Source organism: Photobacterium jeanii, assembly GCF_001650345.1.
In the GTDB taxonomy this organism is placed as follows: domain Bacteria; phylum Pseudomonadota; class Gammaproteobacteria; order Enterobacterales; family Vibrionaceae; genus Photobacterium; species Photobacterium jeanii.
This window is the reverse complement of the sequence record NZ_LVHF01000015.1, coordinates 1-115,343: the sequence shown is the minus strand read 5'-3', so window position 1 is coordinate 115,343 and position 115,343 is coordinate 1. Positions and strand designations below refer to the sequence as shown.

Here is a 115,343-nt window from a genome sequence, read left to right as displayed (position 1 = left end):
CCTCACCACCACCAAAATGTTGCTGTAAATTTAATTGAAATAACGTCTTTGCCACGCGACCCTCAGCTCTATTTAGTTATTGATATCCATCGCATCATACGGAAAGCAAAGCTAAAGCCCAACCTTGGTACCCAAAAGTATGAAATAAAACCATATCAATGCCCTCACTTCATTACGCACCCTTAACTCAACCCGATAGTTCAAACAGCCCCAACATTCTGATATCCCTTGCTATAGTTAATTTTATCGTAGGGAAACTAAGTCGTATTAACTCGCCATGGTTAATTGATTTATTGCGTTTATTAATCCTTGTCATTAGATGACCGCTTGGAGCGTAGGAATGGAAGCTAATAAAACATATAACGTTATCTTGTGTGGTGCCGGTTTTATCTCAAACATCCATGCCAGCACACTGAAACAGCTAAAAAATATCAATATTGTAGCCATTGTAGACCCGAACCAAGACGCAGCACGCAACCTCGCCAAACAATTTAATATCCCTCATACATTTACAGGCATTCAGGAAGCACTGAATACCATTGAATTCGATGCCGCCCACATTCTCGCTCCCCCTAACCATCATTACTCCCTCACTCATGCGCTGCTCAGCCATGGCAAGCATGTCTTGGTTGAAAAACCACTGGCTGAAACAGCCGCTGAGTGTGACGAGCTGGTCCTGCTAGCCAAACAAAAAGGGGCGACACTCGCGGTCAACCAAAACTTTATTTTCCACCCGGCTCTCCTCAAAGCCAAAGCGCTATTGGCCGAAGGGAAAATTGGCCCGGTTAAATCAGTAAAGCTCGATTACGAGATGCCGTTGAGGCAACTCGATGCTGGCCAATATGGCCACTGGATGTTCAGCAAGCCCGTCAACATCCTACTTGAGCAAGCTGTCCATCCAATCTCGCAATTATTTTCATTGTTTGGCTTGCCCCGTGGCGATACCCAATGCCGAGCGAGCCAACCAACGGCGCTTACGGCACAACGCCCTTTTATAAAGCGGTTAGATATCATGGGAGAATTGAACATTCCCTACCACTTTTCATTTGCCATGGGCCAAGATTTTCCTGTCTGGCAGATGAAAGTCATTGGGGAGGATGGCGTATTAAACATTGATTTCATCAACAACCAGCTATCTTGCCAAACCCGAAGTCGTTTCCTACCAGCCCTTGATATCGCCGTCAGTGCTACACGTCAGGCAAGCTCCATTTGCTATCAAGGCCTGAAACAACTGTTCCAGTACTCAACCGCCATTGCGGGCTTAACGTCATCGAAAGACCCCTTTTCGTCTTCCATGAAAGCGAGCATGGTTCACTTCTACCAAGCTCTGGATCAACAAGTGACACCTGTCCACAGTGGCGACTTCGGCCACAAGATCATTTCGTTCTGCCATACCTTAGCCCAGCAGGGGTTCCCAGAACTTCTCCACCCGCTTCCAGCAGAGACCCCAACAGACGCACTTTTTGAGGATGAGGGTAAATTTGACGTTTTAGTTATTGGCGGTACCGGTTTTATCGGTCGTCAGGTCATTAAGCAACTGCAAGCCGAAAATTACAGTATTGGGGTCATGGCAAGAAACATTAATGCGCTACCATCCCTATTTCACCAACCCGGCATTACTTTACTCAAAGGCAATGTTCGGGACAGCAAGGCGGTCAATCGCGCCATCAGTAAGGCGACTTATGTGATCAACCTTGCCCACGGTGGCGGAAGTGGCTCATGGCAAGAGATCTATGATGCGATGGTCGGCTCAGCAGAGACCGTTGCCAATGCATGCCTCCAACATAAAGTTGAACGTCTTGTCCATGTCGGCTCAATTGCTTCGCTTTACCTCGGTGATACGGATACCATCACCAGCGAGACCCCACCGGATCCGCAACCTGAGCTCAGAGCAGACTACTCAAGAGCCAAGGCCCTTGCGGATGAATTGCTGCTAACCAAATACCCACAATTGGACTTTGTGCTGCTTCGCCCTGGCGTGGTCATTGGCGAAGGCGGATTAATCAATCACACCGGGGTTGGCTTCTTCAACAATTGCCAGCATTTTATTGGTTGGAATAGGGGGAATAACGCCTTGCCATTTGTGCTTGTTGAGGATGTTGCCAACGCAACCGTCGCGGCGCTTACGGCCAAGAATGCCAAGGGTAAAGCATTGAATCTCGTCGGCGATGTACGACTGAACGCTAAAGAATATGTTTCACTATTACGCAACCAGCTAGAACGGCCTTACCAGTTCACCTCGCAGCCCACCGAGTGGCTATATGCCCAAGAGCTAGGTAAATGGGCAGTCAAGCGTATCGCAGGGCGAAAAACGCCCATGCCAGCATTGCGTGACCTCCGCTCTAGGGCGATGACAGCTTCCTTTGACAACACGACCGAAAAAACACTCCTCAACTGGCAGCCAACAGCAGACAAACAGGATTTCATACAACGCGCCATCGCAGTACATAAACCAGAGACCACCGCCCAAAAAGAGCCGACGTCATGACCAGACACCTCTTACATGTGTTCTCGACTTTTGCAATTGGTGGTCCCCAGGTTCGGCTGGCCCAAATCATCAATGCCAGCCTCGGGGATTACCGCCATACCATTATCGCCCTTGACGGCAATTGCGAGGCCAAAAGCAAATTAGCTAACGGTGTGAATATCGAATTTGTCGATGTCGGTGATATGAAAGCCCTCGGGCTGGCAAAGCGCTTCAATGCCATCAAGGAGCGCCTACAAACCATCAAGCCGGACACCCTGATGACTTACAACTGGGGCGCGATTGAATGGACGCTGGTCAACCGCCTGACAGGCGCCTGCAAGGGGGTGCATTGGGAAGACGGCTTTGGCCCCGAAGAAAAAGAGGCCACCCTCCCTAGGCGCAATATCTTCCGCCGCTTCGCGCTCTCGGGCAGCACCCAAGTCGTGGTACCGTCTTATAACCTGATGGCGATTGCCAAGCGGGACTGGCGGCTCCCCGCAAGCAGGCTGAGCTACTTTCCCAACGGTATCCATATTCCCGCTACGCTCCCTGAGCGAGTTCCGAAATCCAAAGGCAAGGCACCAACCTTGGTAACCCTGGCAACATTACGCGCCGAAAAGAATATCCATCGGCTAATAGATAGCTTCATCGCCACGGCTCCCGAGGGAAAATTGTTGATTGGCGGTAGCGGACCTCTGCTGGACGAACTCAAGCGCTATGCCGAGCAAAATGAGGCTAGCGAACGCGTGGAATTTAGCGGCTATATCAGCGATGTGTGGCAATTTCTCGCTCAAGGCGACGTTTTTTGCCTGACTTCGGATACCGAGCAGATGCCAATATCGATACTGGAAGCCATGGGGGCTGGCATGCCAGTTGTCGCCACCGATGTTGGGGATATCAATACCATGGTTGCAGCGGAAAACCTCGGCTATATCGTCTCGCCAGAGGCATTCAATGACGCACTTGCGGATATGATCGCCAACCCAGAGCAATGGCAAAAAATTGGTGCAGCCAACCAGCGCAAGGCGGCTGAAAAATTCAGCTTCGCCGCCATGCTCGACAACTTCACCCGATTGACATAATTCCCCGTGCTATTTTTAATAGAGCGATCAGGGAATTAATGAAGCACAAATAATATTGGTTATTCCTTGACTCTCTGATTTAAATTATCTGCAGTTCATGATAATCTGCGCGCCCTTCTAACACTGAGTGAAACAGCAATGAGCAAAGGTACGTTATACATTGTGTCGGCACCAAGCGGTGCGGGTAAATCAAGTCTGATTAACGCCCTATTGGAAACCAACCCAACTTATGACATGAAAGTATCGGTTTCTCACACCACACGCGGCATGCGTCCTGGTGAAGAGCACGGTGTTCATTACAACTTTGTTAGTGTTGAAGAATTTACTGAGCTTGCTGATCAAGGTGCGTTCCTTGAGCACGCTGAAGTATTTGGTAACTACTACGGTACGTCTCGTCCGTGGATTGAAGAACAGCTAAACAAGGGTATCGACGTATTCCTTGATATCGACTGGCAAGGTGCGCGCCAAATTCGCAAGCAAATGCCAGAAGCGAAAAGCTTGTTCATCCTGCCACCATCAAAAGAAGAACTTGAGCGCCGTCTCAACGCACGTGGTCAAGACAGCGAAGCTGTTATTGCCCGTCGTATGGAAGAAGCTCGCTCTGAAATTTCACATTACGACGAATACGACTACGTGATCGTTAACGATGACTTTGATGTTGCTCTGATCGATTTCAAAGCGATTATCCGCGCAGAACGATTGAAGCAAGACAAGCAAGCTGCTAAATATAACAGCATGCTGAATGCCCTACTGGCAGAACAGTAAGTAATTTTGTACAATTTTCCATCTTTTTTTATATAACCACTGGAGTCCTCCATGGCACGCGTAACCGTTCAAGACGCTGTTGATAAAATTGGCAACCGTTTCGATCTGATCCAAATTGCTTCACGCCGCGCTCGTCAAATGCAAACTGGCGGCAAGGATCCACTGGTTCCAGAAGAAAACGACAAGTACACAGTGATCGCACTTCGTGAGATCGAAGAAGGTCTGATCACGAAAGACATTCTAGATGCTCGCGAGCGTCAAGAACTTCAAGAGCAAGAAGCAGCAGAGCTAGCAGCAGTTAGCGCTATTGCAGGCGACCACCGTTAATTCAGGGAACCGGGCGATTGTATCTTTTTGATAGCCTGAAAGAAGTCGCAACCGAATACCTGCCTGAGCCTCAAATTGAGGCTCTTAGGCAGGCTTACCTCGTTGCGCGCGATGCTCACGAAGGGCAGACTCGCTCAAGTGGCGAACCGTATATCATCCACCCGATTGCCGTAGCCCGCATCCTTGCGGAAATGCGCCTCGACTACGAGACGCTAATGGCAGCCCTCCTCCACGATGTAATCGAAGACACCGAAGTCACCAAGGAAGACTTGGAAACTCGCTTCAGTGCCACCGTTGCTGAGTTGGTAGATGGGGTATCGAAGCTGGATAAACTGAAGTTCCGCGACCGCAAAGAAGCGCAAGCCGAGAACTTCCGTAAAATGATCATGGCAATGGCTCATGACATTCGCGTTATTCTGATCAAACTGGCAGACCGTACGCACAACATGCGCACCCTAGGTGCTCTGCGTCCGGATAAACGCCGTCGTATTGCCCGCGAAACGCTAGAGATTTTCTCTCCCCTTGCCCACCGTTTAGGTATCCATAACATCAAAACCGAGCTAGAAGAGCTGGGCTTTGAAGCGTTATATCCGAACCGTTACAAAGTATTGAAGCAAGTGGTTGCAGCGGCGCGCGGTAATCGAAAAGAAATGATTAATAAGATTCACGCGGAAATCGAGGGTCGCCTCGAAGATGCGGGAATTGAAGGCCAAGTGGTTGGCCGCGAGAAGAATTTGTACTCCATCTACAACAAGATGAAGAGCAAAGAGCAGCGTTTCCACTCGATCATGGACATCTACGCTTTCCGCGTCTTAGTCAAAGATCTGGATACCTGTTATCGCGTGCTAGGTCAGGTACACAACCTGTATAAACCACGTCCAAGCCGCATGAAAGACTACATCGCCATTCCAAAAGCCAATGGCTACCAGTCACTCCACACCTCTCTTGTTGGCCCTCACGGGGTGCCGGTTGAAGTACAAATTCGTACCGAAGACATGGACCAAATGGCAGACAAAGGGGTCGCGGCGCACTGGACTTATAAAAATGGCGAAAGCTCTGGCACTACAGCGCAAGTAAAAGCTCAGCGTTGGATGCAAAGCCTGTTGGAATTGCAGCAAAGTGCTGGTAGCTCGTTTGAATTTATCGAGAACGTAAAATCCGATCTGTTCCCAGACGAAATTTACGTCTTCACCCCGAAAGGTCGTATCGTCGAGTTGCCTGTTGGCGCCACTGCGGTCGATTTTGCCTACGCGGTACACACCGATGTAGGTAATGCATGTGTTGGTGCCCGCGTTGATCGTCAACCGTATCCGCTAAGCAAACCGCTTAAGAACGGTCAGACTATCGACATCATCAGCGCACCGGGCGCACGTCCGAATGCGGCATGGCTGAACTATGTGGTGACCTCTCGCGCTCGTACCAAGATCCGTCAGGTACTGAAAACCATGCGCCGTGAAGAGTCGATCATTTTAGGTCGCCGTCTTCTTAACCATGCGCTGGGTGAGCTCAACATCGATCAAATTAATCCAGATAACTTACAGCAAGTGCTGGAAGATCTGCGTTTAAGCTCGATGGATGAACTGCTAACCGATATTGGTTTGGGTGAGCTGATGAGCGTGGTTATTGCTCGTCGTCTGCTGGGTAACCCAGAAGAGCTCAACCAACACGAAGAAGAAACCAAACGTCGCCTACCCATTCAAGGGGCCGATGGGATCTTACTGACCTACGCCAACTGCTGTCACCCTATCCATGGCGACCCGATTGTCGCTCATGTGAGTCCGGGCAAAGGCTTGGTGATCCACCGTGAAGAATGTTCAAACATCCGTGGCTACCAGAAGGAGCCGGATAAGTACATGGCGGTGGAATGGAGTGAAGAGTTCGATCAAGAGTTTGTCACTAACCTCAAAGTGGATATGCAAAACCACCAAGGGGCACTTGCTGATCTCACCAACACCATCGCGGCGACTGGCTCGAATATTCAAGGGCTAGCGACCGAAGAAAAAGACGGTCGTTTGTACACCATCACAGTTCGTCTGACCACCAAAGGTCGGATCCACTTGGCAAATATCATGCGTCGTATCCGCGTGATGCCAAACGTGGTGCGTGTATCACGTCAGAAAAACTGACGACAAACACCGCAATCTACTGATTTATAAACGCCCGCTATGGGCGTTTTTATTTATGGACGAGAAAATACCTTATGACGCCTGATCGTTACCAACGCATTCAGTCTGTACTGGCAAGCCGTCAAGTCGACCTCACCGTGTGCATGGAAGAAGTACACAAGCCTAACAATGTTTCCGCGATTGTGCGTACCGCAGATGCGGTTGGCATCCACAAGGTGCACGCGGTATGGCCGGATAAAAAAATGCGTATGCTGGGTAATACCTCAGCTGGCGCGCGCAATTGGGTCGAGCTTGAAACCCACGATACCATGGTCGATGCTGTGAAATGCCTCAAAGAGCAAGGCATGCAGGTATTGGCGACCAACCTCTCTGATACCGCGATTGATTTTCGTGACGTGGATTACACCAAACCGACTGCCATCATCTTAGGCGGCGAAAAAAATGGGATCACCCAAGAAGCACTATCGCTTGCCGATCAAGACATCATCATTCCTATGGTAGGTATGGTACAGTCGTTAAACGTCTCGGTTGCTAGCGCCTTGATCCTGTACGAAGCGCAGCGTCAGCGCCAAAATGCGGGCATGTACGACAGCGAGCAAACCCAACTGCCAGACGATGTTGTGCACCGTATTTTGTTCGAACGTGGTCACCCTGTTTTAGCCAAGGTGGCTAAGCGTAAAGGGCTACCTTACCCACCGCTAGATGAAAACGGTCAAGTCGTGGCAGACGAAGCATGGTGGGCAACCATGCAGGCCATTGAGCCAAAGAAAAAGAACTAATCACAGATAAGGATTTGCGATGAGCGGACAACTCCTCGATACCATTGCCCTCACTGAGCTTTCTGGTGTCGGCGCAAAAATGGCAGAAAAACTCAGCAAAATTGGGCTCAACACGGTTCAAGATCTGTTGTTCCATCTGCCACTCCGCTATGAAGATCGCACCCGAATCTGGCCGATTGCCAGCGCCATGCCGGGGCAACACCTTACCATTCAAGGCGAGGTGCTCAATTGCAGCATTACCTTTGGTAAACGCCGAATGCTGAGCGTGAAGATCAGCGACGGCAACGGTGCGGCAACGCTACGCTTTTTCAACTTCAATGCCGCAATGAAAAATAGCTTGGCGGAAGGCAAACAAGTCAAAGCCTACGGCGAAATCAAACGCGGTAAGTTCGGGGTCGAAATCATTCACCCCGACTACAAAGTCTTTTCCGAGCCGACCGAGCTGAGTGTCGAAGAAACCTTAACGCCGGTATACCCAACTACCGAAGGGTTACGCCAGTTAACGCTGCGTGGTCTCACCGATCAAGCTCTCAAGCTGCTCGACAAAGCGGCGGTCAGCGAACTGTTGCCCGATGGCTTATACGATCGTCAGATGACGCTCACGCAAGCGCTGCGAGTGATGCACCGCCCAACACCCGATGTCTCGCTCGACCAATTAGAAGAAGGCAAACACCCTGCTCAACATCGATTGATCCTAGAAGAGCTACTGGCGCAAAACCTATCAATGCTCGCCGTGCGCAGCAAAAGCCAACGTCACGATGCATGGCCACTCAGTGCTAAAGACACCCTCAAACAGCAATTTCTCGCCAGCTTACCGTTTAGCCCAACCGGTGCGCAGCAACGGGTCGTTGCCGATATCGAGCAAGACATGACCCAAGCGCACCCTATGATGCGCCTTGTGCAAGGGGATGTCGGCTCGGGGAAAACCTTGGTTGCCGCTCTTGCAGCGTTACGTGCCATCGAGCACGGCTACCAAGTGGCACTGATGGCACCAACCGAACTCTTGGCTGAGCAGCATGCCCAGAACTTTGCTAACTGGCTCAACCCGCTCGGTATTCAAGTGGGCTGGTTAGCAGGTAAGCTCAAAGGCAAAGCACGCGAGGCTGAACTGGCGCGCATTGAGAGTGGTGAGGCACAAATGGTGGTCGGCACCCACGCCTTATTCCAAGACCAAGTGGTGTTCAATAACCTCACCTTGGTGATCATTGATGAGCAACACCGCTTTGGTGTTCATCAGCGTCTTGAGCTTCGTGAGAAAGGGGCGAATCAAGGACGCTACCCGCACCAGTTAATCATGACAGCAACGCCTATCCCGCGTACCTTAGCCATGACGGCCTATGCGGATTTAGAAACCTCAGTCATTGATGAATTGCCACCAGGACGAACCCCAATCAAAACCGTGGCGGTGTCGGATAGTCGTCGCCAAGAGATCATCGAACGCATCCGCTCCGCCTGCCAAAACGAGGGGCGCCAAGCCTATTGGGTGTGTACTTTGATTGATGAATCGGAAGTGCTAGAAGCGCAAGCCGCCTCAGATACCGCCGATGAACTTACCGCCTTGTTGCCCGAGCTCAAAATTGGCTTGGTACACGGTCGAATGAAAGCGGCGGAAAAACAAGAGGTGATGGCAAAGTTCAAAGACGGCGAGTTGGATCTCTTGGTCGCCACTACCGTGATTGAAGTTGGGGTCGATGTGCCTAATGCCAGCCTGATGGTGATCGAAAACCCTGAGCGCCTCGGCTTAGCCCAGCTCCACCAGCTTCGCGGTCGTGTTGGTCGTGGTCAGGTTGCCAGTCACTGTGTGCTCTTGTACCACGCCCCGCTATCACAAACCGCACAAAAGCGTTTAGGGGTACTGCGCGAAAGCAGCGATGGCTTTGTCATAGCCCAGCGCGATTTGGAAATTCGAGGACCAGGGGAACTGCTTGGCACCAAGCAAACCGGTATTGCCGATTTTAAAGTGGCAGATCTAGTGCGCGACCAATACTTAATCCCACAAGTGCAAAAACTGGCGCGATACATTCACGATAAATATCCAACCAATGCGGCAGCAATTATCGAACGCTGGTTAGGGCAACGCGAAAACTACTCTAACGCCTAGTATTATCAGCATTATCCGCAGTTTCTCTGCCAGCCAAGCAAGTGTAATCCGATGCTTGGATGGCACTTTCCTTCGTTAATAACATCACCTTACTTCAAGCAGTTAAAAGTCTGCTTATGATCTGCGCCTACCGCTAACTTTGCATTGATTGCAACCAAGTTGTGATCCCGACAGCGCAGTAAAAATCCTACCTACAGCCAATAACCTCTTTTTTCTTTCGCTAGCACCATAAAAATGTGCCAGCGATATTTTTTCATCACAAAACCACGCAAACGATTGCTATTTTTCTAAAGGTAATTAGAATAGCGACCAAATTTCATCCACCTCCCTCTCACCCGTGTTGGTTGAAGCTGATTAACAGCAATCACAGAGGTATTCAGCTAACACATATCCAGTGCCCATTCAGCGCACAGGATCGGGGTATACAGAGAGACACCAAGGAAAAAACGGCATGACCCGTCAACACAGCGAAACCGCGGCACCGCGAAAATCTGATCTGATCTATCGATTAGAAGACCGCCCACCGCTACCACAAACCCTGTTTGCCGCCCTACAGCATCTGCTTGCCATGTTCGTCGCAGTTGTTACCCCTTCGCTGATCATCTGCCAAGCGTTAGATTTACCTGCCAGTGATACCAATACCATTGTCAGTATGTCGCTACTGGCATCCGGTGTGGCCTCTTTCATTCAAATCAAAACCATTGGTCCTATTGGCTCAGGGTTACTGTCAATTCAAGGCACCAGCTTCAACTTCTTAGGTCCAATTATCGGTGCGGGCTTGGCACTCAAAGCTGGCGGCGCTGATGTGCCAACCATGATGGCGGCCATTTTCGGCACCATCTTGTTCGCTTCGTTTACCGAAGTGTTTATCTCGCGCATTTTGCAACACGCTCAACGCGTGATCACCCCACTAGTGTCTGGCATTGTCGTGACCCTGATCGGTCTGACGCTGATCCAAATCGGCTTAACCTCGATGGGTGGCGGCTACGCAGCATTAGAAAGCGGTACTTTTGGTAGTCTAGATAACCTAATGCTAGCGGGGACCGTACTGGGTCTTATCGTGCTGCTTAACCGAGTGAAAAATCCTTACCTTCGCGTGTCATCGATTGTGATTGCGATGGCGGCTGGCACCTTGCTGGCATGGCTATCTGGCATGATTGATACTTCGCGCAGCGCTGAAACCGCACTGATTGCGATCCCGATGCCAATGCAATACGGCTTAGGGTTTGATTGGGGCTTGTTGATCCCATTGGTGATTGTGTTCGCCATCACCTCGCTTGAAGCCATTGGCGACATTACTGCGACCTCTGAAACCTCAGAGCAACCTGTTGCCGGTCCGGTATACATGAAGCGCATCAAAGGCGGCGTACTGGCAGACGGCCTTAACTCTGCGGTGGCTGCGGTACTGAACAGCTTCCCGAATTCCACCTTTAGCCAAAACAACGGCATCATCCAATTAACCGGTGTCGCAAGCCGTTACATCGGCTACTTTGTAGCTGGGATGCTAGTACTACTAGGCTTGTTCCCGGGCGTGGCTAATCTGGTGCAGTTAATTCCTGAGCCGGTACTGGGCGGTGCCACCATTGTAATGTTCGGTACTATCGCAGCTTCAGGTGTTCGCATCATCTCACGCTGCCATCTCGACCGCCGTGCCATTTTGATCATGGCGCTATCGTTCTCAATGGGCTTGGGTATCGCGCAAAAACCTGAAATCCTACAATTCATGCCTGAGATTGTGAAAAGCATTCTGTCATCGGGTATGGCGGCGGGTGGCTTAACAGCAATTATCTTGAACTTGGTGCTACCGGAAGAAAAACCAGAAGCAGCACCACAGCAAGCAGCGCAAACCGCAACCAACAGCTAAAACGCACTCTCAAACGGCGAATAGCAAAAGGGTTAGCCATTGGCTAACCCTTTTCTTTTTCTTTAAGAGGCTTTCTCTCTAAGATAACTGGCAAAAACTAAAGTTTCTTACCGTTACGCGTTACGTATAACGGCAAGTTCACTTGTACCCGTAAGCCACCTTCGCTGCGGTTGGACACGCAGATCTCACCGTCATGCTGGTCGATAATTCGCTTCACAATCGCCAGTCCCAATCCGGTACCTTCGGTTTCACGCCCACGCGCAGTATCACCTCGAGTTAGTGGCTGGAACATCCGCGAGACCTGATCCGGCTCGATTCCCGGGCCATCGTCTTCAACGCATAGCCAAGCTGATTTTCGATCGGCGGTTGCACCGCTTGAGATTTTGACCCAACCATTACCATAACGGATCGCGTTACCGACCAAGTTTGCCACGGCACGCTTCATCGCCACGTTATTGGCCATCACCACCCCAGGGACTTCACCTAGCGCCAGTTCGAGCTGTTGATGCGTCTCCGCTTTTGCTACTTCATCCAAAATCGCATTCAGCTCTAGTCGGTCTTCTTCCTGCTTCTTGGTCGATTTGAGGTAATCCATGAACTGGCTGATGATCTCGTTACACTCTTCGGTATCTTTGATCATGCTATCAGCCAAGTAACTGTCTTCTGGCGACATCATTTCGGTAGCCAAACGGATCCGCGTTAAAGGCGTTCGCAAGTCATGGCTGACCCCAGCCAGCAACAGTGCCCGGTCTTCTTCCAACTGCTGGATCCCCTCCGACATCTGATTGAAGGCTTTGGTCACCGCTCGAATTTCCGAAGCACCACTTTCCTGCAATGGCGGTGGCGTATCACCGCGTGCCACCGACAGTGCTGCCTGTTCCAGCGCGACCAGCGGACGGTTTTGGATCCGAATAAACAACCACCCACCAGCAATCACCATGAAAGCGATGATCAGGCTATAACGAAACAGAGGCGAGAAATCATCTTCTTGCAGCTCCGATAACGGTACCCGCATCAAAAAGCCCGGCATCGCATCACATTTCAGCCACAACACGTAACTGTCAGAGCCCAACACCAAGCGCACTTCGGTTGCTGCTGCGAGCTCACGGGTCATTTCTTCACTTAAGTACTCCACCTCTGCCGCTTGACGATACTCGTTGGCTTCCACACTGTCTTCCAAGTGTAAGGTTACTCCAAGCTGCTCCAGCAGTTGGCGTCTAAGTGGGGTATCTAAATGAAAAGTATGACCATCGGCTAACTGCACGTCTTCTTTGAGCATCAAGCGCACTTCGTACGCCAGAATACGATTGAACTGCTTTAAGCTCGGCAATAACGCGTAGTTAAAGACCGCGAGGTAAGAAAAAATTTGGCTGGCTATCAATAAGCCAGCCAACAGAATTAACGTACGAGTAAACGTACTGCGCGGAGAAAAGCGCATCACTTACGCCTCGTTACCGTCAGGTACGAACACATAACCCAAACCCCATACGGTCTGGATGTAACGCGGACGACTCGGATCTTCCTCGACCATGCGACGCAAGCGAGAAATTTGAACGTCAATCGAGCGCTCCATCGCGGAGTATTCACGACCACGAGCCATGTTCATCAGCTTATCTCGTGACATCGGCTCTCGCGCATTGGTCACCAAGGCTTTCAGTACGGCAAACTCACCAGAGGTCAGCGGCATTGATTCTTCGCCACGGAACATTTCACGGGTACCTAAGTTTAAGCGGAATTCACCAAACTCAATCACCTTGCTATCAACACTTGGGGCACCCGGCGCTTCAATCGTCTGGCGACGCAACACTGCGCGAATACGGGCTAGCAGTTCACGTGGGTTAAATGGTTTCGGTAGGTAATCGTCAGCACCGACTTCCAACCCAACGATACGGTCAACTTCATCGCCTTTAGCAGTCAGCATCAAAATAGGCAGCATGTTATTGGCGTTACGGAGACGACGACAGATCGATAAACCATCTTCACCCGGTAACATCAAATCCAATACCATCAGGTGGAAAGTCTCACGCGACAACAAGCGATCCATTTGCTCGCCGTTGGCAACACTGCGTACCTGAAAACCTTGCTCAGACAAGTAACGTTCCAGTAAAGCACGCAGACGCATGTCATCATCAACAACCAGAATCTTAAAATTTTCCTGCATATTTTTACCTTATCTGCATAGAAGCTGTTATCGAGCGATATTACTACATCACGTTAGCTATATTACTCGACTCCCTCTGACCTCAGCTGAAAATCGCCGTCAAATTGTGAGCTAAATTGTTACTGGGTATGTCGACCCGTGCTTCCAATTGACCTCGCAAAGATTGCGTTCCACTATAACGACATTCTCGCGACACATTTTCGCATCCATCGCCTCATGGTCAGGAAAGAACATGAAAACCAATTTAATCACTCGCGAAGGCTTCGACAAGCTTAAAAATGAACTGGATTTCTTGTGGTATCAAGAACGTCCAGAAGTCACCAAGAAAGTCACTTGGGCGGCGAGCCTTGGTGACCGCAGTGAAAACGCTGACTACCAGTACAACAAAAAACGGCTGCGTGAGATCGACCGTCGGGTACGCTTTCTGCGCAAACGACTGGAAGTGCTTCAAGTGGTTGACTACTCACCGCAGCAAGACGGCAAAGTTTTCTTTGGCGCATTCGTTGAAATCGAAAACGAAGCAGGCGACAGCAAGGCTTTTCGAATTGTCGGCCCCGATGAAATTTACGGGCGTAACGACTACATTTCGATAGATTCACCCATGGCGCGTGCCATGCTAAAGAAAGAAGTCGATGAAGAGTTTGAAGTTAATACACCACAAGGTCGCAAGCTTTGGTTTGTAAATAGCATCCGCTACCAATAAGCCATACAACTCTGCCATTACACCAACGCATCATCGAGACAGGCTGACAGAGTCTTAACTTGTCAGCCTTCAAATCCTCCGTAGAATGGAGGCGATTACGATTAACACCAAGAGATACAACGGATGAACAACGCTATCAACCAGATGATTGCCAACGAACTCAGCGTTCGTGTTGAGCAAGTCACTGCCGCAGTCACTCTGTTAGATGACGGTAACACGGTTCCTTTTATTGCCCGTTACCGTAAGGAAGTTACCAGCGGATTGGACGATACCCAATTGCGTAACCTTGAATCACGCTTAGGTTACTTGCGTGAGCTTGATGACCGCCGCCAAGTGATTTTGAAAGCCATCAATGAGCAAGGCAAGCTCACCGCTGAACTGGAAGCGAATATCCTTGGCGCTGATAGCAAAACCCGCCTTGAAGATTTGTACCTACCGTACAAACAGAAACGCCGCACCAAAGGCCAAATCGCGATTGAAGCGGGTCTTGAGCCGCTTGCCGATAACCTTTGGCAACAACCAGAGCTTGAGCCAGAAGCCGCCGCAAGCCAATATATTGATGCCGATAAAGGGATCGCGGATAGCAAAGCAGCACTGGATGGTGCTCGTGCCATTCTGATGGAGCGTTTCGCTGAAGATGCCGCACTGCTCGATAAAATCCGTCGTCACCTACAAACAAACGCGGAACTGTCATCGCGCGTTATCGACGGCAAAGAGCAAGAAGGTGCCAAATTCAAAGATTACTTCGAGCACGATGAGCTACTAAAAAATGTCCCTTCACACCGTGCCCTAGCCATGTTCCGCGGTCGTAACGAAGGCATCTTGCAACTGTCACTCAATGCTGACCCTAGCCAAGAAGAAGGCGTACGCGGCTCTTACTGCGAAGTCATTATTGCCGACCACTATGGCGTGACGCTAGGTACTCAACCTGCCGACACTTGGCGTAAACAAGTGATCAGTTGGGCATGGCGCATCAAAATCCTGATGCACATGGAAACCGAGCTGATGAGCACCCTGCGCGATAAAGCCGAAGATGGCGCGATGCAGGTATTTGCTGACAACTTAAAAGATCTGCTAATGGCTGCACCTGCTGGCCCGCGTACTACGCTCGCGCTAGACCCAGGTTTGCGTACCGGCTGTAAAGTCGCGGTGATTGACCCTACGGGTAAGCTGCTAGATATCGCGACCATTTACCCTCACCAACCACAACGCCAAGTCGCACAATCGGAAGCGACGGTATTAGGCTTGATCACCAAACACCAAGTGAATCTGATCGCGATTGGTAACGGTACTGCTTCACGTGAAACAGATGCCTTTGTCGCCAAGTTGCTTAAAGACAACAACCTTAAAGTTCAGAGCGTCATGGTGAGCGAAGCTGGTGCATCGGTGTACTCAGCATCTGAACTGGCAGCGAACGAATTCCCTGATCTGGACGTCTCTATCCGCGGCGCAGTATCCATTGGTCGCCGTCTGCAAGACCCGCTGGCTGAGCTGGTGAAAATCGACCCGAAAGCCATTGGTGTCGGTCAGTATCAACACGATGTTAGCCAAAGCATGCTCGCGAAACGCCTAGATGCGGTAGTAGAAGACTGTGTAAATGCCGTTGGTGTGGATGTAAATACCGCTTCCGCCGCCCTACTGACTCGCGTGGCAGGTTTGAGCAAAACCATCGCGCAAAACGTGGTGGATTACCGCGATGAAAATGGTCGCTTTGAAAGCCGCACAACCTTGAAGAAAGTGGCGCGCTTAGGGCCAAAAGCGTTTGAGCAGTGTGCCGGTTTCCTACGCATCATGGACGGCAAGAACCCACTCGATAGTTCAGCGGTTCACCCTGAGTCGTACGCTGTGGTCAAAGCCATTGCAGCTAACAACAGCAAACCGCTTGATGCCATTATTGGTAACAGCGAGTTCTTGCGTGGCCTAAAAGCGGCGGACTACACCGACGAGACCTTTGGTCTCCCAACCGTTACCGATATTATCAGCGAGCTTGATAAACCGGGTCGTGATCCACGCCCTGAGTTTAAGACTGCGACCTTTGCCGAAGGCGTTCACGAAGTGAAAGATTTGGTGCCGGGTATGGTACTGGAAGGGGTGATCACCAATGTAACCAACTTTGGTGCCTTCGTTGATGTCGGTGTTCACCAAGACGGTCTTGTTCATATCTCAGCGCTGTCTGACAAGTTTGTTTCTGATCCACGCGAAGTAGTCAAAGCAGGCGACATCGTGAAAGTGAAAGTGATGGAAGTCGATTTGCAGCGCAAGCGTATTGGTATGAGCATGCGTTTAAGCGATGAACCTGGGCAAGAAAAGCCAGCGCGTAAACCGCAGCGTCAATCTCAAGATCAATCACGCCATCAGGGCAATCGCCAGCACAGTAATCACCAACAAAATAATCGCTCTGGTGGTAACAATGCCAATGGTGCAATCGGTGGTGCAATGGGCGGCGCATTTGCTGCTGCATTTGCCAAAGCGAAGAAATAACCTTACATAACCTAGGGTTAAGACAACAAAGCCTTTCTCATTGAGAAAGGCTTTTTTATTGTTCGGTCACTGGCATCACGCTTGATAACTCAAGCTTCAAAAACTGATTGCCTCAGAGCACAACCAGATAGTCAGTTGGCGGATTGGGAATCGTCGATTGCGCATAGTGATGCGCCACCACCCCTTTGGTGCGTTCGGTGGTACTGATCTTTTCTAACTCATCGAGCAAATCACGCGGCAACTTAATGTGCATCGAGTAACCCAGCTCTTGCGAGTCTTTTAGGTAGGTATCGGCCGACAGGGCTTTTACCAGCTTTTCAAGATCGTCTTGGTAACCGTACTGCTGCTCAAGGTTCTCAGACAACTCGCTGTAATCTGGGTGCTCACTTGGATCCCATGATGGCTTCTTGAGTTGTTTTTCTTCGCTGGTGAGGGGCTTTTCGCGCGGGGTGGCAGCACTTTCTGTGGTCGGCACAATCTTTTCGCGAACGCGATTATCCCGCGCGACCTGTTCGGTCGGCGGGTTAACGGATGGCGCTATGGTTGGTGCACCTGCACTGGTCGGTGACACAATCACGCTGATAACACTCCTTGCGCATCAGCCCAGACTGTATCGCCTTAAGCCAATGCTAGTAATACCGCACCAATGGTTCCCACTGCTGACAAAACTTGACCGGCGGTATAATACTCGTCGGACTGCTTCTCAACATCCTTAGGGTGATCCATACCCAGCGCACCGTAAGTGAGTGATTCAAGCTTGCTTGGTTCTTTCGACTCACCTTCCGGCACTTTTCCTTCCGCAGCATTTTGCTTAGCATCCGCTGCGAGTTTCTGTTTCGCTTCTTCTGAGATTGACACCGTTGTCTCGGCGACCGCTCCTTTTGGATCGCCAGCGACTGCATGATTCCTTCCTTCAGCTTGAGCTGAGACCGCAGCCTGAGATTTTAACGTTGCCGGAGAATAGGTTGGGCTATTCCCCACAGTTCCTACTGTCATTATGGCCTCTCAATAATGTAGAGCAACTCCACGAATAGATTTATCGGCGGTAATTAACAGAAGTTTAATTTTTTGTTAAGTGCCACCTCGGCATATCAATCATCGGGCTGGTCGAGAAATTCACGCAATGCTTGCGTAAACTCTGCCGGGTGCGAAATAAAGGGCGCGTGCGATGCCGCGGCAAACACTTGCCGTTGCGATTGCGGTGCCAATGTATCGAGCTCCTGAGCAATTTTCACTGGTACTAACCCATCCAAACGACCATACATCCGCAACCAAGGCTGCTGAATTTTCGCCACCAGAGGACGTAAATCGACGTCGGCCAATTGCTTCAACCCTGCACTTAAGGCCTCAGGGTGAGGCGATGGACGCGAAAGTACCGCTTGCTTCAGCAACTTGATGTCTTGTCTCGCCGTTGGGCTCCCCATGGCTTGTAACGCCATGAAACGCTCGACGGTCAAACGAAAATCATCTTGTAGCTGCTGCTGAAAATCCGCTAACACTTGAGGCTTAATGCCTCGCCACGATGTGGTACTGTCAGCCGCAAACTTGGGAGAACTGGCGACTGTCACCAAGCGTGTTACTCGCTCCGGTGCCAATAATGCCGCTTGAGTAGCAACCAAACCACCCAAGGACCATCCTAACCAAGTTGCAGATGCTGGCGAATATTCAAGCAACAGATGTGCCATTTCTTCAACAGAAACGCCATCAATGGATGAACTGTGACCATAACCGGGTAAATCTACACAATGAACTCGGTAATGTGGCGTTAGCAACGGCAGGAGTTGCTGCCATACTGCCCCATTCATTCCCCAACCATGAATGAGAACCAGATCCGAACCTTGACCTTCAGTATGCCAATGTAGCTTGCTTGTCATTTACACTTCCTTTTACCTAACGCCACTAAGAGTGAACCTTGGATGTTATCCCGTTTCACGATGAGGTCAATATTCGGTTGGACCAACCAGCGCTGTCAGTTATGTCAGCTCCCGCTCGCCTCACACGAAACGGGTTGGTGCCAGCACTGCCTTAACCAACTCCCCCAACCACCCTATTGCCATCGCTGTGGTGCCACCACCCTCAACCCAACGAATGGTTGTGGCCAATGCTTAACAACCCCGCCACCGTGGCAGCGCTTATACCGCCTTGGTGAGTACCGACCACCATTGCAACAGTGGATACAAAACTGCAAATTCAGCGGTCAGTTTTGGCTTGCCCACCAGCTAGGTAAGCAACTCGCGCAGCACATCCCAGAGCCCGCCCCTGTATTGCTACCGGTACCGCTTCACCCTCGACGTCGTTTATGGCGCAGCTTCAATCAAAGTACCGCACTAGCTTGGGCCATCGCCGAGCACACAGGTAGCCAAGTCATGCCCCTCGGTTTTCGCCAAATCAAGCCCACTCAAAGACAAAAACAGCTCACTCGTCGTGAACGACAACGTAATTTGCAGCACGCTTTTGCCTTAACTGAAAAAAATTTGCCGGACCATGTGGCGATTGTTGATGACGTGGTGACGACAGGTAGCACCGCCGCAACTTTAACTAAGCTTTTGAAAAGCCATGGTGTACAGCAAATAGACATTTATTGTGTCTGCTATACCCCGATGGTGAAGTGATCACAAAAAGCAGCCAAAACTGTGCTCAAATCATGGTAGTGACGATTTGGGGGTGATAGAAAGGTCGACTAAGAGTAGAATAGAATTAAAGCTTACTAAATAAGTCAGGTATTACGTCGTGTCTATGATTACAATTTCTGAAAACGCTCAGCAGCACTTTGGCAAACTACTTGCCCAACAGCCTGAGGGAACTAATATCCGTGTGTTCGTGGTAAACCCGGGCACCCAGAACGCAGAGTGCGGCGTATCTTACTGCCCACCAGAAGCAGTAGAAGCAACCGACACTAAAATCGAATTCGACCTGTTCGCCGCTTACGTTGACGAACTAAGCCTGCCATTCCTAGAAGACGCAGAAATCGACTTTGTAACCGATAAAATGGGCTCTCAGCTAACACTTAAAGCACCGAATGCGAAAGTGCGTAAAGTGTCTGACGATGCACCACTGATGGAGCGCGTTGATTACGTGATCCAAACTCAAGTGAACCCACAACTTGCAGGTCACGGTGGTCACGTATCACTGAGCGAAATCACTGAAGATGGCATTGCGATTCTACAATTTGGTGGCGGTTGTAACGGTTGTTCTATGGTCGATGTAACGCTAAAAGAAGGCATCGAGAAAGAACTGCTAGCGCAATTTGAAGGCGAGCTAACGGGTGTACGTGACGTGACTGAACACGCACGTGGTGAGCACTCTTACTACTAAGTCGTAGAGGCTGCCAAGCCGCGATAGATAGCAAAAAAGCCGCATCATGATGCGGCTTTTTTATGGTCTTGTGGGGCGGTTTTAGCAAGTGAGGTAGAACGTTCTTCCGCTCGCTTTAGTGGCTTTAACCAACCCAAGTGATGGTCACTTTACGACGTCCCCAGTTCTTTGCGGCTTGTATATCCTTGCCCATGTAGATATCAATCTTGCGGCTCCAGCGCTTGTTCATTTTATCCAACACCACATATTCACCTGGTAGACCAGAGATCTTCACCTTAGTACCGTGCTTGATTCCCATATTGAGCAAGTCACGCGATACCGCAATCACCTTCATGCCCGGCTTTAAACGGTCACCCCATGCAGCAATGCTTGGGTTGGCGTTGGTTTGTGCTCGCACCGAGTTATATGCCGTTGCCGTCACCGTTAAGGTTTTGGTTTGTTTACTGGCTAACGCGTGCGGCGCTGTCAACAGGCTGGCTAACGCCAGTAATACCACAAAAAACGTGTTCTTCATTACATTCACCCAGATGATAATTGTGCATATTTTAAACACAACAAAATCCAGATGAGTAGCATTTATTGATGAAAAAAGCGCCAGTTCCAGTTGAATAATTCTAACTAATTGTTGCTACTGGCGGTTTCCAGAAAAATATTTTTTTGCCACTGGTAGGCGAAAATAATCGCTAGCCCCACTCCTCGCATCGCCATAAATCCGAGCATTGCACCCCATAAAGCATGGTTACCATAGCCACTCAGTAGCCACCAAATAATGAAATAACAACAGGTTGCTACAAACATGCTATTGCGCATTTCTCTGCCTCGGATGGCACCAATGAAAATACCATCCAACAAAAAGCACCACATCGCCACTAACGGCACCGCCGCCAACCAAGGTAAGTAATGCGCCGCTTCTTGCTGCACGGCGGGAATATCAGAGATCAGTGCCACGATTTGGCCGCCAAAAACCGTGAATGCCAAAGTGAGTAGCAAGGAGATGATCAAACTCCAGAACGTGGTGCCGACCAAATAGCGACCAAGCTCATCACGATTACGAGCACCAATCGCTTTGCCAACTAAGGCTTCCATCGCATAGGCAAAACCATCCATCGCGTACGACACCAGCATCAGAAAGCTCATCAGTACCGCATTAGCCGCGACCGTATTATCGCCCAAGGTCGCACCGTAGAACGTCATAAAAGTAAAAGTTAGCTGCAAACACAAACTGCGAAGAAAGATATCGCGATTGAGTTTCAGCAACCGCCCTAGCCCCTGACGGACACTGCTTAAACGCTCACGCACCGCAGGCAATGCTTGGACTATCCATTGGCGAGAGACAAACCATAACCCTAGTGCCATCCCACTGTAATCCGCTACCACAGAAGCAGCTGCCGCCCCCTGAACTTTCCAACCTAAGCCCAGTACGAATAGAACATCCAAAGCGATATTGACTACATTAGTGACGATCAGTAACCACATTGGGGCTTTGGCGTTTTGGCTGCCCAGCAACCAGCCCATGATCACAAAGTTCGCCAATGCGGCTGGCGCGCCCCAAATCCGGATCGCGAAGTATTGTTCAGCGTACAGCTTGACCTGCTCACTAGCGGTACTGAAATGAAAAATCATGGTCGCCACAGGCTTGTGAAGCACAATCAAGATCAGGGCTAACAGCCACGCCAAGGTTAACCCTTGGAGGAAGGTACTGGCTTGGGCGTTTTTGTCATTCGCGCCATAAGCTTGGGCGCTAAGCCCTGTGGTCGCCATCCGTAAGAAACCGAGCAGCCAGAAAGTCACATTGATCATGGTGCCCCCCACGGCAACCCCGCCCAGATACCAAGCATGGTCGAGGTGACCGATCACCGCTGCATCCACCAGCCCCAACAAGGGAACCGTAATATTGGAGAGCACCATCGGCAGTGCCAAAGCAAAAACTTGAAGATGGAGGGATTTATCCCTAAGAGCAGCAAGCACAGGTGACCTCGTTAATGACAAACAGCTAATTATCGGCTGCACAGTCTAACCAGATCACCTGTGAGACAAAAGGTGTGAGTGATGAAAAGATAACCGCGCTATTAAGGGCTTTACGCCTGTTTAATGCCACCATGCTAGCAGCCAGTGATCAGCCAGTAACACCACAAACAGACCCAGCAGATGCCAAATCGAATACTTAAAGGTCGCCCAAGCATGACCGTCACTATCGGCAAACTTGAGCTTCCACGCATAACCGATAAAACCTGCGTTTAATATGCTACTACCCACCAAATACAAGGCGCCACTCATGCCCGTCAGCCAAGGTAGCAAACCCACCGCAAACAACATCAAGGTATAGAGCAACACCATGGTTTTGGTAAACCCGATACCATGTGTAACAGGCAGCATTGGAATGCCAGCTCTAGCGTAATCGTCTTTCCGATGGATCGCTAAGGCCCAAAAATGTGGCGGCGTCCAAGTGAATACCAACATCACCAGCAGCAGCGCATGCGGGTCTAACTGCCCAGTCACCGCTGTCCAACCCAGTAACGGCGGCGCCGCCCCCGCCAAGCCACCGATCACGATATTTTGCGGCGTCGCATGTTTCAGCCACACGGTATACACCACCGCATAGCCAACTAAACTCGCCAATGTCAGCCACGCAGTCAATGCATTTAACTGCCACAGCAAGCCAAAGCCCAACACCATTAAGGTGGTAGCGAACACCACCGCTTTATGGGTCGCGACCCGCCCTTTTGCCAATGGGCGATTGTAAGTCCGCGCCATCTTGGCATCAAAGCGGCGATCGAGCACATGGTTAAAAGCCGCTGCGGCTGCTGATTGCAAACCAATCCCCGCCAGACCCAGCACTACCGCCTGAACGGGAGGGATCCCCGGCACCGCCAAACACATTCCCACTAATGCTGTGAGCAATAACATGGCGACCACTTTAGGCTTGGTCATCGTCAGGTAGTCTTGCCACATTGCAGGCTTAAGGGCGGGTTTTAAGCTTGCTCCCTGTCCAGCCTTTGCCGCACTGGAAGTCGTTGCCATTAGATTAGATTTCGCCATGCTGCTGCTCCTTTGCCTGCCAAGCCTCTTCCTTTGAATCCATCTGCGCTAATGAAAGCATTTGTTGCTGATAATCACTGACCAAGCGGTAACTGGTCGCCACCAAAGACAAGAGTAATAGCGCCCCGACGAGGTTGTGCGCGACTGCAATCCCTAACGGTAGATGTGCCACCACATTGGTTAACCCCAACAAGATTTGCAGCATCAATACCCCTGTAATCAACCAGCCATAGCCTTGATAAGCCCGACGAGACAACAACTGCCATATCAACACCGCCAAGACGGCGACCACCACCACAGCACCCAGTCGATGGGTGACATGAATGGTGACCCGCTGACTGTAATCGAGAACGCCGTATTGATAGCTATCATGCACCGCTTGAATAGGCGCAAACGCTGACACATCGTAATTCGCCAACCAATCGACTTCGCACACAGGTAACTGAGTACACACTACCGCCGCATAGTTCGCTGCTGTCCAACCGCCAAGCATGATTTGTCCAATCACAACCACCAAAGCGACAACAACAAGCCCCAGTAGCCCTTTTGATAACGGTGGCGCTACCGATGATGAAGAACGAGACAGTGATGCAGATGAAGCGGATGACAGCGGCTTGGCATTATCATCAAAAATAGCTTCCGCGCTCTCGGCTGACAGACTAGGTTTCATTTTCATGAAAGCATGGATTTGCTTGGCTTGACGGTGCACACGTAAGGAAAGCAATAACAGCAAAGAGGCAGTAGTAAAGCCACCCAGCAAATGTCCCATCACCACGACAGGCATCAAGTTCATGGTCACCGTCCACATCCCTAACGCCGCTTGAAAACACACCACCGCAAGCAACAGCAGCGGCAGTTTTTTCGGCCGTGAGACTTGCTGCCACGAGCCAATGTTAATCGCTAAAACCAACAACCCAAGCGTGCCCGCAATATAGCGATGGATCATTTCGTTCCACGCTTTGTCGATCTCTACTGGCGAGTCTGGAAAAAGTTGCTCAGCTCTGGCGAAATCGGCTTGGCTATTGGGTACGGTTAAAGTGCCATAGCACCCCGGCCAATCAGGGCATCCTAAACCCGCTTCGGTCAAACGGGTAAAAGCACCCAAAGCAATCACCACCAAAGTGAGTACCAAGGTGCCGTAGATCAGGTAACGGTATTGGGTATTGGTCATAGGCTCTCCTTAGCCGATTTTCGACACCTTCAACAAGCGCTTCAAATCGCGCAATACATCTTTGCCCTGCGCCAAAATGGCATTTTTCTCACTGGCTAACGGATACGCCATCAACACATTGCCAAGCGGATCGGCGATATAAATAGCTTTAGCGCCGTATTCAAAGGTATTGATTTGCATGACGACATGCGGAGGAATAGAAAGCAGAGATAATCCTTCAAGGTGGGATTGGATTTCGCTCGATAAGCTCGCCTGCGCCGATTCAGCCACTAGCACCAAGCTAGCAAGGCGTGAGGTTTGGGCGCCGACCGCTTTAGGCACTTGGCGCAAATTAAACAGCGCTCCTTGGCATGCTTGGTCGCAGTGCTCTGGCAACAAATACACCAGTTGCCACTTCCCTTCGCCTAGCCCCTGATTGTCACCTTGTGCCGTCAACCAACTCGGAGTCAGAGGTGATTCTAGTAACTTACCTCGATTGGTGATCCCACCTTGATACCAGTTCAGATCGAGCACCAATTTCGCGAGCACCACAGGCAAAATAAACACCGCCACTAACGCCAATAATGCCGTCCGTTTACTTCCTTGTTTCATCGTCATGCGCGTGTCCTTTTCAACCACCACAAGGCCAGACCTGAAATCGCAACCGCCATCAAAAACCATTGCACTGCGTAGGCATAATGTTTGTGCGGTCCCATCACGACAGGAGTCCAATTCTGCTGTAACGCCATCGGGTTTTCAGGGTCAATTTGCAATACCCAAGGCTGAAGCGGTAAATCCATTTGCACCGCAAGCTGCTCGATATCAACCACTTGCACTCGTTGCGGCCATTGCCCATTGTGATTTGAGGCCGCTAGGGTCGGCATTTTCGATGGTGGTGCGATGATCCCCTCCACCCGTAACTCGCCATGGTGTTCAGGCAAAATCGGCAACTGATCGCGATATTGTGGCGCTGCCAACCATCCCAAATTCACCAGTACCCACTGATTATCGACTTTAAACGGGTACAACAAGTGATACCCCACCTGACCGTGATAAATTTGGTTATCGAGCAGAACGGCATAGCCATGATCAAATTTGCCGTACAAGGTCAATCCGTACCACCGTGGGTCCGGCGGTAAACTTGCCAAGCTGTAATACATCTGCTCACTACGGTGTTTAAGCGCGGTATTCAAAGCTTCTTTTTCGTGCGCGCGGCTCAATTGCCACAACCCCAACTTGACCAAGGTCAGCATTACCGCCACAGTAAAAAGAATAAATCCGATCCTTCGCATACAACCTCAGCATTCAATTTCAGCATTGCTTGCTGCCGTTACAGGAGCCGACTTATGCTCATTAAAGCCCTCGTTGTCTGCCTGCTGGTATTCATTATTTACAACCTGTTTCGTGCCGTGCCCTTGATGCTCAAACCTCGCCAAGAGGTGCCACTATCGCGCTATCTCGGACGCCGTTTGTTATTGTCAGTACTTGCCTTGGTGTTGCTACTGTTAGGCTTGGCTACTGGCTGGATTGAACCCAATCCGCGTCCGTTTTAGCACTACCGCGACCTCACCCTCGCGTGAGGTTATAAAATGTAGACGAAGATAAATAAGCCCAACCAAACCACATCGACAAAGTGCCAATACCAGGCGCCCGCTTGAAAGGCGAAGTGTTTGTCAGCACTGAAATGGCCTTTCAACACTCGGCACCAAATCACAAACAAAATGATGGTCCCCAAGCTGACGTGCAAACCATGAAAGCCCGTCAGCATAAAGAAGGTATTGCCGTACACCCCTGACTCTAACGTTAGCCCCATATCGCGATAAGCGTGGATATATTCAACCCCTTGGAGATAGACGAACAGACACCCCAACAACACGGTGAGCAATAAGAACAAGGTTAAACGCGGGCGGTTATCTTGCTCTAAAGCGGTGTGGGCGATATGGATGGTGATCGATGAGGTGAGCAGAATAATGGTGTTGTATAACGGTAACCCCAACGCCCCCATTGCGGTTGTTTGGGTACCATCCGGCGTCAACGTTAACGGCCACTGGGCAATGAATTCCGGCCACAATACCGCATGGGTCATGGCGTTATTGCCTTCCCCTCCCAGCCAAGGTATGGCAATCATCCGGGCGTAAAATAGCGCGCCAAAGAAAGCGGCAAAGAACATCACTTCCGAGAAAATAAACCAGCTCATTCCTTGGCGAAACGAGCGATCCATTTGCGCACTGTATAACCCGCCCATCGATTCACGGATCACATCACGAAACCAGCCCGTCAGCATGATCAATAACAAACCCACGCCCGCCAGTAACACCCAAGGACCTTGCCCTGCCATCAAACCGCCGACTGTTGCCCCTGCGCCTAACGCAATCAAAAACAAGGCAACCGCCCCCACAATGGGCCAGGCACTGGTCGCAGGCACGTAATAATGTTCGTGCTTTGGCGGCTCCGTCGGTGGCACTAGGCTTTGGTCGTGTTCGCTATAAGGGTTTGCCATGGTAAAACCTCATTGAGTTTGCGCTTCAGCTGACTTGGCATTGAATAAGGTATAAGCCAAGGTCAAAGTATGAATGTCTTCAGGGAGCTCAGGATCAATATAAAACACCAGTGGCAATTCAGCACTGGCCCCCGCCTCTAGCGGCTGATGATTAAAGCAGAAGCATTGGATCTTATTGAAATACTGCGCTGCTAATCCCGGCGATACCGACGGCACCGCCTGACCGACGCTAGCTTTGGCGGTTAGGTTTTGCGCCGCGTAAGCAATTTTGTGGGTCTCTCCAGGATGAACTTCCATCTGGGTCACTTGAGGGGTGAACGTCCAACCCACCCCTTGATTGATGTAAGCCACAAATTCCACCGTCACCGTGCGGCTAGTATCGATCCGCTCAGCTGCAACCGCTGAAGGGGTCGATGCCGTTTTGCCGTTGATGCCAGTGATATCGCAAAACACGTCGTATAACGGCACTAGGGCAAAAGCAAAACCAAACATCGCCACCGCCATCCCAACCAACGACCAGGTCGAGCGCCGTTTTTCTCGCTCTTTGGTTGTGCTTGGTTGGCTAGATTCAGGTTGTTGTGAGTGCTTGCTCATCCTCAACCTCCTAATCCACTTTTGGTGGCGTCGAGAAGGTATGAGTCGGTGCTGGCGATGGCACTGTCCACTCCAATCCTTCAGCGCCATCCCAAGGTTTCGCCGCAGCTTTCTCACCACCACGGACACATTTGATCACCACCGCTAAGAAGATCAATTGCGAGAAACCAAACAAGAAGCCACCAATACTGACCACCATATTGATATCCGCGAACTGCAGCGCGTAATCAGGAATACGACGCGGCATCCCCGCTAAGCCCAAGAAATGCATCGGGAAGAACAAGATATTGACCGACACCACCGAGCACCAAAAATGCCATTTCGCCAATCGCTCATCGAACATGTGTCCGGTCCATTTCGGCAACCAATAATAGGCCGCCGCCATGATGGAGAAAATCGCTCCAGACACCAGCACATAGTGGAAGTGCGCCACCACAAAGTAGGTGTCGTGATATTGGAAATCCGCAGGAGTAATAGCGAGCATCAGCCCCGAGAAGCCACCAATGGTGAACAAGATGATGAAAGCAATCGCAAACAGCATCGGCACCTCAAAGGTCAAGGAACCACGCCACATGGTCGCCACCCAATTGAACACCTTGACCCCAGTCGGCACGGAAATCAGCATGGTGCAGTACATGAAGAACAACTCAGCCGCGACGGGCATCCCGGTAGTAAACATGTGGTGCGCCCACACCAAGAAGCTCAAGCCCGCAATCGAGGCAGTGGCGTACACCATCGAACTGTAACCAAAGAGTTTCTTACGTGAAAAAGCAGGGATAATGGCGGAAATGATACCGAAACTCGGTAAAATCATGATGTAAACTTCGGGATGACCAAAGAACCAGAAGATATGCTGGAACATCACAGGGTCGCCACCACCAGCGGCATCGAAAAAGCTAGTGGCAAAGTATTTATCGGTCAGCACCATGGTGACTGCCCCTGCCAACACCGGCATCACCGCAATCAATAAGAACGCAGTGATCAACCAAGTCCACACGAACAGCGGCATCTTCATGTAGGTCATGCCCGGCGCGCGCAAATTCATGATGGTTACAATCACATTGATCGCCCCCATGATGGAGCTGATCCCCATGATGTGGACCGAGAACACAAATAACCCCGTACTTGCTGGGCTGTAAGTGGTCGACAACGGCGCATAGAAAGTCCAACCAAAGTTAGGCCCCCCCCCTTCCATAAATAGCGAGCCCAGCAACATGGCGAAGGCAAAAGGTAAGATCCAGAAACTCCAGTTATTCATCCGTGGCAATGCCATGTCAGGAGCACCGATCATCAAAGGCACCATCCAGTTAGCCAAACCGGTAAATGCAGGCATTACAGCACCAAATACCATGATCAAGCCGTGAACTGTGGTCATCTGGTTAAAAAAGTTCGGTTCAACAAGTTGTAATCCCGGCTGAAATAACTCCGCTCGGATCACCATCGCCATCGCCCCGCCAGTTAAGAACATGGCGAAGCTGAACATCAGGTACAAAGAGCCGATTTCTTTGTGATTGGTGGTTAAGATCCAGCGCATAATGCCTTTCGGCTGAGCATGATGATGGTCGTGATGACCATCCGGCTCGGTCTGCTGTGGGGCAGAATCTGGCTGCTCAACTTCGGCTTGCTCGCGTAACATATCCGTCATTGGTCCTTTGCTCCCTTATAGATCCTCACCGTTCAACACCGCTTGCACTTCGGCAGCCTGCACTGTATCGCCAGTATCGTTACCCCACGCATTGCGCTCGTAGGTGATCACCGCTGCCAGCTCTTTCAAACTCAACTGAGGGCCAAACGCCTGCATTGCGGTGCCGTTTCGACCGTGCACCACAATCGAAATGTGCTCGAGCTTTTTCACCGGATTCACCGACACCCCAACCCCAGCTAGCGCAGGGAACGCGCCCGGGATCCCTTGCCCTTCGGCTTGATGACATACAGCACAGCGAGCTTGATAGGTTTTCTCCCCCAGCGTCATTAATTCATCCATCGACATCTGCATCGCCAGTAAGCGCTGCTCTTCTTCTCGCGCTTGTTGCTGGGCGACTTTAGTGGTTTGCAACCATTCTTCGTATTCGACTTGGGTTTTAGCAATCACCACAATCGGCATGAAACCATGGTCTTTACCGCACAATTCGGCGCACTGACCACGGTAAATGCCCGGCTTGTCGATTTTGGTCCACGCTTCGTTGATAAAGCCCGGATTGGCGTCTTTCTTAACGGCAAAATCAGGCACCCACCATGAATGGATCACGTCTTGCGAGGTAATGAGAAACCGCACTTTTTTGCCGATCGGCAACACCAATGGGCGGTCAACTTCCAGTAGGTAGTTATCGCGTTTGTCGCGTTCGTTAGCGATCTGTGCGGGTGTGGTAGCTAACAGCGAGAAATACTCAACATCTTGGTCGAAATAGCGGTAATGCCATTTCCACTGTGAGCCCGTCACTAACACCGTAAGTTCGGGCTTGGAGGTATCTTCCATCGCCAATAACGTTTTGGTGGCGGGGATCGCCATTCCAATCAAAATCAGAAACGGGATCAGCGTCCACAGGATTTCAACTTTGGTACTTTCATGAAAGGAAGCCGCAACCGCGCCTTTGGATTGACGGTGATGGATAATGGCCCAAAACATCACACCAAACACCACTAAACCTATCACCACGCAGATGTAGAAAATTGTCATATGCAGGTCGAATACCTGCTGACTGATCTCAGTGACCCCTTGGGTCATATTCAGTGGCATCGACTTGGTTTCTGCTGCACTTGGCAAGCTCCACCCTGTCGCCACCAGCCCGCAAAACAGTTGGCGAATCGTCACCCCGATCCCTCCCCTGGTAACGTGAAATAACGTATCCCTAATGCACGCCAGCAGCCTAATTGACTGGCTCGCAATGAAAATGGCACTAGCACAATTAACACTTTATTTACATTTAACTTAGGACAGGATCAGCCAATAGCGCAATAAATTGCCATTGAAAAAGTCAGGGACGAAAAACAACAAAGCCCACCGAAAAGGTGGGCTCTAACAAAGAAGTTGCGCGTTGTTTTTATAGGCGAAAATGCACTAAAACTGGGGTCAGGCGATACTTTAAACTCGTCATTTTGGCGATCCACCGCTGCCATGCTCGCCAACGACCGCAAACATGGTCAAATGGGCTTTGGTAACTCACCAACTCCGCCCACGGTAGCCAACTCAGCACTTGCTGCGCCGGATCGCTCAAGCCATGCTGATAACGCTCGCTACCCATTTTTTGTGCCAGCTTGGAGCCACAAGCATCACCCGCCAATACAACGCAAACCTCCAGCTGACTAAAGTGGCAACCAATACGCTGAATGAATTGGGCTAGTTGGCTCTCGTTACATTGCAGCAGTGCTTGGTCGCACAGCAATAAAACCGGGGCATTCGCCATCGACGGTAACGCTTTAAGCCACGCAAGATCGGTGACCGAACCATTTTGCATGCTGTAACGTTCACTTTTGTGAAAAAGGCGTTCACGCCATAACAGGTTTTCGTCGGTATCTAACTCGAACCAACGACATCTTCCGTTATCTAGTCGGTAAAATCGGGTATCTAGCCCAGCACCGACATTGATGATGTAGCCATTAGGGTGGCGACGAAGAAATTGCAGTACCACTTTATCGCACTGCAAAGTAAGGGTGGCATGAAGGAGTTGACGCTCTGTGACATTACCGGTGAGGCAATCCGGCGCTAAATGGCATTGGCTGCAAGCCGCAGCGGCCACAGGATCATAAATAATACCGTTATCATCCATGCTCTCACGGCTACGCAACCACAGCGGTTGAAGTAATTTCGTCGGTATCTTGTAACGAACTGAACTGCCCATGAGCTATCATCTCCCTATCAACCAATAGATGATAATAACTCTCATTACCTTTTGCAAAGGTTATTATTACTTGCGACAACTTACACCGATACAAAAAAGCGCCCATCAATAGGCGCTTTCATTTTCGGTATGTTCCAAGCTTACATAGTTCGCTGGAGGCGGTGATTACATCCAGTCGCTATTGCGGATCACACCAACGGCAATCCCTTCAATGCTCAGGTGTTGCTGAGTAAGATCGACCACAATCGGCGCGAAATCTTCGTTCTCAGCGTGTAGCAGCACTTGCGCCCCTTTCTTCTCAAGGCGTTTTACTGTTACATCATCATCAACACGTGCCACCACGACTTGGCCATTGTGCACGTCTTGAGTTTTGTGCACAGCAAGCAGATCGCCATCTAAAATACCGATGTCTTTCATACTCATACCATTGACGCGCAATAGGAAATCAGCGTGGGGCTTAAACAAAGAAGCATCCACTTCATAGTGGGTTTCTACGTGCTCTTGCGCCAAAATCGGCTCACCAGCAGCCACTTGCCCGATCAGCGGTAGCCCTTTTTCTTCCGGTTCATCGTTGCTCGCAATTAAGCGAATGCCACGTGAGGCACCAGGAATAATTTCAATCACTTGCTTACGTGCAAGCGCTTTTAAATGTTCTTCTGCAGCATTCGCAGAGCGGAAACCAAGTTCACGCGCTATTTCTGCACGTGTAGGCGGCATTCCAGTATCTTCGATTTTTGCTTTGATCAACTCAAAGACTTCTTGTTGGCGCGGCGTTAACGGCTTCATAGCTTACCCTGTCTTTTTATACAGTCACTGTGAGTATATCCAGTGTTAACCGACTTGAAAAGAGACTTGCTGAACAAATCAGCAATTTACTGATATTGGCACCAGCTCGCCATCCGATTTGGAGTGCCAATTACAAGTAAATTAGGGCTGTGCTTTGACTTACTTCACCAATCCCACTGTTGCCCATTGTAAGAAACAATCAGTTAGCAGAGTTGGAAAGTAAAAATGCACGCTTTGCTGCTAACTTTGTGATTTTCGCTGCATGATAGCGCGAATTTAATGCTATCCTTGCCCCGTTAAAAAACCGAGGCTAGTTATAGATATGTCAAGTTGGCAGAAAATTTATCAACAAACACTAAATTTGCCGCTTTCTCTGCTGGTTAAAACCCACTCAATTCCATCGAATCCAGTAGAAGATTTAGCGTTAGACTTAGCGCGTCCTATCATCTATATCTTACCATTTCGTTCTACTACCGATCTGGTGACATTACGTCGAAGCACCCAAGAGCTCGGCCTACCAGATCCATTGTCTCCGCTCGAAATGGGTGATCGCACATTCAACCGCTATGTCTTTGTCGCCGATGCGCCAAGTATTTTTGGTAACGATGGAGAATTACCACCGTCGTCACTTGAGCAATTCACCGAATTGCTAGAACTGCACAAGCAAGATTCAGAGCTGGATATCCAGTTGGTGCCAGCTTCTATCCTATGGGGTCGTCAACCGGGTAAAGAAACCAACCTGAAACCGATCCTGCGCCCGCTTAATGGTCCGGAAAAACTGTTCACCGTACTCGGTCATGGTCGTGACTGTATGGTGCGCCTGAGCACGCCTGTATCACTACGCTACATGGCTGATCACCACGGTACCGACAACGCTATCGCGCATAAGCTCGCACGAGTGGCGAAAATCCACTTCTCACGCCAGCAACTGGCAGCATCGGGCCCTAAACTGCCGGATCGCCAACTGCTGTTCAAACGCTTACTGGCGTCGAAAGCCATTGAGAAAGTGGTAGAAGAAGAAGCACTAAGCCGTGATGTACCGGTAGAAAAAGTGCGTAAAGAAGCGGTCGATATGATGGAAGAGATCGCGGCTAACTTCTCTTACTCACTGATCCGTCACGGTGAGCGTATTCTGGGTTGGTTCTGGAACCGCTTGTACCAAGGTCTGAACATTCATAACGCCCAGCGCGTTCGTCAGCTGGCTCAAGACGGTCACGAGATCGTATACGTGCCGTGTCACCGTAGCCACATGGACTACCTATTGCTGTCGTACGTACTGTACAAAGAAGGCATGGTGCCACCGCATATTGCGGCAGGTATTAACCTGAACTTCTTCCCTGCAGGCCCGATTTTCCGTCGTGGCGGTGGTTTCTTTATCCGCCGTAGCTTCAAGGGTAATCGCCTGTACTCCACTGTGTTCCGTGAATACTTAGCCGAGCTGTTTGCTAAAGGTTACTCGGTCGAGTTCTTCAGTGAAGGTGGTCGTTCTCGTACTGGTCGTTTGCTGCCAGCAAAAACCGGTATGCTATCGATGACCATTCAAGCCATGCTACGTGGCCTTAACCGTCCTGTGACACTAGTACCGGTTTACATCGGTTACGAGCACGTGATGGAAGTGGGCACTTACGCGAAAGAGCTACAGGGTAAGAACAAAGAGAAGGAAAACTTTGGTCAAGTGATCCGTATGTTGCGAAAACTGCGTAACTTCGGCCAAGGTTACGTGAACTTCGGCGAACCTATCTCGATCAACCAATACCTGAACGACAACGTGCCTGAATGGCATAAAGATATCGATCCAATCGAACCGCGTCGTCCACAATGGTTAAGCCCAGCGGTGAACGATCTGGCGGTGAAGATGATGACTCACATCAACGATGCCGCTGCTACCAATGCCTTGACCCTATGTGGTTTGGCACTGTTGTCATCGCGTCAACGTGCGTTAAGTCGTGAAGCGCTTGAAGAACAACTAACCTGTTACGTTGAGCTACTACGCAATACCCCATATTCAAGCCAAAGCACCTTCCCGAACGAAGAGGCGGCTGAATTGGTAGAGCACGCGATCAGCATGGACAAGTTCATTATCGAGCGCGATACGCTAGGCGATATCATCTCGCTAGATCGTCAGCAGTCTATCTTGATGACCTACTACCGTAACAACATCATTCACCTGTTTGCGCTGCCGTCGCTGATCGCTCACCTTGTGGTTCAGCACCAAAGCCTAACGGTCGATGAGTTGCACGACCAAGTTGAGAAGCTCTATCCATTCCTTCAAGCTGAACTGTTCTTGAGTGTCGATAAAGCAGATCTTGGTCAGGAGATTGATAAGCTGATCGCTGAACTGGTTCGTCAACGTCTACTCTTGAACGACGGTGTTCATCTGTCGATCAACAATGCACGCATTGGTCCACTGCAGCTTCTCGCGCGTACCATTTCCGATACGCTACAGCGCTATGCAATCACGCTGACGTTGCTTCGCACTGAACCGCAAATGATGAAGAGCGATCTTGAGCAGCAAAGCCAGATGATGGCTCAGCGTTTGAGCCGCTTACACGGTATCAATGCACCAGAGTTCTTCGACAAAGGCGTGTTTGCGACCCTAGTAAGAACCCTGCGCGAAGAAGGTTACCTCAACGAAGAGTGTCATGCGGTATCTCGCCCTGTTGAAGACTTGGCTGACTTGCTTGCCACCTTAGTGTCACCTGAAGTGAAGCTAACCATTCAAGCGGTAATGAACCGTGAAGAGCGCGAAGCCATTAATGACTAACACCATTCGGTGACTCGCTAAACCACCAAAGCCGCCATCATTGGCGGCTTTTTGGTGCGCTCACCACAGCAACCACCTACGACCATCTGATCTATGTTCAGCTTTTAGCGTTATTGGCACCCGATAACCCTAAAGCTAGACAACCCATACAACGCAAATAAAATCAGCAGCTTAAGATCAACTATCAAACGCAGGTACAGCGTTTAGGGGTTTAGGGTCACCACAACCCCAAAGCTCCTCTCCTTTAACCATTAACCATCATTTCCTTTTAGTCATCACTCCTTAGCCAACCTCCTGCACTACACTGCACTACCGCACTACCGCACTACACCGCACATTAAGCACAAAAAAAGCAGCCCTGAGGCTGCTTTCAAATAGGCGGAAATGCGCTGCTCGCTTAGAAGCACACACTCCACACAATGCCGATACAGATCAGCATGCCGACATAATTGTTGTTCAAGAAGGCTTGGAAACATGGCTCACGGGTACGATCGCGGATCAGCAATTGTTGATAAGCAAACAAACCACCCGCAAGAAGTAAGAACCAGTAATACACTTGGCTTAAGTCCAGCACCATCCCAACGGCAATCAAGGCAATCATGGTCGCCAACTGCAAAGCGCCGATGATCATCTTATCGAAACGTCCAAACAAAATAGCCGTCGATTTAATGCCAACTTTAACGTCATCATCGCGATCAACCATCGCATATTGGGTGTCGTAAGCAATGGTCCACATGATATTGGCAATGAAAAGTAGCCATGCCGCTGTCGGTAATTCACCGGACTGCGCAGCATAAGCCATAGGGATTGACCACCCGAACGCGACCCCAAGCACCAATTGTGGCAAGTGGGTATAACGCTTCATAAATGGATAGGCGGCAGCCAGTGCTAAGCCGACGACCGACAGCATGATTGTCAGGGTATTCATGGTCAGTACCAGTAGGAAAGACACCAGCACCAATAAACCAAATAACCCCAGCGCTTCGCGCTCAGACACTTTGCCCGATGGCATCGGACGATGAGCAGTACGCTTCACATGACCATCAAAATTACGATCAGCGAAGTCATTGATCACACAACCAGCCGCGCGCATAAAAATCACACCAAGGACAAACACCACCAGCACGTGCCAGTTCGGCATCCCGTCGGCGGCTAAAAACAGCGCCCACAAGGTTGGCCAAAGCAGGAGCAAACTGCCAATCGGGCGATCAAACCGGGCCAGCTGCCAATAGGCTTTTGCTTTGGTCATCGCTAACATTGTTTCTCCTTTCCATAAATCGGGGCTTGGGCTAAAAAGAGTTCTGCCACTAATAACGGTTTTTCATTGATCCACAAACGCGAGCGACGCGCCCATAAAGGCTGAGTATCAGTACCAACATCGGCAACCACTAACGCATCACGGCGACCGCTGCGGTCGGTAAACACCCGAAAGCCGAGCGGCATTTCACCCAACTGCTCTAAATCGCGTTCTTGACCCGTTAAGGTCGAAATTGGGATCAGGGTGCGGGCAAAAACCCAAGGTTGGCCGTCGCCTTGCAGCACGACTTTACGTAGCAAACAATCCTCATCGCCAATCAAAGCTCGTTCATCATTGGTGAGGGCGGCATGACTGATCTTCACCTGTTCGATAAGCGAGACCGTAAACGCCTCACAATGGCGTTGAAAACGTCGTGACAATGAATCTTGTTCAAGCAACCAATGCCCGATCTCGGTGCCTTCGATACCTAACTGGTCTGGTTGCTGCCAATTAGCACCGTCCAATAAGGGTTTGTACAACTGCTTGAATTCCGACATTTTTCCAAATCAAATTCCACCAATAACCCATAAAAGAGCTTGGTAGAATGTGGTTAATTTATTACCATAAAGAGACACTATTGTAGCAAGCTGTAACGGGTACGAATATCGTTACCGTCGAAAGAAAACGATTCCTGGCAGTAAAACTCCACAAACTGATGAATATTATGATGAAATCTCAAATCGTAAACCGAGTACTACTGCTCGCTTGTCTGCTGTTTACCCCTTTCTCTTTTGCGAGCGATGAAGCCACACCAGCAAAGCCACAATATTCGTATTACACCCTAGCGCCGGACATTACGACTAACTATGTGACTCAAGGAAAAAGACTGGGTTACTTGCGCTTACAAGTCGATTTAATGGTGATCGACCCAAGTTTAGTGAAGATAGTAGAAGAACATGCGCCACTGATCCGTGACACTATTATCACTATCATTGGTCAACAGCCTGAAGCCAAAGTGAAGTCACTGGCTGGCCGCGAAGAAATCCGCCAAGCCTGCTTAGACAAAGTGAACGAGCTATTGATTGCAGAAACCAATCAGAAACTCCTTACCGAGCTTCTTTTCACTAAGTACCTGTATCAGTAATATTCACGAACAGGTTGCTAACGGCATTAAAAAAGCACTCATTTGAGTGCTTTTTTGGTATTTAGTGTTTCGGTTTTATATTTATGCGGCCACTTCAGCTGATGGCTGATGCGAGCTCATGTACGCTGCCACCGCTTGTTGCTGCGCTTCATCTAAGTACAGCCCCAATTTACTACGACGCCACAACACATCTTCCGCGACTTGGGCAAACTCAGCCTGCATCAAATAATCCAGCTCACGCTGTGTCAGCCCGTGTCCAAATGCCATTCCCATTGCAGCTTGGTCGGTCACACCATCAACGAGGCGTAACGCACGGTCACCGTAGTTCGTTACCCAGCGATCGATAGTGAACGCATCCAACCACGGGCACTGGTTAGCTAGAGCTTGCTTCAAATTATCGCGGTCAAAGTCAGCACTCGCGCCTGGTAAGAAGGATTCTGCCGTCCATGCTGGTTGCATGTGAGCGAAGAACGGCGCTAATTGGCGCATCGCAGATTCTGCCAGCTTACGGTAGGTCGTTAGCTTGCCACCAAAGATAGACAGTAAAGGCGCATTGTTCCCTTCTTGATCCAACTCTAGCGTGTAATCACGGGTGATGGCTTGCGGTGAGTCCGACTCATCATCGCACAACGGACGCACCCCACTGTAAGTCCACACTACATCCTTGTGTGCCAGCGATTTCTTAAAGTGTAGGTTGTACACCTTGAGCAAGTAATCGACTTCGTTGTCATCAATTGCCACTTCACGCGGATCGCCTTTGTACTCGACATCAGTCGTACCAATGATAGAGAAGCGATCAAGGTACGGGATCACAAACACAATCCGGTTATCTTCGTTTTGCAGAATGTAAGCCTGCGGCTCATCGTGCACTCTCGGCACCACGATGTGGGAGCCTTTGATCAAACGGATATTACGTGGCGATTCCTCTTTCAAACTGTTATCAAAGAAAGCTTTCACCCAAGGGCCTGCCGCATTCACCAAGGCATGAGCACGACGCTCAAACGTTTGATTAGTGCGCATATCACGAATGGTCACTCGCCAGATATCATTCTCACGCACCGCTTGCTCAACGCGGCAACGGTTACGCACTTCACCACCTTTCTCGGCGGTTTCCATCGCATTCAGCACCACCAAACGCGCATCATCGACCCAGCAATCTGAATACTCAAAGCCACGGGTGATCTCTGGCGCTAACACCGAATCAGCACCAAACTTAAGCCCTTCACTAGCAGGTAAAGTCGTGCGTTTACCTAGGTGATCGTACAGAAACAGCCCTGCGCGGATCATCCATGCCGGACGCAAATGCGGGCGATGTGGCAGACGAAAACGCATCGGGTGCGCAATGTGCGGTACTTTGCGCAGCAGCACTTCACGCTCAGCCAACGCCTCGCCCACCAAACGAAACTCGTAATGCTCAAGATAACGTAAACCACCGTGGATCAATTTGGAGCTAGCTGATGAGGTCGCCGATGCAAAATCATCAGCCTCATACAAACCGACTTTCAACCCACGTCCAGCCGCATCTGCCGCGATCCCCGCGCCATTAATACCGCCACCCACAACAATCAAATCTAGCAATGCAGTGTGCTCTGTTGTCATGTGATTCACCTTCGCCCTGTCTGTACGATTTACTGAAATAGTGTTAATTCGAAACAAAACGAACATTTAAATGCTCGAATGCGAACATAATAGCGAGCAAAATGATCAAGATCATTAAATTTATGATGTTTTTTCACACAGCATGATCATTAGCACAAAAAAAACGGGCTACCCATTGAAGGATAGCCCGTTCTCAGAAACTGTATCTTTTGGCTACTAAGTCAGTGCCTTAGTACTAATTAAGCGATGATCTCGAGATGGATTTCATGCTCGCTCACGCGTTTTGCCAGCTCATTAGGTGGTTGCTGGTTAGTGAACAGCATATCGATTTGGCTAATATCACCCAGATTCACCATCGCGTTACGACCAAATTTAGTGTGATCCACCCCTAACATGACGCAACGGCTGTTTTCGATGATCGCTTGTTTCACTCGTACTTCATGGTAGTCAAAGTCCAGCAACGAACCATCTAAGTCGATGCCGCTGATCCCCATGATGCCGAAATCAAGACGGAACTGAGAGATAAAGTCGAGCGTCGCTTCACCTACGATGCCCCCATCACGGTTACGGACTTCACCACCCGCCAAAATCACGCGGAAATCGTCTTTGCCAGTTAGAATGCTCGCCACATTTAAGTTATTGGTAACAATGCGTAAATCACTGTGATCAAGCAAGGCACGAGCAACAGCTTCGGGCGTAGTACCAATATCGATAAACAAGGTCGCGCCATCTGGAATATGTTCAACCATGGCTTGAGCAATGCGGTCTTTCTCCGCTAATTGCATCACTTTACGGGTACTGTATGAAGTATTGACGGAACTGGAAGGAATGGTGGCACCGCCATGGTGGCGACGGATTTTGTTGTCTGCCGCGAGTTCGTTGAGGTCGCGACGTATGGTTTGAGGGCTAACATTAAAGCGCTCGACCAGATCGTCGGTGCTCACATAGCCTTGTGTTTTGACAAGATCGATAATTTCTTGATGACGTTTACTCTGCTTCACTGCTCACCCGGCTCCCGATTACAACAAGGCTCCGCGGATGCGAAGCCTTGTCATATTACCTAGAGCGTTCACAAGATGCCAATGATGGCGCTCTCAATCACGCATTTTGTTCTACCACATCGTGAGCGTGCTCTCGCTTACGCTCACCCATTAATGCAAGCGTCAAGAAGAAGATAGACAAGCCACAAGATGCTGTTAGGACAATGAAACCGCCATCCCAACCAAAGTGGTCAACGGTGTAGCCCAAGATAGCATTCGCTGCTACCGCACCACCTAGGTAACCGAATAGACCCGTTAGACCAGCCGCAGTACCTGCTGCTTTCTTCGGTGCTAGTTCTAGAGCGTATAGACCGATTAGCATTACTGGACCGTAGATCAAGAAGCCGATTGCAACCAGTGCCATCATATCGATAGTTGGGTTACCTGCTGGGTTGAACCAGTAAACCAATACCGCCACTGTTACCAATGCCATGAATAGGATACCAGCCGGCGCACGACGACCTTTGAAGAATTTATCCGACATCCAACCACATAGTAGCGTACCTGGAATACCAGCCCACTCGTATAGGAAGTATGCCCAAGATGATTTATCTACCGTGAAGTCTTTTACTTCGCTTAGGTAAACTGGCGCCCAGTCCAATACACCGTAGCGGATCAAGTAAACGAAGGCGTTCGCAATCGCAATGAACCACAATAGCTTGTTGTTAAATACGTACTTGAAGAAGATTTCCTTCGCGGTCATCTCTTTTTCGTGCGATTCATCGTAGCTATCTGGGTAGTCGTTTTTATGCTCTTCGATTGCAGGCAAACCACAAGATTGCGGCGTATCGCGCATGGCAATCAAGCTAAACGCAGCCACCAACAACGCAAAGAATGCCGGTACATAGAAAGCGGTACGCCAGTCATCGTTGAATGCCCACAAGCCCAGTAGGAACATAGGACCAATCAGACCGCCGCCCACGTTGTGCGCCACGTTCCACACCGATACGATTTCACCACGTTCTTTACGCGACCACCAGTGCACCATGGTACGGCCACAAGCAGGCCACCCCATACCTTGGAACCAGCCGTTCAAGAACAAAAGAATAAACATCGCCGCGATACTGCTCGTCGCCCATGGCATGAAGCCGAAGCACAGCATCACAATCGCTGACATGGTTAAACCTGCGGCTAAAAAGTAGCGTGGGTTCGAACGGTCAGACACGTTACCCATTAAGAATTTAGATAAGCCGTAAGCAATAGATACCGCTGCTAATGCAACCCCAAGGTCACCACGGCTATAACCATACTCTTCAATCAGGAATGGCATCGCCAAACTGAAGTTTTTACGAACAAGGTAGTAGCCGGCGTAACCAAAGAAGATCCCTGCAAACAGTTGCCAACGAAGGCGTTTGTATGTGGAATCAATTTGATCCGCTGGAAGCCGCTCTTGGTGAGCAGCCGGACGAAACAAACCAAACATAAGATGTTCCTTATTTAATATTTTTATTGCGATGGTGAAGATCACGCATAGGGACAAAGTGAGCGTTTAAAATCAAAAACGCTCAAAGTGCGCAAATTATTGCGCGAACAAATAATAAAAACCGTGAAAACAATCATAAACGAAGATTAAGATTGCACACGAATCGGTTTTAGTGCGCTTTTTTGCGTATTAATTGATCGGCTTTACTTAATCAACAGCATTGGTAACGGTTTACTACTCATAGCGGCACAAATTAGCGCCAAAGACATAGCAAAAGGCAGGAAGATTAGCAGAAGGGATAAAACAAACAAAAACGCAGCCTCGAAAGACTGCGTTTAATGCTGCATTTGCATTCAAATGGTGAAGATAAGCAGCGTTTTGTCACTCTAAATACACTAACTTGATGCTTTCAACGGAGGACGCTTGGCATCAATAAAGCCCAAAGCACAGCCACTAACCAAACCAAACAGATGCGCCATATTGGCTATCGACATGCCAAACGGTTCAGCAAAGCCAATCACCAGCCATGCCAGCATGAAGGCGACGTATGGCTTAGGGATGGTCAAGCCACGCTCAGGTGCCAACCAACCCAGCCACCACACATACCCCATCAAGGCATAGACCACGCCAGACAAGCCACCAAAGTTTGGCCCATGAAGCCAAAACTGAGCAAAACCGGAGATAAGCGCTGAGAACAAGAAGATCTGCAGCAGCTTGCCACTGCCACTGTGTTGTTCAATTTGGCCACCAAGGATCCACCACCACAGGCAGTTAAACACGATGTGCAAAGTCGAGAAATGGATCAACGCATGGGAGAAGTAACGCCACAACTCCCACTGATCGCCATGCATGGTCGGAAAATGGGCCCACGAGAATATCGGTAACTCAAAGCCCAGCAACCACAGTGCATAAATGGCAATCACCACCACCATAATCGCCAAGCTAAAGGGTCCTGCCTGCATTTTTACCATCTTGAGGAGGCTTGGGCTTTGATAATTAAACTTCGCCGTCCGGCTCTCAGCCACCTCCCACGACGCGGCTGAGTAGCGCTTAGCACCCGGATTAGCAAGAAAGGCCGTTAACTCCGCTTCAACCTCGACCAAGTGCTGGCTATCCGCCAGCCACAAGGCAAAGACGCCTTCAGGCTCAGACATCATTTGGATGTGGATCCCACGTGACGCCATATAGTCAATGAATGCCTGCGCCAGACGCGGGTTAGGCAATCCCACTAATCGATGCATCTTATTACTCCGCTACTTCAATCGGGTAGGCTTCACGGCGCCATGCCTCAAAGCCCCCGTCCATACTATACACAGCATCATACCCTTGATTGATCAAATACTGTGCTGCCCCTTGGCTACTAATACCGTGATAACACATCACAATCACAGGCTGGTCGTAATCCACTTCGTTCATCATCTGAACCATGGTCTCGTTGGTTAAATGAAACGCCGCAGGCGGATGAGCCAAGGCAAACGACTGAGGATCGCGAATATCAACCAACACCGCCTGTTGCTGCTGCAGCAAGTCATGCGCTTGCTGTACCGAAATATGTTCAAACTGATCCATTACTTTCTCACTTTCATTTGAATCGGGCCTGAATTAGCGATCCTGCCCTTTATAATTATTGATCCACTAACTGTGATGATCGTCGCTTTTTGTCGATCTTAGCAGCTCGTGGCGAGGATTTTATTCTCATTGCTATTGTAACCCACTCAGTTACTCACAACCTCACACAGAATGTACGGGTTTATCCACACCACCAGCATTGCACAGAAACCCAGCAATGACAGGGACTTGATCGCTGCCACAGCCAATCTCAGCCCGCAAGCCGATCACAAAACAACCATCTGTGGAAAAGTCTGTGAATTGCGTTGATAATGTGCCTACGTGAATTTGGATCCACTACATATAGTTTGGATCCATCATAAGCTGTGGATAACTAAGCATTTAATTCACAAAACCCTGCGTTTTTGTGAGATTAATCGCAAATTTCAGGCACAAAAAAGCCGGCGCTGAGCCGGCTTTACTATATGTAGATCTTTTCGCGAACCAAGATCCCATTTATTGGGATCATCGCTAGGGGCGATTAATATAAATCGTCACCTACTGCTGCTTTTAGCTTCTTCATGGCGTTCTTTTCAAGCTGACGGATACGTTCCGCCGATACACCATAGTTATCAGCCAAATCTTGCAGCGTGGTTTTCTCATCGTCCAACCAACGAGCACGCACAATGTGCTGACTACGCTCATCTAAGGTCGCCAACGCATGCGACAAACGATTATTGGCGTGAGTTTCCCAGTTATTTTCTTCGTGACTTAGTGCCACATCTGAAGATTTATCTTCCAAGAAATAAACCGGAGCGGTAAAACCACTGGTATTACGGTCATCGTCTTCCGCTGGCATCTCAAATGTTGAGTCTTGCGCGGCTAAACGTGATTCCATTTCGCGAACTTCGGATGCGTCGACCCCAAGTTGCTCAGCAACCATATTTACTTCGTCGTTATTGAACCAACCCAAACGCTTTTTCGCTTTGCGAAGGTTAAAGAACAATTTGCGTTGTGCCTTGGTGGTCGCCACTTTCACGATACGCCAGTTACGGAGCACGTATTCATGAATTTCAGCTTTGATCCAATGCACGGCAAACGACACTAGGCGCACACCCACTTCAGGGTTAAAACGCTTCACCGCTTTCATCAAACCAATGTTACCTTCCTGCACTAAGTCAGCCATTGGCAGACCATAGCCAGAGTAACCACGGGCAATGTGAACAACAAAACGCAAATGCGACATGACCAGTGCTTTCGCGGCATCAATATCGCCGTCGTAGTGCAAACCTTCTGCAAGTTCGCGTTCACGCTCAGCGGTTAGCATCGGATAGCCGTTTACGGTCTGGATATAACTATCCAAACTATCAGCGGAAACCAAAGCCATTGAAGACATCGCTTGTGTCATGTAAAAAACCTCGTGTGTTTTTTAGACGGATAAAAAGTAACTTGAACCGCATATAATGCCTAAAAAGAGACCTTAGATGCAAGTCGGCAGGGCAAACTACCTCAATTATTGACTCAAAAATGTCAGACAGGTTCAATTTCTTTTAAGTGACGACCCGCAGATAAGCGTGCAGCGCCCAATCCAAGAAACGCGGCAACCATGAGTAAAATCAAGGTTTCATCCCAACTTAGGCCCACTAAACGGTAGCTACTTTCGTACAATCCCGCCAACGTCGCGACAGCATTATCAAGCAAAATTGTCACCACAGCGGTCAGTACCCAAGCACAAACACCGCCGATCACGCCGTACCACACACCAGTATAAAGGTAAGGACGCAAGATAAACTGATCGGTCGCGCCCACCAGTTTCATCACCTGAATTTCATCTTTTTGATTCAATACCTGCAAACGCAAAGTATTACCCACAATCAAAAATACCGCCACCAACATCAAGCCCGATACGATCATCGCTAGGCTGATCGCCAATTGTTTGATCGCTGCCAAACGTTGTAACCAGTCGCTATCAAGGCGGACTTCTTCAATCGCAGATTCGGTGCGGAGTTTTGCCGCTAGTGCAGTTGCTTGAGCATCGCTCTGCCAGGCTTCACTAGGCTTAACCACAATCACCGCCGGTAGCGGGTTGTCATCAAGCAAGCTCAGCGCCTGCTCAAAACCGGCATTTTGACGAAATTGCTCAAGGCCTTGTTGCGGCGAAATATAGTCCACGGTGTCGATTTCAGACCACCCGCGCAACTCACCCGCCAATCGCTCAGCGGTTGGTTCGGCAATGCCTTGTTCTATATATAAGGTTAACTGGGTCGGGCTTTGCCATGCTTGCGCGACCACCACGACGTTTTTCGCCAACAAGTAAAAGGTAGAGGGCAAAGTGAGCGCCAAGGTCAGTACCGCTAAGGTTAAAATATTCCCTAACGGACGTTTAAAGAGTTCTTGCAGCGCACCCAGTGCCTGCTGCTTATGGATCGCAAAAAAGCCATGTCGATTAAGCGCCACGCGTGATCTCCCTTAAGCAACCTTGCTGTAAATCGAAACGACGATAGTTTCGGGTATTAAGCAGAGACGTATCATGCGTTGCCATCAAGACACTGACCCCTACTCGATTAAATTCTTCAAATAAATCCATAACTTGCTGCGACAACGCCGCATCAAGGTTACCGGTTGGCTCATCGGCCAGCAGTAACATAGGTTTGTTGACCACCGCACGAGCAATACCAACGCGCTGTTGTTCACCCCCCGATAGTTGCAGCGGTAAACAGCGGGCTTTATCAAGCAAACCCACTTTATCGAGTGCGGCTGACACACGACGTTTAATATCGTTTTCCGATGCTTGCTCGATCCGTAGCGGCAACGCCACGTTGTCGTACACGGTACGATCGAGCAACAGTTTGTGATCTTGGAAAATCATCCCGATATTACGACGCAAAAACGGCACTTGCTTCGGATCAAGTCGACTGATGTCGTAACCATTAAAGAAGATCTTGCCGTCGTTTGGTCGCTCTATCGCACAAATCAATTTCAGCAGGGTACTTTTACCCGCACCGGAATGGCCAGTTAAAAACGCCATATCGGTACTTTGCAGATGAAAATCCACTTTCTGTAATGCTGGCGTACCACCGCCACCACGGTAAACCTTACTTACCTGCTGAAATCGAATCACGGATTAATCCTCGTCACTAAATAGCGCTTCAATAAACTCATCGGCCGCAAACGGACGTAAGTCGTCGATACCTTCACCGATACCGATGTAGCGAATTGGAATATTAAACTGATCAGCCAGTGCGAAGATCACACCACCTTTCGCTGTACCATCAAGCTTGGTCAGGTTGATACCAGAAACTGGAGCCACTTCACTGAACAGTTTGGCTTGGCTAATGGCATTCTGACCTGTACCGGCATCCACAGTCAGCATAATTTCGTGTGGCGCTTGCGGGTCAATTTTCTTCATAACGCGCACGATCTTGCGCAGTTCTTCCATCAAATGACCTTTATTTTGCAAACGACCCGCGGTATCTGCGATAACCACATCCACGTTACGTGCTTTCGCCGATTCAATGGCATCGAAGATCACCGATGCACTATCTGCGCCAGTATGTTGAGCAACCACAGGCACATTGTTGCGTTCACCCCATACTTGCAACTGCTCTACCGCTGCTGCACGGAAGGTATCACCCGCCGCCAACATTACCGATTTGCCTTCACGTTCGAACTGTTTAGCCAGCTTACCAATAGTGGTGGTTTTACCGACCCCGTTCACGCCTACCATCAGGATCACAAACGGCTTTTTGCTACCATCGATCACTAAAGGTTGCTCGACTTTCGCCAGCATATCGCTCAGTTCTTCACGTAACTGACCGTATAACGCTTCACCGTCTTTTAAATCTTTACGGCTGGCACGCTCAGTCAGGTTCTCGATAATTTTTACTGTGGTATCCATGCCCACATCAGCAATCAGTAACTGTTCTTCAAGCTCTTCGTACAGCTCATCATCGATCTTTTTACCGCTGAACAGATCGAAAAAGCCAGAACCAAAGTTCAATTTGGTTTTCTTTAAACCACGCATCAAACGCGCAAAGAAACCTTCACTCTTCGGCTTTTCTTGCTCGTGGATCTCAGCAGTGGCTTCTTCTGTCGCTTCGGTTGCCTGAGCTTCTTCTTGTTCAGCCGCTTTCGCTGCTGCCTGCGCTTCTGCTTCTTCAGCCGCTTGCGCTGCTGCCTGTGCTTCTGCTTCTTCAGCCGCTTTCGCTGCTGCCTGTGCTTCTGCTTCTTCAGCCGCTTTCGCTGCTGCTTGTGCTTCTGCTTCTTCAGCCGCTTTCGCTGCTGCCTGTGCTTCTGCTTCTTCAGCCGCTTTCGCTGCTGCTTGTGCTTCTGCTTCTTTCGCCGCTTCTTCTTGCGCTACGCTATCGTCTACAGTTGGCTGTTCAACCTTCGACTCTGCATTTTCATCAGCGCCAAACCCGAGCCACGAAAATAAACCGCGTTTCTTTTTTTCTGCCATTGGCAAATCCTACAGCTTGATTGGTACAATTATCTCAATGTCAGCCTGTTGAGTTATGACATAACCCATGGCCATTTCGTTCAATTATCGGCATTTTCCCGCTATTTCACTCACCTTTGGTGATATGTTGGCGGCGTTCGATAACTTAACGAAATAGTCATAGTGACAATGTGGCGAATTTGCCACCGAAAAACAGCTGTATACTATCATTTTCTGAACGGTCGAAGAAATTTATGACGAGACGTAGACAACAATCAGGGCGAAATCAGCAAAATAACCGCCAAACAGGATTCGTCAGAATCATTAGCGGTCGCTGGCGCGGACGAAAACTGCCAGTGCATGATGTCGAAGGATTACGCCCAACCACAGATCGCGTCAAAGAAACCGTCTTTAACTGGCTGGCTGGTGATTTACATCAAGCCAAGTGTCTCGACCTCTTTGCCGGTAGTGGCGGCCTCGGTTTTGAAGCCTTATCACGCGGGGCTGAAAGCCTGACTTTGCTGGAACTCGACAGCAAAGCCGCCAATCAGCTAAAACAAAACTTAGCGACACTGGGTACTGATAGCGCAACCCTGCACAATACCAATGCATTGACCTTTTTGGCACAGCCGGGCACACCCCATGATGTGGTGTTTATCGATCCCCCTTTCCGTAAAGATTTGATCAATGAGGTTATTACCTTATTGGAGCAAAATGGCTGGCTAGCGCCGCAAGCCGTGATTTATATCGAAACAGAAAAGGAACTGGGTGACTTACCAACACCTGCGCACTGGCATCTTCACCGTGAGAAAACCGCCGGCCAAGTGAGTTACCGTTTATTTGAGAGAGAGGAAGCATGAAAGCATTGATTTTGCTCGCTAAAGTGGCGATCGGTTTTGTCTGGTTGGTATTGGCGATCAATATTTTTCACCCATTCCCAGGCATGACTGCCATGGTGCTCTACATCATGACAGGCTTCCTATTCATGATGCACGGGGTACAAATGCTGATGTTTGTTGGTGCCTTTGGTGACAAAATCCCAATGACGCGATGGGAAAAGTGGTCAATTTTATTATTTGGGATTTTTGCCCTACTCGACATTCGTCGTAAATACATGATGTAACCAAGTGGTTTCACGACAATTCACGACCCAATAACGTAAAAAGGCGGCTATTAGCCGCCTTTTTAATACTTTGTTATTTCTCTTACCCAATATGAAGGTAAGAGCGGATCCCATCAAGGAACATTTGAGTCGCCATCATAATCAATAGCAAGCCCATCAAACGCTCAATAGCTTTCAAGCCACGCTCGCCCAATAAACGGTTAAACACTTCGTAGAACATTAGCACCACAAAGGTTGCCCCCCATGCGAGCAGCACAGACAGCGCCCAATCCCAAGTACGGCTTGGATCTTGATTCGATAGTAGCAACAGCGAAGCCAATACCGATGGACCCGCAATCATAGGGATCGCCATCGGCACCAAAAACGGTTCTTCACCTGCTGCAAGCCCAGTCACCCCACCCGGCTGAGGGAAAATCATCCTGATCGCAATCAAGAACAGGATAATACCGCCCGAAATACTGACTGTTTCGGTCGATACATGTAAAAACGCCAGCATCTGTTTACCGCCGAATAAAAACAGCAGCAAGATGATCAACGCAAAACACAATTCCCGCACCATAATGAGACGTCGACGTTTCGGCTCAATATGCCGCAGGATCGACAACATTACTGGCAGATTTCCCAGCGGATCCATGATTAAAAATAACATGACCGCCGCAGATATAATTTCCACAGGCATGCCTCAATAAAGAGTAATAGTAAGAGTACGTATTGGGTCTGACGACCTAAGAGATCACGTTGTCAGCCGGACGGCTGAATTAAGCGCGGAAGGAGTATAACAAACGAACAAATCGGAGGCGATTAAAACCGCCTCGTTAATAAATATTTCTTTTTACGGTTAATGACTGCACATACGGTCACGATTAGCCGTAATTTTATCGCCATCTTGGATAACTTTGCGGCGATCTAGCAGGAACGTCAGCAAAGCATCAAACGTTAAGTCTTGTAGACTACAAGTATGGAAACGTACCTCTTCGCCATATTGCGCGACCACAGCCTGACGTAAGCTCGCTAAAGTGTAATCTGCACTCTCTTCCAGCAGCATATTCAGTACGTTATGGGCATGAACGGATTCCGTCATCACAAATTCTCATCGTTGGCTTAAAACGCTATTAAACCACAGCAGGGTGACGAGTTGTTGACCCAAAGCAAAATAAGTGCATTTTAAATGCACCTTAATGATTTACGTATTTTCTTCCCGCTCAGCCCCACATTGCCAACAAATTTCAAACTGGCTGCTATTTGCCTCATGACAACGAGCGCAGTGCCAATCGTGCTTCACTTGTTGCTGTTCATAGTCGTGGAGTAACGCGCTCGCCCGCGACCAGTCTTGTTCCTCGACCCACAAGCTTACTTCCAATACCGAGGTTGGCAGCTCGCCCGTCGCCGCGGCTAATCCTTCACCGGTTAACTGCACAGCAATGTATTCGCTTTCCAGTAACCCTTTCAAACAATGGGCTTCAATGCTATTTGCTGCTTGGTACACTCGTTGCCAACTCATGGGCCGCTACCTCTCTTCAGCCGCGACCACACTTGCGTCTAGTCGCTATCAGCGCAACAAAGTTAGGCGCTCTCTACTAACCCTAGACCAACAGACCCATTCTCTGATTTCATTTTTCGCGTTGATCTCAGTATTAAATAATAAGAAGCGCTCAACGAGCAAAGCGACCAAGTTAGAGAATGGCAGAACCAACAATCAAGGCTTGAGCCAGATAGTAAGTCGTCATCACTATCGCAGTGGCACTGGTAAACGGGCCGCGAAAGCGATTAACCGCTAAAACGGTATCCGACACCATAAACATCACCGCGCCAGCAAACGCCACCATGCCGATCATACTTTGGGTCGTGAGCCAAAACTCCCCCGCCGCCCACGCCATTTGGGTGATCATGGCAATGTATAACGCCACTGGCGCCATCAGTTTGCCGAGCGAGGGCAACAAAAGCAGAAAGACAATCACACCGCCACCAAACAGCATCGCAGGCAACCACCACACCATGCTGGCACTGAGCTGACTCCAAAAAGCGATGGAATAAATAACATGCGCAACAAAAAAGCCCGCCAACCCTTGTACAAAGCGATCCCGTGGCAACATCAAGAAAACATCACCCACCACAGAAAACGCTAAGCCCGCAAAAATAGCTTGCTGATAAAACGAAGTCAGCCCGTGTTGCCACATCAGACACATCAGCAACACTATCGTTAATGGCTTAAACAGATAAAACTGCCACTTCGGGCCGCGGTAAGCAGCATTAATGTGTAGTAACCCAGAAAATAAAATGGTTAACCAAACCCACATACAATCACCAATAATAATCAACGCTGCCAGTTTAAAAAGCCGCTCACGATTGTCTAGTCAGGGATCCTGATAACACGACACTGCTTAGAAAAGCCAGCCCACTTTTTTGCGCTCAATCACACCTTTATCGTGACAAAGCGAATTGAGGGCATTGCGCAATATTAGTATGAAAATATCCTATTCACTGCCCACCAGCACCTGTATTAAGTTTGTATTAAGCCAAAAACCTCAAACGCAAACGTTTACCTGCCTTGGCAATAAAAACAGGGCAAAAAACCAGAGCGACCACAGCAAAATGCAGACTAATCACAGAGAGAAAAGACAGAGAATCACTCGCCACCACCACATTAAAAACAAAGACTTAGGATGAAAGTTGATTAATGGGAACCTTCTTCATTCATCTGGGTTTTATTATGGACATCTGAGGCTAATGTTATTGGACTCATACCAAAGGTTATCTAGCCAGATGACTGATAACTAGATAATTATCCTAATAAGCAACAGTAATCACCTTATCAATATCTAGTTTACCGCCCCAGCCACAAGCGAGATCGCACTAAGCCTTAAATCTGACAAAAAAGATTCATCAACACTATAAAGGCTATTAAAAATAGGATTAAACAAGCAAAAAACCATATCAAAGCAATTAAAAACAACAACTTACAAACAACAAAAAGAAAGATATCAAAATAAGTCAAACTTTATACAACGGCAAAAACACATATAAACCTAAGCAAACAATGCCAATCAGCCACTTTAAAACTGTGTTTTTTACAACAAAATGACATTCATACTTGCCTAAACCATAAAAACAGTGCTATTTTAAATATCAAGATATCTCAAGCAGCTAAATAAGGAGCCTACTTATGTTCACTACTTCTCAAAAACAAGGGCTTATGATGATCGCAGTCGTTGCTGGTCTCATGACGCTGCCGATGCTTTACTAAGCACAAAACAAATTTACAAAAAAAGGGCACCCAGTGGGTGCCCTTTTTTGTTGTGCTGCTATCTTCGCCATTTCTCTGAATAACCGGTGTTTAATAATACTAACCGAAGATAACCAATTGTTTATTATGGCGTTAAGTTAATATTGTGCCAATTGACTGAGTAGAACCAAACTGCCAAGGCCGTAAAAGCGAACAACACAAACAGTGCTACTCCCCAAATAAAACGTCCGCTGCGTGGTGTCAGCTCTTTCTCACACAATTTGCAGGCAGCAACAAAACCTTTCTTATCATCCAACTTATAGCCATCTTCGTGCACCACTTTGTTACGCACTGACGCAATAAAGCGAAGCTTTGGAATGATTTCATGAGGTAATCGAGTCTCACAGCTTGAAATAAGCTGATGTAACCCTTTTCCTTCGGCATGATAATGTTCACGCAGAAGATGCTCGATCCGCCGTGTTTTAGTCACAACCATCTCGATATTGGCCATTCGCTTATCTCCCTATTATTGGCATTCTTGTTTTTCACCTCATCAACCACCCTATCCCTAGCAGCTAAGAGGTGCGGATTGCTTACCAATAAGTTAACACATTGTTTCTTTTACCTTACCGCCTTGCGATGGCAATGCAATAACTGTACGACAAAAAAGTCAGTATATGCTCACATTGATGTCATCGCTGATGCTGAAAACCGCCAACAGATCACGCTTTCCCGCCTTGAGCATGGTGTTTAGCATCAAAATAACGATCAATGGTTTCTGCATTATATTAGGAACGTGTATTCAAGGAGCCAAGTGACCCTCACTTGCACAAGGAGTTAATCATGCCCGTCTGGATCCCTATTACCCTCGCACTGCTGCTCGTCATCGCTTTGCTGTATTTCGTTTATTCTTACCGCCGCCACAGCTTGGGGTTGGATGCGCCAGAGCAAAGCATCGAAGTGTGCGTACTTGATAAACAAGCCAACGCCATCATAGGAGCACAGCCCGGTGAAGATAATGAAGAGTATTGGATTTATGTTGAGCCAACCGATGGCGGGCCACGACGTGAGTTTTTGGTCGGCGTGCATTATTACCACGCCCTCAACCCTGGCGACCAAGGCACCATGACCTATAAAGGTCGCCAATTCATGCACTTTGCCCTTAAACGCTAACGCTGACTAAGGCACTAGCCAAGCCGTGCGCTTCGACTGACTTAAACCATAGCTTGCCGCCAGTGCCAATCCACCAGCAACCAAAGTCCATAGCGGGATCATCAGCCACGATGGTCCCCAATACAAATCCCATGCCCGTACTGGCCACAGAAACAAAGGGTGCAGCAAATATATTCCTAAACTATAGCGGCTCACAAACGACACCCATTGCTGCGGGCGTTCAGGTAAGCGCTCACCCACATAGCGCCCGACCACAAACACCATGGCTGCAATCAAGGCAGTATTGATGGTTTTATACGATAACCAACGGCCAACAGTGTATTCCCCTTGCGCCAAGCTCTCGCTGATCACCCCGTAGCACGTCAGTACCGCCATCACCACGCCCAGACCAATCAACCAACCTCGGGTCGGCCATTGATAATGAAATAGGCAGTAACCCCAAAGTAAGTAACCACTATAAAGCACCAGCTCATGCTGCCACGGGCCTTCAACATCAAAGAAAAATAACACCGTTAGTCCAAGCCATAACAAAGTGATCGCCTGTACGGCGGTTTGATCAGCGCGACGGGTCCACCACGCCAAAAATGGGATCACCAGATACAGTGGGATAAAGTAGTAAAAGAAGCCAAGGTGGTAATAGGTTTCGTGAACAGGCAACGCCAATACCGTTTGCTGCACCACATTGCCATCAAACCCTGTGAGCGATAGTCCGCTTAACAGCGCATAAAACAGCGACCACACTAAGAAAGGCAGTAACACTTTGCCCAATCGACGCTGGACATAATATTTGAGATCGAAGTCGCGCCGATCACTGAGCATCAGCGCCCCTGTGAGCATAATAAACACTGGCACCGCCCATCGGCTCACGCTATTAAACCCTATTGCTACCGCCCAATCCCAGTTAGCAATCTCACCCAACTGGTCGCGATACGGTCCCAACACATGGATCACCACCACAGCCACGGCCGCGACGCAGCGAAGAAGGTCAAAAAAATAGATTTTCTGGCGCAAGCTGTCTCCACTATCAGGTTGTTTGTTATAACCACCTTATAGCATAGCAAGCGGAGATATTTTGAAATCAAAACATTAATTACGCCATTTTTGACAAACTTTTGACCCAGATAGTTAACGTTCGCATGATTATCCACCGCACGGATTGTAAAAATCCTGTGACAAATCGCCTTTTTCTACCTAAATGCAGAAGCGATCACACCGATAAGCAACACCAAGCACAATGCTGCTCGCTTAACCACCACGCAATCAATTACTTACAAAAACGCCACCAGAAACATAATTCATAGCCAAACATTGCAGTTTTATGCTGCACCTGCTTAATTATTCAACTGCAAAGTCGATATAATTAACAATTTTTAGACATTAATGTCACAGTGGAAACATTTTGAAATGATTTCCTCTTGTTTATGGCGTTAACAATAGCGTAACCTTTGCGCCATAAAGATATTCCCATTGACGGGAAAAATTCGATAAGGAAGAGGATCTCTATGCACTCATCTGCTTCACAGCAGGCGCCCAAGACGCCGAAAAAAAATCTCTTTACCCGCTTTCTCGATACTGTCGAGTGGCTTGGTAACCTCCTACCTCACCCAATCACTCTTTTCGCAATCTTTTGCGTAGCCATTTTAGTGGCGTCAGGTATTGCTGGTTACTTTGGGGTCTCCGTGGTGGATCCACGCCCAGAAGGTGCAGCGGGCCGTGCTGCCGATGGTATGATCCACGTGGTGAGCCTGCTCAATGCCGAAGGCCTCCAGCTGATCGTGGCTAATTTGGTGAAAAACTTCACCGGCTTCGCTCCGCTTGGCACCGTATTGGTGGCAATGTTAGGTGTCGCGATTGCTGAACATTCAGGTCTACTGTCCTCTGCGATGCGCGGTTTGGTGATGGGCGCTTCACGCCGCATGGTAACGCTAGTGGTTGTGTTTGCCGGTATCATCTCAAACACCGCTTCTGAGCTAGGTTATGTGGTACTTATCCCACTGGCAGCGATGCTTTTCCACTCGCTCGGTCGTCACCCGCTGGCAGGTCTAGCGGCCGCTTTTGCCGGTGTTTCGGGCGGTTACAGTGCTAACTTACTGCTAGGTACGGTTGACCCACTATTGTCGGGTATCACCGAATCAGCCGCGCAAATGATCGATCCAAACTACACTGTTGGCCCTGAAGTAAACTGGTACTTCATGTTTGCCTCGACGTTTGCGATCACCATCATGGGTGCGTTCGTTACCGAGAAAATCGTTGAACCAAAACTGGGTAAATACAGCCCAGAAGAAGCATCTGAAGATCTGTCTGGCGATCAGATGGGTAAGCTTAGCGATGTTGAAAAGAAAGGCCTACGTTACGCGGGTATCGCAGCACTAGCGGTAGCGGCATTGTTAGCACTGACTATCGTCCCTGCCGACGGTATTCTTCGTCACCCAACCACAGGTTTAGTGGCAGGCTCGCCATTCTTGAAAGGCATTGTGGCGTTTATCTTTGTGTTCTTCGCTGTACCGGGCTTTGTGTACGGTAAAGTAGTTGGCACCATGAAAAATGACCGTGACGTGATCGACGCAATGTCGAAATCAATGTCATCGATGGGCATGTACATTGTGCTGGTGTTCTTTGCCGCGCAGTTTGTGGCGTTCTTTAAGTGGACTAATTTTGGTCAAGTATTCGCAGTCGGCGGCGCTGACTTCCTACAATCGATTGGCTTAACAGGTCCAATGCTGTTCTTCGCCTTCATTCTAATGTGTGGCTTTATCAACCTGATGATTGGTTCGGCTTCAGCACAATGGGCGGTAACAGCACCGATCTTTATTCCAATGCTGATGCTGGTTGGCTACGCGCCTGAAACCATTCAAGCGGCTTACCGTATCGGTGACTCGGTGACTAACATTATCACCCCTATGATGAGCTACTTCGGGATGATCTTGGCGGTAGCAACCCGTTACCAGAAGAACCTAGGTCTAGGTACCCTGATTTCAACCATGCTGCCTTACTCGATTGTGTTCGTGGTAGGTTGGAGTTTGATGTTCTATGTATGGGTGTTCGTACTGGGTATCCCAGTTGGCCCTGGCGCGGCAACCTTCTACAGCGTTGGCGGTTAAGCAATAGTGAATTAACCGCCAACAGTTCCCCATTAAACCCACAGCCGAGCTTCTGCTCGGCTTTGTTGTTTCTCGTTGGCGCCATACTCACTAGCTTTACGCCGCTTAACGAAAAGAAACCGCCATCAAGCCCAAACACACCAAGCTGGCTCCCACTAAACGCGGACGGTGCGACGGTTCTTTGAGCCACCAAATCCCGAAGATGACACCTACCGGAATACTAAGCTGACGCAATGCCACCACATAACTGACGTTGTCGGCGTACTGCATCGCTAGTAGCACTAAGGCATAAGTGCCGCCCATCATACCGCCAGTAAGCAATGCGCGACGGCGTAATTGCCAAGCTTGCCGCAACTCACTTCGCCGCGAACGAGGCAAATAGAGCAACATCAACCAGCCACCTGCTGCAAGAAACTGCGCTCCCAAATAAAACACCGCTGCCACCGCAGCAGGTACACCCGCTACCGCCAGCATATCGACCGCTTGTTTGTCGATCACCGAATAACCCGCAGTACCTATCGCAGCCAATAACGCCCACAAACACCCCTGCTGAGTGTAAGCACGCCAATGCCACTGTCTAAATGTCACTAACGGCACCAACAAGCAACCGAGTGTCACCACCAGCATCCCGCCCCATGCAATCCAAGGCAGTGATTGCCCTAACCCTGCAGTGATCCCTGCCACCATCATAACCGGCAGAGCACGAGCGATCGGGTATACCACGCCAACATCGGCATGCTTATAAGCGAGCGCCAACGCCGCCATGTACACCATTTGGAAAAAGCCACTGACCACTAATAACCACCAGAAGCGACTGCTCAGCTCTGGGATCGTCATCACCACATAGCCCAACAAGGGCAGCATCAAGCCACCAACGCCGACGCAGCTCATCGCAAAAAATGCCGGCGATGAGGCACTGGATTTTCCCAGCAAATTCCAGCTGGCATGGATCACGGCGGAAATGACCACCAGCACAAACGCAAAAATCGACACGGTATTCCTTTTTAATGACGGCATTAAGCCGCTGGTATCACTCAAAAAAGAATAGTGTAAGGAAATGGATAATAAGGGGAATATGCGCGCTCAGAGTTCACAAAAGGTTCATCCGAGCGACACCAGGAAACGAGCAAAAAAAGAAGGGACGTTATTTGATTCTCAACATATTGGTCGACCATTGTGACGCTTGCTGGTAACTGCGTGTCACCATCGCCTCACCAATCCCCAACTGCTGACAATACTCACTCACTTGGTGCCAATTCGCCTTATCGTAAGCTTCAAGCAGCGCCAAGGTATGCCCTAAATGCCCTTTGTGATGCAGCAATGCCGCTTCGACATCTTTTTGCAAAGGCAGCACTTTAACAAGTTGATCGAGCGAGGTATCAAGTAGCGCATCGAGCAAAGAGAACATCCCGACCAAAAACGCTTGGTGTGATTGCCCGGTCAAACCACTACCGACCGCCAGCGACTCACACATCCGCGCCCGCTGCAACGACATCAAATACAACTCACGCGGTTTATCCAGCGCCGCATGGGCAGTCGCCACCACACCGACGAATAAACGTACCTTGTCTTCGCCCAAATACACCAAAGCTTGGCGGAACGAGCTAATTGGCTCGACAGTACGGTTAGCTGCCGCATTAACATAACGCATCAGCAGGTACGACAAGGACACATCGCTGGTAATGATTTGTTCAATGCGCTTAAAGTCGACCGGATCGCGACAGATCTCTTGCAACAGTCGCATGGTCGATACCTTTTCTGGTTCAACTTGGCGATTTTTCACAAGCTCTGGTTTGCAGAAAAAGTACCCTTGGAAGAAATGAAAACCCGCTGCGAGCGTGGCATCATAATCGGCTTGAGTTTCGACTTTTTCAGCCAAAAATTTCAATCGACGGTGAGAGCGGTATTCCGCCACAAACTCACACGCTTTCTCAACCCCAAGCTTCATCAAATCAAGTTTGATGATCCGCACATAAGGTAAAAACCGCGCCCACGCTGGCGACATCTCGAAATCATCCAGCGCCACCACATAGCCACGCTGATGCAGCAACTTGATCGCCGCAAACAGCTCATCGTTGGGTTCGCAGGTTTCCAGTACCTCGATCACCACATCGCCTTTCGGCAGTAGCAAAGGCAACATATCGATCAGACTTTGCTGTGGGAAGTTAATGAAGGTACGTTGGCCAGAAATGGCGGGGTTGCTTCCTACCGCCATGTAGTTTTCCACTAGCAGGCGGCTGGTCGCTTTATCAGGGTCGATCACCGGAAAGGCATTGTGTTCACCGTCACGAAACAACAATTCATAACCCACGGTACGCTGCTGACGATTAAAAATCGGCTGACGAGCAACATATGAGTACATAGCTGAAGAGTTTTGTTGTTTCATTACCGTCCACTTATTCAGCCTCAACGGCTGTATTCGTTATGATTGATTAGGCTCGGGCAGACGCCAGCAAGGCACCACAACCGATAAACATAGAACCAAAAACACGGTTTAATGCCCCCATCATCCGAGGTGAGCGAATATAACCGGCTAAACGCGATGCCAAAGTGACATAGCCCAGCATCACACACATATCAACCACTACCGTGGTGATCCCAAGAATCAACAACTGCGGCAATTGGGGTGCATCAGGCTGAATGAACTGTGGAAACAAAGCCACCAAAAAAACGATACTTTTCGGATTGGTTAAGTTAACCAATACCGCTTGGCGAAACAGACGCTGCCCCGACACGGGCGCTTGGTCAGTATTCACTTGCAGTGCCGCTTGTTCGCGCCACTTTTGAATGCCAAGACCAATCAGGTAAATAACACCAATCCACTTTATTACAGTAAAAGCGGTCGCTGACTGAGCAACTAAAGCCCCAAGCCCAACACCCACTAAAATAATGTGGAAACTCAAACCAACTTGCAGCCCCATAATAGACGCCAACGATTTACGAAAACCGTAAGTCATACCATTGCTGATCGAGTTCACCGTGCCTGACCCCGGCGCTAAACTAAAGACAATGGCTGTAGCCAAGTAAGCTAACCAAATATCGACATTCATTCCGTACTCCAGCGATATTAGTGCTATCAATAAGTGCTCGCTAGTTAACAGTAGAACCGGCTGGAAAGCAACTCTATACTCTCTCAGTTTAGGTTATAATGACATACAATCATTTATACGCCTGAGATCAAGGATCCAGGGTGTATTATCCGATATTTCTCCCCCGCAGTTGAGAACCCAAATGACAGCCCAACCTCCACATTTTTATGACTTTTCTCTTGAACCTCACTTTGCGACCACCATGCAAGGTCCCGTGGCAGCCATGTGGCAGCAGCGCGAAGAAGGAAAGTTTACCGGCGTCGATCAACGTCAAATCGGCTGGTTAGGGCTAACCGGACACAACAGCGACAAGGTGATAGTGGTGATCAATGGTCGCATTGAAAGCTACTGGAAATACCAAGAAGTGTTCTATGATTTGGTGCGCCAAGGCTACGATGTGTTTGCAATCGACCACCGCGGCCAAGGTGTGTCTGAGCGGATCGCCAACGACACCGAACTCGGTCACGTCGAAGAGTTCGACCACTATGTGGAAGACTTCACCACTTTTATGAACGATGTGGTGCTCCCTCGCGGCTATCAGCAACACTTTATGTTGGCACACTCGATGGGCGGCACTGTTGGCTCACTGTACTTAGAGCAACATCCGCAAGTGTTCACCAACGCGGTACTCAGTGCGCCGATGCACGGTATTAACCTCACCCAATGGATGAAGCCGATCGCTTCACCGCTAGCACGAGTAGTGGAACAACTGCAGCGCCAACCTGACTATGCGCCAGGGCAAGTGCCTTACTACCCAAAACCTTTTGCCGATAACAAACTAAGCCAAAGTGAAATCCGTTATCAGTGGTTCCGCGAGTTATACGAGCAAAAACCGGAACTGAAAATTGGTGGCCCAAGTGCCCGTTGGGTATGGCAAGGAATGGCAGCCGCCAAACGTTGCGTCCAGCACGCTTATCAAATCCAAGTGCCAGTGCTCCTTCTCCAAGGCAGCGATGACACCATAGTTGATAACAGCGCGCACGACGTTTTCCACCGTGCCATCAATCAGGCTGGCGGTCAGTGCGAAATCAAAGTGATCCACGGCGCCCGTCACGAGTTGCTGTTTGAGCAAGACAAATTCCGCACCCCAGTGCTGGCAGCCGCGCTTAATCACTTCAAAAAAGCGGAAACCATCCAAGAGTAAATTAGCCTCTTTTCCTGCCGCAAAAGTGGTTTAAAATCGTGCAAAACCTCGCTGACAATGTGGTCAGCGAGATGACGTCGATAATGGGATTTTCATGTATAAGATTGTTGCTTCAGACCTAGACGGTACGCTCTTGACTCCAGACCACAAACTGGCGCCTTTCACTCAAACCGTACTGAACCGCTTACACCAGCAAGGTCGACACTTTGTGTTTGCCACTGGTCGTCACCACGTCGATGTCGCAGGTATGCGCGAACAATTGGGTATTCCGGCTTACATGATCACCTCTAACGGCGCCCGCGTGCACAACTGCCAAGGTGAAGCGATTTACCAACAAGACGTGTCACCGGAAGTGATCACCGGGGTGATCGCAATGGCAAAACACGACCCAGAACTCAAAATTCACTTGTACCAAGACGATAAGTGGCTACTCAACGCTGAAGACGAAAAACTGCGTGATTTCCACGACGAGTTCACCTACGAGTTGTTCGATGTGAACAACCCACCACTAACAGGCATCGCTAAGGTATTCTTCACCCGTGATGACCAAGACCACGACAAACTGGTGGCATGGGAAGACAAGTTCAACGCAGAGTTTGGCGATAAAGCCAATATCGCGTTCTCGACACCGTGGTGTTTGGAAGTGATGGATGCCAACGTCTCTAAAGGTCACGCGCTAGAAGCAGTTGCCAAAGAGAAAGGCTTCGATCTGCATGACTGTATCGCCTTTGGCGATGGCATGAACGATGTAGAAATGCTGACAATGGCGGGTAAAGGTTTGGTGATGGGCACCGCGCATGACAAAGTGAAAAAAGCGCTGCCGAGCAATGATGTGATTGGCTCTTGTGCCGATGAAGCCGTGGCTCACTACTTAGAAACCAACTTGCTTGATAGCTCGCGATAACTGAGCATTCACAGTAATCTCAAGCGCCTGCTCGTTTACGTTCAGGCGCTTTTTTTATCGCGTTAACCATTCACAGGGAGTGACTCAGGAATAACGCTAAAACTGCCCCGTCATGGTCAAGATTTCCTGCCACTGCGCATCTGTGACCGGCATGATGCTCAAGCGATTACCGCGTTTAACCAAAGGCATTTCCGCCAAAGCAGGATTGGCTTTCAACCGCTTGAGTGACACCAAACGCAAATGACGTTGGTATTCGATATCGACCATGATCCAGCGTGGGTTTTCTGGGCTCGACTTAGGGTCAAAATACGGGCTCTGGGGATCGAATTGAAAATGATCTGGATAGGCTTCTTTGATAACCGTGGCAATCCCCACCACCCCAACATCCTTGCACGACGAGTGATAAATAAAGACCTCATCACCTACTTTGATCGCATCACGCATCATATTTCGCGCTTGATAGTTACGAACGCCTTCCCAACAAGAAACTTTTTGCTGCTTTAGTGTGTCTATCGAAAAGGTGTCCGGCTCGGTTTTAAATAGCCATTTCGCCATGGGGCATCCTTATTTTTTTACTGTCGTGTCTGACCAATCTGCTACGAATGTTATCATCAACACTGGCATTGAGCAGAAATACATTCGACGGATTTAGACTGTTAACCTTGAGGTGATCGATGAAGAACTGGACTCCCCTTGCGCTGCCATTGGTAGCCCTCTCGCTATTGGCTGGCTGTAGTAGCCAACCCTCATCCACCGCCACCAGCGAGACGGCTACACACTCAGACAACAACCAAACAATGACGACAGGCAGTGGCGATAAAGTCCAAGCCTTTATGATGCGCGGTATGGTCACTTGGGGTCACGAAAGCTATTCGATCCAACCTTGTGGAAGCACCAAGCAATACTGGATTGTGTTCCCAGCCACCGATCACGGTGCCATTCGCGAAGCAGCGCCTTATAACTACGAACCTATGTACAGTGAAGTGATCGGCTACCTAGAACCCGCGCCGGAAGATGGCTTTGCCGCTGACTACGATGGTCGTTTCGTGGTTAAACAAACCAACTTATTGTCGGCGGAAATGCGCGGTGGCTGCCAGTTCGACCCACACTACACCCGTGCGTTTGGCATGGAGCCGGATTGGGATCTGCAAATCCAGCAAAACCAAGTGATCTTTTCCCGTCTTGGTGAAAAGAGCCAACCACAAGCGATCACTCAGCAAAATGCGACCTCGGGGCAACAGCAATATCAAGGCAAGAACTTTAGCCTGACCCTCACCAAAGGCCATTGCAACGACACCATGAGTTCATCGCTGTATGGCTGGCGCTCTGAGCTGAACTGGCAAGGTAAAACCTACCGTGGCTGTGCCACACTCGGCGCAACGGATGTCACCGCCACTTGGGTTGGGCAATACCGCACTCCAGCGGATGTCACCAATACCCCGGGGTTAACCACTGTCTTGCTTTTGAAACCGGATCACTCCGCCATTACCCGCTACGAATACGACAGCGACGAGCCAGCACTGCAAGAACAAGGGATCTGGCAACAAATCGATGATGAGCACGTCAAAGTCATCATGACCTCGCACCAAGGTCGTCGTTTACTGAGCGAGCGCGTGTTCGAGCTGGATGGTGAACGCTTGATTGCCCGTGATGAAGTGATCAACGGCAATCGCTACAGCCTTGGCGACGGTGGCTTACAGCTTGAGCGTCAACCTTAAACCCGCCTAAATCAACATAGCCTTGGGTGCCGTTTCGCTGCGTTATCATTGCGAGACGGCACCAATTGCCGCACAATGCCGCCCGATGTTTCACTAGCCTATAGAGCGTCCGCTATGTCTTGTCCTCGTTGCGGTTTCACCCATAACTGTATTTGTGCCCATGAACCCCAGTTAAGTTGTGAGGCTCACTTTGTGTTGCTCACCCACCCCAACGAATACCACAAAGCCACCAATACTGGCGTCTTGATGGCGCGTACCTTACCCCATTGCCGCCGAGAACAATGGGAACGCACCAATCCACCAGCAAGCTTGCTAGAGCAAATTGCCGATCCCCGCTTTGCGCCTTGGTTACTGTTTCCCGCCGATGACCAACACCCAGCGATTCCCTTTACCGCTCCCACACCATCGAAGGCAGCCGACAGTGAATCGACCACTCCGATCCCACTGTTTATTCTGCTCGATGCGACTTGGCAAGAAGCACGTAAAATGGTTCGAAAAAGCCCATGGCTAGCCGAGCTTCCTCGCCTGAGTTTGACCGTGACGCAACATTCCAATTACCAACTGCGTCGCAACCAAACGGCGGGGAATTTGTGTACCTGTGAAACAGGCATTGCTTTGCTAGAGCTACTGGAACAACCGCAACAAGCCAGCCAACTGGCGCATTACTTTGCCAGCTTTAACACGGTTTTTCATGCGGAGCGCAGCGGTCACACCCACAAGGCATAACCCTCTGTCAGCGCGACCTCATCACGCAGGCTTTGCTGACAGAGCGCTGAATAGCACTAAGATCACCACAGCTAAGCTGGATAAAATGTGATCAGTTTATCTTGCCCTCTTCGCCGACTAACCTATACTCATTTAAAACCGACTGACTAGTCGGTTTGCATGGCAGCCACTGCTGATCCCCAGCAGTCATCCATAGCAAACTCGTCGAACACGAGTATGAGCGCGGTATGTAACCATCAGCGAAAGGACACCATTATGACTGCGGCACACCCAACAACAGCGACGCCTATCACGCCAGTTTCTCAAGCAGAACTGAGCCAACAACTCACGGCACAACTGACGCAACAGCGCCAAGCCTTTGATGCCGCGCCTTACCCGAGTTACGACGAGCGAGTTGCCCATTTAACAACACTCAAGAAAGCCTTGCTCAGCCACAAAACCGCCTTGTGTGAAGCGCTCAATCAAGATTTTGGTCAGCGTTGTCATAACGATACTTTGCTTAGCGACATCATGCCCTGCGTGCAAAACATCAAGTACAGCATCAAGCAGTTGAAGAAGTGGATGAAACCCTCGCGTCGTCACAGTGGGTTGCAACTGATGCCAGGCAAAGTGGAAGTGGTATACCAACCATTAGGGGTGGTTGGCATTATCGTGCCGTGGAATTTCCCTGTGATGCTCAGCGTTGGCCCGCTGATCACCGCCTTAGCCGCTGGCAACCGTGCGATGATCAAATTGAGTGAGTTTACTCCAGCCACCAACCAAGTGTTACGTCAGCTATTGGCTGATGTTTTTACTCCAGAGCAAGTCGCTGTCGTGGAAGGCGAAGCCGAGGTCGCGGCGGCATTTAGCCAGCTGCCGTTTGATCACCTTATTTTCACCGGCTCAACTGCTGTCGGTCGCCACGTCATGCGCGCTGCCGCTGATAACCTAACCCCAGTCACGCTAGAACTAGGTGGCAAATCGCCAGCGTTAATCGCCCCTGATATGCCAATCGACATTGCCGTCGATCGCTTAATTTTCGGCAAATGCCTCAACGGCGGACAGATCTGTGTCGCCCCAGATTATGCGCTCGTACCGCACGATAAAGTGGATGCCTTTGTTGCCGCTTTCAAGCAACGCTTTAACCGCATGTATCCTCACGGCGTTGCCAACAAAGATTTCACCTCAGTGATCAACGAGCGCCAGTATCAACGACTTTGCAGCTACCTTGATGACGCCCGCGAGCAAGGCGCTGAGGTGATCCCATGCCACGATGATGCCCGCGATGACAGCCAGCAGCGGTTGATCCCGCATTTGGTACTCAACAGCAGCGACGATATGAAAGTGATGCAAGAGGAGCTCTTTGGTCCGATTTTGCCAGTGATGCCTTATCGCAATATCGAGCAAGCACTTGAATACATTCAAGCGCGCCCTCGCCCGCTGGCACTGTATTTAATGAGCTTTGACACCGCGCTCCAGCAGCAAGTCAAAACCCACATTCACTCAGGTGGGATGGCAATTAATGACACTGTATTTCATGTTGCCGCTGACGATGCACCGTTTGGTGGCGTTGGTCCATCGGGAATGGGACGCTATCATGGCCACGAAGGCTTCTTAACTTTCTCCCATGCCAAAACCGTGCTGACCAAAGGCAAACTCAATACGGGTAAGTTGGTGATGCCACCGTACCGTGGCTTGGTGCAAAAAATGATGATGGCGTTTTTCCTACGCTGATCTCAGCTCTCACCAACGCCTGATCCCTCAGGCGTTGGTAAAGACAGCATTATCGCTTAATGAGCTTGTCTTCATCACCGCAAACTTTCAATCACAGGCTGAACGTGTGAATAATAAAAAACAGCGCATTCTTGATACCGCATTAACCTTATTTGTTGACCAAGGCATACAAGCCACGGCCACCGCCCATATCGCCAAACAAGCTGGGGTCGCTAACGGCACCTTGTTCCACCACTTCGCAACCAAAGAGAGCTTGATCGCAGCACTTTACCTGCAAATCAAAACAGAACTCGGTGACAGCCTACCCGACTTACCATCTCAACCGACAGACAGCGCAGCGCTCACCCCAGAGTCATTTAAAGCCGCCTTTGCCCACCGCTGGCAATTGGCACTGCAATGGGCGCTCAATAACCCGAACAAACTCCACTTTTTGCGCCAAGTTGCTCACGCGCCACAATTTAGTATCGCCCAGCAACACGAGATGATGACCACCACCATGGCAAACTTAGTACCGCTACTGGAATACGGTATTGATCAGCAACAATTGGCAGCTCGCCCGTTACCCCTGCTGTTAAATTTCTGCCACAGCCATTATCTCGCCACCGCACATTTGTTTATCGAGCGTCCTGATTACTGCGCCGCTCCCGACTATCAACACCATGCGTTTGAATTATTCTGGCAAGCACTCTGCGTGATGCCTTCATCGCAGCCATAAAAAATGGGAGCCGAAGCTCCCATTAGGTTGTCTTTTATCGCTTAAAACTTATGACCAGCTATTCGCGTATTGGGTCAATTCATCCAAGCTCACTGTCGTTACAAACTGTCCATCAAGGTAGAAGTTAACGCCATCTTGCGCTTTTTCACCGCGCAATACTGCGGTTTCACCGTCTTTGTAGGTAACGTACATGTCTAATGTATTGCCATCCACTTGGGCAAAGTACGCTTGTTCGATATCGCTATGACGCACACTCGCCAACGGCGCGGTGGTTAATTGCTTATCTAGCTTGCCATTTACTTTGAAAATCGCTTCCACAGGCATGTCTGCCACCGCAGGTGATTTACCTGTGATTGGGTTACGACCGGTCCAAAACTCAATACTGTTGAAAATGAACACGTCAGCCGTTGCTGCAATGCCGTAAACCGGACTCAGCAACATGAACAACCCTGCACGGCCATAACGATTATCCACTGCCGACAAATTCAGTTTTGTCACAGCCGCAGAGGTACCCATTTGACCAATACAACCCGTTAGTGATGTTGCCAATACCGCCATCGCGACAGCTTTCAACGCAACCTTCGTCATTACCGATATCTCCAATATTCATATCGCAAAAAAAGCGAGCGGATTATAGGAGTTTCCGGCTAAAAATCGAGCTTTTTATATGAAAAAATTTCGACTTAAAAACAGCACTTCTAACACTTTGTTTTTATAACAAAATCAGACACAAAGCGGAGTTTTGCCACTAGCAATAACCGTCTATTTTAAGCGTGATACTAGAGTGCTGACAGTAAAGCGTTAAAAGTCATTATGTTAATGACAACAACACCCCAGATTAGGCATTTTGACCGGCAACAAAACCGCTCGACCACGCCCATTGGAAGTTGTAACCACCGAGCCAACCGCTCACATCCATCACTTCACCGACAAAGTACAAACCCGGTACTTTTTTCGCTTCCATGGTTTTGGATGACAACTCATCGGTATCGACCCCGCCCAAAGTCACTTCGGCAGTGCGGTAACCTTCGGTGCCGTTTGGCGCAATCGCCCAACGGTGGAAGTAATCCGCCAAGGCCGTAATGTCTTTCGGGTTGAACTGTTTCAGCGGTTTATCTTGAATATCACCACGGGTGATCAGCACTTCAATCAAGCGTTTTGGTAACAGACGCGCCAGCGAATTTTTCAAGCTCTGATTCGGGTGCGCTTCACGCATCGCGGTTAGCACTTCTGCCAAGTCATTATCTGGCAGCAAGTCGATGGTCACCTTCTCACCCGGCGTCCAGTAAGATGAAATTTGCAAGACCGCAGGGCCTGACAAGCCACGGTGGGTGAACAGCAGGTTCTCTTTAAATGAAGTGCCGTTTTCGGCATCGATCACCGCAGGGAAAGCAATACCCGATAGCTCAGCAAAGGCGTCTTTGTCTTCTTTATGCAGGGTAAACGGCACCAAGCCCGCTGTGGTTGGTACCCGCTGCAAACCAAACTGCTCTGCGATCTGGTAACCAAATGGCGTTGCGCCCAGTTTTGGCATCGATAAGCCACCGGTCGCCACCACCAAAGACTGGCAGTGAACCGTCTCGGTGTTGAGCTTCAAGCTAAAGCCAGTGTCAGTTTGAGTAATATCATGCACATCGCATTGGTAGCGCTGCGATACCGTCGGCAAATCACACTCTGCCAGCAGCATCTTGACGATGTCTTTCGCCGAGTCGAGGCAGAATAACTGACCGTGGTCGCGCTCTTCAAAGTCGATCCCGTGCTTGCCGACCATCGCCAGAAAGTCCCACTGGGTGTACTGCGATAACGCTGATTTCACGAAATGCGGATTACGGCACACATAGTTGTTAGCTGCCACGTCATAGTTGGTGAAGTTACAACGACCGCCACCCGAGATCAGGATTTTACGCCCTGGTTTTTTGCCGTGATCAACCACCAGCACCGAGCGGCCACGCTTCCCCGCTTCTGCGGCACACATCAAACCTGCCGCTCCTGCGCCAATAATCACTACATCAAACTGTTCTGCCATCTCACTCAACCTGCTTTCACTCACTTGCATCGCAATGAAAAAAGGGATGCTGTCTTAGCATCCCTCTTTAATTCGTTGCGCACATTTTACCCGCCTCGAAGGGCGAATACCAATAGCAATTATGCGACCACGGTTAGTTAACGGTCTGCGACGGCGTATGGCTCACCGCAGGCACATCATCGTTCGGCGCTAAGTGCACGGTACTGGTAGGGAAAGCGAAATCGGCACCGTGTTGATGGACCACTTCGACAATCTTGAGCATCACATCCTGCTGGACTTCTTTGTACTCAACCCAATTAACCGTCTTGGTGAAGGTGTACACCATAATATCGAGCGATGACGGTCCGTAATGATCAAAGCTGACAATCAAGGTCTGGCGAGTGTCGATATCAGGGTGGTGCTGCAACATGGTTTTGATCCCTGCGACCACCTGATTAACTACCGCCGCATCTTGGTAACGCAAGCTCACCGTCTGCTTAATGCGACGGTTGGTCATGCGCGATGGGTTTTCCACCACTATCGAGCTAAACACGGAGTTGGGGACATACAAAGGGCGCTTATCAAAAGTGCGGATCACCGTCATTCGAAAACCAATCCGCTCAACCGTGCCTTCAATTTGGCGATCAGGACTGCGGATCCAATCGCCAACTTTGAATGGGCGGTCGAAGTAAATCATCATCCCACCAAAGAAGTTCGCCAACAGATCTTTGGCCGCCATACCAACAATCAAACCACCGACACCACCAAAGGTGAGGATCCCCGACAAACTCAAGCCAAGATTCTGCATCGCGACCAAGCCGCCAATCACCATCACGATCAGGCGTAAGACTTTCGAGACCGCGTTCAAGGTAGTGACATCTTTGGCACTCTCGGCCATCGCCTGCTCAACATTGCTGATCAAGCGCAGTAAGATCCAAATTAAAGTCCACACCAACAACAAGTGGCGAACAACGGTCAAAAATCCGGTGGGATAATGGCTGGTATTATCGATCGCCACTCCAGTGGCAATCACGGCTGGCCATAGCCAAATCAGCCATGAAATCGGGCGACGCACGGCATCAACTAAGGCGTCATCCCAAATGATTTTGGTCTTTTGCGCCATGGTGGCTAAGTGACGGCTCAGCAGCCACCAACCGCCCCACAAAACGGCACTCAGCCCCAACAGTAGGCCGACATTCATTAACCAATCCGGACTGCTGCCTTGCGACAGCGATGTCCACCAAGCGGACAGTGTTTTCATCATAATACGCAGTAACTTAGCCAGTAATACCGGCTAAGCTATGATGATTCACCGAACTTGGCAATCAGAAATGATGGCAAACAGTCGCTATCATGCAGGAATGTGGCGGCTATCAGGGGTTACATTCCCAAAAAGGCGACTACAAAAATAGCGATGAAGAAGATCATCAAAAAGGTGCTGGCGAGAATAAACAGTCGGCGTACTTTGACGCACTTCGCCATGAAAACGGGGTCGTGATGCTTCTGATATTGCTGACTGCGAATGTAGTGAAACAAGCGAATTTGTTTACTGACATTGCCTTGCGAGGAGAAAAAACCGCGCCCGTCCACTTGCTGGTACAGCAAAGGATCACACTCGCGCATGATGACGAGTAAGGTTTTTAAGGTGCTAACGTAACGAGAAATATTAACCACGGCGACAAAAAATAGCGCCAACAGTAGTGCGTCTCCACTGATCATTTACAACCCCCAAACTACTTAGCACACAAGCTGGGGAGCTAGGGTGCGCCAATACGCACCCTAAAATATGGGTTAGCCCGCTTGTGTATCCATCACAGACTTAGATTCAGCTTTTGCCATCGCAGCAAGATCTTTATCGATGAAGAACAAGGCCTTACCGTCTTCACCCACTAGCTCAATCTTATCTAGTACACTCTTGAACAGTTTTTCTTCTTCGTGTTGCTCAGCAACATACCACTGTAAGAAATTGAACGTAGAGTAATCTTGGGTAGTGAACGCTACGTGCGCCAGCATGTTGATTTGCTTTGTGATCAGCTGTTCGTGCTCGTAAGTTTCACGGAATACGTCACCTAACGACGCAAACTCATGCTTAGGCGCATCAATCGCACCTAGAATTGGCATTGCACCCGTTTCGCTCACATACGTGAACAGACGTTGCATGTGCTCCATTTCTTCAACCGCATGTGCGCGTAGAAACTCAGCCGCACCTTCAAAGCCCTTGTCTTCACACCACGCACTCATTTGTAGGTACAGGTTAGAAGAGAAGAACTCTAAGTTAATTTGCTCATTCAGTTTTTCAACCATTGCTTGCGCTAACATCGCACTACTCCTTCCAATACAATTGTAATAGAGACATTGTCACAGCGCACAATCAAGTTTGCAACACACCCTTAGCATGTAATCAGCAACTAAAGCCCCTTACCTGATGGCACTCCCTCTAAACTACGAGAGACAAAGACAAAAAGACCACTCGATCACGATTTTGTTGTTCACTGAATAAGGTGAGATCCAACCGATATTTTTGCGCCATACTCAGTGGTAGCATGAAGTTAAACCCCGAAAAGGAGAGCAAAATTATGGCTTACAAACACATCTTGGTGGCGATTGATTTGTCTGAAGACAGCGTGGTGTTGGTCAACAAAGCGGCGACGTTAGCGCGCACGATGGAAGCCAAATTATCGCTCATTCACATTGACGTGAACTATGCCGAGCTCTACACCGGCTTGATTGATATTAACTTGTCAGAAGCGCAACACCGCATGGCGGACGATGCGCAGCAACAATTGCGTCACCTAGCTGACAAGGCGGGCTACCCGGTTTCTCACACCTTGGTGGGCAGTGGCGATCTCGCCGATGAAATCTGCGAAGCGATCGATAACCTCGATATTGAACTGATTGTTTGCGGTCATCACCAAGACTTCTGGAGCAAAATTCTGTCTTCAGCCAAACAACTGATCAATCGCACTCCAGTCGATATGTTGATGGTGCCACTCAAATAAACCATCTCATGACACCCTATTAGCGGCGAGTATCCGCTCGCCGCTCCGACCTGTTATAACGCCCCTCTAATAGCAGCAGTAAACTGATACACTAACTCCATAACACCAATGGAGTAAGTAACACTGTTATGGGATACCTTTCCGCTATCACCCTGCTGTGGGCATTTTCCTTCAGCCTGATCGGGGTCTACCTTGCTGGTCAAGTGGACGCCTGGTTTTCGGTATTAACCCGCGTCAGCTTAGCGGCGTTGGTCTTTTTACCGTTTCTGCGCAAGCAGCACCTGCATGCCAAACTGGCACTCAAAATCATGACCGTTGGCGCTTTCCAACTCGGCATCATGTATTGTTTCTACTATCAGTCTTTCTTGTACCTTTCGGTCCCTGAAGTGCTGTTATTCACCATTTTCACCCCGATTTATGTCACCTTGATCTACGATGCACTTAAGCGTCGGTTCTCGGCTTGGTATTTGATTACGGCGGTGATTGCAGTAATGGGCGCAGCGGTGATCAAATTTGAAGGGATCAACGAAGATTTCATCATCGGCTTTTTGATTGTCCAAGGTGCTAACTTAAGCTTTGCCATTGGTCAGGTCGGTTACAAATGGATCATGGAACAAGAAGCGCGTGACATTCCACAGCATACCGTTTTTGGCTTGTTCTACATTGGCGCTATGTGTGTCGCCTTACCCATGTTCTTGCTGTTCGGTAACCCAGACAAACTACCGACCACCAGCACCCAATGGGGCATTTTGCTCTACCTTGGCACCATCGCGTCTGGCTTAGGCTACTTTGTATGGAACAAAGGGGCTACGCTGGTCAATGCTGGCGCATTGGCGATCATGAACAACGCCTTGGTACCCGCAGGGCTTATCGTCAATATCGTGATTTGGAACCGTGATGTCGATTACCCACGCTTGATCATCGGCGGCATCATTATCGTCTTCTCGTTGTGGCTCAACGAAACTTGGGTTAAGCGTAAAGTCGAAGCCTCACGCCAAGCTGCGGCGTAATCAATAACGACAGCACGTTACAAACAAAAACGGCGAGCCACAGGGCTCGCCGTTTTATTGTCAATTAACGCTGTTATCGCAACATCTGATTAGATAAATGAGAACGCATCAGCAAACATACGCTCGCGCTCAGCGCCTTTCTCTGCGGTGAACTGCTCACGCGCGGCACCCGCCATTTCAAAACGACCACAAATGTAAATGTCGTAGGCAGACAGGCTCACGAAATCTTCGCTTACCGCTTCTAACACATTACCCACTTTACCCTGCCAGCTCGCTTCTGCTTGCTCTACCACAGGCACGTACGTCAGGTTGCTGTGCTTATCTGCCAACGCTTGTAGTTCATCGTTCGCGTATAGTTGGCACGCATCACGACCGCCCCAGTAAACGAAAATTGGCTGGTTCACACCACGGCTAAGGCAGTTATCTAAAATACTGCGTACGTAAGAAAAACCAGTACCACCAGCAATCATGAGTAGTGGCTTGTCGCTATCGGTACGCACCCAAGCTTCCCCGTGAGGCGCTTCGATTTCAACTGGAGTACCGGCAGCCAATGCCGCTTTCATGCTTTCAACCACTTCAATCGCATACGGGTTGTGCTCTGCCGCACCAATGTGCAACTCAAGCTCACCTTGGCGACAAGGGCTGCTCGCAATCGAGAATGGACGCTTGTCTTTTTCGCCCATCACAGCCAGTAGGTACTGACCCGCTTTGAATTCAATCGCCTGCTCTGGCTGTAACAAAATACGGAACGTGTTACACGCCAATGGCTCTACTGACTTTACTTCACATTTAATCGACATGGTTTTCCTCTAGTCGTTCAGGTGCCTGACGGGGTTAATCCGTATCAAGGCTGAGCACCAAGTCACTTTTCGCGGTTGCCTGACAAGTAAAAATCCAACCTTCGGCTTGCTCATTCTCAGTAAGCATAGGCTCTAGTTGGTAACTTATCTCGCCCGATAGTTTGCGACACATGCACATCGCGCACGCCCCGACCTGACATCGGTTAGGAAAAGCGATACCTGCGTTGAGCGCCGCTGCCAACACACTCTCATGCTCAGTCGCAGTAAAAGTAATATCGGCAGGCAACAGGCGTACTTGGTGTTTGTTCATTCTATTTTTGGGGCGCAAGCATCACACTTGCGCTGACTTATCGTTAAAAATCGCTAAATCATCCCAGATCGCGTCAATTTTAGCGACGATTTCCGGATCTTTGCTAATCGGGGTGCCCCATTCACGGTCGGTTTCACCCGCCAGCTTATTGGTCGCATCCAGCCCCATCTTAGAGCTAGTGCCAACCTCGAGCTGCGTCGCCGCATCACGGGTCAGCATCACGGTATCGCGGCTTGGATCCATTCGCGTAGTGACCGCCCAAATGACATCGTTCCAATCACGAACATTCACATCGTCATCGCACACAATCACAAACTTAGGATCGGTAAATTGCGCCATGAACGCCCACACCGCTTCGATCACCGCAATGCCGTGACCAGCCCCTTGTTTCTTGATGCTCACAATCGCCATACGGTGACTATCGGCTTCCGGTGGCAAGTAACAATCAACAATCTCAGGGTACTGCTGACGCAGCGCTGCCAGTCCCGCCTCGATATCAAAGCTGGTATCCAAGTTAACGACCGTTGTTGGTGTGGTTGCCGTTTCTGCGTCCCATTTAATGGTCGCATCCAAGCCCATCTTAGAGCCTAAGCCAACCACAGGAGAGGCAAAGTCGAGTGAGTCGATGGGAGTATTATCGATCATCACAGTATCGCGCAGCGGATCCATATGGACCGTCATCGCATCGATCACACTGTTCCAATCGCGGGCATTCACGGTTTCATCGCACACAATCACATACTTGGTGTACATGAACTGGCGCAAGAACGACCACACGCCCATCATGACTCGCTTGGCATGACCTGGGTACTGCTTCTTCATGGTCACCACCGCCATGCGGTACGAACACCCTTCTGGTGGCAGGTAGAAATCGACAATCTCAGGGAATTGTTTTTGCAAGATCGGCACGAACACTTCGTTCAGCGCCACCCCTAACACCGCAGGTTCATCAGGCGGACGACCGGTATAAGTGCTGTGATAGATCGGATTATTACGCATGGTCACGTGGGTCACGGTAAACACATGGTGACGTTCCACTTCGTTGTAGTAACCCGTGTGATCACCGTACGGACCTTCATCGGCAAATTCGTTGGGGTCGATATACCCTTCCAGAACAATTTCCGCGCTCGCTGGTACTTCTAAGTCGTTGCTGATGCTTTTCACAACTTCGGTTTTACTGCCACGAAGCAAGCCTGCAAACGCATACTCAGATAAGGTATCCGGCACTGGGGTCACCGCCCCTAAAATCGTTGCCGGATCGGCACCAAACGCCACAGACACTGGGAAAGGTTTGCCCGGGTTGGTTTCCATCCATTCGCGTAAATCCAACGCTCCACCACGGTGCGCCAACCAACGCATGATCACCTTGTTCTTACCCAGTTTTTGCTGGCGGTAAATCCCTAGGTTTTGGCGTTTTTTATTCGGCCCACGAGTAATGGTTAACCCCCACGTTAGCAGTGGCGCAACATCGCCCGGCCAACAGCTCATCACGGGGATTTTATCTAAATCAACTTCGTCACCCTGCCAGACGATATCCTGACATGCCGCTTTACGTAGTCGCTTAGCTGGCATGTTCAGCACTTGCTTAAACACAGGGATTTTATCGAGCGCATCACGAAAACCACGTGGTGGCTCAGGCTCTTTTAGGTAAGCAAGCAGCTTACCCACTTCGCGAAGCTCTTTAACATCGTCACGGCCCATACCAATCGCCACCCGCTCAGGTGTGCCGTATAGGTTGGCTAGAACAGGGATGTCGTAACCGATTGGATTTTCGAACAACAGCGCTGGACCGCCCGCGCGCAGGGTGCGGTCGCAGATTTCTGTCATTTCCTGATTGGGATCGATAGGCTGCGAGATGCGCTTTAACTTACCTTGCTGCTCAAGGTATTCGATAAAGTCGCGCAGATCCTTGAATTTCATAGGTGCTACCCGTTACCAAGTGGCACCCGATAATCGGTGTGCCCATCACTTATTGGAGCGATATTATAACGAGTTGTTAACGTGATCTCACCCGATTATCACGCGCGCTGTTACTGCTCTAACACTATTTGCAGATTCTTTTTCAGCACATTACTGCTATGAGAAGACGCCAATTGACGCAGCCAACTGCTGTAACCTTGTTGCGCCAGTTGTTGTGCCACCACCACGCCATCATCGTTTTCGCCCATTTTGGCGATCAGAAACTGACGCGTACTGGCTGGCATCGGCTTCAAGGCAATCAAGGTTTTAAAGGCTTGTTGCTTGAGCGACGGGTTCATGGTCGCCGCCATCAACTGGGTCAGCGCGTCCGGTTGCGGGGCTAACGAGGCCAAGCGGTTCAACTCTTGGTAACTGTAGTGATCGCTGCGGCGTCGCCACAACAATTGATACATTTCATCGTCACCCGAATGTGCCGCTAAGCTGGCAATAATGGCGTTATCTGGCAGCCACAATAGCTGACTGTCAGTTGCAAACTGTGCCACCAGCTTATCAATCGCTTGGGGGGATAAATCCTTCACTCGCTCAAGGAATAAATCACGACGCTGTTTTTGAGTAGTTTGGTTGAGGGTCAGCCATTTAGATAACTGTAAGGTGCCCGATTCGGCTTTGCGCATCATGTCATCGGCTTGCAGTTCGTGCTCCCAGTGCTGGATCAAAGTTCGCGCCTTCGCCCCGTAATGAAATGCCGCCTTGGTCACCTGATAACCATCCCCTTGCTCAACAATACTGAACTCAGGTTTACGACCAGCCTGCTCAGCCAACCAAGTGGCTTTGGCTTGATCTAACTTGCCAAACTCCGCCGCATAATGAACCAAGTTCTCTCGCACGGCTTCTTGCGCTAAAGGCGGCAATTGCGACAGGTTAAATTCCAACGCACGAAATTCATTACGTTCGTAAAGGGTTTTGAGGGCTTGTGCGCGATCGAGCACTTGTTGAGATTGACTCACTTCTTCTACTTGCCGCTCGGTCACTTGTTGTGCCGAAACCGACGTCGTCGTTGTCAGAAGTAGTAAGAGTATCATGCACCATCCTAGTCGCATGCTATCTCCTTCTTAGTAGAGAGTGGCCTCGTCGCCATTGTTATTGCAGGCAATAACAGATCACGGCTATGAGGTATAACGTCGTCCTGACGTTATTGATAATTGTTATCCTAGCTATAGCGCACTCACTGCCTTTAGCCAAGGAAAAACAAGGTAAAAAAGTACTAATACTTCGTTGCGATCACTTTACTACGCACCGCATTGCTTATCTTTTGGTGAGCATTTATCCGCTTCAATCACTTAACGCAAACATTGCGTCATCTCACCCAATCACCACTCATAATTGAATAGTGTATAAAATCAATTATGCCCTAACCTCAGGCAATAAAAAACGCCACACGAGGTGGCGTTTTCTAATTTGTGACTGGTCTCGACTGTTATCGAGTTTGCCCTTGCTGGGCATTCAGTCCAATTACGAGTTTTGGCGACGCATTGCGTCAAAGAACTCATCGTTGGTCTTAGTCATAGATAGCTTGTCGATCATGAATTCCATGGTGTCGATTTCACCCATAGCATGAACAATCTTACGCAGGATCCACATCTTCTGTAGCTCATCCGCTTTCGCCAGTAGCTCTTCACGACGTGTACCAGAGCGGTTGATATCAATCGCAGGGAATACACGTTTCTCTGCGATCTTACGAGATAGGTGCAGTTCCATGTTACCTGTACCTTTAAATTCTTCGTAGATCACTTCGTCCATCTTAGAACCCGTATCAACCAGTGCGGTTGCGATGATAGTTAGGCTACCACCTTCTTCTACGTTACGTGCCGCACCGAAGAAACGCTTCGGACGGTGTAGTGCGTTAGCATCCACACCACCCGTTAGTACTTTACCTGATGAAGGTACTACGGTGTTGTAGGCACGCGCTAGACGAGTGATAGAGTCCAGTAGGATCACTACGTCTTTTTTGTGTTCAACTAGGCGTTTCGCCTTTTCAATGACCATTTCTGCCACTTGTACGTGACGAGAAGCTGGCTCATCGAACGTCGAGGCAACCACTTCACCTTTCACTAGGCGTTGCATCTCGGTCACTTCTTCCGGACGTTCGTCGATAAGCAATACCATTAACTCACACTCAGGGTGGTTGTAAGCAATGCTTTGAGCAATGTTCTGTAGCAACATGGTTTTACCCGCTTTCGGCGGTGCTACGATCAGACCACGCTGACCTTTACCAATTGGTGATGCTAAATCAAGAACACGTGCGGTGATGTCTTCGGTAGAACCATTACCACGCTCCATACGCATACGTTCGTTAGCGTGTAGCGGGGTTAAGTTTTCAAACAGGATCTTGTTGCGGGCGTTGTCAGGCTTGTCGTGGTTAACTTCATTTACTTTCAGTAGCGCAAAGTAACGTTCGCCATCTTTTGGTGGGCGGATTTTACCCGCAATGGTGTCACCAGTACGAAGGTTGAAACGGCGGATTTGGCTAGGAGAAACGTAGATGTCGTCGGGACCGGCAAGGTAAGAACTGTCTGCTGAGCGAAGGAAACCGAAACCATCTTGAAGAATTTCTAGAACACCATCGCCAAAAATGTCCTCACCACCTTTTGCGTGCTGCTTTAGAATCGCGAAGATGATGTCTTGCTTTCTTAAGCGCGCTAAATTTTCCAATCCTAAGCTTTCGCCAAGCGCAACCAACTTAGAAATAGGTTGGTTCTTCAGTTCTGTAAGATTCATAGTGGTGGGTTTCTTGTTTGTCAAAATGGGGTTCTATATAAGTTGAGAGAATTATTGACCAATGGGGCTGGTCATGAAATGAACAAGTTTGATATTTACGTGCAATAAGTTAGCACTAAACCTTCCATCCGTCTAGCATAGTCGCAAGACAAACTGTGCACAATATGGAACTGCGCACAGTCCGGAATTTACATCTTAAACGTTCGCGTCTAGGAACTCTTTAAGTTGTGATTTTGATAGGGCACCAACTTTCGTTGCTGCCACGTTACCGTCTTTAAATAGCAGTAACGTTGGGATACCACGAATACCAAATTTTGGTGGCGTTGCAGCATTCTGATCAATGTTTAGCTTACCAATCGTTAGCTTGCCTTCGTATTCTTCAGCAATCTCGTCAAGGATTGGGGCAATCATTTTACATGGACCACACCATTCAGCCCAAAAATCGACTAGTACAGGGCCAGCAGCGTTAATCACATCGCTTTCAAAGCTTGCATCGCTTAGCTGCACAATCTTGTCGCTCATCTTCCACTCCAATGGTTGATTTTATTAGCTTATACCAATCCGGATAAGTAAATGTTCAATGTTTAACTGATAAAACACCAGTAAATTCAAGGCGCAAAGGTCGGTAATTAGTCTCTCTAATTACAGGTTAATACACGATGAATTGGTAGGTTAAATCCGCTTACATGATCAGATAGCTTGTCTGATTAAGTATTATTTATACGCTAGAATGATCAAATCAGGCTAGTTGAAATACGTTAAACCTGACCTATCTCATAGTATAAAGAGCAAATCGTTGCCCTATTTGAATTGAATCCGTTTCGTATTGCAACCCTAAGCTGATATTCTATAGCAATGAAGACGACTCATATCACAGAGCAAAAATTTGCCGACCTAGGTCTAGAACCTCAGGTTATCGCGGGTTTGGACAAGAAAGGGTTTCATAACTGTACCCCTATTCAAGCCTTGGCATTGCCGGTAGTGCTCTCCGGCCATGATATTGCAGGACAAGCGCAAACGGGTACAGGTAAGACCCTTGCCTTTCTAACTGCTGCATTTAACCACCTACTACGTACGCCAGCGCCTGCTGAGCGCAAGCCAAACCAACCGCGTGCCATCATCATGGCGCCAACGCGTGAATTGGCGATCCAAATTTTCAACGATGCAAAACCACTTATCGAAAGCACAGGTCTAACTGCAGGTCTAGCTTACGGTGGTGAAGCGTATGAAAAACAACAAAAAACACTAGAAAACGGTGTTGATATCCTGATCGGTACTTGTGGTCGTATTATCGATTTCTACAAGCAACGTGTGATCGACCTTCGCAGCATCCAAGTGGTGGTGCTTGATGAAGCCGACCGTATGTTCGATTTGGGTTTCATTAAAGATATCCGTTTCTTGTTCCGTCGTATGCCTGCGCCAGAAGCCCGTTTGAACATGCTATTTTCAGCGACGCTGTCATACCGCGTGAAAGAGCTTGCGTTCGAGCACATGAACAGCCCTGAAAGCGTGGTGGTTGAGCCTGAGCAAAAAACCGGTCACCGCATTCAAGAAGAACTGTTCTACCCATCGAACAAAGAAAAAATGCGTCTGCTTCAAACGCTGATCGAAGAAGAATGGCCAGACCGCGCGATTATCTTCGCCAACACCAAGCACCGCTGTGAAGACATCTGGGCGCACCTTGCTGCCGATGAACACCGTGTCGGTCTACTAACCGGTGATGTCCCTCAGAAAAAGCGTGTGCGCATTCTTGAGCAATTCACCCAAGGTGAAGTCGATATTCTTGTCGCGACCGATGTTGCTGCTCGTGGTTTACATATTCCACAAGTAACGCACGTATTTAACTACGATCTTCCTGACGATGCCGAAGACTACGTACACCGTATCGGTCGTACTGGTCGTGCTGGCGCAAGTGGTCACTCGATCAGCTTTGCGTGTGAAGGTTATGCGATCAACCTACCAGCGATTGAGACTTACATCGAGCACTCGATTCCAGTATCAAAATACGACAGCGATGCGCTGCTAACCGAACTACCAGCACCACTGGCAGTACAACGTGCTCCGCGTCAAAGCAACAGCCGTCGTAACAATTCCCGTCAAGGGCAAGGTCAGGGACAATCGCGTCAGCGTCGTCGCCGTCCACAACAGCAAAAGCAATAAGCAGCAGATAAGTCTATGGAAAGAAGTTCAGTATCACCTTTGTACGCCGCGATTGATTTAGGCTCCAACAGCTTCCACATGTGGATTGTGCGTGAAGTCGCGGGCAGTGTGAAAACACTGGCGAAAATCAAACGCAAAGTGCGTTTAGCTGCCGGTTTAAACCACGACAACGTCCTAAGCGAAGAAGCCATGCAGCGTGGTTGGGAATGTCTAAGCCTATTTGCTGAGCGTCTTCAAGATATTCCCGCTGAGCGTATTCGTATTGTCGGTACCGCAGCCCTGCGTACAGCAGTGAATGCTGACACTTTCCTAGCTAAAGCGAAAACCATTCTGGGTCACCCGGTTGATATCATTCCGGGTGAAGAAGAAGCGCGTATCATCTACCAAGGGGTGGCACACACCTCGGGTGGCAGCGATAAGCGCTTGGTGGTCGATATCGGCGGCGCCAGCACCGAAGTGATCATCGGGGCTGGTTTTGATGCCAATGCTCTCACCAGCCTAAAAATTGGCTGTGTGACTTGGCTTGAGCGCTACTTCAAAGACCGTGAGTTAACCGCGGCAAACTTTGATGCCGCCATCACCGCCGCAAAAACCGCGATTGAGCCCATTTTAGAGCAGTACCAACAACTGGGTTGGGATACCTGTGTCGGTGCCAGCGGTACCGTACAAGCGCTGCAAGAAATCATGCTGGAACAAGGCATGGATGAAGTGATCACCCTACAAAAGCTCAAGCGCCTGCAACGCCAAGCGATGCAGTACGAGCGATTGGAAGATCTCGATATCGAAGGGCTAACCTTAGAGCGCGCATTGGTGTTCCCAAGCGGTTTATCCATTTTGATCGCCCTATTTGAGTCGCTACAAATCGAAACCATGACCCTCGCCGGCGGTGCCCTGCGTGAAGGCATGGTGTACGAAATGATGAGTCAGATGCGCCACCACGATGTGCGTGAGCGTACCCTCAACAGCGTCAAACAACGCTTCCAGCTCGATGCGATCCACTCAGGTAATGTGGCAGCTACTGCCGCAGCCCTACTACAAAGCTGTCAGCAAGCGTGGCAACTAGAGCCGCAAGCCGCCTGTCTGCTGCATGCCAGCAGTACCTTGCACGAAATCGGTGCCAGTATCGAATTTAAGAAAAGCGGCGAGCATGCTGCTTACTTGATCCGTCACCTTGATTTACCCGGCTTTACCCGCGCCCAGCAATTGTTGATCGCCGAGCTACTGCGTCGTCACCGCGAACAGATCACCAGCCTGCCAGAGCAGCATGCCCTGTCAGCCGCTAGTGCAACCCGTATTTTGCGTTTACTTCGCTTAGCTATCATCTTGTGCCACCGTCGTGAGCATCAACATCAGCCACCAACAACCTTAACGGTGAACGATAACAACCTCACCTTATCTCTGCCGAGTACTTGGTTAGCACAAAACCCGCTAACCCAAGCCGAGCTGATGCAAGAAGCCACACGCCAAACCGACATGGGTTGGCCGCTCGCGATTGAAGTGCAAGACGAGCAAACTGACTCCGAATAACCAAGGTATCAGTCACTACCTAATACGCAAAAGGCTCCCGAAGGAGCCTTTTTCATATCAAACGTTGATTAATCAACAACTAACCAGTAATACCACAGTGGCGCAGCATCGCGTCCAGTTGCGGCTCGCGACCACGGAAGCGTTTGAATAACTCCATCGGCTCTTCACTGCCACCACGCTCTAGAATGCAATCAAGGAAATCAGCACCCGTTTGGGTGTTAAAAATCCCCTCTTCTTCAAAGCGCGAGAACGCATCAGAAGACAGTAACTCTGCCCATAGGTAGCTGTAGTAACCAGCACTGTAGCCGCCAGCAAAAATGTGGCTAAAGCTGTGCGGGAAACGTCCCCATTCAGGGCTTTGCACTACAGACACTCGTGATTTGATATCCGCCAGCGTCTCTAGCACTTGAGCGCCCACTTCAGGATCGTATTGGGTGTACAAGGTGAAATCGAACAGGCCGAATTCCAACTGACGCAAAATACCCATCGCCGATTGGAAATTCTTCGCCGCCAGCATTTTCTCTAGCATCGCTTTCGGTAACGCTTCACCGGTTTCGTAATGACCCGAGATAAACGCCAGCGCTTCTTCTTCCCAACACCAGTTTTCGAGGAACTGGCTTGGAAGCTCAACTGCATCCCACGGCACCCCGTTAATGCCCGAGACTGCTGGCACATCGATCTGCGTCAGCATGTGGTGAATACCGTGACCCGTTTCGTGGAACAAGGTCACCACTTCATCGTGAGTAAACAGCGCAGGCTTATCACCAATCGGTTTATTGAAGTTACAAGTCAGGTACGCCACTGGCGCTTGCAGGCTGCCATCTTCGCGTGTACGACGCACGATACACTCGTCCATCCATGCACCACCACGCTTGTGTTCACGCGCGTACAAATCTAAGTAAAAGCTACCACGCAGCGCACCTTTGCTATCAAAGATGTCGTAAAAGTTAACGGTCTCATCCCACACATCAACGCCATCGCGCTGCTTCACTTCCATGCCAAACACACGTTTTAGCACTTCAAACAGGCCAGATACCGCAGTTTGCTCAGGGAAGTAAGGACGCAATTGTTCGTCAGAAATGCTGTAACGGTGCTGCTTAAGTTTCTCGCCATAGAAAGCGAAATCCCAAGGTTGTAGCTCTTCGGCACCACATTCGCTTTTCGCAAATTCACGCAGCTCAGCCACTTCGCGCTCACCCTGCGGTTTCGCTCGGTTTGCCAAATCATTTAAGAAGCTCAACACCTGATCTGGCGTTTCCGCCATCTTGGTTGCAAGGGACTTTTCACTGTAAGTATTAAAGCCCAGCAGACGCGCTAGCTCGTGGGTTAATTTCAGTTTTTCAGCAATGATTTCGCTGTTATCCCATTGGCCTGCATTCGGACCGCGATCAGAAGCACGAGTAACAAACGCTTCGTACATCTCTTGACGCAGCGCGCTGTTTTCACAGTAGGTCATCACCGGGAGGTAAGAGGGTATTTCCAGCGTAAACAAGTAGCCTTCGAGCTCTTTGGCTTGCGCTGCCGCTTGAGCCGCTTGCAGTGCTGACTCAGGTAAACCTGCCAGTGCCGCTTCATCGGTCACATGTTTGGTCCAGCCCATGGTGGCATCCAGTACGTTGTTACTGAATGTCGACGATAGTTCAGATAAGCGCTTGCTGATCTCACCGTAACGATGCTGTTCAGCCGCAGGTAGTCCAATACCCGATAGCTCGAAGTCTTTTAACGCATCAGTAATGCTTTTTTGCTGGGCAGGGCTCAGCTTAGCAAAGTCATCGCTCGCTTTGATGGCTTTGTACGCCTCGTATAAACCTTTGTGCTGACCAACCCAAGTGCCATAATCCGACAACATTGGCAAGCACGCTTCATACGCTTCACGCAGCTCAGGGCTGTTTTTCACCCCGTTAAGGTGCGAAACCGGTGACCAAATACGGCTAAGGCGATCATCGGTTTCCGCCAGTGGTGCACAAATGGTGTCCCAGCTTGGTGGCGCATCGTTCGCCAATACTGCGTCAACATTGGCGCGACATTCCGCAATCGCTTGTTCGACCGCTGGTTGAATATGTTCAGCTTTAATTTGAGAAAACGGAGGCAGATCCGTCATCGTCAGTAATGGGTTTGACATGCGCTTATCCTTTATGAGGTTATCCCTTAAAGATGTATCCTTCACTCACTGAATTCAATCCCTTAGACCAAGCGAAGCTGTATTTTGATCGAGCTTGGTCAGTAAAGTCGCGATTTCAGCGACACATCAGGTGTGGTCTTCTCCTGATTCTAGCCAAGATTTGATAAGCAAACTGACCGAGTTATCGCATAACGCGCGCCTTGGTGCTGCGCTTTACACACCGACTAACGCGGTGGAAGCTGGATATTCGTCATGATTTGGCGATAATAGCGCTGTCTTTATTTCATCCCTTTAATCGAGAACCTGTCTATGCTGAGTTATCGTCACAGTTTTCACGCCGGCAACCACGCCGATGTGGTGAAGCACATTGTTCAAAGCCTGATCCTGGATGCGCTCAAGCAAAAAGAAAAGCCGTTCGTCTACCACGATACCCACTCGGGTGTAGGTCGCTACGATCTACAAGACGAGCGCAGCGAAAAAACAGGTGAGTTCCTTGAAGGGATTGCGCGTATTTGGTCTCGCGATGACATTCCAGCTGAAGTGGCGTCTTACTTAGCGGCGATTAAAGGTTTGAACCAAGGTGACGAACTGCGTTACTACCCAGGTTCACCCAAAGTGGCGCGCGCCCAGATCCGTGACCAAGACCGTATGGTGCTAACCGAACTGCACCCAACTGATTTCCCGCTATTGCTGCAAGAGTTTCGCGGCGATCGCCAAGTCAAAATCTACAAAGAAGATGGTTTTGCCCGCCTTAAAGCTAGCCTGCCGCCGAAAGAGCGTCGTGGCGTTGTGTTAATCGACCCACCTTACGAGTTAAAACACGAGTACATGGATGTGGTAAAAGCGATCAAAGAAAGCCACAAGCGTTGGGCTACGGGTACCTACGCTATTTGGTACCCAGTGGTGTATCGCGAAAACATCGACAAGATGATCCAAGGTTTAGAGCAAACCGGCATCCGTAAGATTCTACAAATTGAGCTAGGCGTTGAACCCGATACCAGCGAGCGCGGCATGACAGCGTCGGGGATGATTGTGATCAACCCACCGTGGAAACTGGAAAGTCAGATGCAAGCCATCCTACCTTGGCTGCAACAAGCAATTTCCCCAGTAACTGGTTTCCACAAAGTGGAATGGATTGTACCTGAGTGATCCCAACCTCTCGCTAGTACCAAATGATGCCCGCAAGAGCTTTCGGGCTTAGTACCAGCAATCACTGGCAAGCAACAATGCTTGCCAGTTCACATCTCGCTTCACCACCTTCTCGAATCCCGTGCACTGCCTCTCGTATCTGGCACTTTTCTCCATTACACTAAACGCAATAAGAATCGCTTGTCCCCCTTAGCGGCTTGCAAGGTTGTCACGCAGGGCACCAGTCAGTTAAGTGGGGGTTATATAAGACAATAGGTGGAGAAAGTCATGGCGAAGCATTTTGATTACATTTGTATCGGTGGTGGTAGCGGCGGTATTGCCTCAGCAAACCGTGCGGCGATGTACGGCGCAAAAGTAGCGCTAGTAGAAGCCAAAGCCCTCGGCGGCACATGTGTGAACGTGGGTTGTGTACCGAAAAAAGTAATGTGGCACGGTGCCCAAATCGCTGAAGCCATGCACTTGTATGCCAAAGACTACGGCTTTGATGTTGATGTCAAAGGCTTCAACTGGAGCAAACTAGTAGAAAGCCGTGAAGCTTACATTGGTCGTATCCACAAAGCGTACGACAATGTGCTAGGCAACAACAAAATCGAAGTGATCAACGGCTTCGCAACCTTTGTTAATGCCAACACCATTGAAGTAAATGGTGAGCAATACACTGCCGATCACATCCTGATCGCGGTTGGCGGTGAACCAACCATTCCAAACATTCCAGGTGCTGAGCACGGTATCGACTCTAACGGTTTCTTCGAGCTTAACGAGCAACCTAAGCGTACTGCAGTGATCGGCGCAGGTTACATCGCTGTTGAAATCGCAGGCGTACTGAGCGCGCTAGGTACCGACACACACTTGTTCGTACGTAAAGAGTCACCACTGCGTAGCTTCGACCCAATGATCATCGAAACCTTGGTTGAAGTGATGGATGCAGAAGGTCCAACCCTGCACACCCACTCGGTACCAAAAGAAGTCGTGAAAGAAGCTGATGGCACCTTCACGATGCACTTTGAAAACGGTGAGTCACACAACACAGATCTGATCATCTGGGCGATTGGTCGTCACCCAACCACAGACAAAATCAACCTAGCAGCAACCGGTGTTGAAACCACGGACCGCGGCTACATCAAAGTTGATGAATACCAACAAACCAATGTGCCAGGTATCTACTGTGTGGGCGATATCATGGAAGGCGGTATCGAGCTAACACCGGTCGCGGTAAAAGCGGGTCGTCAGCTCTCTGAGCGTCTGTTTAACAACAAGCCAGAAGCGAAGATGGACTACAAACTGGTACCAACCGTGGTATTTAGCCACCCACCAATCGGTACTATTGGTCTAACCGAGCCAGAAGCTATTGCTCAATACGGCGAAGACAATATCAAAGTCTACAAGTCAGGCTTTACTGCGATGTACACCGCAGTCACGCAGCACCGTCAACCTTGTAAGATGAAGCTCGTGTGTGCTGGCCCTGAAGAAACCGTCGTGGGTCTTCACGGTATCGGTTTTACCGTCGATGAGATGATCCAAGGCTTTGGCGTCGCAATGAAGATGGGCGCAACCAAAGCTGACTTCGATTCGGTTGTCGCTATTCACCCAACAGGCTCAGAAGAGTTTGTTACTATGCGCTAAGCGTTTAGCACTAAGTGCTAGTAGGTATCACTAAAAAGGGAGGCAAATTTGCCTCCCTTTTCTCTATCCATCAAACGATGAGATTACATCGTAAACACAAGCTGTGCTGACACACCGTAGTTGTTGTCTTTGCCGAACTGACCCGCAAGGTCGAAGCCGAATAGACCAAACGGCTTAAAGCCGATACCTGCTGTCATGATGCTATCGGCGTGCTCAGTCATGCTGTGGCTGTAGCCCGCACGTAGTTGCGCCCATTCCCATGCATCCAGCTCAACACCGACTTTAGCAAATTGAGTGCTGTAATCGAATTGCTTGAAGTATTGTTGCTTGTTCAAGTCAACGTCAGCAGCCACGGTGAACCAACCGTTAGCGTACGCGGCACCTAGCTTGTATTGTGGCTCAACGAGGTAAGTAGCGCTGTAGCTCTCACCCATGTCACCAATAATCTTGTTGGTTTCTAGCTCTTGCTTTAACAAGTTCATCGCAGTGAAACCAATGGTTACGTTGTTCACTGGTTCGTAAGCCACACCCAAGTCCATGTTAAACGCAGAGCTTTGCTCAGGATCATCCATATCAAACTCGAATTTACCTACGTTCTCCATCACATTGATAGCAACTAGCTTTTGGAACTTAGGCGAGAAACCGACAGAGATCTGTTGACCGTACGCGGGTAAATCAAATGATTTCGCTAGCGTCACACCCACATCTACAGTACCACCCGCCACTGCGGTTACCATCGAATCAAGATCCGAGGTATCTGGATTCGGGTTTGTCAGATCGCTCTCAGCGATATCGGTAATACCGAATACCGCAACATCAGCCTTAGCAAACATGCTCGCACTTAGCATGCTGTTTGGTAGTGCTGCCACTAGACCCACTTTCGCGTTTGCCACTACTTGACCGTTATCCAACGCACGCAGAGCATCTTCCCATGCCTGACGTAGGGCAGGATCTGAGTCTAGCTTGTCGTTAATGTCTTGGAAGTCTTCAACCTTCTTCACCATATCATCAGCATCATGACCACTTACGCTAATGCTTGGTAATAACAAACCAAAGTCATCATTACTTTTGTAGTTTGTTGCCAAAGCAGGGTTGTAAAATGCTGCTGTCAGGTAAGTCGCCGACGCTACACCAGTACCACCCATGGCACCACCACGCGCATCCATACCGGTATAAGCTGCAGAAGAAAACGAAACAAACGGCAAAGCCGCCGCCACCATTAATGAGATACCACTACGATTAATATTCATAATCCCTATTTAATTATCATTATTCATTGAGCGTTAAAATCTGCGGGATTATATAAGTCAAAATGGATTAAAAATAGTGTTATCAATAAGATAGAATAAAAGCACTAATCTGCATTTGAATGTTAATTGCACAAAACCGCATCCAAGCCGACAAAAAATCGACTGAATAATTACGCCATTATTTACTCAAGCTACAAACAATCACGCATAAAAACGCAATAACCGCGATTTAGTATTCCAACCACAGCAAAAGCCGTGTAATATTCATCCAACTATTTACCATATAGTGGTGAATGGTTATGCAGTAAGTTGATTTCACAAATTTTTATGTCGGGTCTCGTATGCAAGAGCAAACCACTACAATGAAGCCATCCACCACAGCCAATTGGCTGATGTTTTTGATCCCATCACTGCTTGGCGTGTTCTTGTTTATGGCACCAATCAGCTACCAAGATAGTATTACCATCCCAATTGCGGTACTGGCGAAGTCGGTCAAAGGTCTGCTTGATGGCATGCTTATCACGATCGTCACTTTATCGATCTCACTCACAGCGATTGCTACGATAGCAACCAAACTCTTTAAGCCCAAAGCCGTGCTTAACAACAGTTTTCTTAGTGGTCTCCTCAATCCATCACCGGCTTGGTTTGTGGTACAGCAACTAGGTGCCATTTTTGTAGTGATGACCTACTTTGAAATCGGCCCAGCAATGATCCACGATGGTGCGACAGGTGGCTTGGTACTGCACGACTTACTGCCTGTACTTTTTTCTGTTTTCATCTTTGCAGGCTTGCTACTCCCTCTGCTTTTAAACTTTGGCTTGCTGGAATTCTTCGGTGCCCTATTTGCGAAAGTGATGCGCCCTATCTTTGGTCTACCTGGCCGCTCGGCGGTGAACTGCATTGCATCATGGTTAGGCGATGGCAGTGTTGGCGTATTGATGACCAGCAAACAATACGAAGACAAGATCTACACCGAACGTGAAGCCGCGGTGATCGGTACCACCTTTACCGCAGTGTCTATTACTTTTAGCTTGGTGGTCATTGCCCAAGTTAACCTTGAGCACCTATTTGCCCCGTTCTACCTCACCGTATGTTTGGCAGGTTTTGCTGCCGCTGTCATTGTGCCGCGCCTACCACCACTAAGCTGGAAGAAAGATCGTTACATCGACGGTTCACAAGACATTATTGACCACGAAGCAATCCCTGCTGGCCACACCGCTTTGAGCTTTGGTCTTGAGCAAGGTTTACAGAAAGCAAGCCAAGTAACGAGCCTGCGTAAAGTATTGATTGATGGCGTGAAGAACGCGATGGACATGGTGTTCGGCGTACTGCCTGTGGTGATGGCGATCGGGACGGTTGCTCTTGTGATTGCTGAAAACACGCCAGTATTTAACTACCTTGGCATGCCATTTATTCCGCTACTGGAATTACTGCATATTCCTGAGGCGGTTGCTGCATCAAAAACCATCGTGGTGGGTTTTGCTGATATGTTCCTGCCATCTATCCTTGCTGCCAGCATTGAGAGTGATTTAACCCGCTTTGTGATTGCTGCCATGTCGGTGACTCAGCTGATCTACATGTCTGAAATCGGTGCCCTACTGATCGGCAGTAAAATCCCTGTGAAAGCATGGGAGCTGTTTGTGATTTTCATCCTGCGTACCTTAGTAACGCTGCCTGTGATCGCACTGATGGGACACTTGATTTTCTAACAATCTCATTCCCTATCGACATATTAAAAAAGCCAGCATACGTGCTGGCTTTTTTTGCCTCTAATACTCATGCTTTTTTAGCTAGCAGCAAACAACATCCAACAACCTGATTTTCATCAACTTAATGATAGAGATCGCCTTTTTGGATGAGGTTTTGATAGCGCGATCACGCTTGTAAAAATGTGACCTTGTTTCCAGTGTGAATTCCGAGATATAAGCAAGCGCCATGATAATAAAACAATCAATATCTTTGGCTTATATATCTAACCGCTATCAACCTGAATGGAGATCAGGTCGACATCCTTTAGATGACGCCCATCGCAGGCGTAATTTGATCGTCACCATTTGACGGTCTATGTTGCCAACGCGGATCCCATCCCTCTAGGTTGATAGCTGCATTTAAAAAGGGAAAATAATGCAATTCAACTATTCAACATTGGCAGCGTCATTGGCACTCGCTCTAACCCTTACAGGTTGTAACGATAGCGACAGCAACAACAACACAGTTTCAGGCAATACCATCAAAGTCATTGATGGCTACTTATCTCAAGCTGAAGTATGCATCGACCGCAACAACAACCAAAGCTGTGATACAGGTGAAGCACTAAGCACACTTACTAACGCTAAAGGCGAAATTACTATCCCTGAAGCGGATGCTAAGCACCCTATCATTGCACGTGCCATTGCGGGTAAAACCACTGATAGCGACAAAGCTGGAGCACTCGGCAACAGCTATGAGCTGATCGCAGAAGCAGGCTCTAAAGTGGTAACACCGTTTACCACCATGGCAAAAGTACAGCAAAAAACCTTAGACGAACTTGCCACAGATCTTAACCTACCAAGTGATGTGATCAGCGGCGACTATGTGGCAATGAAAGCCAGCGAAGAAAAAGCGAAAGAGGCGCATCTGCTAGCTCGCAGTGTAACCACAGAATTAGCGCCAAGCGTGAAAGACAACCAAGCGGCGGCACTAGCAACCACCACTCAAACGATCCAAACCGAAATCAACAACCAAGTGAACGCAGGGGCTAACCTTGACGATATCACTATCGAAGTTGATGACAGCGGTAAAGCATCTTCTGCTACCATCATTCGCTCACTTGATGCTTACCTTAAAGATGGTGACAGCCAGTTCACCAGCATGAACCAGTACTACGCACTTAAAGAAGGTATTTTTAAAGTGAAAGTGTCTGGTGATGGCGAACTCACTGTAACCAATAAATCCGGCGCAACGGATACCACTCAATACAGCACCGACGGTAATGCATTAGTTCTCACTGACGGCAAAAACACCGAGCGTGATACCTTCATCTACATCACCGAAGATCTGTCACTATCAGTAACAGATCAATCTGACCTAACACTATGGACTAAAGGTAGCCTAACGACCAGCAAGACACTGACCAAGGCTCACTTTGACGGTAAAACTTGGTACTACTTAAGCGACGATGCGCCAAAAGACAGCAGTAAAGCTCAGCCTATGGTGGCAAAAATGGTGTTTGGTCAAGACAAAGTGACCATCACTGAACCTTACGGCAAGAGCCCAACCGACGCGATGGAACTACCATGGGAAATCAAAAACGATAAGCTAATTGTCGACTTCCCTGAAGGCGAAGCAGACTTCAATGTCACTTTGTACTTAGAAGACACAAATATGATGGCAGTATACAACTACTCCACCACCCGTATGGGCGTTTACGATCTGCTGATCAAAGATAAAACCATGGCGGATACGCTGTACACCACATGGAAAAGCGTGAAATAACTCTAATTTCACAGCTTTACTCTCGGTATCGCTCGATACCGAGAGTTCATACCCCAATGTCACGGTTACTCAACATGCCCCACATGAAAAAGTAATCACACCCAGCCGCATAAAATCACGACAAATTCAACATTTAACCTTTATATTCAACCACTTACAAAAAGGTTAATAGCTATACCCCTCGCGCATTCATCGCGCAAATTAACAGCAACAAGCTCCTTGATTAACCTTTTTTACTTGCATCCTTTTATACACCCGTTATATATGCCGCAGCATTATATTCAACCAAATCAATAACTCATAACAACACATTGCGTGTTTATTCATTTACCAAGGATATGAAATGAAGTTTAGCTATTCGGCTGTGGCAGCCTCTTTAGTAACGGCATTAACCCTTTCAGGGTGTGGTGGCGATTCAGGCTCTTCACCAGAAGGTAACACGGGCAAACCACCTATTACTGGCCCCGTCGTGGGTGGCGTCGTGATCACCACGATTGATGGTTACTTAAAAAACGCATTAGTGTGCTCAGATAGCAATGCCAATGGTAAGTGTGAGGCAAACGAAGTCATTACCGATATTGATGGCAAGCTGGTACTCACCAATGATAAAGGTCAGCTTGATATCAAAGTTGAACAAAGCATTGAAAAGAAAATCAAAAACACCCCAATCGTCGTTAAGGTGTTAGAACCATTCAAAGACTACAGTGCTGACGGCTTTACTATTGAGCCAGGAATTTACACTGTCGATATGGACCAACCATATCAAGCGATGGGTAAGAATGTAGAATTCCGTGCCCCTGCCGGCAGTAACATTGCGACTCCTTTAACAGACTTAATTGTCGCTGAAATGGAAAAAGGAGCCAATCAAACAACAGCCGAAGCAAACGTCCAAACCATGCTTGCTGATCTGAAAGATGGCGATACCAGCCTTGAAATCGATCTGTATGCGGACTACATCGATACTAAAAAAGATACAGGTGCATCTGACGCAGAAAAACAACTAGCAACCAAACTGCACAAAACCGCGCAAATCCTAACAGAAACCCAGCACCAAACTGATGACAACATCAACCTCGACGAAGTCACCAACCAAGTTGTGACCGAAGCAGTAAGCGCGGTCAACAGTGCAACAACAGACGAGCTTAACAACCCTGACTTCAAACCTGTGGTACCCGTTGATAAAGATGAAACTGGTGAAATCGTTGTTGAAAAACCAGTAGTAAACTATCAAGCAAGCATTAATAAAGCCCTTTTAGCGACTGTTAGCTCGGAGCTAACGAACACTTACATGATTGCTGGGGAAAACTTTGGCTTCTTTGGTAAAGAGCCAGTTACAGGTCTATTCACCGATAAAGACCAAACAGATGCACCAAAGGTGACTATCTCAGCCGAAAGCTATGATGCATTAATGGCTAAAGGTATTCATGCCGAACTCACCGACCATAGCAACACGATTCAACTAACCGCAATGGAAAGCGGTAAAACGACACCTCCAGGTAGCTATTTCCTAGAACTTGCAGCAGCAGATCTTGATGAAGCTGGCAATGCTGTCGGCACAGTAACAACACTGCTCAAGTTTGAAATTCATGCGCAAGGCACGGCTCCAACAGTCAACCAAGAACGTTTAACGGCGCTACAAGGTGAGTTCGATAAACTTACCCTACAGCAAGGGCAAGATGTGAACTACATCGTGCTTGATATCAGCAATATCTTCAGCGATGAAGATGGCGATGCCCTAACCTATAGCTTTAGCGATCATGCAACAGGTCTGAAATATGACGTTCAGTACCCAGAAGTCACCATTACTGGTACACCGCTGGTTTCAGGCAACCATCAAATCTCACTAAATGCTCAGGATGATGACGGTAATGGTATCTCTGCTGCAATCTCGCTTTCTATTGCCAAACAGCCAGCCTCAGGTAATGAACTAAGTAGCATCATTGTGGAGCAAGACCTCTACCGCTTTAATGCTAATTGGGTTGGCCAAGGCGCTGCGAAGCCGGATTGTTGGGCTATGCGCTTAACCGCTGATAACCGTATTTTGGCATCCGAAACTAGCGACGGACAGTGTCCGAGCGAGTCTAGCATCAGCACAGAACAAGGTACTTGGGCATTAAACGGCGATAACATCGTATTGAACTACAAAGGCGAAGGCATAATGACGGTGAGCCTTAATAAAGATCGCTCCCATGATGTAAATATGCCTCGTGTTCACATCTCAAGCATCTCAGAAAAAGCCACCATCGCTAAAACCGCAACCGGAACAACATTAGCCAGTAAGACTCAAAATGAACCTGCAACCCTCTATATCGGCCGACTAAGTGCTGAGACATATTGGCAGCAACCAATGGCAAACGTGATGGTTAAAGGCATGCTAACCACTGCAGATGCAGCCAGCAAAGTAACGGGGATCAATCAGCATGAATCTGAAAACCTCGATGCCGATCTCTTCATCGAAACGACCTGTGAGGAACTGGGCTTTGTTGCTGATGGCGGTCAAGATCCATATGGAAACCTAAGCTACCGCTTCGGTCCTAACATGGCTTACCAATTCCATTTATTGAACGACAAGTTCACGAACGGAATGTTTACCATAAACAACCAAACTCAAGAAAGTGTCGCCTTTGCCAGCAATCATGGTAAAGCTTGTGCGGTAGATTTTGACTACACTGGCAACGCTCATTTCAAACCAGGTGAATCTATCGTTGTCTTCGCCAACCCAACAGGTGAAACCGTAAGCGAAGAATTCATCATCAATACCTTTGTTGACCGTAACTATTCAATTGAGCCGCAAGCCTCGATACTCACTCAAGAAGCAGCCGTATACGCGATTGAAATCAATAAAAATAGCGGTTCTTTTATTAAGATCTACCACGATGGTAATCAGATTAAAGAACTAGAATCGACCTACGATCCACAAACGAAAGAATGGCGTAACAACCAAGCCAGCAATGCGAAGTTTTTCGCTTACACCATCAATGGTAAGCAATTGCTACAAGTTGCTTCAGAGTTCGACGGTCAACCAGAGTCGTACACGTTATGGCGTGATGCTGCTGATGAAGTAAAAAGTATTGATGCAGGTATCGACGCAATGAGTCAGCCAAACCGCATCTTTGTCTCACCAACCTTTGAGACTGAAGGTCAAGCGAGAGCGGCTGTAGAAAACGCTTATGCTCCTGCCGTTAGTTTTGTGGGTACCCGTTGGACAGAATACGACAGTAGTGAAATTCAAACTGGCACTATCACCTACAACCAGAATGATGTCACTTACGAGTTTATCGAAGATGGCACCAATAAAAAGGAAACTTTCCTCTGGAATGAAATGCCAAACGATCTACCTTGTTTAGTCGCAGGTGAGCATACATGTAACCTGATGGAGCTTAATAGCGAATACCAGTTCTGTGATACTGATACACCAACCGATTGGGATAACTGCCCAAACAAGAACAAATATCTTGTTCAATGGCACTATTCAGAGGGTGATGGCACGCTTTACCGTGAGAAAACCTCACTGCAATGGAATCATGTCAGTAATACACGCATGGTACCTAACAAGTAATTGTTAACTCCTGCAAATACAACAAAGGCGACCAAGGGTCGCCTTTGTTTTTATATACATTGGCTCAAGCCATTACAGGTTCCACAGCACCTGAAGACCCGTACTAAAGCTAATGGTTTCCGCTTCAGGCAAAGTCGCCACTAGCGTTTTACCATTGGTATCATGCCCCCAGAATACCGGGCCTTCGACATTACGCTTCTCATAGCCCGCCATCACATACCAACCTAGGTGTAAGCCCTTCATTACGCGGTAGCTGATCCCACCGTCGATATTGGTACGAAAGCCTGAATCATTAAAAGTCACGCCATCAATTGCCGTGTTGGTTGTCTGGCTCCAAACTGGCAGCCCAACAATCATACGAAGGTGGCTATGCCAAGGGCTTTCTGCGTGTAGCGAGCCACTGTCATAACCAATCCCCATATCTAAAAAGATATCGGTTGAGCTCTCTTCCCAAGTCCCGTAATACACGCTGTTTTCATTTTGGTTTTGATAGCGCTTGTAGGTTTGGTAGCTCATTGATGGGCCAGCAATCACACGCCACTCAGGGGTCACTTTGTAGTGCAGTAAGACATTGGTCGACGCTTTGATGTACTCAAACTTATTGCGCTGATACACCCCTTGGCTATTTGACCATTCTTCATCAACACTGCTTGGTGAGAAGGTCGCTAAGGCATCGATAGAGAAATCGAACATCTCATTCACCGACGTTAAGCTACCTGTATTAATCACAGGGCTAAGCGCGGTTGCTGTTGATTCGAAACTCTCACCTTTTTCACTGAAACGCTCTTTATACGTTACCGACTCAAGCCCCATGGTGAAATAGGAGTAACCCATTTTCGGGGATGACTCTGGCTCGGAAGGCGCAGCAGCCCAAGCTGCTGAAGAAGATAAACACAAAATTGCTGCTAATGACTTTTTCACTTGTGATTCTCAGTTACGTCACCTTAACCGCCTAAATGACAACCCGAACGGCTATTAATGACTTAGTTATTATGAAACTCAGAACGCAGCATTATAATTAAGCACTTATTGATAACCAGAATAATTGATTGATAATAAATAAAAAAAGCGACCACAGAGGTCGCTTTTCGGCATTTTATCGCTGTAAGGAATAAACTCAGCGTGTTCGCTAAATGTTACCCTTTATAAATCTTCGGATTGAACACATCACGGAGCCAGTCACCCAGCAAGTTGATCACTAACACCAAGGTCACCAAGACCAAGCCAGGGAAAGCAGTGATCCACCATGAGCCGGAGAAAATGTAGTTAAAGCCGATGCTGATCAAGGAGCCCAATGATGGCTGATCGACAGGCAAGCCGAGTCCTAAGAAAGACAGCGCCGCTTCCGACATAATAGCGTTCGCCACCTGCACCGTTGAAATCACCAAGATTGGCGATAAGCAGTTCGGCAAAATATGACGGAACATAATACGCGGTGAACGAAAACCCATCACTCGCGCAGCTTCAACGTATTCTTTCTTCTTCTCAGCCAATACCGATGCCCGCACCGTACGTGCATATTGCGGCCACTCGGCAATACCAATGATCACCACCAGCATCACCACCGCGTACTGACTAAAGAGTTCAGAGCCTAATACCGTTCGGAAAATCGCAGAGACGATGATCGCCACCATCATGGTCGAGAACGACAACTGCACATCGGCAAAACGCATCAAGAAACTATCGATACGACCACCAAAGTAACCCGCACACAAACCAATAGTAACCCCAAGGATCAGCTGCAACCCTACCGCCAACAAACCAATGGTGAGCGACAAGCGCGAGCCGTATAAAATCGTCGAGAAGATATCGCGCCCTTGGTCGTCTGTACCTAAGATGAAACGTTCATCTCCGTCTTCCATCCACGACGGTGGCAGCTCGGAGTCCATGATATCAATCGAGGTTAAATCGTAAGGGTTGGTCGGCGCCACCAAAGGGGCAAACACCGCCGCGACAGCAAAGGTCAAGAACACCGCAAAGCTGACCATCGCGACTTTATCTTTCAAGAAGTAATACAAAAAGTCTGATTGCTTAAAACGCTGCCAGCGGCTTGGTGACGTCATAGTGGTACTGTTCATGGCTTATTCCCCCTTACCTAATAAGTTCACGGTCGGGTTAACCAAGCCGTACAGCAGGTCAACGATGGTATTGGTGACCACAAAGATCAAGCCAACAAAAATCACATACGCAGTGATAAGCGGGGTATCTACTCGGTTAATTGCTTCGAGGAACAATAAGCCCGTACCCGGCCACTGGAAAACACTCTCGGTTAAAATGGTGTACGCCACCATAGTACCGATTTGTACCCCGCCGACGGTCAGTACAGGCAACATGGTGTTTTTCAGCGCGTGCTGATAATAAATTTTGTTACTCGCTAAGCCTTTCGCCTTAGCAAACTTGATGTATTCCGAGCTCAAGGCTTCAAGCATTTCAGAGCGCACCAAGCGAATAAACAGCGGCAGCATGATTGAGGCAAGAGCGACGCACGGCAGCACCAAGTGACGCAGACCGTCTAAGGTGAAGTAGCCCGACTCCCAACCCAATAAGTTATAAGTTTCGCCACGTCCATAGGACGGCAGCCAGCCTAGCTCGATTGAAAAGACATACATCAACATGATGGCGGTTAAAAACACAGGAATCGAGATCCCGACGCTACTCAGTGCCATCACGGTTTTGGTAAAAATACTGTTGGGGTGGATAGCCGAATACACCCCAAGCGGAATCGACACCACTATGATGATAACCGCGGCCCCAAATACCAATTCGAGGGTCGCCACCAGCTTATCGAGGATCACCTCAGTGGCTGGACGTTTGAAGAAATACGATGTCCCTAAATCGCCTTGCACGGCGTTAGACAAAAATCGACTGTACTTGGTCACGAACGGGTCATTCAGCCCCAGCTCGTCACGCAATTGTTGGCGTTCAGCTTCTGATACCGACTGCCCCACCAGCTCACGCAGTGGGTCGCCCAGGTTGTCCTGAATGGCAAACGCCACCAGACTGATCACAAACATCACTATCAGTGCCTGAAACAGGCGCTTGACCAGAAACGTAAACATTCCCTGCCCCTTTTCTCTTCCTTGAACTTGCTTTACCCATCGCAATGACACCACGGCAACAGGTCATTCCCACTGAATTGGGCGATGCTAAGCCCACGCTTAACATCGCCACAGTCTTATCGGGGTTACTTCTCTTCTACGACCAAGTCACCAAAGTATGGGAAGTTCATAGCATTCACGATCGGCTTAATGTTCACGTTCGCGCTTGCCCCCCATGCTAGGTTCTGCCAGTGCAGTGGAACAAAAGCAGCCTCGTTATAAAGCGTTGCTTCCACTTGCTGGAGCATCGCTTTACGCTTCGCTGGATCGGTTTCCACGTTAGACGCATTTACCAGCTTGTCGACTTCAGGGTTAGAGTAATGACCACAGTTGTACTGCCCTTTACCTGTCTTCTCATCACGAGTCATGGTGAGGAATTCAGAGAAGTTCGCCGAGTCTTCGGTATCTGAGTGCCAGCCGATCATCATCATGTCTGCCGCACAAACATCAAACTCTGGCCAGTATTGCGCTTTAGGAAGGGTTTTCAGATCCACCTTGATACCGATTTTCGCTAACATAGCAGCAGCGGCTTGCGCCACTTTGGCATCGTTCACATAACGGTTATTTGGTGCCATCATGGTGAGCTTAAAGCCTTTCTCATAACCGGCTTCTTTCATCAGCGCCTTGGCTTTTTTCAGATCGTAACGTGGCACTAGCTCGTCGCTGTAACCTACATACCCATCCGGCCCTTGCTGACCTGCCGCGGTCGCAAAGCCTTTCATGATTTTCTTCACGATCCCTTCGTTATTGATCGCATGCACAATCGCCTGACGCACACGCACATCTTTCAACGCTTCGTTGCTATTTTGGTTCATTTGGAAAGTGATAATACGGGTACCCGGCAGGGTCACCAGATCAACACCTTTGGCATTTTTCACACGGTCATGATCGTTCGGTGCAACAGGCGCAATCATATCGACCCCGCCCGATAGTAAGGCGGCCACACGGGTTGCATCTTCTTTGATCGGCACCAGTGTTAGCTTATCTACGTTACCTTTTGACTCTTTGTCCCAGTAACCATCAAAGCGTTCAAAGTCGACTTTTACGCCTTGCTCACGCGCCGTAACAATAAACGGACCAGTACCAGACACATGCGTTGATGCATAAGAGTTACCGTGCTTCACCAACTCTGCTTTATCTTTGCCGTCCGCGGTTTTACCTGTGTAGAACTTACTATCCATTGGGAAAATGTAGGTCGCAGTTTGTAGTACCAATGGGTAAGCGCCTTTCGATACCAGCTCTACCGTGTAGTCATCGACTTTTTTCAGTTCGGTATAAGGTTCAAAAATCGCTTTAAAGTCAGGTGATTCTTTCAAGCGGTTGAAGGTCCACACCACATCATCGGCAGTTAAGGTATTCCCTGAGTGGAACTTCACGCCTTGGCGCAATTTAAAGCGGAAAGTTTTGTCATCAATACGCTCCCAGCTTTCAGCGAGGCGCGGTTCAAAATCAAAATCTTGGGTATAACGAACCAGTGGGTCAAACACCATGTGAGACAGTTGTAGCGTACCGCCAGACAGTTGCTCATGCGGATCCAGCGACACAGGATCGGCGTCATAAGCCACTTTGATTTCCGCCGCAGCGGCACTAAAACTTAGCCCGGCAGCCATTAATGCGACAGCTAGCTTGGTCTTGATGGTTTTCATTGCATACTCCTTTATGCCGGGAGTGGGTTCTCCCGTTGCTGTTATGTTTGCGGGTTGTGCTTAGCGACAGCAGCGTGGCAATACACCCTCACCACCACTGTCGATGAATTACGCCAGTTTCAATCCTTCTTGGCTCATGCCTTTAAACTCAGGCATCAGTGATATCAGCTGCTTGCTGTATTCATGTTGAGGATTGGTAAAGAGCTGTTCAGTCGGTGCCACTTCTAACAGAGTGCCTTTTTGCATCACGCCTATGCGGTCACACATTTGACGGATGACAGGTAAGTCGTGACTGATAAACAACATGGTCAGATTCAGCTCGTCTTGCAGATCTTTGAGTAAGTTGAGGATTTGCGCTTGTACCGATACATCAAGCGCCGAGGTTGGTTCATCACAAATCAATAATCGTGGGCGGGTTGCTAAGGCGCGAGCAATCGAAATGCGCTGGCGCTGACCACCAGAAAACTCATGGGGATATTTCACACTCGCAGCTTTACCTAGCCCGACGTGATCCAATAAGTCATTCACGATTTGACGGGTTTGCGCTTCATTTTCAGTAAGTTGGTGGAAACGAATCGGCTCGGCGATGATATCCATGATTTTCATTCTAGGGTTCATCGACGAATACGGATTTTGGAAAACCATTTGCATCTGACGGCGAAGCGGACGACGCTCCTTCTCATTCTTGAGCGCGGTTAAGTCGATACCTTCAAACACCACTTTACCCGAATTGGGTGGGTATAAGCCGGCAATAACCCGCGCAATGGTCGATTTCCCCGAGCCAGATTCGCCAACTAAACCAAAGGTTTCCCCTTCGGTGATCGAGAAGCTGACATCGTTTGAGGCTTGTACGTACTCACGACGGCTTTCAAAAAAAGAATCTTTGGTGACAAAGCGCAGATTTACATTTTCTACCTGCAACAAATCACCAGAGTAGCTGCGTTGATCTTCACTTTGCCCCAGCCAGTGGTTCTTCACATCGAGCTGAGTCATTTCCTGCGCTTCCTCGATATAGTTCACCAAAGGAAAACGCTCCAGTTTGATATCCGAGCGGGGTACGGCGGAAATCAAACTCTGGGTATAAGGATGGTTAGGCTGCCCTAATACTTGCGCTGTGGTGCCAATTTCCACCAAATCACCGCGGTACATTACCGCTACCCGATCGGTGACATTGGCCACGACCCCCATATCATGGGTGACCAGCATACAGCCGACATTTTTCTTAATACACAACTCGCGGATCAGCGTCAGAATTTGATCCTGAATCGAAACATCGAGCGCCGTGGTCGGCTCATCGGCGATGATCAGATCAGGCTCACCCGACAACGCAATCGCGATCACCACACGTTGGCGCATCCCGCCAGAAAACTGATGCGGGTACTGCTTAATGCGCAGCTCAGGCTCTGGGATCCCAACTTGCTCCATCAGGTTTAAAGCACGCTGATAAGCTTGCTGCGGAGTAACATCAAGATTGGTTAAGATGGTTTCGGTCAGCTGCTGCTCGACCGTAAATAGAGGATTAAGCGAGGTCATTGGGTCTTGGAAAATAAACCCGATTTTCGAGCCGCGCACTCGTCGCATCGCTTCCGTGCCTAGCCCGGAGATTTTTTCCCCGTCTAAATAGACATCACCGCTGGCAATTTGCCCTGGCGGGCTTAATAAATCGATCACCGCATTGCCGACCGTCGACTTACCTGCGCCGGACTCGCCCACCACACCTACAATTTCGCCACGCTCGATTGAAAACGACAGCGATTTCACCGCAGCATGGATACCATGTCGCGATGGATATTCGATACGAAGATTTTTTACTTCTAATAACGCCATTACCAGACCCCAACTGCTTGGCAGCCTTCTGCCCTGTCTGAAAAATTGAATCCATTCACTTTCAGCACAAATAGCTGAATAATCGTACGCCTGACAATCTGGCAAATATTTCACAAAAAATCAACAAAATAAGCAAAAAAACCAATCACCGCTTATTTCATCGAATAAATAATCAATATTTAGTCAGTTCCAACTGTGATTTGAAAATAATACCCACCCACAACAAACCTCACCAAATCAAGCCAAGTCAGCATTTCACACTATCCGCACCACGATTTAAGAACCCATGATTATGCATAAATATAATCAACACCACAATTGACCATTAACATAAAATAAACATCATATTGGTTTCGGTGTGTTTACTAGTTGATTAACTATGCAGTTTTATTATTGACCATACAAAAGATCAGGTTAAATCCATAAAGGCAGTGGATCGCACTAGGGTACTTATCATTATTTGCGGCCAAGATAGCCAACCAAGGCGAATAAAGAAAAAGCAAAAAGAAGAACAAGAAGAGATAAGAGATAAGAGATAAGAGATAAAGGTAGCGCATCACTGTCGCGATTAATTTACTATTTCGTTCTAACTAAGCGCCGCTCAGTAAAATACTACACCGCTGAAACGAAAAAAGCCTCGTCGTTAGACGAGGCTTTCGAATNCGTTCTAACTAAGCGCCGCTCAGTAAAATACTACACCGCTGAAACGAAAAAAGCCTCGTCGTTAGACGAGGCTTTCGAATGGTGGTCGGTGAAGAGGGATTCGAACCCCCGACCCTCTGGTCCCAAACCAGATGCGCTACCAAGCTGCGCTATTCACCGAGCAAGTTTTAGGCTTTTATCGCCAAGGAAATGAAAACATTACCTAAATAATGGGGTGGCTAACGGGATTTGAACCCGCGACAACCGGAATCACAATCCGGGACTCTACCAACTGAGCTATAGCCACCATTGTTAGTGGTCGGTGAAGAGGGATTCGAACCCCCGACCCTCTGGTCCCAAACCAGATGCGCTACCAAGCTGCGCTATTCACCGACAAATCTTGCTGTTGCCTTTCGGCGTGAAAACCGACAATACTGTCCATTTTCTAATATATGGGGTGGCTAACGGGATTTGAACCCGCGACAACCGGAATCACAATCCGGGACTCTACCAACTGAGCTATAGCCACCATTGTTACCAATTTTTTATCCGGATGGTGCGCCCGAAAGGATTCGAACCTTCGACCTTTGGCTCCGGAGGCCAACGCTCTATCCAGCTGAGCTACGGGCGCCTTGCCCTATCGGCGGAGCTGAATATTACGGATATGCCCCTCCTACGTCTAGTCTTTTTTTAAAAAAATTTCTTGTTTGCTGTAAATATAGTCAAACAAGGGTTGATTCGTATCATACAAACGCAGCTCGCTAGTTTCACAGTACAACTTTAAGGGATATAATCACTTAGTTGTTACAATTAAAACATTTTGTACATAATCATTGCCTTGTCTCAACAGTACGATTAAAAAAATTCACGTAAGCGGCTGTGGCAATCACAATAATCTGGAAGTGTAAGGTGAGCTCAATGGAATTATCTCTTCGACAACTCATGGTTGCTGCCATCGCAGCAGTTAGCGTTGCCGGCTCAGCAATGGCGGCTGATATGTCAGACGAGGCCATTGCCGAGCGTATCAAACCGGTTGGTGGTGTGTATTTAGAGGGCGATGCTCCTGTCGTCGCAGCCAATGCTGGTCCACGCGATGGGGCGACAGTCTACGGCACCTTCTGTATCGCCTGTCACGGCACTGGCGTGATGAGCGCGCCAAAACTTAAAGACGCAGCCGATTGGGCACCTCGATTAACGAAAGGGATGGATGTGTTAACCGACCACGCGGTTAACGGTTTTAATGCCATGCCAGCCAAAGGTTCATGCATGGACTGTAGCGATGATGAGATCGTGGCAGCCATCAACCATATGATTGAAGGTCTCTAGACCTCCAAGTCAACAAAAAGGGCAGATACTTCGATGAGTATCTGCCCTTTCTTTTTATCTACATCTAACTTGCGAGCGTTATTTCTTAAACATCGCTCTTAGGTTTGCAATATGAGCTTGGCCTTTTTGCATTCGCTCTTGTTGTGTGACTGGCGGTTTGTCTCGTTCCCACTGCAAATCATCTTGTGGCAGTTCATACAAGAAACGGCTCGGCTCAGGCTTGATTAGCTCACCATACTGGCGACGTTCTTTACATAATGTAAAGGTCAGCTCACGCTGGGCACGGGTAATACCAACATAAGCCAAACGACGCTCTTCTTCGACATTATCTTCATCGATACTGGTTTGGTGCGGCAAAATCCCTTCTTCTGCCCCCACTAAGTACACATAAGGGAATTCCAAACCTTTCGATGCGTGCAATGTCATCAATTGAACTTGATCGGCATCGTCATCGTCTTCACCGCGTTCCATCATGTCACGTAGGGTTAAGCGCTGAACCACTTCTTTCAGGGTTTTCACTTCCTGATCGTAGTTATCGCCTTCTAAATCCGCAGTGATCCAACTGTACAAGTCAGACACGTTCTTCATCCGCATCTCTGCCGCTTTCGGGCTTGGTGAGCTCTCGTACAGCCAGTCTTCGTAGTTAATATCACGGATCATCTGACGCACAGCCGCAACCGTATCACCACGCTCGGCGTTATCTGCCAATTCCACCACCCAACGGGTAAAGCGCTGCAGCGCTTCCAAGCCACGTCCGGTGAGGTGTTGCTCTAGCCCAAGCTCAAAGCTGGCAGCAAACAAACTCTTACCTCGCATGTTGGCGTAGGTACCCAACTTCTCTAGCGTCACCGGACCAATTTCACGACGTGGCGTGTTGACGACTCGTAGAAACGCATTGTCATCGTCTTGGTTGGTCAGCAAGCGCAGGTACGCCATGATGTCTTTGATTTCCGCTCGAGCAAAGAACGAGGTCCCGCCCGAGATTTTGTACGGGATCCGGTTTTGCATCAGGGCTTTTTCAAACAAGCGCGATTGATGGTTACCGCGATACAAAATGGAATAGTCTTTGTAATCGGTTTTATTCAAAAAGCGATGGGCAATCAGCTCACCAACCACTTTCTCTGCTTCGTGCTCTTCGTTCTTCGCCGTAATGACTTTCAGCAACTCACCATCAGGGATTTCCGAGAACAGGGTTTTCTCAAAAATATGGGGGTTATTGGCAATCAAGATGTTGGCGGTACGCAAAATACGGCTGGTAGAGCGGTAATTCTGCTCTAGCTTGATCACGCGTAAGGCTGGGAAGTCTTTTTGCAGCAGCACCAAGTTCTCTGGCTGGGCGCCACGCCATGAATAAATCGACTGATCGTCATCCCCTACCACAGTAAAGCGTGAACGCTCACCCACCAGCAATTTCACAAAGATGTACTGGCTGGTGTTGGTATCTTGGTATTCGTCCACCAGCAGGTAGCGGATCTTATTCTGCCAACGCTCGCGTACTTCTTGGTTATCGCGCAACAAGAGCACTGGCATCAAAATCAAATCATCAAAATCGAGCGCGTTGTACGCTTTCATTTGGCGCTGGTACATTTCATAGCAGTGCGCAAATAGCTGATCACGCTCGCTACGCGCCTGAGCTTTCGCCGCTGCTGGCGATAGCATGTCGTTCTTCCAATTAGAAATACAACTGAGCAACTGCTTGAGCAGATCTTTATCGCCGTCGATCTCCGCTTCGGTCAGCTCTTTAAGGAGTGCCATCTGATCTTGATCGTCAAACAGCGAAAAGCCCGCTTTGATCCCCAGCGCTTTATATTCACGACGAATAATATTAAGACCCAAGGTATGGAAGGTCGAAACCATCAAACCTTTGGCTTCTTTTTTACCTAGCGTTTGCCCTAAACGCTCTTTCATTTCACGCGCTGCTTTGTTGGTAAAGGTTAACGCGGCGATATTGCGTGCCTTATGACCACATACCTGAACTAAGTAGGCAATTTTATTGGTAATTACACGGGTTTTACCTGAGCCCGCCCCCGCTAATACCAGGCATGGTCCGGAGATATAATTAACTGCTTCTGTTTGCCGTGGGTTCAGTTTCATAGGTCTATCCTAAATGGTCGAAGTTCGCACCTGCTGACGCGCATTTTAACCGTTGTCACCGGTCTCGCAAGTCGTCAGCCACGCACTGTATCATTTTCTCCATTTTGACGAATTAAAATGCTTGCACTTGGACGATCTCTATCTACAATATCGAATGAACATTCATTCATTATTTTTATTTACAACCTTTCACATCCAATTTGCCAATGAGTGATAAAAAAGAACGCATATTACAAGCAACTGAGAAGCTGCTCGCAGAGTACGGCTTTCACGGCTTATCGATGCAAATGGTTGCTAAAGAAGCCCGTGTAGCGGCAGGTACAATCTATCGATACTTCGAAGATAAAGACGACCTGCTTTATCAACTGCATGATCACATCTTAGGGTATGTTGCCAATAAGTTAACAGCTAATGTTAACGATGAGATGCCGATCGAGCAGCAGTTTCGCACCATGTGGCTCAATATCTGGAACATGGCCATCAACGGCGATGCTCCTTTGATTAATCGCGGACAATTCGAAAATCTACCTCGTCGTAATAGCCAAGAGCAGCGACGACTAGAAAAGACAATGTTTGCGAAGGTCGACACCATGTTTAACCAAGGGAAAGCTGACGGTGTGTTCAAAGATCTCGATAACGAAATCTTGAGTGCTCTTGGGCTAGAACCGAGCGCCTGCCTAGCGCGTAAACATGTTAACGGTGTTTATGCAGTCGACGATGAGGCTTTAAATGCCACCATCGACGCCTGCTGGGACGCCATTATCAAGCATAAATAAACTCTTATAATCCGGAGCACACCATAAAATGAAAAAATGGATAGTGATGCTATTAATCGCAGTCCTGCTGTTCGGTACTGTGATTGGCTTCAATCTGTTCAAACAACAGAAGATAGCAGAATACATGGCGAATATGCCTGAACCTGAATTTCCTGTGACTGTAGAAGATACTCAGCCAGCAGATTGGGTGCCAGCCATTGAAGCTATTGGTTTCATTGAGCCAAACCAAGGTGTCACCATTACATCGGAAGTATCAGGTGTGATTCAGAGCATCGACTTTGAATCAGGTGCCAACGTGAAAAAAGACCAGCTCCTAGTCGTGCTGGACTCTGACGTTGAAAAAGCAAACCTGAAAAGTAAAGAAGCACGCCTACCGGCAGCGAAAGCAAAATACGTTCGCTACCAAGGTCTTTACAAAAAAGGCTCTATTTCAAAAGAAGCTTACGACGATGCTGAAGCGGCTTACTTCTCGTTAGTTGCCGATATCGAAAGCCAAAAAGCAACGATCGACCGTCGCCATATCAAGGCGCCATTCGACGGTGCGGTAGGTCTTCGTAACGTATTCTTGGGCCAATACATTCAACCAAGCACAGATATCGTTCGCCTAGAAGACACCTCACTGATGAAACTACGTTTCACTGTGCCGCAAACCGATATCTCTGATATCCACCTAGGTCAGAAAATCGAAATCTTTGTTGACGCGTACCCTGAAACGGCTTTCGACGGTCAAATCAGTGCGATTGAACCAGCAGTTAACTACCAATCAGGTCTGATCCAAGTACAAGCTGACATCCCGAATAACGACGGTCGTCTACGTAGCGGTATGTTTGCGCGTGCGCACATCATTCTGCCAACGCTAGAAAACCAAATCATCCTGCCACAGACCGCGATCACCTACACCTTGTACGGTGATAACGTGTACCTAGTGAACAAAGATGAAAACGGTAACCTACGTGTACGTCAATCTGTTGTTAAAGTTGGCGAGCGTAAAGGGGACGTTGTGCACGTACTAAGTGGCGTGCAAGCAGGCGACCGCGTGGTGACATCTGGTCAAGTGCGTTTGAGTAACGACGCTAAAGTGCGCATCGTTGAAAGCGATGTACTGAACGCGCCAGCTGAAACACCGATGCTGTAATCCGGAGGATTAATGCGTTTTACTGATGTTTTTATTAAACGTCCTGTTCTAGCGGTTTCAATCAGCTTTCTGATTGCCCTGCTCGGCCTGCAAGCTATCTTCAAGATGCAGGTACGAGAATACCCGAACATGACCAACACTGTAGTAACGGTTTCGACCAGTTACTACGGTGCAAGTGCTGACTTGATCCAAGGCTTTATTACTCAGCCTTTGGAACAAGCGGTAGCACAAGCCGATAATATCGACTTTATGACTTCGTCGTCGGTACTGGGTAAATCTACCATTACCGTGACCATGAAGCTGAACACCGACCCGAACGCGGCGCTGGCAGACATTCTTGCCAAAACCAACTCGGTACGTTCACAGCTACCAAAAGAGTCTGAAGACCCGACGGTAACCATGTCGACCGGTTCAACGACGGCGGTAATGTACATTGGTTTCACCAGTGATGAGCTGGCATCGAGCCAAATTACCGACTACCTTGAGCGTGTGATCAACCCGCAGCTGTTCACAGTTAACGGTGTATCTAAAGTTGACCTTTACGGTGGTATGAAATACGCCCTACGCGTATGGCTAGATCCAGCAAAAATGGCAGCGTACAAGCTATCTGCGACCGATGTGATGCAGGTGCTGAATGCTAACAACTATCAGTCGGCAACTGGTCAATCGACAGGTGAATTCGTACTGTACAACGGTACGGCGGACACCCAAGTTAGCAACACTGATGAGCTAAAACAGCTGGTTGTATCAACCAAAAAAGGTCAAGTGATCCGTCTTGGCGATATCGCTAAGGTAACGCTTGAGAAGAGTCACGATGTTTACCGTGCTTCGGCAAACGGTGAAGAAGCCGTGGTTGCTGCGATTAACGCCGCGCCAAGTGCTAACCCAATCAACATCGCTGCAGACGTGATGGAACTCTTGCCACAGTTGGAGAAAAACCTTCCAACCAACATCAAGATGAACATCATGTACGACTCCACCATTGCGATTAACGAGTCGATCAACGAGGTAATTAAAACCATCGCTGAAGCGGCACTGATCGTATTGGTGGTGATCACACTGTTCTTGGGCTCTTTCCGTGCGGTAATCATTCCAATCGTGACTATCCCGCTATCACTGATTGGTGTAGCCATGGTGATGCAGGCGTTTGGTTTCTCTTGGAACCTGATGACCCTGCTGGCAATGGTATTGGCAATCGGTCTGGTAGTAGATGATGCGATCGTGGTACTGGAAAACGTCGACCGTCACATCAAGCTGGGTGAGTCACCATTCCGCGCTGCCATTATTGGTACACGAGAAATCGCAGTACCGGTAATTGCAATGACCCTAACGCTAGGTGCGGTATACGCGCCAATCGCGATGATGGGTGGTATTACCGGCTCGCTGTTTAAAGAATTCGCCTTAACCCTAGCGGGTTCAGTATTTGTATCGGGCATCGTGGCACTAACCCTGTCACCAATGATGTGTTCGAAAATGCTGAAAGCTAACGAGAAACCAAGCAAATTCGAAACGTCAGTTCATAACTTCCTTGACCGCATGACAGCGCGTTACGAGAAGATGCTGGGCGGCGTGATGAAGATGCGCCCAGTGGTGATTACTCTAGCTGTGATCGTCTTTGCCGCTCTGCCAGTGCTATTTAAGTTCATTCCAAGTGAACTAGCGCCTGCAGAAGATAAAGGCGTACTGGTTATGATGGGTACTGCGCCATCGAACGCAAACTTGGATTACATCGAAAACACCATGGCGAAAGTCAACGGCATGCTGACTGACCAAGACGAAGTGGCGTTTGCACAGGTATTCTCTGGTGTACCTAACTCGAACCAAGCGTTTGGTATCGCCTCTATGGTGCCGTGGAGCGAGCGTGAAGCAAGTCAGGCTGAAATCGTTAAGCGTGTAACCGGTTTGGTGAAAGACATTCCTGAAATGGCAGTAACGGCATTCCAGATGCCAGAGCTACCAGGTGCAGGTTCAGGTCTACCAATCCAGTTCGTTATCACCACCCCGAACCATTTCGAGAGCCTATTCCAAGTGGCAACCGATATTTTGGGTGCAGTGAAAAGCAACTCGATGTTCGTCTACTCAGACTTGGATCTGAACTACGACTCGGCAACCATGAAAATCCGTATCGATAAAGACAAAGCCGGTGCATACGGTGTGACCATGCAAGACATTGGTATCACGCTAAGTACTATGATGGCGGACGGTTACGTTAACCGTATCGACCTCAATGGCCGCTCTTACGAGGTGATCCCACAGGTTGAGCGTAAGTACCGCTTGAACCCAGAAGCGATCAAGGGTTACTACGTACGCGCTGCTGACGGTAATGCGATCCCACTAGGTAGTTTGATCACCATTGATGTTGTGGCTGAGCCTCGCTCACTACCACACTTCAACCAGTTAAACTCAGCAACCATTGGTGCGGTTCCTGCACCGGGTACTGCAATGGGTGATGCGATCAACTGGTTTGAAACCACAGCGGCGCAGAAACTGCCGTCGGGTTACCAATACGACTTTATGGGCGCGTCTCGTCAGTTCGTAACCGAAGGTAATGCTCTGTTCACAACCTTCCTACTGGCGCTAGCTATCATCTTCTTGGTACTGGCGATCCAGTTCGAATCGGTACGTGACCCGCTGGTTATCATGGTATCGGTACCACTGGCGATTTGTGGTGCTTTGATTGCCCTGGCATGGGGCGCCGCCTCGATGAACATTTACTCGCAGGTTGGTTTGATCACCCTTATCGGTCTGATCACCAAGCACGGTATCTTGATCTGTGAGGTAGCGAAAGAAGAGCAGTTGCATCATCAGAAAGACCGTATGGCAGCAGTAATGGAAGCGGCGAAAGTTCGTCTGCGTCCTATCCTGATGACAACGGCTGCGATGATTGCAGGTCTGATCCCACTGCTATACGCAACGGGTGCAGGTGCAGCGCAGCGCTTCAGTATCGGTATTGTTATCGTTGCTGGTCTTGCGATTGGTACTATCTTTACCCTGTTCGTACTGCCAGTGATTTACACCTACCTTGCTAGTGTGCATAAGCCACTGCCAATCTTTGTCGAGGACAAAGACTTGGAAAAGTTGAAGCGCGCGGATGAAGCGCGCAACGCGTTAAAATCTCGCGATTGCTAATGCAGTCCTAGCAAATAAAGAGGTCGCCTTGTGCGACCTCTTTTATTTTCGCGATTCCCCCACGACAATCCGTCGTGCTTTGCATAGAATGACCACAATACAGATTTAAGTCGCCACGGAGTCTCATCGCTATGTTCGATCCAAAGAAACTAGAACAAGTTGCAAAACAAATTCATGAATCTATGCCTCAGCCAGTTAAAGAGCTCGGTAACGACGTTGAACAAAAAGTTCGCCAAGTTATCCAAGCACAACTAGGTAAACTGGATGTGGTTAACCGCGAAGAATTCGATGTACAAACCCAAGTGCTACTTCGCACCCGTCAAAAACTGGCGGAAATGGAACAAAAGCTAGCAGAGCTAGAAGCTAAGCTATCTGATAAAGCAGAAGACAAAGACGCATAATTCGCGCTTCTCTTCCCCAAAAACACAAAAGGCTTGGTCTGAGACCAAGCCTTTTTTATTCATAGTCCCGTCCTGAACCTAAAAGCAGTTTGTACGGGATCAATAATCGGAAAATGTAATTACGTCGGGATAACGCTTTAATTCAAGAAGAAGGCGCGCAGTTTACGAATGTAAATGAGCACCTTCGACGCAGAAGTAAAACGTTAGACCCAGTAATTTAGCCGCCCACCGCGATACGCTTCATATCTGTCATATACCCACGTAGCTCTTGACCAATCCACTCAACCGGATGAGTACGTAGCGCCTCATTCACATCGATCAAGATTTGGTTATCTACTTGATTACTGGTTTCACCCAAACCTTTACCAATTACATCGGTATCCACATTTGGCATGAACTTCTCACGCAGCAATGGAGTCGCTACGTTAGCAAATAGGTAGTTTCCGTATTCTGCGGTATCTGAAATCACCACATTCATTTCATATAGACGCTTACGCGCAATGGTATTGGCGATCAACGGTAGCTCGTGTAGCGATTCGTAGTAGGCTGACTCTTCAATGATGCCTGACGCTGTCATGGCTTCAAACGCCAATTCCACCCCTGCGCGCACCATGGCAACCATTAGAATGCCGTTATCAAAGTATTCTTGCTCAGCGATCTCAATGTCTGACTCAGGGTAATTCTCAAAAGCTGTTTCTGCAGTCTCAGCGCGCCAACCAAGTAACTCGGCATCATCATTGGCCCAGTCAGCCATCATGGTTGATGAGAAGTGACCTGTGATAATGTCATCCATGTGTTTGTTGTACAGCGGGCGTAGCAGCTCTTTTAGCTCTTCTGATAGCTCAAAAGCCTTCACTTTGGCAGGATTCGATAGGCGATCCATCATATGGGTGATACCACCGAACTTCAGCGCTTCAGTAATAGTTTCCCAGCCGTATTGCAGTAGCTTGCCGGCATACGCAGGTTCAAGACCGTCAGCAACCATCTTCTCGTAACACACGATAGAGCCCGCTTGTAGCATGCCACACAAAATGGTTTGCTCACCCATTAGATCCGATTTCACTTCCGCGACAAACGACGACTCTAAGCAACCCGCACGATGACCGCCAGTTGCTGCTGCCCAAGCTTTCGCAATATCTAGCCCGTCGCCTTGTGGATCGTTTTCTGGGTGAACCGCAATCAAAGTCGGCACCCCGAAGCCACGTTTATATTCTTCACGTACTTCCGTTCCAGGACATTTCGGTGCCACCATCACTACCGTCAAGTCTGGGCGGATCTGCATTCCTTCTTCAACAATATTAAAACCGTGTGAATAGCCCAGCGCAGCACCTTGCTTCATTAATGGCATTACAGTTTCAACCACATTGGTATGCTGTTTGTCCGGCGTTAGGTTCACCACCAAATCCGCTTGTGGGATCAGGGTTTCATAGCTACCCACCTCAAAACCATTTTCTTTAGCATTCTTGTACGACTGGCGCTGCTCGTCGATAGCCGCCTGACGCAGTGCGTATGACACATCCAAACCAGAATCACGCATGTTTAAACCTTGGTTCAAGCCTTGCGCACCACAACCTACAATCACCACTTTCTTGCCTTTTAGGTAATCTGCTTCAGTGGCAAACTCCGCGCGATCCATAAAGCGACAGCGTCCAAGCTGATCCAATTGCTGACGTAGGTTTAAGGTATTGAAATAATTAGCCATAACACAACTCCGTGAGTACTTATCCTTGGGTCGACATCAGTGTCGAATACTTCGATAGTAGATCAGGTGTTTTGTTGCTCAAAGTGATATATTCACAATAACTTATTGCAAAAAGTGCAACATGGACGATGAACATTAAGAATTTGCAGTTTTTCCTGCACCTGTGCGATTCCAAAAACTTTAGCCACACCGCGCAAGCCATGCATATCAGCCCATCAGCGCTGAGTCGGATCATCCAACGCCTAGAAGAAGACATTGGCCATCCTCTGTTTATTCGAGACAACCGCAGCGTTGAACTCACCACCTTCGGCAAAAAATTGCTGCCTGTCGCAGCGAATATCGTGGGTCAGTGGCAAGAGCTTAAAAGCCAGCTCAAGCAAAACCACCAACAACTGCAAGGCAAACTCAAAGTCTTTTGCTCAGTCACCGCAAGCTATAGCCATTTACCGCAGATTTTGCAGGAATTTCGGCAACACTATCCACAGATCGAAATTCAACTGATTACTGGTGATCCTGCACAAGCTATTGAGAAAGTCACAGCCGACGAAGTCGATATTGCTATTGCTGCGCAACCGAGCCAACAAAGCAAAAAGCTCACGTTTATCGAAATCGATAAAGTATCACTATCGGTGATCACGCCACTGATTGCCCCACCATCACTGCAAAAAGCCCTCACTAGTCCGCTTGACTGGCAATCCTTACCTTTCATATTGCCTGAATCCGGACCTGCGCGAGAACGTGCTGATAAGTGGTTGAAAGAGAAAAAGATAAAACCAAACATCTATGCACAAATAGCTGGACACGAAGCCATAGTAAGCATGGTAGCATTAGGCTGCGGGATAGGAATTGCTCCCGATGTCGTGATCGACAACAGCCCAATGGGCGACAAAGTACAGCGGCACCACAACGAAAACATTCAGCCGCTCAAGCTGGGACTGTGCTGTAAGCAAAGTCGTCAGCAAGAACCCTTACTCCATGCATTATTAACGTTGTTCAAGTGAACATTCGCGAGGCAACAAGGAACTCAGTCATGCCAAGCCCTATATTAACCCACAGCTATTACTCCGATTTTTTTGCCAACAAAGGCTATGCTTTCCTCAAAAAGATGGCCAGTGACTATCAACCACCACAGGAACTGGTGATTTTTTCGGTAATGCACTGTTATGAAGGCTCTCTCCCTTATATCAATGTGCTTGCCGAACTCGGCAGTAAGCTGGTTTTCATCCCTAAAAGTGCAACTGCCGAGCAAAATCAGGGGCTCAAAGAAACAATTGAAACGATTCCTAACTGTGAGATTGTTGCGCCGCAATTTAATAAACAAAGCCTGCGCGACCCCGCCACAGCTGAAGCGCTGATCCGCCAGTCAATCGGAGCTGATAGTCAGTTTCTGATTTTAGATCACGGTGGATACTTTTCTCACACCATAGAACATCTGTCGCAAGTGTTTGCCGAACAATGTGTCGGTATCACAGAGCTCACCGCCAACGGCCTGTATAAATACCTCAATAAATCCTTCACTAAGCCCTTAGTGACCGTCTCCCACCTCAGTATCAAAGCTCCCGCCGACTACGAAGCCTCAGAATGTATCGTCCACTATTCCGATCAGATCTTACGTGAAGAGTTTGGGTTGAAGATCAATAACGATGAATTCTTAAAAGTGGGGGTAATTGGAGCAGGTAACTTAGGTCGTGGGGTGATCCAGTATTTGAAAGGAAAAGGGATCAGCTGCATTCAAGTTGCCGATATTGACCCTCGTAAGCTCACTCAATTCCCACGAAATGGAGTGCAAGTCAGCTCGTTAGAGCGATTGGTGAAACAGTGCAATATGCTCTTTTGCTGTACTGGTAACGGTGCGTTATCGGAGGTCTTACTCGATAGCTTGGATAAAAGCGTGTTTATCGCCACCGTGACCTCAGCAGATGATGAGCTGAGGTTACCTGAGCTAATTGCCAATGGCGCACTCGTTGAAGTAGGCGGCCATCAATTAGTACGTGAATACCATACACGTAACGGTCACAGCTTGTTCTTACTCGCTGGCGGAGAGTCAGCTAACACCCCATTTAAGACAGGAATGGGCGACCCAACACTGTACTTGTTTGAAGCTGCTCACATGTTAGCAGGGCTACAATTACTCGAGGATCCAAGTCGTTTTAAAGCAGGAGTTCAAGCGTTGAGTGAAAAAGACGAGATAATGATTGCAGAACGCTGGCTGAACCATTTTTATAACTACGGATAAGCTCAACCATTACTATTTTGAAAGCCCGCGTCAGCGGGCTTTTTAACGCTCTTTGGTACGCCACTTATTTAGGGCAGAACAATAGAAAGTATCCATTCTTGTGACTCTTTATTGAAGAATCGTTACGAAACGACAAATGCAAAAAAGCCCTGCATTACTAGCAGGGCTTTCGAAGAAGTGGCGGAGCGGGCGGGACTTTATATAAATAAACTGCCACACCGACAATCAGCGCGCCCTTCGACGTGACAGGCCGCTGCCTTCAAGGTAAAAAGGCTAACCCACTGAACAACCGCTTCCAATCCATGGTTAACCAAAATACAAACGTAAAAAAGCCCGAGTCTTTCGACTCGGGCTTAGTATAAGTGGCGGAGCGGACGGGACTCGAACCCGCGACCCCCGGCGTGACAGGCCGGTATTCTAACCAACTGAACTACCGCTCCACTCAGAGTTAACGTTCGTTCACAACGCTAATCTAAATTGGAAGCCTGGCGATGTCCTACTCTCACATGGGGAAGCCCCACACTACCATCGGCGCTATTACGTTTCACTACTGAGTTCGGCATGGGATCAGGTGGGTCCATAATGCTATGGTCGCCAAGCAAATTCTGTTTATCTACCGCCGCAGCAGTAAATAGCAATCTGGGAAAGTAAACTAGTATCTCAACACTCATTCAAGTGCTCATGGAGTCCATAAAAACCCCTTGGGTGTTGTATGGTTAAGCCTCACGGGCAATTAGTACAGGT

100 protein-coding genes, 6 tRNA genes and 1 rRNA gene (1 of these 107 running past the window's edge) are annotated in these 115,343 nt (G+C 48.9%); 41 read left to right on the top strand and 66 right to left on the bottom strand.

What is annotated here, in order from left to right; genetic code table 11:
- Positions 1 to 55, bottom strand: the beginning of a protein-coding gene (locus A3K86_RS08620) for a glycosyltransferase family 4 protein (RefSeq protein WP_068330495.1). The gene continues 1,082 nt to the left of window position 1, outside the view; only the first 55 of its 1,137 coding nucleotides appear in the window; the start codon lies at positions 53 to 55; its stop codon lies beyond the left edge, outside the window.
- 285 nt (positions 56 to 340) lie between these two features.
- On the opposite strand from A3K86_RS08620, the gene A3K86_RS08615 reads away from it, so the two are divergent.
- The 8 genes from A3K86_RS08615 (at position 341) to A3K86_RS08580 (ending at position 11,511) form a co-directional block, all read left to right on the top strand.
- Positions 341 to 2,488, top strand: a complete 2,148-nt coding sequence (locus tag A3K86_RS08615) for an NAD-dependent epimerase/dehydratase family protein (RefSeq protein WP_068330494.1) — start codon at positions 341 to 343, stop codon at positions 2,486 to 2,488.
- Positions 2,485 to 3,549: a glycosyltransferase family 4 protein gene (locus A3K86_RS08610; protein ID WP_068330493.1), complete on the top strand. Its 1,065-nt coding sequence runs from the start codon at positions 2,485 to 2,487 to the stop codon at positions 3,547 to 3,549. Before A3K86_RS08615 ends, A3K86_RS08610 begins: the two co-directional genes overlap by 4 nt.
- A gap of 138 nt (positions 3,550 to 3,687) precedes the next feature.
- Positions 3,688 to 4,314: a guanylate kinase gene (gene gmk, locus A3K86_RS08605; protein WP_068330492.1), complete on the top strand. Its 627-nt coding sequence runs from the start codon at positions 3,688 to 3,690 to the stop codon at positions 4,312 to 4,314.
- 51 nt (positions 4,315 to 4,365) lie between these two features.
- Entirely contained in the window at positions 4,366 to 4,641 is a 276-nt protein-coding gene (gene rpoZ, locus A3K86_RS08600; protein ID WP_036821454.1) for a DNA-directed RNA polymerase subunit omega, read from the top strand.
- 17 nt (positions 4,642 to 4,658) lie between these two features.
- Positions 4,659 to 6,767: a bifunctional GTP diphosphokinase/guanosine-3',5'-bis pyrophosphate 3'-pyrophosphohydrolase gene (gene spoT, locus A3K86_RS08595; protein ID WP_068330491.1), complete on the top strand. Its 2,109-nt coding sequence runs from the start codon at positions 4,659 to 4,661 to the stop codon at positions 6,765 to 6,767.
- Between the two features lie 74 nt (positions 6,768 to 6,841).
- Complete coding sequence (trmH, locus tag A3K86_RS08590) at positions 6,842 to 7,546, top strand: tRNA (guanosine(18)-2'-O)-methyltransferase TrmH (protein WP_068330490.1); 705 nt, start codon at positions 6,842 to 6,844, stop codon at positions 7,544 to 7,546.
- A gap of 19 nt (positions 7,547 to 7,565) precedes the next feature.
- On the top strand, positions 7,566 to 9,647 hold the full coding sequence (gene recG / locus A3K86_RS08585) for an ATP-dependent DNA helicase RecG (protein ID WP_068330489.1): 2,082 nt from the start codon (positions 7,566 to 7,568) through the stop codon (positions 9,645 to 9,647).
- A gap of 451 nt (positions 9,648 to 10,098) precedes the next feature.
- Positions 10,099 to 11,511 carry a uracil-xanthine permease family protein gene (locus tag A3K86_RS08580; RefSeq protein ID WP_068330488.1) on the top strand — a complete coding sequence of 471 codons (1,413 nt, stop codon included), beginning with the start codon at positions 10,099 to 10,101 and terminating at the stop codon, positions 11,509 to 11,511.
- Between the two features lie 97 nt (positions 11,512 to 11,608).
- Here the strand turns inward: A3K86_RS08580 and envZ are convergent, their stop codons facing one another.
- On the bottom strand, positions 11,609 to 12,949 hold the full coding sequence (gene envZ / locus A3K86_RS08575) for a two-component system sensor histidine kinase EnvZ (protein WP_068330606.1): 1,341 nt from the start codon (positions 12,947 to 12,949) through the stop codon (positions 11,609 to 11,611).
- A gap of 3 nt (positions 12,950 to 12,952) precedes the next feature.
- A complete protein-coding gene (gene ompR / locus A3K86_RS08570; RefSeq protein WP_068330487.1) occupies positions 12,953 to 13,672 on the bottom strand; it encodes an osmolarity response regulator transcription factor OmpR in 720 nt (239 codons plus the stop codon).
- Positions 13,673 to 13,904: 232 nt separating this feature from the next.
- Here ompR and greB point away from each other — a divergent pair, with 232 nt between their 5' ends.
- Complete coding sequence (gene greB / locus A3K86_RS08565) at positions 13,905 to 14,375, top strand: transcription elongation factor GreB (protein ID WP_068330486.1); 471 nt, start codon at positions 13,905 to 13,907, stop codon at positions 14,373 to 14,375.
- Positions 14,376 to 14,498: 123 nt separating this feature from the next.
- Positions 14,499 to 16,856, top strand: a complete 2,358-nt coding sequence (locus A3K86_RS08560; protein WP_068330485.1) for a Tex family protein — start codon at positions 14,499 to 14,501, stop codon at positions 16,854 to 16,856.
- A 112-nt stretch (positions 16,857 to 16,968) separates the two neighbouring features.
- On the opposite strand, the gene A3K86_RS08555 is transcribed toward A3K86_RS08560, so the two are convergent.
- The 3 genes from A3K86_RS08555 to bioH all read right to left on the bottom strand — a co-directional run bounded on the left by A3K86_RS08555 (position 16,969) and on the right by bioH (position 18,730).
- Positions 16,969 to 17,433, bottom strand: a complete 465-nt coding sequence (locus A3K86_RS08555) for an ATP-dependent Lon protease (RefSeq protein ID WP_068330484.1) — start codon at positions 17,431 to 17,433, stop codon at positions 16,969 to 16,971.
- 41 nt (positions 17,434 to 17,474) lie between these two features.
- Positions 17,475 to 17,852, bottom strand: coding sequence for a hypothetical protein (locus A3K86_RS08550; RefSeq protein ID WP_068330483.1), 378 nt, complete (start codon positions 17,850 to 17,852; stop codon positions 17,475 to 17,477).
- 95 nt (positions 17,853 to 17,947) lie between these two features.
- Positions 17,948 to 18,730: a pimeloyl-ACP methyl ester esterase BioH gene (gene bioH, locus A3K86_RS08545; RefSeq protein ID WP_068330482.1), complete on the bottom strand. Its 783-nt coding sequence runs from the start codon at positions 18,728 to 18,730 to the stop codon at positions 17,948 to 17,950.
- A gap of 60 nt (positions 18,731 to 18,790) precedes the next feature.
- Between bioH and A3K86_RS08540 the strand changes: the two genes are divergently transcribed.
- Positions 18,791 to 19,468, top strand: a complete 678-nt coding sequence (locus A3K86_RS08540; RefSeq protein ID WP_232321940.1) for a ComF family protein — start codon at positions 18,791 to 18,793, stop codon at positions 19,466 to 19,468.
- Positions 19,469 to 19,592: 124 nt separating this feature from the next.
- Positions 19,593 to 20,171 carry a Fe-S biogenesis protein NfuA gene (gene nfuA, locus A3K86_RS08535; RefSeq protein ID WP_068330480.1) on the top strand — a complete coding sequence of 193 codons (579 nt, stop codon included), beginning with the start codon at positions 19,593 to 19,595 and terminating at the stop codon, positions 20,169 to 20,171.
- A gap of 124 nt (positions 20,172 to 20,295) precedes the next feature.
- Here the strand turns inward: nfuA and A3K86_RS08530 are convergent, their stop codons facing one another.
- The 6 genes from A3K86_RS08530 to A3K86_RS08505 form a co-directional block, all read right to left on the bottom strand.
- Complete coding sequence (locus A3K86_RS08530; RefSeq protein WP_068330479.1) at positions 20,296 to 20,685, bottom strand: 3D domain-containing protein; 390 nt, start codon at positions 20,683 to 20,685, stop codon at positions 20,296 to 20,298.
- Between the two features lie 104 nt (positions 20,686 to 20,789).
- On the bottom strand, positions 20,790 to 22,139 hold the full coding sequence (gene dinF, locus A3K86_RS08525; RefSeq protein ID WP_068330478.1) for an MATE family efflux transporter DinF: 1,350 nt from the start codon (positions 22,137 to 22,139) through the stop codon (positions 20,790 to 20,792).
- Positions 22,140 to 22,259: 120 nt separating this feature from the next.
- Positions 22,260 to 23,210 (bottom strand): heme o synthase, encoded by a 951-nt coding sequence (gene cyoE, locus A3K86_RS08520; RefSeq protein ID WP_068330477.1) that lies wholly within the window; start codon positions 23,208 to 23,210, stop codon positions 22,260 to 22,262.
- Positions 23,197 to 24,381: a COX15/CtaA family protein gene (locus A3K86_RS08515; RefSeq protein ID WP_068330476.1), complete on the bottom strand. Its 1,185-nt coding sequence runs from the start codon at positions 24,379 to 24,381 to the stop codon at positions 23,197 to 23,199. Before A3K86_RS08515 ends, cyoE begins: the two co-directional genes overlap by 14 nt.
- Before the next feature lie 9 nt (positions 24,382 to 24,390).
- A complete protein-coding gene (locus tag A3K86_RS08510) occupies positions 24,391 to 24,978 on the bottom strand; it encodes a cytochrome oxidase (RefSeq protein ID WP_232321939.1) in 588 nt (195 codons plus the stop codon).
- Positions 24,975 to 25,652 carry an SURF1 family protein gene (locus A3K86_RS08505; protein ID WP_068330475.1) on the bottom strand — a complete coding sequence of 226 codons (678 nt, stop codon included), beginning with the start codon at positions 25,650 to 25,652 and terminating at the stop codon, positions 24,975 to 24,977. Before A3K86_RS08505 ends, A3K86_RS08510 begins: the two co-directional genes overlap by 4 nt.
- A gap of 54 nt (positions 25,653 to 25,706) precedes the next feature.
- On the opposite strand from A3K86_RS08505, the gene A3K86_RS08500 reads away from it, so the two are divergent.
- On the top strand, positions 25,707 to 25,913 hold the full coding sequence (locus A3K86_RS08500) for a DUF2909 family protein (RefSeq protein ID WP_068330474.1): 207 nt from the start codon (positions 25,707 to 25,709) through the stop codon (positions 25,911 to 25,913).
- 29 nt (positions 25,914 to 25,942) lie between these two features.
- Here the strand turns inward: A3K86_RS08500 and A3K86_RS08495 are convergent, their stop codons facing one another.
- From A3K86_RS08495 to lexA, 6 genes are all read right to left on the bottom strand, one after another.
- Positions 25,943 to 26,860, bottom strand: a complete 918-nt coding sequence (locus A3K86_RS08495; RefSeq protein ID WP_068330473.1) for a cytochrome c oxidase subunit 3 — start codon at positions 26,858 to 26,860, stop codon at positions 25,943 to 25,945.
- 9 nt (positions 26,861 to 26,869) lie between these two features.
- Positions 26,870 to 27,454 (bottom strand): cytochrome c oxidase assembly protein, encoded by a 585-nt coding sequence (locus A3K86_RS08490; protein ID WP_068330472.1) that lies wholly within the window; start codon positions 27,452 to 27,454, stop codon positions 26,870 to 26,872.
- A gap of 10 nt (positions 27,455 to 27,464) precedes the next feature.
- The gene (gene ctaD, locus A3K86_RS08485) at positions 27,465 to 29,099 is read right to left on the bottom strand and encodes a cytochrome c oxidase subunit I (RefSeq protein WP_068330471.1); all 1,635 of its coding nucleotides are present in this window, start codon (positions 29,097 to 29,099) and stop codon (positions 27,465 to 27,467) included.
- A 15-nt stretch (positions 29,100 to 29,114) separates the two neighbouring features.
- The gene (gene coxB, locus A3K86_RS08480; protein ID WP_462982147.1) at positions 29,115 to 30,239 is read right to left on the bottom strand and encodes a cytochrome c oxidase subunit II; all 1,125 of its coding nucleotides are present in this window, start codon (positions 30,237 to 30,239) and stop codon (positions 29,115 to 29,117) included.
- Between the two features lie 256 nt (positions 30,240 to 30,495).
- A complete protein-coding gene (locus tag A3K86_RS08475; protein WP_068330469.1) occupies positions 30,496 to 31,293 on the bottom strand; it encodes a class I SAM-dependent methyltransferase in 798 nt (265 codons plus the stop codon).
- 165 nt (positions 31,294 to 31,458) lie between these two features.
- Positions 31,459 to 32,079, bottom strand: a complete 621-nt coding sequence (lexA, locus tag A3K86_RS08470; protein ID WP_068330468.1) for a transcriptional repressor LexA — start codon at positions 32,077 to 32,079, stop codon at positions 31,459 to 31,461.
- A 322-nt stretch (positions 32,080 to 32,401) separates the two neighbouring features.
- Between lexA and plsB the strand changes: the two genes are divergently transcribed.
- Positions 32,402 to 34,843 (top strand): glycerol-3-phosphate 1-O-acyltransferase PlsB, encoded by a 2,442-nt coding sequence (gene plsB, locus A3K86_RS08465; RefSeq protein ID WP_068330467.1) that lies wholly within the window; start codon positions 32,402 to 32,404, stop codon positions 34,841 to 34,843.
- A 397-nt stretch (positions 34,844 to 35,240) separates the two neighbouring features.
- Here the strand turns inward: plsB and ubiA are convergent, their stop codons facing one another.
- Positions 35,241 to 36,101 (bottom strand): 4-hydroxybenzoate octaprenyltransferase, encoded by an 861-nt coding sequence (gene ubiA, locus A3K86_RS08460; RefSeq protein ID WP_068330466.1) that lies wholly within the window; start codon positions 36,099 to 36,101, stop codon positions 35,241 to 35,243.
- A complete protein-coding gene (locus A3K86_RS08455) occupies positions 36,095 to 36,637 on the bottom strand; it encodes a chorismate--pyruvate lyase family protein (RefSeq protein WP_068330465.1) in 543 nt (180 codons plus the stop codon). Before A3K86_RS08455 ends, ubiA begins: the two co-directional genes overlap by 7 nt.
- 167 nt (positions 36,638 to 36,804) lie before the next feature.
- Here A3K86_RS08455 and A3K86_RS08450 point away from each other — a divergent pair, with 167 nt between their 5' ends.
- The gene (locus A3K86_RS08450; RefSeq protein WP_068330604.1) at positions 36,805 to 37,224 is read left to right on the top strand and encodes a flagellar basal body-associated protein FliL; all 420 of its coding nucleotides are present in this window, start codon (positions 36,805 to 36,807) and stop codon (positions 37,222 to 37,224) included.
- Positions 37,225 to 37,305: 81 nt separating this feature from the next.
- Here the strand turns inward: A3K86_RS08450 and glpD are convergent, their stop codons facing one another.
- From glpD to ftsY, 9 genes are all read right to left on the bottom strand, one after another.
- Entirely contained in the window at positions 37,306 to 38,823 is a 1,518-nt protein-coding gene (gene glpD / locus A3K86_RS08445; protein ID WP_068330464.1) for a glycerol-3-phosphate dehydrogenase, read from the bottom strand.
- Between the two features lie 239 nt (positions 38,824 to 39,062).
- Positions 39,063 to 39,824 (bottom strand): DeoR/GlpR family transcriptional regulator, encoded by a 762-nt coding sequence (locus tag A3K86_RS08440; RefSeq protein ID WP_068330463.1) that lies wholly within the window; start codon positions 39,822 to 39,824, stop codon positions 39,063 to 39,065.
- A 97-nt stretch (positions 39,825 to 39,921) separates the two neighbouring features.
- The gene (glpT, locus tag A3K86_RS08435; protein ID WP_068330462.1) at positions 39,922 to 41,286 is read right to left on the bottom strand and encodes a glycerol-3-phosphate transporter; all 1,365 of its coding nucleotides are present in this window, start codon (positions 41,284 to 41,286) and stop codon (positions 39,922 to 39,924) included.
- Between the two features lie 395 nt (positions 41,287 to 41,681).
- The gene (gene glpG / locus A3K86_RS08430; RefSeq protein ID WP_068330461.1) at positions 41,682 to 42,527 is read right to left on the bottom strand and encodes a rhomboid family intramembrane serine protease GlpG; all 846 of its coding nucleotides are present in this window, start codon (positions 42,525 to 42,527) and stop codon (positions 41,682 to 41,684) included.
- 4 nt (positions 42,528 to 42,531) lie between these two features.
- The gene (glpE, locus tag A3K86_RS08425; protein WP_068330460.1) at positions 42,532 to 42,855 is read right to left on the bottom strand and encodes a thiosulfate sulfurtransferase GlpE; all 324 of its coding nucleotides are present in this window, start codon (positions 42,853 to 42,855) and stop codon (positions 42,532 to 42,534) included.
- Between the two features lie 520 nt (positions 42,856 to 43,375).
- Positions 43,376 to 44,242 (bottom strand): RNA polymerase sigma factor RpoH, encoded by an 867-nt coding sequence (gene rpoH, locus A3K86_RS08420; RefSeq protein ID WP_068330459.1) that lies wholly within the window; start codon positions 44,240 to 44,242, stop codon positions 43,376 to 43,378.
- Positions 44,243 to 44,364: 122 nt separating this feature from the next.
- Positions 44,365 to 45,291 carry a permease-like cell division protein FtsX gene (gene ftsX / locus A3K86_RS08415; protein WP_068330458.1) on the bottom strand — a complete coding sequence of 309 codons (927 nt, stop codon included), beginning with the start codon at positions 45,289 to 45,291 and terminating at the stop codon, positions 44,365 to 44,367.
- Positions 45,281 to 45,955 (bottom strand): cell division ATP-binding protein FtsE, encoded by a 675-nt coding sequence (ftsE, locus tag A3K86_RS08410; RefSeq protein WP_068330457.1) that lies wholly within the window; start codon positions 45,953 to 45,955, stop codon positions 45,281 to 45,283. The genes ftsX and ftsE overlap by 11 nt, the downstream gene beginning before the upstream one ends.
- A gap of 3 nt (positions 45,956 to 45,958) precedes the next feature.
- The gene (ftsY, locus tag A3K86_RS08405; RefSeq protein WP_068330456.1) at positions 45,959 to 47,293 is read right to left on the bottom strand and encodes a signal recognition particle-docking protein FtsY; all 1,335 of its coding nucleotides are present in this window, start codon (positions 47,291 to 47,293) and stop codon (positions 45,959 to 45,961) included.
- A gap of 233 nt (positions 47,294 to 47,526) precedes the next feature.
- On the opposite strand from ftsY, the gene rsmD reads away from it, so the two are divergent.
- Positions 47,527 to 48,132, top strand: a complete 606-nt coding sequence (gene rsmD / locus A3K86_RS08400) for a 16S rRNA (guanine(966)-N(2))-methyltransferase RsmD (protein ID WP_068330455.1) — start codon at positions 47,527 to 47,529, stop codon at positions 48,130 to 48,132.
- Positions 48,129 to 48,395 carry a DUF1145 domain-containing protein gene (locus tag A3K86_RS08395; protein WP_068330454.1) on the top strand — a complete coding sequence of 89 codons (267 nt, stop codon included), beginning with the start codon at positions 48,129 to 48,131 and terminating at the stop codon, positions 48,393 to 48,395. Before rsmD ends, A3K86_RS08395 begins: the two co-directional genes overlap by 4 nt.
- An 82-nt stretch (positions 48,396 to 48,477) precedes the next feature.
- Here A3K86_RS08395 and A3K86_RS08390 read toward each other — a convergent pair whose 3' ends face one another.
- The 5 genes from A3K86_RS08390 to A3K86_RS08370 all read right to left on the bottom strand — a co-directional run bounded on the left by A3K86_RS08390 (position 48,478) and on the right by A3K86_RS08370 (position 52,129).
- Complete coding sequence (locus A3K86_RS08390; RefSeq protein WP_068330603.1) at positions 48,478 to 49,068, bottom strand: YhgN family NAAT transporter; 591 nt, start codon at positions 49,066 to 49,068, stop codon at positions 48,478 to 48,480.
- Between the two features lie 165 nt (positions 49,069 to 49,233).
- Entirely contained in the window at positions 49,234 to 49,476 is a 243-nt protein-coding gene (locus tag A3K86_RS08385) for a YecH family metal-binding protein (protein WP_068330453.1), read from the bottom strand.
- A gap of 102 nt (positions 49,477 to 49,578) precedes the next feature.
- Positions 49,579 to 49,896, bottom strand: a complete 318-nt coding sequence (locus A3K86_RS08380) for a putative signal transducing protein (protein WP_068330452.1) — start codon at positions 49,894 to 49,896, stop codon at positions 49,579 to 49,581.
- Positions 49,897 to 50,068: 172 nt separating this feature from the next.
- A complete protein-coding gene (locus A3K86_RS08375; protein ID WP_068330451.1) occupies positions 50,069 to 50,692 on the bottom strand; it encodes a lysoplasmalogenase in 624 nt (207 codons plus the stop codon).
- A 1,071-nt stretch (positions 50,693 to 51,763) separates the two neighbouring features.
- The gene (locus tag A3K86_RS08370) at positions 51,764 to 52,129 is read right to left on the bottom strand and encodes a DUF4145 domain-containing protein (protein ID WP_068330450.1); all 366 of its coding nucleotides are present in this window, start codon (positions 52,127 to 52,129) and stop codon (positions 51,764 to 51,766) included.
- Between the two features lie 332 nt (positions 52,130 to 52,461).
- Here A3K86_RS08370 and A3K86_RS08365 point away from each other — a divergent pair, with 332 nt between their 5' ends.
- Positions 52,462 to 52,791 carry a DUF2500 domain-containing protein gene (locus tag A3K86_RS08365; RefSeq protein WP_068330449.1) on the top strand — a complete coding sequence of 110 codons (330 nt, stop codon included), beginning with the start codon at positions 52,462 to 52,464 and terminating at the stop codon, positions 52,789 to 52,791.
- Positions 52,792 to 52,797: 6 nt separating this feature from the next.
- On the opposite strand, the gene A3K86_RS08360 is transcribed toward A3K86_RS08365, so the two are convergent.
- Complete coding sequence (locus A3K86_RS08360; RefSeq protein WP_068330447.1) at positions 52,798 to 53,802, bottom strand: acyltransferase; 1,005 nt, start codon at positions 53,800 to 53,802, stop codon at positions 52,798 to 52,800.
- Positions 53,803 to 54,293: 491 nt separating this feature from the next.
- Here A3K86_RS08360 and A3K86_RS08355 point away from each other — a divergent pair, with 491 nt between their 5' ends.
- Positions 54,294 to 55,892: an AbgT family transporter gene (locus A3K86_RS08355; RefSeq protein WP_068330445.1), complete on the top strand. Its 1,599-nt coding sequence runs from the start codon at positions 54,294 to 54,296 to the stop codon at positions 55,890 to 55,892.
- 105 nt (positions 55,893 to 55,997) lie between these two features.
- Here A3K86_RS08355 and A3K86_RS08350 read toward each other — a convergent pair whose 3' ends face one another.
- The 3 genes from A3K86_RS08350 to rhtB form a co-directional block, all read right to left on the bottom strand.
- Positions 55,998 to 56,885: an EamA family transporter gene (locus A3K86_RS08350; protein WP_068330443.1), complete on the bottom strand. Its 888-nt coding sequence runs from the start codon at positions 56,883 to 56,885 to the stop codon at positions 55,998 to 56,000.
- Between the two features lie 151 nt (positions 56,886 to 57,036).
- Entirely contained in the window at positions 57,037 to 58,254 is a 1,218-nt protein-coding gene (locus A3K86_RS08345) for an EAL and HDOD domain-containing protein (protein ID WP_068330602.1), read from the bottom strand.
- A 70-nt stretch (positions 58,255 to 58,324) separates the two neighbouring features.
- Complete coding sequence (gene rhtB / locus A3K86_RS08340; RefSeq protein ID WP_068330441.1) at positions 58,325 to 58,942, bottom strand: homoserine/homoserine lactone efflux protein; 618 nt, start codon at positions 58,940 to 58,942, stop codon at positions 58,325 to 58,327.
- Positions 58,943 to 59,123: 181 nt separating this feature from the next.
- Here rhtB and A3K86_RS08335 point away from each other — a divergent pair, with 181 nt between their 5' ends.
- The gene (locus A3K86_RS08335; RefSeq protein WP_068330439.1) at positions 59,124 to 60,125 is read left to right on the top strand and encodes an alpha/beta fold hydrolase; all 1,002 of its coding nucleotides are present in this window, start codon (positions 59,124 to 59,126) and stop codon (positions 60,123 to 60,125) included.
- 94 nt (positions 60,126 to 60,219) lie between these two features.
- Entirely contained in the window at positions 60,220 to 61,029 is an 810-nt protein-coding gene (locus tag A3K86_RS08330; RefSeq protein ID WP_068330437.1) for a Cof-type HAD-IIB family hydrolase, read from the top strand.
- 96 nt (positions 61,030 to 61,125) lie between these two features.
- Here the strand turns inward: A3K86_RS08330 and A3K86_RS08325 are convergent, their stop codons facing one another.
- On the bottom strand, positions 61,126 to 61,584 hold the full coding sequence (locus A3K86_RS08325; protein WP_068330435.1) for an EVE domain-containing protein: 459 nt from the start codon (positions 61,582 to 61,584) through the stop codon (positions 61,126 to 61,128).
- Positions 61,585 to 61,703: 119 nt separating this feature from the next.
- On the opposite strand from A3K86_RS08325, the gene A3K86_RS08320 reads away from it, so the two are divergent.
- From A3K86_RS08320 to A3K86_RS08305, 4 genes are all read left to right on the top strand, one after another.
- The gene (locus A3K86_RS08320; RefSeq protein ID WP_068330433.1) at positions 61,704 to 62,747 is read left to right on the top strand and encodes a COG3650 family protein; all 1,044 of its coding nucleotides are present in this window, start codon (positions 61,704 to 61,706) and stop codon (positions 62,745 to 62,747) included.
- A 114-nt stretch (positions 62,748 to 62,861) separates the two neighbouring features.
- Positions 62,862 to 63,473: a tRNA-uridine aminocarboxypropyltransferase gene (locus A3K86_RS08315; protein WP_068330431.1), complete on the top strand. Its 612-nt coding sequence runs from the start codon at positions 62,862 to 62,864 to the stop codon at positions 63,471 to 63,473.
- 255 nt (positions 63,474 to 63,728) lie between these two features.
- Positions 63,729 to 65,186, top strand: a complete 1,458-nt coding sequence (locus A3K86_RS08310; protein ID WP_084406544.1) for a coniferyl aldehyde dehydrogenase — start codon at positions 63,729 to 63,731, stop codon at positions 65,184 to 65,186.
- Between the two features lie 106 nt (positions 65,187 to 65,292).
- Entirely contained in the window at positions 65,293 to 65,901 is a 609-nt protein-coding gene (locus tag A3K86_RS08305) for a TetR/AcrR family transcriptional regulator (protein WP_068330600.1), read from the top strand.
- A 48-nt stretch (positions 65,902 to 65,949) separates the two neighbouring features.
- Here the strand turns inward: A3K86_RS08305 and A3K86_RS08300 are convergent, their stop codons facing one another.
- From A3K86_RS08300 to ftnA, 5 genes are all read right to left on the bottom strand, one after another.
- Positions 65,950 to 66,489, bottom strand: coding sequence for a DUF3332 domain-containing protein (locus A3K86_RS08300; protein ID WP_068330429.1), 540 nt, complete (start codon positions 66,487 to 66,489; stop codon positions 65,950 to 65,952).
- A gap of 250 nt (positions 66,490 to 66,739) precedes the next feature.
- Complete coding sequence (locus A3K86_RS08295) at positions 66,740 to 67,927, bottom strand: BaiN/RdsA family NAD(P)/FAD-dependent oxidoreductase (protein ID WP_068330599.1); 1,188 nt, start codon at positions 67,925 to 67,927, stop codon at positions 66,740 to 66,742.
- Positions 67,928 to 68,060: 133 nt separating this feature from the next.
- Complete coding sequence (locus A3K86_RS08290; protein WP_415860032.1) at positions 68,061 to 69,107, bottom strand: mechanosensitive ion channel family protein; 1,047 nt, start codon at positions 69,105 to 69,107, stop codon at positions 68,061 to 68,063.
- Between the two features lie 179 nt (positions 69,108 to 69,286).
- Positions 69,287 to 69,625 (bottom strand): universal stress protein UspB, encoded by a 339-nt coding sequence (uspB, locus tag A3K86_RS22455; protein ID WP_198160415.1) that lies wholly within the window; start codon positions 69,623 to 69,625, stop codon positions 69,287 to 69,289.
- Positions 69,626 to 69,697: 72 nt separating this feature from the next.
- A complete protein-coding gene (ftnA, locus tag A3K86_RS08280; protein WP_068330426.1) occupies positions 69,698 to 70,225 on the bottom strand; it encodes a non-heme ferritin in 528 nt (175 codons plus the stop codon).
- A gap of 257 nt (positions 70,226 to 70,482) precedes the next feature.
- Here ftnA and A3K86_RS08275 point away from each other — a divergent pair, with 257 nt between their 5' ends.
- Positions 70,483 to 70,905 carry a universal stress protein gene (locus A3K86_RS08275; protein ID WP_068330425.1) on the top strand — a complete coding sequence of 141 codons (423 nt, stop codon included), beginning with the start codon at positions 70,483 to 70,485 and terminating at the stop codon, positions 70,903 to 70,905.
- 128 nt (positions 70,906 to 71,033) lie between these two features.
- Positions 71,034 to 71,915 carry a carboxylate/amino acid/amine transporter gene (locus A3K86_RS08270; protein WP_068330423.1) on the top strand — a complete coding sequence of 294 codons (882 nt, stop codon included), beginning with the start codon at positions 71,034 to 71,036 and terminating at the stop codon, positions 71,913 to 71,915.
- Positions 71,916 to 72,004: 89 nt separating this feature from the next.
- On the opposite strand, the gene fre is transcribed toward A3K86_RS08270, so the two are convergent.
- The 6 genes from fre to trxA all read right to left on the bottom strand — a co-directional run bounded on the left by fre (position 72,005) and on the right by trxA (position 78,245).
- Positions 72,005 to 72,715 (bottom strand): NAD(P)H-flavin reductase, encoded by a 711-nt coding sequence (fre, locus tag A3K86_RS08265; RefSeq protein ID WP_068330421.1) that lies wholly within the window; start codon positions 72,713 to 72,715, stop codon positions 72,005 to 72,007.
- A 34-nt stretch (positions 72,716 to 72,749) separates the two neighbouring features.
- Positions 72,750 to 73,025 carry a 2Fe-2S iron-sulfur cluster-binding protein gene (locus A3K86_RS08260; RefSeq protein WP_068330420.1) on the bottom strand — a complete coding sequence of 92 codons (276 nt, stop codon included), beginning with the start codon at positions 73,023 to 73,025 and terminating at the stop codon, positions 72,750 to 72,752.
- 21 nt (positions 73,026 to 73,046) lie between these two features.
- Positions 73,047 to 74,945 carry a 4-hydroxy-3-polyprenylbenzoate decarboxylase gene (ubiD, locus tag A3K86_RS08255; RefSeq protein WP_068330418.1) on the bottom strand — a complete coding sequence of 633 codons (1,899 nt, stop codon included), beginning with the start codon at positions 74,943 to 74,945 and terminating at the stop codon, positions 73,047 to 73,049.
- Positions 74,946 to 75,055: 110 nt separating this feature from the next.
- Positions 75,056 to 76,027 carry a hypothetical protein gene (locus A3K86_RS08250; RefSeq protein WP_068330416.1) on the bottom strand — a complete coding sequence of 324 codons (972 nt, stop codon included), beginning with the start codon at positions 76,025 to 76,027 and terminating at the stop codon, positions 75,056 to 75,058.
- Between the two features lie 430 nt (positions 76,028 to 76,457).
- Positions 76,458 to 77,723 carry a transcription termination factor Rho gene (gene rho / locus A3K86_RS08245; RefSeq protein ID WP_068330414.1) on the bottom strand — a complete coding sequence of 422 codons (1,266 nt, stop codon included), beginning with the start codon at positions 77,721 to 77,723 and terminating at the stop codon, positions 76,458 to 76,460.
- A gap of 195 nt (positions 77,724 to 77,918) precedes the next feature.
- Entirely contained in the window at positions 77,919 to 78,245 is a 327-nt protein-coding gene (gene trxA / locus A3K86_RS08240) for a thioredoxin TrxA (protein WP_068330412.1), read from the bottom strand.
- Positions 78,246 to 78,578: 333 nt separating this feature from the next.
- On the opposite strand from trxA, the gene rhlB reads away from it, so the two are divergent.
- A complete protein-coding gene (gene rhlB, locus A3K86_RS08235; protein ID WP_068330410.1) occupies positions 78,579 to 79,883 on the top strand; it encodes an ATP-dependent RNA helicase RhlB in 1,305 nt (434 codons plus the stop codon).
- A 15-nt stretch (positions 79,884 to 79,898) separates the two neighbouring features.
- On the top strand, positions 79,899 to 81,410 hold the full coding sequence (gppA, locus tag A3K86_RS08230) for a guanosine-5'-triphosphate,3'-diphosphate diphosphatase (protein ID WP_068330408.1): 1,512 nt from the start codon (positions 79,899 to 79,901) through the stop codon (positions 81,408 to 81,410).
- A gap of 79 nt (positions 81,411 to 81,489) precedes the next feature.
- Here gppA and prlC read toward each other — a convergent pair whose 3' ends face one another.
- Positions 81,490 to 83,532, bottom strand: a complete 2,043-nt coding sequence (gene prlC / locus A3K86_RS08225; protein WP_068330406.1) for an oligopeptidase A — start codon at positions 83,530 to 83,532, stop codon at positions 81,490 to 81,492.
- A gap of 309 nt (positions 83,533 to 83,841) precedes the next feature.
- On the opposite strand from prlC, the gene A3K86_RS08220 reads away from it, so the two are divergent.
- Together A3K86_RS08220 and gorA are read left to right on the top strand one after the other, a co-directional pair.
- On the top strand, positions 83,842 to 84,681 hold the full coding sequence (locus A3K86_RS08220) for a 23S rRNA (adenine(2030)-N(6))-methyltransferase RlmJ (RefSeq protein WP_068330403.1): 840 nt from the start codon (positions 83,842 to 83,844) through the stop codon (positions 84,679 to 84,681).
- A 267-nt stretch (positions 84,682 to 84,948) separates the two neighbouring features.
- Complete coding sequence (gene gorA, locus A3K86_RS08215; RefSeq protein WP_068330400.1) at positions 84,949 to 86,304, top strand: glutathione-disulfide reductase; 1,356 nt, start codon at positions 84,949 to 84,951, stop codon at positions 86,302 to 86,304.
- Between the two features lie 83 nt (positions 86,305 to 86,387).
- Here the strand turns inward: gorA and A3K86_RS08210 are convergent, their stop codons facing one another.
- Positions 86,388 to 87,554: a conjugal transfer protein TraF gene (locus A3K86_RS08210; protein ID WP_068330398.1), complete on the bottom strand. Its 1,167-nt coding sequence runs from the start codon at positions 87,552 to 87,554 to the stop codon at positions 86,388 to 86,390.
- A gap of 341 nt (positions 87,555 to 87,895) precedes the next feature.
- On the opposite strand from A3K86_RS08210, the gene A3K86_RS08205 reads away from it, so the two are divergent.
- From A3K86_RS08205 to A3K86_RS08195, 3 genes are all read left to right on the top strand, one after another.
- Positions 87,896 to 89,263: a YjiH family protein gene (locus A3K86_RS08205; protein WP_068330395.1), complete on the top strand. Its 1,368-nt coding sequence runs from the start codon at positions 87,896 to 87,898 to the stop codon at positions 89,261 to 89,263.
- 415 nt (positions 89,264 to 89,678) lie between these two features.
- Entirely contained in the window at positions 89,679 to 91,028 is a 1,350-nt protein-coding gene (locus A3K86_RS08200) for a hypothetical protein (protein WP_068330393.1), read from the top strand.
- Between the two features lie 343 nt (positions 91,029 to 91,371).
- A complete protein-coding gene (locus tag A3K86_RS08195) occupies positions 91,372 to 94,587 on the top strand; it encodes a hypothetical protein (protein WP_068330391.1) in 3,216 nt (1,071 codons plus the stop codon).
- 72 nt (positions 94,588 to 94,659) lie between these two features.
- On the opposite strand, the gene A3K86_RS08190 is transcribed toward A3K86_RS08195, so the two are convergent.
- From A3K86_RS08190 to A3K86_RS08145, 10 genes are all read right to left on the bottom strand, one after another.
- Positions 94,660 to 95,508, bottom strand: coding sequence for a hypothetical protein (locus A3K86_RS08190; RefSeq protein WP_068330389.1), 849 nt, complete (start codon positions 95,506 to 95,508; stop codon positions 94,660 to 94,662).
- Between the two features lie 215 nt (positions 95,509 to 95,723).
- Positions 95,724 to 96,665: an ABC transporter permease gene (locus A3K86_RS08185; protein ID WP_068330388.1), complete on the bottom strand. Its 942-nt coding sequence runs from the start codon at positions 96,663 to 96,665 to the stop codon at positions 95,724 to 95,726.
- A gap of 3 nt (positions 96,666 to 96,668) precedes the next feature.
- Entirely contained in the window at positions 96,669 to 97,646 is a 978-nt protein-coding gene (locus tag A3K86_RS08180; RefSeq protein WP_068330386.1) for an ABC transporter permease, read from the bottom strand.
- A 125-nt stretch (positions 97,647 to 97,771) separates the two neighbouring features.
- Entirely contained in the window at positions 97,772 to 99,331 is a 1,560-nt protein-coding gene (locus A3K86_RS08175; RefSeq protein WP_068330383.1) for an ABC transporter substrate-binding protein, read from the bottom strand.
- A gap of 108 nt (positions 99,332 to 99,439) precedes the next feature.
- The gene (locus A3K86_RS08170; protein WP_068330381.1) at positions 99,440 to 101,158 is read right to left on the bottom strand and encodes a dipeptide ABC transporter ATP-binding protein; all 1,719 of its coding nucleotides are present in this window, start codon (positions 101,156 to 101,158) and stop codon (positions 99,440 to 99,442) included.
- Positions 101,159 to 101,903: 745 nt separating this feature from the next.
- Positions 101,904 to 101,980: transfer RNA gene (locus A3K86_RS08165), tRNA-Pro, on the bottom strand.
- 51 nt (positions 101,981 to 102,031) lie between these two features.
- Positions 102,032 to 102,107 (bottom strand) — tRNA-His (locus A3K86_RS08160).
- Positions 102,108 to 102,116: 9 nt separating this feature from the next.
- A tRNA-Pro gene (locus A3K86_RS08155) sits at positions 102,117 to 102,193 on the bottom strand.
- 60 nt (positions 102,194 to 102,253) lie between these two features.
- Positions 102,254 to 102,329, bottom strand: a tRNA-His gene (locus tag A3K86_RS08150).
- Positions 102,330 to 102,354: 25 nt separating this feature from the next.
- A tRNA-Arg gene (locus A3K86_RS08145) sits at positions 102,355 to 102,431 on the bottom strand.
- A 287-nt stretch (positions 102,432 to 102,718) separates the two neighbouring features.
- On the opposite strand from A3K86_RS08145, the gene A3K86_RS08140 reads away from it, so the two are divergent.
- A complete protein-coding gene (locus A3K86_RS08140; RefSeq protein WP_068330379.1) occupies positions 102,719 to 103,126 on the top strand; it encodes a c-type cytochrome in 408 nt (135 codons plus the stop codon).
- A gap of 78 nt (positions 103,127 to 103,204) precedes the next feature.
- On the opposite strand, the gene rep is transcribed toward A3K86_RS08140, so the two are convergent.
- Positions 103,205 to 105,220 (bottom strand): DNA helicase Rep, encoded by a 2,016-nt coding sequence (gene rep / locus A3K86_RS08135; protein ID WP_068330377.1) that lies wholly within the window; start codon positions 105,218 to 105,220, stop codon positions 103,205 to 103,207.
- Positions 105,221 to 105,426: 206 nt separating this feature from the next.
- Here rep and A3K86_RS08130 point away from each other — a divergent pair, with 206 nt between their 5' ends.
- The 4 genes from A3K86_RS08130 (at position 105,427) to ubiK (ending at position 110,661) form a co-directional block, all read left to right on the top strand.
- Positions 105,427 to 105,996 (top strand): TetR/AcrR family transcriptional regulator, encoded by a 570-nt coding sequence (locus A3K86_RS08130; protein ID WP_068330375.1) that lies wholly within the window; start codon positions 105,427 to 105,429, stop codon positions 105,994 to 105,996.
- Positions 105,997 to 106,024: 28 nt separating this feature from the next.
- A complete protein-coding gene (locus tag A3K86_RS08125) occupies positions 106,025 to 107,131 on the top strand; it encodes an efflux RND transporter periplasmic adaptor subunit (RefSeq protein WP_068330373.1) in 1,107 nt (368 codons plus the stop codon).
- A gap of 12 nt (positions 107,132 to 107,143) precedes the next feature.
- Entirely contained in the window at positions 107,144 to 110,260 is a 3,117-nt protein-coding gene (locus A3K86_RS08120) for a multidrug efflux RND transporter permease subunit (RefSeq protein ID WP_068330372.1), read from the top strand.
- 131 nt (positions 110,261 to 110,391) lie between these two features.
- A complete protein-coding gene (ubiK, locus tag A3K86_RS08115) occupies positions 110,392 to 110,661 on the top strand; it encodes a ubiquinone biosynthesis accessory factor UbiK (RefSeq protein WP_068330371.1) in 270 nt (89 codons plus the stop codon).
- Between the two features lie 217 nt (positions 110,662 to 110,878).
- Here ubiK and ilvC read toward each other — a convergent pair whose 3' ends face one another.
- On the bottom strand, positions 110,879 to 112,363 hold the full coding sequence (gene ilvC, locus A3K86_RS08110) for a ketol-acid reductoisomerase (RefSeq protein ID WP_068330370.1): 1,485 nt from the start codon (positions 112,361 to 112,363) through the stop codon (positions 110,879 to 110,881).
- 128 nt (positions 112,364 to 112,491) lie between these two features.
- On the opposite strand from ilvC, the gene ilvY reads away from it, so the two are divergent.
- Together ilvY and A3K86_RS08100 are read left to right on the top strand one after the other, a co-directional pair.
- Complete coding sequence (gene ilvY / locus A3K86_RS08105; protein WP_068330368.1) at positions 112,492 to 113,364, top strand: HTH-type transcriptional activator IlvY; 873 nt, start codon at positions 112,492 to 112,494, stop codon at positions 113,362 to 113,364.
- A 29-nt stretch (positions 113,365 to 113,393) separates the two neighbouring features.
- Positions 113,394 to 114,599, top strand: a complete 1,206-nt coding sequence (locus tag A3K86_RS08100) for an NAD(P)-binding domain-containing protein (protein ID WP_068330367.1) — start codon at positions 113,394 to 113,396, stop codon at positions 114,597 to 114,599.
- 363 nt (positions 114,600 to 114,962) lie between these two features.
- Here A3K86_RS08100 and A3K86_RS08095 read toward each other — a convergent pair.
- Positions 114,963 to 115,039: transfer RNA gene (locus A3K86_RS08095), tRNA-Asp, on the bottom strand.
- A gap of 43 nt (positions 115,040 to 115,082) precedes the next feature.
- Positions 115,083 to 115,198: ribosomal RNA gene (rrf, locus tag A3K86_RS08090) — 5S ribosomal RNA — on the bottom strand.
- Between the last annotated feature and the right edge of the window lie 145 nt (positions 115,199 to 115,343).

Coding starts and splice junctions, on each gene's coding strand:
- A3K86_RS08615 (WP_068330494.1), top strand. CDS start 341: ATGGAAGCTAATAAAACATATAACGTTATCTTGTGTGGTGCCGGTTTT.
- A3K86_RS08610 (WP_068330493.1), top strand. CDS start 2,485: ATGACCAGACACCTCTTACATGTGTTCTCGACTTTTGCAATTGGTGGT.
- gmk (WP_068330492.1), top strand. CDS start 3,688: ATGAGCAAAGGTACGTTATACATTGTGTCGGCACCAAGCGGTGCGGGT.
- rpoZ (WP_036821454.1), top strand. CDS start 4,366: ATGGCACGCGTAACCGTTCAAGACGCTGTTGATAAAATTGGCAACCGT.
- trmH (WP_068330490.1), top strand. CDS start 6,842: ATGACGCCTGATCGTTACCAACGCATTCAGTCTGTACTGGCAAGCCGT.
- recG (WP_068330489.1), top strand. CDS start 7,566: ATGAGCGGACAACTCCTCGATACCATTGCCCTCACTGAGCTTTCTGGT.
- A3K86_RS08580 (WP_068330488.1), top strand. CDS start 10,099: ATGACCCGTCAACACAGCGAAACCGCGGCACCGCGAAAATCTGATCTG.
- envZ (WP_068330606.1), bottom strand. CDS start 12,949: ATGCGCTTTTCTCCGCGCAGTACGTTTACTCGTACGTTAATTCTGTTG.
- ompR (WP_068330487.1), bottom strand. CDS start 13,672: ATGCAGGAAAATTTTAAGATTCTGGTTGTTGATGATGACATGCGTCTG.
- greB (WP_068330486.1), top strand. CDS start 13,905: ATGAAAACCAATTTAATCACTCGCGAAGGCTTCGACAAGCTTAAAAAT.
- A3K86_RS08560 (WP_068330485.1), top strand. CDS start 14,499: ATGAACAACGCTATCAACCAGATGATTGCCAACGAACTCAGCGTTCGT.
- A3K86_RS08550 (WP_068330483.1), bottom strand. CDS start 17,852: ATGACAGTAGGAACTGTGGGGAATAGCCCAACCTATTCTCCGGCAACG.
- bioH (WP_068330482.1), bottom strand. CDS start 18,730: ATGACAAGCAAGCTACATTGGCATACTGAAGGTCAAGGTTCGGATCTG.
- A3K86_RS08540 (WP_232321940.1), top strand. CDS start 18,791: ATGAGGTCAATATTCGGTTGGACCAACCAGCGCTGTCAGTTATGTCAG.
- nfuA (WP_068330480.1), top strand. CDS start 19,593: ATGATTACAATTTCTGAAAACGCTCAGCAGCACTTTGGCAAACTACTT.
- A3K86_RS08530 (WP_068330479.1), bottom strand. CDS start 20,685: ATGAAGAACACGTTTTTTGTGGTATTACTGGCGTTAGCCAGCCTGTTG.
- cyoE (WP_068330477.1), bottom strand. CDS start 23,210: ATGGCGAAATCTAATCTAATGGCAACGACTTCCAGTGCGGCAAAGGCT.
- A3K86_RS08515 (WP_068330476.1), bottom strand. CDS start 24,381: ATGACCAATACCCAATACCGTTACCTGATCTACGGCACCTTGGTACTC.
- A3K86_RS08510 (WP_232321939.1), bottom strand. CDS start 24,978: ATGACGATGAAACAAGGAAGTAAACGGACGGCATTATTGGCGTTAGTG.
- A3K86_RS08505 (WP_068330475.1), bottom strand. CDS start 25,652: ATGCGAAGGATCGGATTTATTCTTTTTACTGTGGCGGTAATGCTGACC.
- A3K86_RS08500 (WP_068330474.1), top strand. CDS start 25,707: ATGCTCATTAAAGCCCTCGTTGTCTGCCTGCTGGTATTCATTATTTAC.
- A3K86_RS08495 (WP_068330473.1), bottom strand. CDS start 26,860: ATGGCAAACCCTTATAGCGAACACGACCAAAGCCTAGTGCCACCGACG.
- A3K86_RS08490 (WP_068330472.1), bottom strand. CDS start 27,454: ATGAGCAAGCACTCACAACAACCTGAATCTAGCCAACCAAGCACAACC.
- ctaD (WP_068330471.1), bottom strand. CDS start 29,099: ATGACGGATATGTTACGCGAGCAAGCCGAAGTTGAGCAGCCAGATTCT.
- A3K86_RS08475 (WP_068330469.1), bottom strand. CDS start 31,293: ATGGGCAGTTCAGTTCGTTACAAGATACCGACGAAATTACTTCAACCG.
- lexA (WP_068330468.1), bottom strand. CDS start 32,079: ATGAAGCCGTTAACGCCGCGCCAACAAGAAGTCTTTGAGTTGATCAAA.
- plsB (WP_068330467.1), top strand. CDS start 32,402: ATGTCAAGTTGGCAGAAAATTTATCAACAAACACTAAATTTGCCGCTT.
- ubiA (WP_068330466.1), bottom strand. CDS start 36,101: ATGTTAGCGATGACCAAAGCAAAAGCCTATTGGCAGCTGGCCCGGTTT.
- A3K86_RS08455 (WP_068330465.1), bottom strand. CDS start 36,637: ATGTCGGAATTCAAGCAGTTGTACAAACCCTTATTGGACGGTGCTAAT.
- A3K86_RS08450 (WP_068330604.1), top strand. CDS start 36,805: ATGATGAAATCTCAAATCGTAAACCGAGTACTACTGCTCGCTTGTCTG.
- glpD (WP_068330464.1), bottom strand. CDS start 38,823: ATGACAACAGAGCACACTGCATTGCTAGATTTGATTGTTGTGGGTGGC.
- glpT (WP_068330462.1), bottom strand. CDS start 41,286: ATGTTTGGTTTGTTTCGTCCGGCTGCTCACCAAGAGCGGCTTCCAGCG.
- glpG (WP_068330461.1), bottom strand. CDS start 42,527: ATGCATCGATTAGTGGGATTGCCTAACCCGCGTCTGGCGCAGGCATTC.
- glpE (WP_068330460.1), bottom strand. CDS start 42,855: ATGGATCAGTTTGAACATATTTCGGTACAGCAAGCGCATGACTTGCTG.
- rpoH (WP_068330459.1), bottom strand. CDS start 44,242: ATGACACAAGCGATGTCTTCAATGGCTTTGGTTTCCGCTGATAGTTTG.
- ftsY (WP_068330456.1), bottom strand. CDS start 47,293: ATGGCAGAAAAAAAGAAACGCGGTTTATTTTCGTGGCTCGGGTTTGGC.
- rsmD (WP_068330455.1), top strand. CDS start 47,527: ATGACGAGACGTAGACAACAATCAGGGCGAAATCAGCAAAATAACCGC.
- A3K86_RS08395 (WP_068330454.1), top strand. CDS start 48,129: ATGAAAGCATTGATTTTGCTCGCTAAAGTGGCGATCGGTTTTGTCTGG.
- A3K86_RS08385 (WP_068330453.1), bottom strand. CDS start 49,476: ATGACGGAATCCGTTCATGCCCATAACGTACTGAATATGCTGCTGGAA.
- A3K86_RS08380 (WP_068330452.1), bottom strand. CDS start 49,896: ATGAGTTGGCAACGAGTGTACCAAGCAGCAAATAGCATTGAAGCCCAT.
- A3K86_RS08375 (WP_068330451.1), bottom strand. CDS start 50,692: ATGTGGGTTTGGTTAACCATTTTATTTTCTGGGTTACTACACATTAAT.
- A3K86_RS08370 (WP_068330450.1), bottom strand. CDS start 52,129: ATGGCCAATATCGAGATGGTTGTGACTAAAACACGGCGGATCGAGCAT.
- A3K86_RS08365 (WP_068330449.1), top strand. CDS start 52,462: ATGCCCGTCTGGATCCCTATTACCCTCGCACTGCTGCTCGTCATCGCT.
- A3K86_RS08355 (WP_068330445.1), top strand. CDS start 54,294: ATGCACTCATCTGCTTCACAGCAGGCGCCCAAGACGCCGAAAAAAAAT.
- A3K86_RS08345 (WP_068330602.1), bottom strand. CDS start 58,254: ATGTACTCATATGTTGCTCGTCAGCCGATTTTTAATCGTCAGCAGCGT.
- rhtB (WP_068330441.1), bottom strand. CDS start 58,942: ATGAATGTCGATATTTGGTTAGCTTACTTGGCTACAGCCATTGTCTTT.
- A3K86_RS08335 (WP_068330439.1), top strand. CDS start 59,124: ATGACAGCCCAACCTCCACATTTTTATGACTTTTCTCTTGAACCTCAC.
- A3K86_RS08330 (WP_068330437.1), top strand. CDS start 60,220: ATGTATAAGATTGTTGCTTCAGACCTAGACGGTACGCTCTTGACTCCA.
- A3K86_RS08325 (WP_068330435.1), bottom strand. CDS start 61,584: ATGGCGAAATGGCTATTTAAAACCGAGCCGGACACCTTTTCGATAGAC.
- A3K86_RS08320 (WP_068330433.1), top strand. CDS start 61,704: ATGAAGAACTGGACTCCCCTTGCGCTGCCATTGGTAGCCCTCTCGCTA.
- A3K86_RS08315 (WP_068330431.1), top strand. CDS start 62,862: ATGTCTTGTCCTCGTTGCGGTTTCACCCATAACTGTATTTGTGCCCAT.
- A3K86_RS08310 (WP_084406544.1), top strand. CDS start 63,729: ATGACTGCGGCACACCCAACAACAGCGACGCCTATCACGCCAGTTTCT.
- A3K86_RS08300 (WP_068330429.1), bottom strand. CDS start 66,489: ATGACGAAGGTTGCGTTGAAAGCTGTCGCGATGGCGGTATTGGCAACA.
- A3K86_RS08295 (WP_068330599.1), bottom strand. CDS start 67,927: ATGGCAGAACAGTTTGATGTAGTGATTATTGGCGCAGGAGCGGCAGGT.
- A3K86_RS08290 (WP_415860032.1), bottom strand. CDS start 69,107: ATGAATGTCGGCCTACTGTTGGGGCTGAGTGCCGTTTTGTGGGGCGGT.
- uspB (WP_198160415.1), bottom strand. CDS start 69,625: ATGATCAGTGGAGACGCACTACTGTTGGCGCTATTTTTTGTCGCCGTG.
- ftnA (WP_068330426.1), bottom strand. CDS start 70,225: ATGTTAGCGCAAGCAATGGTTGAAAAACTGAATGAGCAAATTAACTTA.
- A3K86_RS08275 (WP_068330425.1), top strand. CDS start 70,483: ATGGCTTACAAACACATCTTGGTGGCGATTGATTTGTCTGAAGACAGC.
- A3K86_RS08270 (WP_068330423.1), top strand. CDS start 71,034: ATGGGATACCTTTCCGCTATCACCCTGCTGTGGGCATTTTCCTTCAGC.
- fre (WP_068330421.1), bottom strand. CDS start 72,715: ATGTCGATTAAATGTGAAGTAAAGTCAGTAGAGCCATTGGCGTGTAAC.
- A3K86_RS08260 (WP_068330420.1), bottom strand. CDS start 73,025: ATGAACAAACACCAAGTACGCCTGTTGCCTGCCGATATTACTTTTACT.
- ubiD (WP_068330418.1), bottom strand. CDS start 74,945: ATGAAATTCAAGGATCTGCGCGACTTTATCGAATACCTTGAGCAGCAA.
- A3K86_RS08250 (WP_068330416.1), bottom strand. CDS start 76,027: ATGATACTCTTACTACTTCTGACAACGACGACGTCGGTTTCGGCACAA.
- rho (WP_068330414.1), bottom strand. CDS start 77,723: ATGAATCTTACAGAACTGAAGAACCAACCTATTTCTAAGTTGGTTGCG.
- trxA (WP_068330412.1), bottom strand. CDS start 78,245: ATGAGCGACAAGATTGTGCAGCTAAGCGATGCAAGCTTTGAAAGCGAT.
- rhlB (WP_068330410.1), top strand. CDS start 78,579: ATGAAGACGACTCATATCACAGAGCAAAAATTTGCCGACCTAGGTCTA.
- gppA (WP_068330408.1), top strand. CDS start 79,899: ATGGAAAGAAGTTCAGTATCACCTTTGTACGCCGCGATTGATTTAGGC.
- prlC (WP_068330406.1), bottom strand. CDS start 83,532: ATGTCAAACCCATTACTGACGATGACGGATCTGCCTCCGTTTTCTCAA.
- A3K86_RS08220 (WP_068330403.1), top strand. CDS start 83,842: ATGCTGAGTTATCGTCACAGTTTTCACGCCGGCAACCACGCCGATGTG.
- gorA (WP_068330400.1), top strand. CDS start 84,949: ATGGCGAAGCATTTTGATTACATTTGTATCGGTGGTGGTAGCGGCGGT.
- A3K86_RS08210 (WP_068330398.1), bottom strand. CDS start 87,554: ATGAATATTAATCGTAGTGGTATCTCATTAATGGTGGCGGCGGCTTTG.
- A3K86_RS08205 (WP_068330395.1), top strand. CDS start 87,896: ATGCAAGAGCAAACCACTACAATGAAGCCATCCACCACAGCCAATTGG.
- A3K86_RS08200 (WP_068330393.1), top strand. CDS start 89,679: ATGCAATTCAACTATTCAACATTGGCAGCGTCATTGGCACTCGCTCTA.
- A3K86_RS08195 (WP_068330391.1), top strand. CDS start 91,372: ATGAAGTTTAGCTATTCGGCTGTGGCAGCCTCTTTAGTAACGGCATTA.
- A3K86_RS08185 (WP_068330388.1), bottom strand. CDS start 96,665: ATGAACAGTACCACTATGACGTCACCAAGCCGCTGGCAGCGTTTTAAG.
- A3K86_RS08180 (WP_068330386.1), bottom strand. CDS start 97,646: ATGTTTACGTTTCTGGTCAAGCGCCTGTTTCAGGCACTGATAGTGATG.
- A3K86_RS08175 (WP_068330383.1), bottom strand. CDS start 99,331: ATGAAAACCATCAAGACCAAGCTAGCTGTCGCATTAATGGCTGCCGGG.
- A3K86_RS08170 (WP_068330381.1), bottom strand. CDS start 101,158: ATGGCGTTATTAGAAGTAAAAAATCTTCGTATCGAATATCCATCGCGA.
- A3K86_RS08140 (WP_068330379.1), top strand. CDS start 102,719: ATGGAATTATCTCTTCGACAACTCATGGTTGCTGCCATCGCAGCAGTT.
- rep (WP_068330377.1), bottom strand. CDS start 105,220: ATGAAACTGAACCCACGGCAAACAGAAGCAGTTAATTATATCTCCGGA.
- A3K86_RS08130 (WP_068330375.1), top strand. CDS start 105,427: ATGAGTGATAAAAAAGAACGCATATTACAAGCAACTGAGAAGCTGCTC.
- A3K86_RS08125 (WP_068330373.1), top strand. CDS start 106,025: ATGAAAAAATGGATAGTGATGCTATTAATCGCAGTCCTGCTGTTCGGT.
- A3K86_RS08120 (WP_068330372.1), top strand. CDS start 107,144: ATGCGTTTTACTGATGTTTTTATTAAACGTCCTGTTCTAGCGGTTTCA.
- ubiK (WP_068330371.1), top strand. CDS start 110,392: ATGTTCGATCCAAAGAAACTAGAACAAGTTGCAAAACAAATTCATGAA.
- ilvC (WP_068330370.1), bottom strand. CDS start 112,363: ATGGCTAATTATTTCAATACCTTAAACCTACGTCAGCAATTGGATCAG.
- ilvY (WP_068330368.1), top strand. CDS start 112,492: ATGAACATTAAGAATTTGCAGTTTTTCCTGCACCTGTGCGATTCCAAA.
- A3K86_RS08100 (WP_068330367.1), top strand. CDS start 113,394: ATGCCAAGCCCTATATTAACCCACAGCTATTACTCCGATTTTTTTGCC.